Origin of the sequence: Mycobacterium sp. SMC-4 (assembly GCF_025263265.1) — a bacterium.
Lineage (GTDB): Bacteria > Actinomycetota > Actinomycetes > Mycobacteriales > Mycobacteriaceae > Mycobacterium.
Map to the genome: position 1 here is coordinate 3,949,625 of NZ_CP079869.1, position 115,343 is coordinate 4,064,967.

Here is a 115,343-nt window from a genome sequence, read left to right on the forward strand (position 1 = left end):
GAGGTGATGCAGTTTCGGTTGGGCAACTCCCTGGTCCTGGCCGCGGTCACGGTGGCGATACTGATCCCCTTGTCGGTCTTGGTCGGTCTGTCCGCGGGCGCCTACCCGGGATCGCGCTTCGACCGATGGATCAGCTCCGTCGCGCTGGCCTCGGAATCGGTTCCACCGTTCGTCATCGGGGTCCTGTCGATCTCGTGGCTTGCGCTGGGTCTCGGCTGGCTGCCCGCGGTATCGCTGGTACCGGCCGGCACCAACCCGTTGGAGCGCCCCGAGATACTGGTTCTACCGGTGCTGTGTCTGCTGTGCGGGCTGGCCCCACATCCCATTCGGGTGGCGCGGGCACAGATGGCCGAGGTGATGAACAGCGACTACATCCGCACAGCGCGGATCAACGCGATCCCGCAGCGTCGGCTCATTCTTCGGCATGCGGCACCCAACGCCCTATCGGCGGCAGTGCACCCGCTGGCCGGGGCGGTGGTCGGGCTTCTCGGTGGAATTGCCATCGTGGAAACACTTTTCGCCTATCCCGGACTCGCGCATGAACTCCTGCGCGCAATCTCGGCGCGGGACCTCCCGTTCGTGCAGTCGACCTCGGTGCTGCTGGCCGCCTTCGGCCTGCTGACGTACCTGGCGGCTGACCTGGTGGCGATGACACTGACTCCCGCCGGCCGAAATGTGCTCGACCGATGACGCGCACGACGTGGATCGGGAGAACACCGGCCACTGCGGCCCTGCTCATGCTGGGTGTTCTGATCGCTTTGGGCCCTTTTGTCGCCCCATACTCCCCCACCGAGGCGCACGGCGTCCCGTTCCAGGCGCCGTCGCTGGGCCATCTGCTCGGCACCGATTTCGTCGGTCGCGATGTCCTGGCGCGGGTGCTGCACGGCGGATACCGGCTGGTCGCTTTCACCTCGATAGCCCTGGTGCTGTCCTACGCACTGGGAGTTGCCGTCGGCCTTGCCGCCGGTATGCGTCGGCGCGCCGATGGCTGGCTGATGCGGCCGGTCGACGCCATGATCGTGCTGCCGTGGTTTCTGGTCGTCGCGGTCATCGCCACCGCCGTCGGGAAGGGGCCTGCGGCAATCGTGCTGGCCACCGCCCTGGTGATCGCTCCGTGGGTGGCCAGGATCGTCAGGACCACCACGATCGAGCTGTTGTCGACCGGCTTCGTCGAATCGGCCCGGGCCCGCGGCGAGAGCGACCGGCAGATCGCGCTGCGGCAGATCCTGCCCAACCTGCAACCGGTTCTGATCGCCGACGCGGGTATCCGCGTCTCGGCAACGGTGGGCATCATCACCGCGAGTAGCTTCCTGGGTCTCGGAACCCACCAGCCCGCACCGGACTGGGCCCTGATGGTCACCGAGAATCGTGCGGGTATCGGTGCGGCCCCATTGTCTGTGCTGGTACCTGCCGGTCTGATCACCGCGCTGGTGGTGTCCCTGAACCTGGTCGCCGACCGCCTGACCACACCGCGGCCCGACCGTATGGCCGCACCGCGGCCCGACCGTATGGCCGCACCGCGGCCGTCGCATGACCGCGGCGGCGGGGCACCCGGCCTGACGGTGACCGACGCCGACGGCACCACGATCCTCGACGGGGTAGAGCTGGCCCTGCCCGCAGGTCGAAGTATCGCCCTCGTCGGTCCCTCCGGGGCCGGCAAAACCACCCTCGCCCTGGCCCTGCTGGACGCACTGCCCGCCGGCCTGACCCGCCGCGGAAACCCGTGGCCGGGCAAAGACCCTGCTCTCAGGATGGGCTACGTCCCGCAGGACCCGGCGACCGGGCTGAATCCCGCCTTGCGCGTGCAGACCCACTTCCGCGAGATTCAACGAGCGCACCGCACCGGCGGCCCCGGCGAGGTTGCGGATGCACTGCGCAGTGTCGAGTTGCCGACCGACCGGCAATTCCTGCGCAGATACCCGCATCAGCTCTCCGGCGGTCAACAGCAGCGAGTCCTCATTGCGCTTGCCCTGCTGAGCCGGCCCGAGGTCGTGGTGCTCGACGAACCGACCACCGGCCTGGACGCCGAGACAGCCGCCACTCTCGTTGCGACACTGCGCACGCTGCGCACCACGACTGCCACCACCTTCGTCCTCGTCACCCACGACCTCGACACGGTCGATGAGCTCGTCGACGATGTGATCACGCTGCGCAACGGCACGATCGTCGACGACCATCCCGACCGGCCTGCCGTCAGGGTGGCGCCCGCGACGGCGGTGCGGCCACCAGAACCGGTCCTGCGGGTCGAGAACCTCGTCGCCCGGTATCGCGACGGCACCGAACTCGAACTGCCGGATCTCACCCTCGGATCGGGGGAATGTGTCGCGCTCGTCGGCCGATCCGGCAGCGGCAAGACCACACTGGCACGCTGCCTGGTCGGCCTGCACCCACCTCACCGCGGGCGAATCCGTTGGCGCGACGTCGAACTGGCCTCCACAGCACGACGGCGCACCCCCGGGCAACGCCGCGCGATACAGCTGGTCTTCCAGAATCCGCGCCGGTCGTTGAACCCCCGGTGCACCGTCGAACAGGAGCTGTGCCGTCCGCTGCGCCTGGGCTCGGACAGATCCGCTACCGAGGCGTCTGCCGAAGCTGCCGGTCTGCTCCGGCTCGTCGGCCTGGGCCCCGAGGTACTCCAACGAAAAACGCCCCAGCTGTCCGGAGGTCAGGCTCAGCGCGTCGCGCTGGCCCGCGCGATCGCCAGCCGGCCAGAGATTCTGGTGTGCGACGAGGTGACCTCCTCACTGGACCCCGAGTCACGCGACGGAGTTCTCCAGGTGCTCGCCCAGTTGGCCGCCACGGGCGTCGCCGTGCTCTTCATCAGCCACGACGACACCGCTATGGGCCGTCTGGCCGACCGCGTGATCAGGCTGCCGCTACGCGCCGACCTCGGTGAGACGGCCGGTCCTGACATCGAACACGAAACCGCGCAAGGACTCGTGCCTGGTGACGAACGGGCTGGCTTCGATGCGCCGCAGTGACTGCCGCACATCCTCCTCGACATCGATGAATGCCTCGGCGGCCCACTCGGGCTTGATGCCGGTCTCATCCTGGATCTGCTGCTTGAAGCCGTCGTCGGTGAAGGTCAGCATGCCGCAGTCGGTGTGGTGGATCAGGATGATCTCCCTGGTGCCGAGCAACCGCTGACTGATCGCCAGCGACCGGATCTCGTCGTCGGTGACCACGCCGCCGGCGTTGCGGATCACGTGTGCCTCGCCGTCTTTGAGACCCAGGATCCGGTAGACGTCCATCCGGGCGTCCATGCAGGCGACCACGGCGACGTGCCTGCTGGGCGGCAACGGCAGCGGACCGGAGAACGTCTTGGCGTACTCCTCGTTGTTCTTCAGATACTCGTCGGTGACTGTCATGACGGGAAGCTAGCCCGGTGGTGGCAGAAAGTCACGGGTCAGAATCGCCGGATTCGGCACTGCTGTCCGACACCGGAGACCAGCCGGGCAGGCTGACGACGAATCGTGTTGCGCCGGGCGCACTGTCGACGACGATCGAGCCACCGTGGGCCCGCACCACCGCCTCGACGATAGCCAGCCCCAGACCGGTGCTGCCCTCTCGACGCGAGCGCGACGAGTCACCGCGGGCGAACCGCTCGAACACGTCGGGCAGCAGTTCGGCAGGCACCCCCGGCCCGTCATCGGCCACCGTGAGCACCACCGTGCCGTCGGCCCGTTCGGACAGCGACGTCGTGACCGACGTGCCGTCTGGGGTGTGGGTGCGCGCGTTGGCCAGCAGATTGGCCAGCACCTGATGCAACCGTGCCTCGTCGCCGGCGACGTGGACCGGCTCCTCGGGGAGGTCGAGCAGCCACCGGTGGCCCGGACCGGCGACCTGGGCGTCGCTGACCGCGTCGACGAGCAGCCGGGACAGGTCGACGGGCCGGCGCTGCAACGGTCGGCCGGAATCCAGTCGGGCCAGCAACAGCATGTCCTCGACCAGGTGGGTCAGCCGTGCGGTCTCCGATTCCACCCGGCTCATCGCGTGCGCCACATCCTCGGGCAGGTCGGCGTGTCTGCGTTGCGCCAGTTCGGTGTAGCCGCGGATGGCGGCCAGCGGGGTACGCAGCTCGTGACTGGCGTCGGCGACGAACTGCCGGACCCGGGTTTCACTGGCGTGGCGGGCCTTCAACGCGTCGGCGATGCGGTCGAGCATCCGGTTCAGCGCGGTACCGAGCCTGCCGACCTCGGTGCCGGCGGCCACCGGGTCGACGTCGACGATCGGACTGGGCAGGCGCACCTCGCCTCGGTCGAGCTCGAGATCGGCCACCTGCTGGGCCGCTTCGGAAACCCTTGCCAGCGGCGCCATCTCGCGACGCACCAGTACCGCACCCAGACCGGCGACGACGGCCAGTGCCACACCGGCGACCGCACCGAAGATCACCAGCGCCTGCAGCATCGTGTCGTCGACGTCGGCGGTGGGCAAGCCGGTCACCACCGTCTGGGACGTGGCCAGGCTCGGAAAAGCCACAACACGGTAGCGGCCGAGCCCGTCCAGATCCACGGTGCGGGGTCCCCGACCCACGGCCACCTCGGTCAACTGAGTCGCCGCGACGGCCGAAACCTGCGCGCGTGCCCCGTTCTCGGTGATCACACCCGCACTCACGGTGCGGCCGTCGGCCACGACTGCGCCTACCGCACCGATCGCCTGCCCCGGAGCGTTGAGGAACACCGGTCCCGGGCCGCCGTCCTCGCGCATGCCCATCCGGATGCCGATCCGAGGACCGGGAGCAGGACCGCCGGGCATGCCCGGCGGCCGCATCATCACCGGACCTCCGGGAGGCGGTCCGTGATCGAACATCACCGTCGAGCGCCGACCTGCCTCGATGACCTGCTCGTCGAGCTGACCAGTCAAGAATCGCTGCAAACCGAACTCGGTGGCGACGCCGATGCCCGCGCACGCCCCGGCCAGCAGCAACAACTGGGTGACCAGCAGTCGGGTGCGCAGCGACCACGAGCGCGGTGACCGCAGGCCGCGGCGATCACCGGGCTGGTTTGAGGACATACCCCGCTCCGCGCAGCGTGTGGATCATCGGTTCGCGCCCGCTGTCGATCTTCTTGCGCAGGTAGGACACATACAGTTCGACGATGTTGGAGCGGCCACCGAAGTCGTAGTTCCACACCCGGTCGAGGATCTGCGCCTTGCTCAGCACCCGCCGGGCATTGCGCATCATGAACCGCAGCAGCTCGAACTCCTTGGCCGTCAGCACGATCACCTCGCCGCCGCGGCTCACCTCGTGACTGTCCTCGTCGAGCACGAGGTCGCCGACGATCAGTTTGCGACCCCCGTTCTCCGTGCTGATCCCGGTGCGCCGCAGCAGCGCGCGCAGCCGCAGCACCACCTCTTCGATACTGAACGGTTTGGTGACGTAATCGTCGCCGCCGGCGGTCAGTCCGGCGATGCGGTCCTCCACCGAATCCTTGGCGGTCAGCAGCAACAGTGGGAGGCCGGGGTTGCGCTGCCGCAGCGCGCGCAGCACATCGAGCCCACTCATGTCCGGCAGCATCACGTCGAGCACCACCACGTCCGGCGGCGTCTGCTGGGCAATCGCCAGCGCACTCGCCCCGTCACCAGCGGTGCTGATCTCCCAGCCCTCGTAGCGCAGCGCCATCGACACCAGTTCGGCCAGCACCGGCTCGTCGTCGACGACCAGCACCCGCACCGCGCTGCCATCGGCGCGACGCATCACCGCCCGAGCGGGCTCACTGTCGCCGCCGCCATCCTCGACGGCGCCGTACGTGGCGGTGACCACCGCACCATTATGCGCTGGCACGATGAGCGGCCGCTGTGGTGTTTCTGTGTGCGCGCTGTGCGCCCCATCGGCCCCGCCGCGACGCGTGGACGGCGGACGTCTCCTAACCTGGGCCCATGCAGCGCCGGCGCGGACCCATGGCCCGATGACCCGTTTCCTGGCGCGCCGCCTGCTGAACTACGTGCTGCTGCTCGCGCTGGCGTCGTTCCTGACGTTCACTCTTACCTCGCTGGCGTTCAACCCGCTGGAGAGCCTGCTGGAACGCAACCCACGGCCCCCGGATGCGGTCATCGCCGCCAAGGCCGCCGAGCTGGACCTGGACAAGCCGATCCCCTTGCGGTACCTGAGCTGGGTGTCCGGGGCGGTGCGCGGGGACTTCGGCACCACGGTGGCCGGCCAACCCGTCGGCGAGGAGCTGTGGCGCCGCGTCGGAGTGAGTCTGCGGCTGGTGGTCATCGGGTCGCTGGTGGGCACCGTCATCGGCGTGGTCGCCGGCGCCTGGAGCGCGGTGCGCCAGTATCGGCTCTCCGACCGGGTGATCACAGTGCTGTCGCTGCTGATCATCAGCGCTCCCACGTTCGTGATCGCCAACCTGCTGATCCTCGGTGCCCTCAAGGTCAACTCGGTCTTGGGCATGCAGATCTTCGAGTACACCGGCGAAAGTTCCTCCGATGCCACCGGTGGTGCGTGGAACCACTTCGTCAACCGCTTGCAGCATCTGGTGCTGCCGACGTTCACACTGGCGCTGGCCTCGATTGCCGGCTTTTCGCGCTACCAGCGCAACGCGATGCTCGACGTCCTCGGCCAGGATTTCATCCGCACCGCGCGCGCCAAAGGCCTGACGCGCCGGCAGGCGCTGTTCAAACACGGCCTGCGGACCGCATTGATTCCGATGGCAACCCTGTTCGCCTACGGCGTCAGCGCATTGGTCACCGGCGCGGTGTTCGTCGAGAAGATCTTCGGCTGGCACGGTATGGGCCAATGGGTGGTGGAGGGAATCGCGGCTCAGGACACCAACATCATCGCCGCGATCACCGTGTTCTCCGGGGCGACCGTGCTGCTGGCGGGGCTGCTGTCGGACCTCATCTACGCCGCCCTCGACCCGCGGGTGCGTACCCGATGACCGCCGATACCGGGTTCGCTTCGCGGCGCACGCTGGTGTGGCGCCGGTTCCTGCGCAACACCCCCGCGGTGGTGTCGCTGGTCGTGCTGGCCGTGCTGTTCATCGGCTGCTACGCCCTGCCCCCGCTGCTTCCCTACTCCTACACCGACCTCGACTATTACGCCCTGCAGCAGCCCCCCAGCACCGAGCACTGGTTCGGCACCAACGCCCTGGGCCAGGACCTGTTGGCCCAGACACTGCGCGGCATGCAGAAGTCGCTGCTGATCGGCATCTTCGTGGCGTTTCTGTCCACGCTGCTGGCGGCCACCGTCGGCGCGGTCGCGGGATACTTCGGCGGGTGGCGCGATCGCGCACTGATGTGGGTGGTCGACCTGCTGCTGGTGGTGCCGGCCTTCATCCTCATCGCCATCGTCACCCCGTTGACCCAGAGGTCCAACACTGTGTTCTGGCTGATCCTGCTGCTCGCCGCGTTCAGCTGGATGATCAGCTCCCGCATCGTGCGCGGGCTGACGATGAGCCTGCGCGACCGCGAGTTCGTCGTCGCCGCACGCTATATGGGGGTCAGCAACTGGCGCATCATCACCCGCCACATCTTGCCCAACGTGGCATCGATCCTGATCATCGACACCGCGCTGAACGTCGGCGTGGCGGTACTGGCCGAAACCGGCCTCAGTTTCCTGGGTTTCGGCGTCCAGCCGCCCGACGTGTCGCTGGGCACGCTGATTGCCGACGGCACCCGATCGGTCACCACGTTCCCCTGGGTGTTCCTGTTCCCGGCCGGGATGCTGGTGCTGATCGTGCTGTGTGCGAACCTGATCGGCGACGGCCTGCGCGATGCGCTGGACCCTGACGCCAGACCTCGCCGAGGCATCCTGCGGCGGGGCCGCCGATGAGCCTGCTCGAGGTCCGGGGGCTCAACGTCACCTTCCCCGTCGACACAGCCACCGGCACCGAACGCGTCGCCGCGGTCCGCGGTCTGGACTATGACCTCGCCGCCGGCGAGGTGGTCGCACTGGTCGGCGAATCCGGGGCCGGCAAGTCCGCCGGCGCGATGGCGGTGATCGGCCTGCTGCCCGAGTACGCCGAGGTCTCGGGGTCGGTCCGGCTGCACGGCGAGGAACTGCTCGGCATGGCCGACCGGCAGATGTCACGCATCCGGGGCAACACGATCGGCACGGTGTTCCAGGACCCGATGTCGGCTCTGACGCCGGTGTACACCGTCGGCGACCAGATCGCCGAGACGATCCGGGTACACCACCGCGCCATCGGCCGGCGTGCGGCACGGACCCGGGCTGTCGAGCTGCTGGAACTGGTCGGCATCGCAGCACCGGACAAGCGCGCACGGGCGTTCCCGCACGAGCTTTCCGGCGGGGAACGTCAGCGCGTGGTGATCGCCATCGCCATCGCCAACGACCCCGACCTGCTGATCTGCGACGAACCGACGACCGCCCTGGACGTCACGGTGCAGGCCCAGATTCTCGACGTGCTGCGCACCGCCCGCGACGTCACCGGCGCGGGCGTGCTGATCATCACCCACGACCTGGGCGTGGTGGCCGAGTTCGCCGACCGGGCGCTGGTGATGTACGCCGGGCGTGCGGTGGAGACCGCACGCGTCGCCGAGCTCTACGACAACCGTCGAATGCCCTACACGGTGGGTCTGCTGGGTTCGGTTCCACGCCTGGACGCACCGCAGGGGACCCGTCTGGTGCCGATTCCCGGCGCTCCCCCGGCACTGGCCGCGCTGCCGCCGGGATGCCCGTTCATGCCGCGCTGCCCGTTGGCCATCGACGAGTGCAGCGCCGCCGAACCGGAGTTGGAACCCGTCGCACCCGAGCATCGTGTCGCGTGCATCCGGCACGAGCAGGTGCGCGGCCGCAGCGCCGCCGAGCTCTACCACCTGTCCACCGAGCCCGCGCCGGCCGCAGCAGTGTCCTCGTCGGCGTCGGTGGTGCTGCGGGCCCGAGACCTGGTCAAGACCTACCCACTGACCAAAGGGGCGGTGTTGCGCCGGCGGATCGGCGAGGTGCGCGCGGTCGACGGGGTCAGCTTCGACCTGCACGAGGGCCGCACCCTGGCCATCGTCGGCGAATCCGGTTCGGGCAAGTCCACCACGCTGCACCAGATTCTGGCGCTGACGCCGCCGCAGGCCGGTGCGATCGAGGTGTCGGGCACCGATGTCGCGACCCTGGACCGTCGGGCCCGGAGAGGGTTGCGCAAAGATCTGCAGGTGGTGTTCCAGGACCCGGTCGCGTCGGTGGACCCGCGGCTCCCGGTCTTCGATGTGCTGGCAGAACCGCTGCAGGCCAACGGTTTCAGCGGTGAGGACACACGCGCTCGGATCGCCGAGTTGCTCACCCTGGTGGGCTTGCGGCGCGAGGACGCGACACGCTACCCGGCCGAGTTCTCCGGCGGCCAGAAGCAGCGCATCGGGATCGCCCGGGCGCTGGCGCTGCAACCACGAATCCTTGCCCTCGACGAACCGGTCTCGGCACTGGACGTCTCGATCCAGGCCGGCATCATCAACCTGCTGCTCGACCTGCAGGATCGCTTCGGTCTGGCCTATCTGTTCGTCTCGCACGACCTCTCGGTGGTCAAACACCTGGCCCATCGGGTGGCGGTGATGCACCGCGGCGTCATCGTCGAGCAGGGCGACAACGCACAGGTGTTCGCCGATCCGGCGCACGAGTACACACGCCGGTTGCTGGCTGCAGTCCCGCGCCCCCAGCCCGAACATGGCTAGAGTCGGTCCGCATGACCCCCCTGAGCACGCGAGCAGACACTCAGTCCCCCACTTCGGGGCCCAGGAGGGGGTTTGCGCGTCTGCTCGGCATAGCACTGGCGGCGGTGCTGGTGGCAGCAGGCTGCTCCAGCGGGGAGCGCGACGTCCCGTCGGCGGGTGGTGACGCCGAGATCGGCGCAACCGCCGACATCAACCCGCAGGACCCAGCCACGCTGCGCCCGGGCGGTAACCTGCGGCTGGCCTGGACCGGATTCCCGCCCAACTTCAACTATCTGCACATCGACGGCAACCTCGGCGAACTCGGTGCGATGCTGCGCGCCACGCTGCCGCGGGCGTTCTTCATCAAGCCCGACGGCGAGATGACGGTCAACTCCGACTTCTTCACCAGCGTCGAGATGACCAGCACCGAACCCCAGATCGTCACGTACACGATCAACCCGAAGGCGGTCTGGTCCGACGGCAACCCCATCACCTGGGAAGACATCGCCGCGCAGATCAACGCCACCAGCGGCGACGACGACCGATACCTGTTCGCCGCGCCCAACGGCAGCGACCGGGTGCAGTCGGTGGCCAGAGGCATCGACGACCGGCAGGCCGTGGTGACCTTCGACCGCCACTACGCCGACTGGAAAGGCATGTTCGCCGGCAACGCCATGCTGATGCCCAAGTCGGTCACCGGTGATCCCGAAACGTTCAACCGGGGCTTCCTCAACGCCGCACCGCCGTCGGCGGGGCCGTTCATGATCAGCACCATCGACCGTGGAGCCCAGCGAATCGTGTTGACCCGCAATCCGCAATGGTGGGGTGCACCTCCGGTGCTGGAGTCCATCACCTACTCCGTGCTCGACGACGCGGCGCGGATGCCGGCACTGCAGAACAACGCAATCGACGCCGCCTCGCTGCAGACCCTCGACGACCTGACCATCGCCCGGCGCACCGAAGGCGTTTCGGTGCGCCGGGCCCCGGCGCCCAACTGGTATCACCTGACATTCAACGGGGCACCGGGATCGATCCTGGCCGACCGGGCCCTGCGCATCGCGATCACCAAGGGCATCGACCGCCAGGCCATCGCCACGGTGTCGCAACGCGGCCTGGTCGACAACCCGGTCCCGCTGAACAACCACATCTACGTCGCCGGCCAGGAGGGCTACCAGGACAACAGCATCAGCTTCGACCCCGAGGCCGCCCAACGGGAGCTCGACGAGCTCGGCTGGCGGCTCAACGGACAGTTCCGCGAGAAGGACGGACGAACCCTGACCATCCGCGACGTCTTCTACGACGCCCGCAGCACCCGGGCCATCGCGCAGATCGCACAGAGCAACCTGGCACAAATCGGTGTCAACCTGGAACTCGTCCCGGCCGCCGGCGGCAAACTCTTCACCGACTTCGTCCTACCCGGCAACTTCGACATCGCCCAATTCGCCTGGGGCGGAGATGCATTTCCGTTGTCGAGCCTGACCCAGATCTATGCGTCCAACGGCGAGAGCAACTACGCCAACATCGGCAGCCCGGAAATCGACGCGAAAATCGAACAGACCCTCTCTGAGCTGGATCCAGAAACCGCGCGGACGCTGGCCAACGAACTCGACACGATGATCTGGGCAGAAGGACACAGCCTGCCGCTGTTTCAGGCCCCGGGCAACGTTGCGGTACGCAGCACGCTGGCCAACTACGGACCCGCCGGCATCGGCGACCTGAACTACACCGCCATCGGCTTCATGAACTAGGGCAGCATCGACTCGACCCGCACCGCGACGGTGACCGCGCCGACCAGCAGCCGAACGGTGGTATTGGCCGGTAACGCGTCGAGTTCGTGGCCCCGAACCGCCAACTGGTGCAGCGAGTCCGCGGCAGCGGCCAGGCAGACCTGCAGCGCGGCGGGCTCACGCGTGTCGAGAATGCTGTGCCCGGCGGTGGGCAGCTCGACGAGCACCGAGTCGGGGATCAGGCCGGCGACGCGGTGGGCCACCTGCGGAGGTGTGGTGAGGTCGAGCCCGCCGGACAGGACCGCAGTCGGCCAGCCGAACGCCGGCATGGCGGCGCGCAGATCGACCGGTTCGGCTTCGAATTCGATGTCACCGGAGGCTGTCTCGCGAAGGACGACCGCAGGATCGAGCGGTAAGCCGTCGGGTTGGGCTCCGTAGTTGAGCTCACGGTAGGCGATGCGCTCGACCAGATCGGGCTCATGGTGATAGAGCGTCTTGCGCTCCAGCAGCAGGCGGGTGCCCCGCTCGACGGTGGACCACAGCCGACGATGACCGGCCGCGAGCAGGTCCAGTTGACGCTGCAGTACGTCGGGCCCGGCGGCACCGAACAGTTCGGTGACCAGTCCGACGTCGCGCGGCACCAGCCTCGCGTCGGCGACCAGAGCGCGGATGGTTGCCGCCAGTTCGGCGGTGCCCGGCGAGGCGCCGTCCCACAGCACGCGCCGGATCTGGGCGCGCACGTCGTCGATGTCGCCGGCGCACAGCAGCGGGGAGTCGAGCACCATCGCATGGATGCGGTTCGGGTGCCGTACACCCAGGCCGGCGGCCAGGTAGGAACCGTAGGACGCCCCGTACACGATGGCCCGGCCCACCCCGGCGTCATCGAGAACCGCGGCGATGTCACCGAGCACCGCGTCGACGGTCAGCGCCTCCGGCACAAGGTCGGCCCCGGCGTCGTCGTGCCGGGACAGTCCGACGCCGCGATGCTCGACCATGATCACGTCCAGACCGGCCGCTGCGGCGCGCCGGCGAAACGCCCGGTACAGCGCAACCGAGGCCGCTCCGGGGCCTCCGGGGATGACGACCAACGGGTGCGCGGACCGGCCTCCGACCCGCACGTAGTAGACGTCGAAGTGCTCGTCCCCGCCGTCGCGCACCGGGCGGCGCACTGCACGCACCCCCGGTAGCGCCGCAAGCCTGCGGTGGAGCCGACGGCGGCGCGCGGTCATCGTCATCACGTCCCATTGTGCCGGGTCAGGGTGAGCGCCTCCTCGCGGTTCGGTTCGTGCTGAGCGAAACGGGTGCGCTGCGATGGCAGGCCTCGGTAGAACCGGCTCATGACCTCAGTGCACGAGACCATTTCGTCGGAGCTGCCCGGATCGGCGGCCTTCACCGCCCTGCTGGCGCAGATCAAGGCCGGCGCAAGAGACCGAGACCTCAACGACGAGAACCCTTTTGAGCAGGTCGCCGCGCTCAAGCGAGCCGGCTTCGGCACGCTGCGGCTGCCCGCGGACCTGGGCGGAGCGGGATTGTCGGTCCGGCAGCTGTTCGCCACGATCATCGACGTCGCCCGTGCCGATCCGATTGTGGCGCACATCTTCCGCACCCACTTCTGGTTCGTCGAGGAGCGGCTGCGCACCGCCGACGATCCGGTGTCGCGGGGATGGCTGAGCAAGGTCGCAGGCGGCAGCCTGTTCGGCAACGCGTTCAGCGAGAAAGGTGCCCATGCCGTCGGCAGCCTGGTGTTCAACACCCGGTTGCTGCCCGCCGAGGGGGGTGGCTACCGGCTCACCGGCGAGAAGTTCTACAGCACCGGAACGCTGTTCTCGGACTATCTGACCGTCACGGCCACCACCGATCACGACTCGGTCGCCACCGTCATCGTTCCGGCGGATCGCGACGGGGTATGGATCATCGACGACTGGGACGGCTTCGGACAACGCCGCACCGGCACCGGGACGACGACCTTCACCGACGTGGTCGTCACGTCCGAGGAGGTGCTCAGTGACATCCCCTACGACGCTGATCCGGTGCCCACCGTGCAGTACGCGTCGCTGCAGTTGTTCATCCACGCGGTGGTCGCCGGGATTCTGGAGTCCGTGGTCGACGACGGCGTCGCGCTATTGCGTTCCCGGGAACGCAATTTCAGTCACGCAGCCGCGGAACGACCGACCGACGATCCGTTGCTGCAGCGCCAGCTCGGCGAGCTGGCCAGCGTCGCCTATGTCGCCCGCGCCGCAGTGCTCGATGCGGCAGCCGCGATCGAGGCGGCCAACGCCTCACAGCGGGCCGGCGTGCCCGATGCCGAGCTGGCCGCTGCGGCACAGCTGAAAGTTGCCAAGGTCAAGGTCCACCTCGACGACATCGCACCGACGGCCGCGAGCCGACTGCTGGAGCTGGGCGGAGCCAGCGCGGCCAGCCGCACCCTCAACCTCGATCGCCATTGGCGCAACATCCGCACCATCACGCTGCACAACCCGGTCGGGTACAAGGCGCGGGTTATCGGCCAGAATCTGTTGCACGGCACGGAGATTCCGGCCAACGCGTACTTCTGAGGCAATCAGGAGGTGATCAGATCGGCAGCCTTCTCGCCGATCAGCATCGAGGGCGCCTGGGTATGGCCGCGAATGATCGTCGGCATCACCGACGCATCGGCCACCCGCAGCGCCGTCACACCGCGCACCCGCAACTGCGGGTCGACGACGCTGGCGTCGTCACGGCCCATCCGACAGGTGCCGACGGGGTGATACAGCGTGTGCGACAGCGATTCCAGCGCTCTACCGAGGGTGTCGTCGTCGAGGATCGACGCGTCGAGCGGGCGGGCGATCCGGCCCACGATGTCCTTGAGCGCGGGTGCCCGGGCGATGTCGGCGCACATCCGCAGTCCGGCCATCAGGGCTGCCCGGTCGGCGCCGGCATCGTCGGTGAGGTAGCGCGGATCGATGGCCGGCTTGTCATGCGGATCGGAGGAGCGCAGCGCGATCGTTCCATGGCTGCGCGGCTTGAGCAGGATCGGGCCCATCACCACTGCGTGGCCCACGTACGGGTCACCGATGCCCTCGTCGAAATACGGTGCAGGAGCGAAGATCAGCTCCAGGTCAGGCAGGTCCAGGTCCGGTCTGCTCTTGACGAAGCCGTAGGCCTCCCCCACGTTCGAGGTCAGCATTCCGCGCCGGCGCACCAAGTAGTTGACGAGCTCCAGAGGTTTCTGAGCGTCGGTCAGTGAGCCATAGGGAATGTCGAAGCCCAGCGGCACCACCAGGTGGTCGAGCAGATTGGTGCCGACCTCCGGTGAATGGGCAACGGTGACGATGCCCAGCCGGGCCAACCGGTCGTGATCGCCGATGCCGGAGAGCATCAGCAGCTGTGGGGTGTTGATCGCTCCGGCACACAGCACCACCTCGCGGCGTGCGGTGACCACCGTCCGACCGGACTTGCCGTCGAACTCGACGCCGATGGCACGGTTGCCGGCGATAACCACCCGGGTCGCTGTCGCCTCGGTCAGCACAGTGAGGTTCTTGCGCTTGCGGATCGGCTTGAGGTAGGCATCGGCGCAGCTGAAGCGGGAACCGCGGCGCTGCGTCACCCGGGTCTGGCAGAAACCCTGCGGTTGCCCCTGGTTGGGTTCCTCGACGCGGTGGCCGCATTGCTCGGCCGCCGTCAGCCAGGCCGCCGTCGCTGCGCGCGGGCTGCGCTGGGGCGAGATGACCAGCGGACCGGACTCGATGCGGTGCAGATACGGCTGCAGGTGGGCATGGTCCCATTCGGCACCGGCGTGCTCGCCCCACTCGTCGTAGTCGGCGTCGAAGCCACGGACCCACATCATCGCGTTCATCGACGTCGAGCCGCCGAGCATCTTGCCGCGCGGCCAGTAGATGCGCCGGCCGGCCAGACCTTGCTGCGGCTCGGTCAGGTAGTCCCAATCCAGCGGCCCCCGCATCAGCCGGGAGAATCCGGCCGGGATGTGAACGAACGCATCCTTGTCACGCGGTCCGGCCTCCAGCACGACGACTCGCACCGACGGATCGGCACTGAGTCGATGGGCCAGAACAGCTCCGGCCGCTCCGGTTCCGACGATGACGTAATCGGCGTCCACGGGCGGAGTCTAGAGCGAGCCGGCGAGCTCGATGTGACAGGCACTGCGAATGTCGGCATACCGTTGCGGGCTGCAGGTCAAGATGATGACCTGACCGTCGTGGGCCACCGCGTCGAACACCTCGGCCATCTTGGCCAACCGGTCCGGGTCGGTGAACCCCAGCGCGTCGTCGATGACGACGGGAACGCTGTCCTGGGTGGCGACCATCGATGCCCCGGCAAGCCGGGCCACGATGCCCAGTTGCTCCTTGGCTCCGCCCGAGAGCGACTCGTAGGGCACCGTGCGCCCAGACAGGGTGCGTGCCCCGATCCTCAGATCACTGTCGACATCGACCTCGAAGCTCTCCCCGAAGACCAGCCGGCCCAAACGTTCCACCTCGCCGCGGTACGGGTCGACGTAGCGCATCCGCGTCGCGTCGCGGTGGCGGCTCATCACCGTCTTGAGCAGCTGCGCCGCGCGGGCGCGGCGGTGCACCCGCTGGTACTCGCTTTCGGCGTGCTGACGCTCACCTTCTGCAGCGTCGAGGGCACTACGGCGTCCCTCGGACCCGTACACCTTCAGCGCCGCCGCCACCTCCCGCAGCGCTTCGGCGGTTTCACTGTGCCGGCCCGACGCGGCGGTGTGGGCACGCTGCGCCCGTTCCAGTTCGGTGGCCACCGCGTCGGGCTGGTGACCGGCCAACTCGTCGCGCAACCGGGCCGCTGCCTGACTGGCGGCCTGGGCGGCCAGAGCGTCGGCGTCGGCCTTGATCGCGAGATCCTCGTCGTTGGTCTCGGCCCGCTGGGCAGCCAGCCGTTGCTCGGCGACGGCCAGTTCGTCGCGCGCCGATTGCAGCTTCTCCTTCGCACGCGCGGCCCGCAGCGCCCGCTCGGAGACCAGCTTGGCGGTCTCGGCAGCGACCTTGCGTTGCGTCTCGCACTTCGCGCGCGCCTGCTGGTGGGCCGCAACCTCGGCGGCCAGTTGCGCCCGCAGTTGGGCCGGCGGCACCGCTTCAGCTGGCATCGCGGAGTCGCCGGCGGCCAGCCGGGTGCGCAGCTCGGCAACCTGACCGCGCACCAGTTCGGCGTCGCCTTCGGCGGTGAGCGCCTGCAGGATCGCGGTGTGCTCCTTGACCGTGGCCAGTAGTTCGGCGCGGCGCTGCTGCAGGGCTCGTGCTTGGTCGACATCGGCGGCGCCGGCACGCTCGAGCGCTTCCTGCAGCACCGCGGTGGCGGCGCCGAGTTCAGCTTGCGAGCTGGCTGCCGGGGCACCGGGCACGACGCGTACCGACAGCAGTCCGGCGACGTCGACGCCGGTTGCTGCGGTGATCGCGGACTCCCAGCTGTCGCCGGCGCGCAGCGTCACCGGTTGCCCGGCGATACGCAGTTCGACGTCGGCCGCGGCCAACACCTCGAGGTGCGCCGAAGCCCGTTCGGCGGCGGCAGCAGCTTGCTCGACCGCGGCCGCGGCATCGTCGATCACCGTCATCAGCGCATCGGTGAGCTGGATCGTCCCGAGTTCGCGGACAGCGGCGTCCAGGGCGCGCTGGTGGTCCTCCAGTGCGCTGAGCCGGCCGAGGAGCCGCGAGAGCGTCTCACGGTCGGTGACCAGCTGCACAGCGGCGTGCGCGGCGTCCAAGCGCTGTTGTGCGTTCTCCAGCGCCACTCGGGCCTGCTCGGCGGTGGCCTCGGCGGTGACGTTCATCTCGATCGCGGTGTCGTGCTCCTCGGCCGCGCTTTCGGCGGCGACCTGCAGATCGGCGATGGCGGCGACCCGCTCCTCGACGTCGGCCCGGCAGCGGCGTCGTTGCTGCAACGCGCTGCCCGAGTGCGCGGCGGTGTCGGCGGCCGATGTGGCCAAGACCCCGGCCCGCTCGACCTCCTGCCGCAACGCCGCGATTTGCTGCGCCGCGCTCTGTGCCTGTGCCAATTCCTCAGCTGCCCGGCCTTTTTCGGTGTTCACCGCGGCCAGCTGCGCGGTCAGGGCAGCGTGCCGACGCACTGCCTCGTCGACCTCGGCGACTGCGGCTGCGCACCGGGCGGCCTCTTCGTCGCAGGCGCGCAGCCGGCTGCTGGCCGCCGCCCACTCGCCGGTGGGCCGTCCGGTCGCGGTGAAGTAGCGCCGATACTCCGCGTCGATCCGGTCGACCAGCAGCGTCTCCGCGCTTCCGGTCACCGTCGGTTCCTCGTCGACCTCACCGGCGACCACGTCGAGAGCCCGCGACAGCGCATCACATCCCGACAGGTCGACAGCCGACGTCGACGCCGACTGCAGCACCCGCTGGGCCTGCCACAGCTCGACGTCCATCGTCTCAGCGAGGATGGCGCGGACCCGCTCATGGGCTTCGTCGCCGGTGTGCTGCTCACGGCGCGGAGTCAGCACCGTCAGTTCGGTCTCGGGGCGCTTGTGAAAACGCTTGCGGTACACGAACCGGTACGGGCCGGTGGAAATGTCGGCGGTGACCTCCGCACCGACGTCGGCATGGGTGGGCTTGACCTGCTTGACTTCTTTTTTCGTCGACCGGTCCTTGGCCTCGAGCAGCAGGTCGAGTGCTTCGAGCATCGACGACTTGCCCGTCTCGTTGGGTCCGCTGACCACCACGATGCCGTGGTCGGGAAACTCGATGTCGCGGTGGGTGATTCCGCGGTAGTTCGTCAGCGTCAACCTGTGCAACCTCATGCCGCGCCCCCGTCGGTCAGACGCAGCAGCAGGGCCAGCGCCGCGCGCGCGTCCTCGGCGTCCTCACCGCTGGAGCGGGCGGTGGCCACCAGTTCCGCCACCGCGGCCGCGGCGAAACCACCGATGTCGAGGTCGTCGAACTCCCCGTCGGCCGGCAGCACCGCGATCTCGGTCGCCTTGTCCCAGGGCACCAGAGCCGCGAACAGCCGGGCGTAGCGGTCCAGGCACGCGTCGAGCGCGGCCTTGTCGGTGACGGTCAACGTCCCGGTCAACCCGAGCCGGACCACGGTGCGGTCCTTGTCGGGCAGCAGGTCGAGGTTGATGTCGAGATCGGCGACGTCGCGGCTGTTGTCCACGGCGTGCCGCAGCGACAGGAAGCGCCAGTGACCGACCCGGCGTGGGTCGACTTGGACCGGCCGGCGCGGGTCGGTCTCGTCGATGTCGACGACGAGCACCTGTCCCGGATCGGGTTCGATGTCGTCGTAGTTGGTCACCTCCGGTGACCCCGAGTACCAGATCCGTCCGGTACCTCCGACCTGCAGGCAGGAGTGCTTGTCGCCCAGCGCCACATAGTGCACGGCGCCCCGTTCGATGGCGGCCTCGACGCCTGCGAGCCCGATCAGCGACGGACGGTCCTTGTCGGGAACCAGGATGTCGACCGCGCCGTGGCCGACGAGGATGCGGGTGACGTCGTCGGCGGGTAATCCGGCGAGTACCTCGGCGACGAGGTCAGCGGTGGGCGCCTTGGACGACCACGGTGCGGCCACCAGCTCCACCCCCGGGCCGATCTCGTGGACCCCGGGACGATCGAGCACGACCACGTTGTCGGGGCGTTCGGAGGTGAACAGCGGGCTGGTGTACACCGACGCGGCATCGAGTGGGTCGTGGTTGCCCGGCAGCAGGTAGACCGGCACCCCGATGGTGCGCATCGCCTCCAGCGCCTGACTGACCTCGCGCAGCGCGAGCTGGTTGTGCTCGAACACATCGCCGGCCACCACGACGAATTCCGCGCCGGTCTCGGCCGCCAGGGCCCCCAGCGCGGCGACAGCTTCCCGGCGGGCCGACGAATACCGCGGCTGCGCATCGCCGTTGAGGAAGTACCGGGTCATGCCGAGTTGCCAGTCGGCAGTATGCAGAAATCGCACGTCGGCCCCCGTTCTGTCCCAGCTCCCGACGAGCTCTTCGTCGGGCAAGGCGAGTGTATGGCCGCCTGCCGACAAGTCCGGGGACGCGCACCGGCATGGCCTAGCCTTGGTGGCCATGACCGGTACTGTCCGCACGTTGCTGCTGCTGCGCCATGCCAAGTCCGACTACCCGGACGGGGTGACCGACCACGACCGACCGTTGGCGCCCCGCGGGGTGCGCGAGGGTGCCCTGGCCGGCGACTGGATCAGGGCGCACGTTCCACCGGTCGACGCGGTGTTGTGCTCGACGGCGCAGCGCACCCGTCAGACGTTGGAACGCACCGGCATCGACGCCCCGGTCCGCTATGCGGCGCGGGTGTACGACGCCACACCGGGCATCGTGCTCGACGAGATCAACAGCGCCGAAGCGCATTTCGGCGCAGACCCGGCCACACTGCTGGTGGTGGGACACGAACCGGTGATGTCCTCGCTGGCGCTGGGCCTGGCCGGCGACAGCGATTCGGAGGCGGCGCGGCAGATCGCGGCGAAGTTCCCCACGTCGTCGGTGGCGGTGCTGCGCACCGAGACGCCCTGGGCCGGGCTGGAACTCGGGGGCGCGGAGCTGGTGGCGTTCCACACCGCCCGCTGACCTGCCGAGCGTGCGCGTAGGGCGGTCGGTGCCGCCGAGCGTGCGTCCAGGGCGCTAATCGCGCCTCAGACTCAATCGGTCGTTGCAACACCTGATTGTTGAGGGGTGTTGTTCGATGGGGTGGAGTCATCTCGGTGGCAAAGGCGTTCCGGACTCGGTGCGTGAGAGCTTCGATGTGGCGTTGAGGTCGGGATTGGCGCCGACGGCAGCGGCAACAGTGGCTGGCGTTTGTGGTGCGACCGGCCGTAGGTGGGCGAGGGAGGCTGGTTACAAGCCCGATCCGCGGCACTGTGGCACTCGGTACTCGCCCGCGGTGCGAGCGGCGTTTTGGGCGGCGATGCATGACGGGGCCACCGTCGTGGCCGCGGCGGTGGCTGCGGGCGTGTCGGAGAATCAGGCACGACGCTGGGTCGCTCAGGCTGGTTATGTGCCCCTGACCCCTGTCGCTGCCAACGACGACGCCGATGCCGCCCGAGACCTCGATAGCCTACGTCGGCGCGGCCGGCTGACGTTTGACCAGCGGTGGCGCCTGGAGCGGCTGCTGGCCGCCGGGGCGACGGTAGCTCAAGCCGCTGACGCGTTGGGCCGGGACCGGTCGACGATCTACCGCGAATGTGCCCGTGGAGCCACCCCCAGCGGGTACCGGGCTGGCGTGGGCCATGACGTCGCTGCCATTAACACTAAGCGGCCCAAGAAGCGCAAGCTCGAGACTGCTTCTGTGCTGTTGGACGAGGTCGTGACACGCTTGAAGCGGCGCGACAGCCCAGAACAGATTGCGGGCCGGTTGCGCCTTGATTTCCCCGACGATCCGGAGATGTGGGTGTCCCACGAGACGATCTATCAAGCCCTCTATGTTCAACCCCGTGGGGAACTGGCACGCCTGATCAAGCAGGCACTTCGGTCCGGTCGAACTCACCGAAAACCTCAGGGCCGCAAAACCAACGAGAGCCGCGGCCAAATCAAAGACATGATCAATATCAGCGAGCGTCCCGCCGAGGCTGATGACCGCGCAATCCCCGGGCACTGGGAAGGGGACCTCATCCTGGGTAGCACCGCCTCAGCCTCAGCGATCGGCACCATGGTCGAACGGACCACCGGGTTTGTCATGCTGCTGCACCTGCCCGGTGATCGCACCGCAGCCACCCTGGCCGAGGCGATGAGTGCCAAAATCCCCGAGATCCCGGAGATCCTGCGCCGCTCGTTGACCTGGGACCAGGGCAAGGAAATGGCCCTACACACCCAGATCACCCAGGCCACCGGCCTGCCCATCTACTTCTGCGACCCCCACAGCCCCTGGCAGCGCGGCACCAACGAAAACACCAACGGCCTCCTACGCCAATACTTCCCCAAAAGCACTGACCTGTCGTTCTACGGTCCAGGCTGGCTCGACCAAGTCGCCGCCGAGCTCAACTCCCGTCCCCGCAAACGCCACGGCTGGCGCACGCCCGCAGAAGAACTCGACCGTCTACTCTCAGACCCGTCCACATTTGTTGCAGCCACCGCTTGAATCCGGCCGCCTCGGATCCGCCCTGGACGCACGCTGGGCGCGAATCCTACACACTGAGCGCACGCTGGGCGCTCGGACCGAATAACGTTCGGCACGAAGGCGATCTGGTCAGGCGCGGGTCGCCAGTGTCAGCTCCATGAGTTTGATCGCCTTGGCGCATGCGTCGATGCCGGGTGCCTGCGGGTTGACCCACCAGCCGACCACGCCGGCCGCGTCGCTGGCCACTCCGCACGCGCCGTTGGGATCGTCGGGCCGCATCACGAACGACGTGATACCCGCGATCGAGCGGTTCTCGATCTGGTAACCCAACTCTTCGGCAACCTCACGCTCGTTGTCGAGACTGCCCAGTTCGAACCAGAAGCGGGTGATGTCGACCAGTCCGGCCGGGTTGGCGGCCTGCCACCGACACACCGCTCCGACGAAGGTGCTCTGGATATCCAGCGGATCTGCCCCGACGGTCTCGGCCAGAATGTCCTCGGTGAGCACCTCGCACTCCTTGAGCAGGTTGGGGTACTGCCGTTCGGAATCGTAGTTGCGAGGGGTGCTGCCGGACCCGGCCTTGGCCGCGGTGCCGTCCACCGTTTGAGTGCAGCCGGTCAGGGTCAGCAACGCAGCTGCCGCGGCCACCAGCGCGCGCCGCCCCCTCATTTCGCGTTCACGATCGATTGCCGGGTCAATTCCTTGGCCACCTCACAGGCGTCGGGAAACGGAGGCATGCCGTAGCTGATCGACCACTCGATGAAGTCGTCCTCGAACTGGATGCCGACCTCGCACAGGTTGACGCCGTAGACCGGGTCTTCGTTGATGCCGATGAACCCGTCATGACCCTCGATGTTGAGGTCCTCGACGCTGGTGCGCGACAGTTCCATGGTCTTGCGTTCACGCCCGATGGGGCTGCCGCGGAACCAGGTGAACGAAAAATGCGGACCCAGGATGCTGCCACCGGCCAACCACTGGCAGCCCACCGACGTCTTGGCGGTGTTCACCAGTCCCTGCACACGGGTCTGTCGGGTGATCTCCTCATCGCTGATACCGCCGCACTGCGGGAAGAACGGCCCGTGTGCGATGTCTTCGTTCTGCGCCTCGGTGGGCGGCACCTGCGGAGCGGGCGACTGACCGTCGGAGCACCCGGCCAGCACCGGGAACACGGCTGCCAGCGCGACGGCCAGCGCGGAACGCACCCGGGATACCGCGGCAGGCCGGCTGATGCTGCGCTGGCTGTGGTTCACGCCATGCACTGTAGCGGCAGCGCGCGCGCCCAACCACCGACAGGCCGGGTGAGCAGGGGATTTAACGAATTCTCAGGTGGGTCAGCCGAACACGTCGGCGCGGCGCTGGTGTGCGAGAGTAGCGGGATGCTCTGGGGGCTGCTCCGCCGGCATGTGCGGCCGTATCGCCGGTTGCTGGCCGTGGTCGCCGCACTCCAGGTGGTCAGCACGCTGGCGACGCTGTACCTGCCGACGGTCAACGCGGCGATCATCGACGACGGCGTCGCGCTGGGGAACCTGCGCCGCATTGTCGAGCTCGGACTGGTGATGCTGGCGGTCACCGCCGTCCAGGTGGTCTGCGCCGTCGGCGCGGTGTACTTCGGCTCGCGCGCGGCGATGGGCTTCGGACGCGACCTGCGCTCGGTGTTGTTCCACCATGTCACCGGGTTCTCCGCCGAGGAGACCGCGCGCTTCGGGGCGCCGTCTCTGCTGACCCGGACCACCAACGACGTCCAGCAGATCCAGCTGCTGCTCCAGCTGACCTGCACCATGCTGATCACCGCCCCGATCATGTCGGTGGGCGGCATCTTCATGGCGATCCACCAGGACGCCGGCTTGTCCTGGCTGCTGCTGGTCAGCGTTCCGGTGCTGGCCGCGGCCAACTACTGGATCGTGTCGCATCTGCTGCCGATCTTTCGGCGCCTACAAGGACAGATCGACGGCATCAACCGGGTGATGCGCGAGCAGCTGACCGGACTGCGGGTGGTCCGGGCCTTCGCCCGGGAGCCGCACGAGCGTGCCCGCTTCGCCGAGGCCAACCACGCGCTGGCCGGCACCGCGCTGGAGGCGGGACGGTGGCAGGCGCTGATGCTGCCGGTCACCACCCTGGTCATCAACGTCTCCAGCGTGGCGCTGATCTGGTTCGGCGGTCTGCGCATCGACGCCGGCCAGATGCAGGTCGGATCGTTGATCGCATTCCTGTCCTACTTCATGCAGATCCTGCTGGCCGTGCTGATGGCGACGTTCATCCTGGTCATCATCCCGCGCGCCTCGGTGTGCGCCGAGCGGATCACCGAGGTGCTCGACACCCAACCCGCCGTCGAGAACCATCCCGCACCCGACGCACCGGCCACCGTCACCGGCGAAATCCGGTTCGCGTCGGCGACTTTCAGCTACCCCGGCGCAGACCGCCCGGTGCTGCAGGACGTTTCGCTGACGGTTCGGCCTGGGACCACCACCGCGGTTGTCGGGTCCACCGGCTCGGGGAAGTCGACGCTGATCTCACTGATCTGCCGGCTCTACGACGTCACCGGGGGGGCGGTGCTGTTGGACGGGACCGATGTGCGCGACTACGACATCGAGCGGTTGTGGAGCCTCATCGGCCTGGTGCCGCAGCGCGGCTATCTGTTCTCCGGAACCGTGGCCGACAACCTGGCGCTCGGCGCGACACCGGGACGTGAGGTCACCGAGGAACAGATGTGGGCGGCGCTGCGGGTCGCAGGTATCGACGACTTCGTCGCCGCGCACCCCGACAGACTCCAGATGCCGGTGGCCCAAGGCGGGATGAACTTCTCGGGCGGACAACGTCAGCGGCTGGCCATTGCCCGCGCGGTGATCCGCCGGCCCGCGATCTACCTGTTCGACGACGCGTTCTCGGCCCTCGACGTGCACACCGACGCACGGGTCCGACAGGCTCTGCGCGAGGTGTCGGCAGAGGCCACGGTCGTCATGGTCTCCCAACGCATCTCGACAGTGGCCGGCGCCGACCAGATCGTGGTGCTCGACGACGGCCGGGTGGTGGGCACCGGCAGCCACGACGACCTGCTGCGGACGTGTCAGACCTACCGGGAGTTCGCCGAGTCCCAAGGGGTCCGGACGGGCCGCCGGTGAACGCGCCGTTGGCCCGCCCGATGCGGATGGGCGAACCGCCTCAGGCCCGGTCGCGCGATTTCAAGGGCTCGGCGATCCGGCTGCTGAAGCTGCTCGCGCCCAACCGGGCGATGACGGCCGCGGTGATGGTGCTCGGCGTTGGCGGCATTGCGATCGGCGTGATCGGACCGCGGATCCTCGGACATGCGACCGACCTGCTGTTCGACGGCGTGATCGGCCGCCAGCTGCCCGCCGGCCTGACCCGCGAGCAGGCCATCGAGGCGGCCCGCGCACGCGGTGAGGACAGGTTCGCCGATTTGTTGTCGGGCTCCGGCGCGGTCCCCGGACAAGGCGTCGACTTCGCTGCGGTAGCCCGCACGCTGGCACTGGCGTTGGCGTTGTACCTGATTGCCGCACTGATGGTCTGGCTGCAGGCCCGGCTGCTCAACGTCGTGGTGCAGCGCACCATCGCCGGGCTGCGGAGCTCGGTCGAGGACAAAGTGCACCGGCTGCCGCTGCGCTACTTCGACACCCGACAACGCGGCGAGGTGCTCAGCCGGACCACCAACGACGTCGACAACCTGCAGCAGTCGCTGGCCATGTCGATCACCCAGCTGCTGACTTCGGTGCTGACCGTTGTGGCGGTACTGGTGATGATGCTGACGATCTCACCGCTGCTGACCCTGCTGACCGTCGTCACCGTGCCGTTGTCGCTGTGGGTGACCCGCTCGATCGCGCGGCGGTCACGCACCCTGTTCGTCGCTCAGTGGACCAATACCGGAAAACTCAACGCACACATCGAGGAGACCTACAGCGGCTTCACCGTGGTGAAGACCTTCGGTCACCGCGCGCAAGCCGAGGAACGGTTCCGCGAGCTCAACGACGACGTCTACCAGGCCAGCTTCGGGGCACAGTTCCTGTCCGGCCTGGTCTCCCCGGCCACCATCTTCATCGGCAACCTCAGCTACGTGGCGGTCGCGGTCGTCGGCGGCCTGCAAGTCGCCACCGGGCAGATCACGCTGGGCAGCATCCAGGCCTTCATCCAATACGTCCGGCAGTTCAACCAGCCGCTGACCCAGATCGCCGGGATGTACAACACCATGCAGTCCGGAGTGGCCAGCGCCGAGCGGGTATTCGACCTGCTCGACGCCGAGGAGGAGACACCGGACGCGGTGCGGCCACTGCCCGCCCCCATCGGCGGCGGCGGACGGGTGGAGTTCGAGCACGTGCGGTTCGGCTATCAGCCCGCTACCCCGGTCATCGAGGACCTGTCCCTGGTGGTCGAGCCGGGCACCACCGTGGCCATCGTCGGACCGACCGGTGCCGGCAAGACGACGCTGGTGAACCTGTTGATGCGGTTCTACGAACTGGATTCGGGCCGGATCCTGCTCGACGGCGTCGACATCGCGTCGGTCAGCCGCGACTCGCTGCGTTCGCGGATCGGCATGGTGCTGCAGGACACCTGGCTCTTCGCCGGCACGATCTATGACAACATCGCCTACGGCCGGCCCGATGCAACCCGCGACGAGGTACTCGACGCGGCCCGCGCGGCCTATGTGGACCGGTTCGTGCACACGCTGCCCGACGGTTATGACACCCGGGTCAACGATGGCGGCACCAACATCAGCGCCGGGGAGAAGCAACTCATCACGATCGCCAGAGCCGTTCTGGCACGACCCCAGCTGCTGGTGCTCGACGAGGCGACCAGCTCCGTGGACACCCGCACCGAGGTACTGATCCAGCGGGCGATGACCCGACTGCGCCGCGACCGCACCAGTTTCATCATCGCCCATCGACTTTCGACGATCCGGGACGCCGACGTGATCCTGGTGCTCGACGCGGGCCGGATCGTGGAGCAGGGCAGTCACCAGGAGCTGGCGGCCGCCCGGGGTGCGTACTGGGCGATGACGCAGGCCTGAAGCCTGCTGAGCACATTGCTCAATTGCGTTCCGCGGACACGCCGCGCGCGCTCGGGCAGCATGGCCGCATGCCCCGGACTGTGCACACGTTCTGCCGGTACTGCCTGGCGGCCTGCGGGGTCGAGGTCACCGTCGCCGACAACAGAGTGCTCAAGATATCTCCGGACAAGCAGAACCCGCACAGCTGGCGGGACTTCTGCGCCAAAGGACGGACCGCGGCGCAGGTCGTCGAGCACCCCGCGCGGATCACCGCCCCGATGAAACGGGTCGGTGACCATTATGTCGAAACCGGCTGGGACGAAGCGATCGCCGACATCGCGGCACGCCTGAACACGATCATCGACACCGGTGGCCCCGACGCTGTCGGCGCGTACTACGGCAATCCGGCCGGGTATTCGTCGTCGAACCTGATGTTCATGAATGCCTGGATGGACGCCATCGGCACTTTCAACCGCTACGCGGTGGGCTCGGTGGACCAGAACGCGATGCACGTGGTGGCCGAGAAGATGTACGGCTCAGCGCTGATGGTACCGGTCTCCGACGTCGACAACTGCGATTTTTTTCTGTTGGTCGGCGCCAATCCCGCTGTCAGCGCCTGGAATTGGCTGGAGTCGGTACCCGGCGGGTGGCGACGCACCCTGGCGCGTCAACAGCAGGGTGCGCGAATCGTGGTGGTCGACCCGCTGCGCACCGAAACCGCCGAGCGCGCCGACGTGCACCTGGCCGTACGGCCCGGGCAGGACTGGGCGCTGCTGCTGGCCATGGTCAAGGTGATCCTCGACGAAGGCCGGGAGCACCGCGCCGACTGTGCCGGGACAACCGTGGGGATGGCCGCCTTGCGCACCCTGGTCGGCGTGGCAGACCTGGACGACCTGGCGACCCGCTGCGATGTTCCGGTCAGTGACATCGTGTCGGTGGCACGCGATTTCGCAACTGCCGAGCGAGCCATGGTGGTGACGCGGACCGGCGTGTCATTGCACCTGGGCGGCACCGCAGCCGAATGGCTGGGTCATGTGCTCAACGTGATCACCGGCCGGATGGACCGGCCGGGAGGCCGGCGCTACGAGCCCGGATACGTCGACGCGGTGCGATTGGCCGGGTTGGCCGGTACCACTGCGCACAAGAGCCGACTGCGCGGCCGAGATCTGGTGGCCGGCGCCCACGCGCTGAGCGAACTTCCCGACGAGATCACCACCGCCGGCCGCGGACAGATCCGCGCCCTGCTGATCAACAGCGGTAATCCCGTGGTGTCGGGCCCGGACGGCACCAAGCTCGATGACGCGCTGGCGCAGCTGGATCTGTTGGTGGCCATCGACTTCGTGCAACGCGAAAGCCACCGGCACGCGCACTGGCTGCTACCCGCGGTGCACTGGCTGGAGCGCGATGACCTGCTGGCGTTCACCAGCAACCTGCACGACGAGCCCTACCTGCACTACGGGGTACGCGCAGTCGCGCCCCCACCGCGAGCGCGCGAGGAGTGGCGCATCTTCACCGACCTCGCGTTGGCGATGAATCGACCGCTGTTCGGTGTGCGCGGACTCAATGCGTTTGTCCGGGGTTCGCGGTGGGTGGCCCGGCTGACCGGGCGGACCGGTCTCGAGTTCGGTCCGGAATGGGTGAACCGGCTGCTGGTGGCCACGAGCCGAAAGGTCGATGGACACCGGATCCGCTGGCGCGAGGTGCTGGCCCACCCGCACGGCTGGGTGCTCGGACCACGCGAGTACGGCCACTTTCGTGACGCGCTACGCACCCCCGACAAGAAGGTGCAGGTTGCGCCGCCCGAGTTCGTCGCCCGAGTCCGCGAGCTGCTCGCCGAGCCGGCAGCGACGCCGCCGCCGGACTACCCATTCCAGCTGGGTAATCGCCGTCACCGGCACTCGATGAACTCGTGGCTCAACGAGCTGCCCGGTCTGCACCCGTCCGGGAAGGGCACCAACGTGGTCATCCATCCCGAGGACGCGGCGCGACTCGAGGTCACCGACGGCGACCGGGTCAGGGTGCACTCCGCCGTCGGTGCGGTGGAACTGAGCGTCGCGGTCAGCGACGTGCCGCGGTGCGGCGTCGTCGTCATCGACCATGGTTGGGGGTCAAGGGTTTTCGATCCCCGCGGGCAGTCAGAGCCGCTGGCCTACGGAGTCAACCGCAATCTGCTCGTCGACGGCGACGCGGTGGACCCGCTGTCGCAGACCGCGGCCTTGAACTCGACGTACGTGGCGATCGAACCGGTGCTGCGGGATCAGCGTTGACGCAGCACGACGGCTCCGCCGCCGACGGCGACAACGAGCAGGAGCGCGATCGCCCATCCCGCACCCGCCAGCCACCACACCAGAGCAAGACCCACCAGAATCGGTGACAGCGCGAACAGTGTCATTGCGGGATGCTGCCGGATGACGGCGAGCGCGCCGGCGGCACGTTGCCGGTCGATGTCCTTTGCCATCACTCCAGGATGCCAGCGGCGGCGCCGCGCGGCATCCGGATGCCGCCGACCGCGCGAACCCGGGCCGGCGATCACAACTCCAGCAGCACCGTCACGGGTCCGTCGTTGACGAGCTCGACTGCCATGTCGGCACCGAAGACTCCCGTCTGCACCTCGGCTCCGAGCTCGGCAAGCGCCCCGGCGAACGCGTCGACCAACGGTTCGGCGAGCGCCCTCGGCGCGGCGGCATTCCAGGTGGGCCGGCGCCCCTTGGTGGTGTTGCCGTACAACGTGAACTGGCTGACCACCAGGATCGGGGCGCCGACCTCACTGGCCGACTTTTCTTCATCGAGAACCCGCAGCTGCCAGAGCTTTTCAGCCAATTTGCGGGCGACGGCCGCGTCGTCGGTATGGGTGACCCCGACCAGCGCGAGCAACCCCTGGCCGGCGGGCGAGATCTCTCCGACGACGGCGCCGTCGACCCGCACCCGGGCAGACGTGACGCGCTGCACCAGGATTCGCATGCCGCGATACTGCCACGCCTCAGAGCGAGTCGAGGACCTGCCTCATCTCGTCGATCTCACGTTGCTGGCTGTCGATGATCTCCCGGGCCAGCCGCACTGCGTCCGGGTTCTGGCCGTTGTCCACCTCGGTCTGGGCCATCCGGACCGCGCCCTCGTGGTGTTTGATCATCCCGGTCAAAAACTGCCGGGCGGCGTCGACACCTTCGGCATCACGGAGCTGATCGAGCTCGGGCTCGCTCAGCATGCCCATCTCCTCGTGACCGGCCCCGTGATGGGCGTGCGGGTCGGACTGGGGAACGTCCCAGTCGGTCAGCCACTGGTTCATCGTCTCGATCTCGGGACCCTGGGCCGCCTTGATCCGCTCGGCCAGATCGACCACCCGCTCATCGACGCCATCCTTGGCCAGCACGATGTCGCTCATCACGATGGCCTGCTCATGATGGGGCACCATGTCGCGGGCAAACGCCGCGTCGGCATCGTTGTGGGTGGCGCGCTCGGCGTCGGTGCCGTCGTGGGTGTCAGCGGCACCGTCGGTGGGAGCGCTGGTGTGCTCGGTGTGGGCGCCGGTGTCCCCCGCGGGCTCGGTAGCGTTGTCGCCGCAGCCTGACAGCAGCAGCACCAGCGTGGCGATCGCCGCGCCTGCCGCGGCAGGTGCTCGACGGGTGGAGATCATCATTGAGGCTCCCTTTCGTTTCGTCCTACCTGTTTTCCTGTATACCCTAGGGGGGTATAGTACACATCATCGCACGGCGCCCGCCGCCCATCGCTGAGGAGTGACATGAGCACCACCACCACCATCACCGTCGCCGGCATGACCTGCGGGGGCTGTGCATCGTCGGTCCGCGCGGAACTCCAGGCCATCCCAGGCGTCACCCAGGTCGACATCGACCTCTCCCACGGTACGGTCACGATCAACAGCACGGGTCCGGTCGACGACGCAGCGGTGCAGTCCGCCGTCGAAGAGGCCGGTTATCAACTGGCGAGCTGACCGGAGATGACAGTCGCCACCAGGATCGCCGCGTTCGCCGCCACGCTGGTCGCGGTATTCGTGATCGCGCTCTGGGTGGGTCAGACGGTCGGTCCGCAACCGGCAACCCCAGGACCGCAGCCGTCGATCGGCCACCATCATCCCCCCGGGGGTGACACACCGTGACCTCGATGGAACTGACCATCGGGGGGATGACGTGCGCATCGTGCGCCGCCCGGGTCGAAAAGAAACTCAACAAGCTCGACGGTGTCACCGCGACGGTCAACTTCGCGACCGAGAAGGCCCGCGTCGAGTTCGGCGCCGACGTCACCCCCGACCAACTCGTCGCGGCGGTGCAGGCTGCGGGCTACGAAGCCGCCCTGGATGCCGCCCAGCGCGATCCCGGCGAAGAGGCCGGCCCCGACCCGACCGCTGCTCTGCGGCAACGCCTGCTCATCTGCGTCGTGCTGTCGGTGCCGGTGATCGCGATGGCGATGGCCCCGGTTCTGCAGTTCACCTACTGGCAATGGCTGTCGCTGACTTTGGCCGCGCCGGTCGTGGTGTGGGGCGCGTGGCCGTTTCACCGCGCTGCGTGGACGAACCTGCGGCACGGCACCGCGACGATGGACACGCTGATCTCGGTGGGCACATCGGCTGCGCTCGGCTGGTCGGTGTATGCACTGTTCTGGGGCAACGCCGGCGTCCCCGGCCTGAAGCACCCGTTCGAGCTGACCATCGCGCGCACCGACGGCAGTGCGCATATCTACCTCGAAGCCGCGGCCGGGGTCACCACCTTCATCGTGGCGGGCCGCTACTTCGAGGCCCGGGCCAAGCGTCGGGCCGGCGCCGCGCTACGGGTCCTGCTGGAAATGGGCGCCAAAGAAGTGACCGTCCGCCGCAACGGTGTCCAGCAACGCATTCCAGTGGACAGACTCGCCGTCGGCGACGAGTTCGTGGTGCGGCCGGGTGAGAAGATCGCCGCTGACGGGACGGTCATCGAGGGATTCTCTGCCGTCGATGCGTCCATGCTCACGGGGGAGTCGGTGCCGGTGGAGGTCACCTCCGGCGACCCGGTGGTGGGCGCCACGGTCAACGTCGACGGTCAACTGATCGTTCGCGCCGATCGGGTCGGCGCCGACACCCAGTTGGCGCAGATGGCCCGCCTGGTGGAGGACGCGCAGAACGGCAAGGCGCAAGCCCAGCGCATCGCCGACAGGATCTCGGGAGTCTTCGTGCCCGTGGTGATCGCACTGGCGGTGGCCACGCTGGGGTTCTGGATCGGGGCGGGCTTCCCCCTGGTGGCCGCGTTCACCGCGGCGGTATCCGTGCTGATCATCGCCTGCCCGTGCGCACTCGGCCTGGCGACCCCGATGGCCCTGATGGTCGGCACCGGACGCGGCGCACAACTCGGGATCCTGATCAAGGGGCCGGAGATCCTGGAGTCCACCCGTCAGGTCGACACCGCACTTCTGGACAAGACCGGAACGGTCACCACCGGGACGATGGAACTGGTCGAGGTGATCGCCGCCGACGGCGAGGACCCCGACGAGGTACTCAAGCTCGCCGGGGCCCTGGAGTATGCGTCGGAGCACCCCATCGCGCGGGCCATCAGCACCGAGGCTGCCGACACAATGGGTCCTCTCCCGGCAGTGTCCGATTTCGCCAACCTGCGTGGGCTGGGGGTGCGCGGCACCGTCGAGAACCGGACCGTGCTGGCGGGCCGTGTGCGGTTTCTCGACGATCAGGGCCATCAGCTCGAGCCCCGACTGCTCGAGGCGACGCAGCGCGCCGAACGCGACGGTCGCACCGTGGTCGCGGTGGGTTGGGATGGTCACGCACGGGGGTTGATGGTTGTCGCCGACGCCGTCAAACCCACCTCCGCGCAGGCCATTGCGGCGTTGCGCCGCCTGGGCATCCGGCCGATCATGGTCACCGGGGACAACGAAGCGGTGGCCCGCACCGTGGCCGGCCAGGTCGGCATCGACGAGGTGATCGCCGGGGTGCTGCCGGCCGAGAAGGTGGATACCGTCAAGCGACTGCAGGACGAGGGCCGGGTGGTCGCGATGGTCGGCGACGGTGTCAACGACGCAGCCGCGCTGGCCCAGGCCGATCTCGGCCTGGCGATGGGCAGCGGAACCGACGTGGCGATCGAGGCCAGCGACCTGACCTTGATCGCCGACGACCTGCGCGCCGTACCTGATGCGATTCGGTTGTCCCGCAAGACATTGAGCACCATCAAGGGCAACCTGTTCTGGGCGTTCGGCTACAACGTCGCCGCGCTTCCGCTGGCCGCGGCCGGCCTGCTCAATCCGATGATCGCCGGTGCCGCGATGGCGTTCAGCTCGGTCTTCGTGGTCAGCAACAGTCTGCGACTGCGGGCCTTCGCCCCGTCGCGCTGATCGGACTGACAGTCATCGTCAATTAGGATGTGCCTGAGACGAATTCAGCCGACCAGCTAGCGACGGTGGTTACGTCCATGGCGACTGCCGAGCACGTCTACGATCTGTGCGACACCACGCCCACACCGCGGTGATCGGCGCCGGTGAGGTCCTAGTTGGTGTGGGTGGGTGGTGGTGGTTGGTAGGGGTCATACCACCACCAGTGGGCGCGTTCGCCGGTCGGGCCGGGGTAGGGCGCCACGTCGGGTGCGGTGGTGGTGGGTGGGCGGGCCAGTGATCCGGGCTGCAGTGTTTGGCCGGTGGAGTCGGTGACGGTGATGTCGTGTCCGGGCCCGGTGATGGTGAGGATCCCGCGGTGATGGGCACGGTGATGCCAGGGACACAGCAGCACCAGGTTGTCCAGGTCGGTGGCTCCGCCGTCTTCCCAGTGCCGGAGGTGATGGGCATGCAGGCCGCGGCTGGCCCCACACCCGGGTACCGCGCAGCTGGGGTGGCGATACTCCAGGGCGCGGCGCAGTCGGCGGCTGATGGTGCGGGTGGCCCGCCCGGACCCGATCAGCTGGCCGTCGCGCTCGAACCACACCTGGGCGGTGGCGTCACAGCCCAGGTATTGGCGCTCGGCGTCGGCGAGCAGCGGCCCCAGATGCAGTGAGCTGAGCTTGTCGGTGACATCGACATGCACGATCACGGTGGTGTGCTGCCCGTGCGGGCGCGCCGCCACCTCGGCATCCCAGCCGGCCTCGACCAACGCCATCAACGCATCCACCCTCGTGGGCATCGGCGCCCGCGCCCCCGGCCCCTCCTCGTCGTCGTCAGCAGGATCGTCGGTGTCGGTGGTGTGGTCGCGTTTCCAGTCGGCGATCAGCCCGTCGTGCTGGGATGCCAGCCCGGCTTCGAATTTCGCTGATTCGATGGTGGGCAGCCAGATGGTCCAGCAGGTCATGTCCCCGTTGGCCCGCGTACTGATCGACGGCCTCGGCTGTGGACGTGGATCGGGATCAGGTCGGGGTTCGAGTTTGATGGCGGTGCGTAGCTGGGTGACCGTGGCGCTCTGGGCCAGCTCGGCGTAGTGCTCGTCCGAGCCCTGCCCGGCGCGTTGGGCGATCACCGCGACCTGATCGAGCGACAACCGACCCTCCCGCAACCCCGTCCACGCAGCGTGGGAACTCGGTGAGCCGGTCGGCGATGGCCACCATGGACGTGGCGTTGTTCGGGGAGGCCCCGGTTTTCCAGGCCACCAACGCCGCCAGCGATCGACACCCGGTGATGCCCCACAACCCATCACGGTCGATCTCGGCGACGATGTCCACCAGACGGCCATCGATGGCATTACGCTGCCCACACAACTCGGCGACCTCATCGAACAACACCGCCAACCGCTCCGCCGGAGACCCGACGTCGGCCCCGCTGTCCGTTGCGACCGAAGACATGAACCCATGATCGCACCGGGGTCTGACATTGATAATGGAAGAGCGTTACCGGGCGCCGCCCAACGCAGTACGAGAACCGCTCGGCCAGTTAGGCGTCCGCGCGCCGCGCCCGAAACAGCTTGACGTCGGACTTGATGCCCTTGAGCCGGCGCGCGCCGGCGAACGACCACGAGAAGCGCGTGTCGTCGCCGATCGCGTCGCGTGCCGATTCGGCCACCAGCACCGAACCGGGCCGTGCGGCGCCGGTGACCCGGGCGGCGAGGTTGACCGGACTGCCGAACCAATCCCCCGACCGGCTCACCGCCATCCCGCAGGCCAGTCCGACGCGTAGCCGCGGGAAGTCGTCGTCCTCGTTGGTGGCATCGACCAGGGCCAGGACGGCCTCCAGTAGTGGCACCGGGTCGGTGCTGACCAGCATGACCTCGTCACCGATCGTCTTGATGAACCGCACCGGCGGCGCGGCGACCTCACGAGTCATATCGGCCAACCGTTGCGACAACCGCTCCAGATCCTCCGGGGGCACGACCTCACCGAGCCGGGTGAACCCGACCAGGTCGGCGAAAGCGATGCTGACCTCCCGGGCCCCGGGCAGATGCTGACCTTCGGCCCGTTCACTGGCACTGACTGCCTCGGTTTCGATGGCGTGGCGCAACTGCAGCAGCAACACGTTCTGGATCATCGGGCCCAGCAGCGGCGCCAACGACGAGACCAGCGACTCAGAGGCCTTGGCGATCTCCAGTTCGGTTGCCCCGGGCTGGATCACAGCCGCCAGCGCGGCGTGGCGCATCGCCTCGGCAGCACGCGCAAGCCCATCACCGAGCAGCCTGGTGATCTGCACCAGCTCGTCGGCGTCGATTCCGGCGTCGAGGAAATCGCGGGTGAACTTCGCGGCCTCGGCGTCGGCGCGCAGAAACACCTTCGCGTCGGCTTCCTCGACCCGGGGCAGCCCCATGGCGTGCTGGATCCGCTCGAACAGATCGAGGTCCACCCGCGCGTTCTCGGCGGCCTCGCGCGCCGAGATGTAACGACCGTCGTCGCCGATCAGCTTGCGCGATGCCAGCAGCATCGGCGACGGGTTGGTCCGGATCTGATCGATGCTGACGCCGCGCTCGAGCAACCAGCTGATCAGCTCGGCACGTTCCCGGCGCGCGGGGCCGTCGAGCCCGTCGAGCAGTCCGGCCACCTCGGGATCGACGTCTTCGGCCACGCGGTCAAACGTATACGGCCATCGACTACACAGGAACCATGACGTCACCGACGCTGCACAGCTTCGCGCCGCTCGTCGCGCCCGGAGCGCAGATGCTGATCTTGGGGAACATGCCGGGAGTAGCGTCGCTGGCGGCCCAGCAGTACTACGCCTTCGGCCGCAACGCGTTCTGGCGGATCACCGGTGAACTCTTCGGCTTCGACCACCAAGCCCCCTACGATGATCGGGTCGCCGCGTTGACCGGCGCCGGGGTCGCAGTCTGGGATGTCCTGCGGTCATGCCGACGGCAGGGCAGCCTGGACTCATCGGTTCAACCAGACAGCATGGTGGCCAACGACTTCGCAGCGCTGTTCACCAGGTATCCGACGATCAGCCAGGTGTACTTCAACGGTGCGGCCGCCGAGAAGAACTACCGACGGCTGGTCGCGGTGTCCCATCCGCTGCGATTCCATCGGCTGCCGTCCACCAGCCCCGCCCAGACCATGCACTTCGACGACAAGTTGGCAGCCTGGCGGGCCGGTATCGGCCAGGGATTAGCGTGACGGGATGTCCTGTGTGTTCTGCGCCATCGTCGGCGGCGATGCTCCGGCCATCCGGATCCACGAAGACGACGACTACCTTGCTCTGCTCGACATCAGGCCGTTCACCCGCGGCCACACGCTGGTGATCCCGAAACGCCACACCGTCGATCTCACCGACACGCCGCCGGCGACACTGACCCGGATGACCGAGATCGGCCAGCGCATCGCGCTGGCCGCCCGGGTCTCGGGACTGCACGCCGACGGCAACAACCTCGTCCTCAACGACGGCAAGGCGGCGTTCCAGTCGGTGTTCCACATTCACCTGCACGTCGTGCCACGCCGCGACGGCGACAAGTTCTCCTTCGCCAAGGGAATGCTGCTGCGCCGCGACGCCGACCGCGAGGAGACCGGGCGGATTCTGCGCGCGGCACTGGCGCGACTGGACACCACCGGCCAGGATTGACCCATGAGTGTTGCGCAGTGGGTCGAACAAAACGTCGGATACCGGCTGTTGATGCTGCATGACGCGCTTTACCAGCGCACGAACGGCCTTGTCGGCCATCGGATTCCGCTGCCGGGCGTACCACCGAGCCTGTTGTTGCACACAGTGGGCGCCAAGACCGGAAAGGCGCGCACCACCACACTGTCCTACTTTCCGGACCGAGGCGACTACCTGGTGGTCGCGTCCAAGGGCGGGGACCCGAAGGCCCCCGGCTGGTACCACAACCTCAAGGCCGACCCGAACATCGAGATCAACCTCGGGACCCGGCGGCTGAAAGTCAGCGCGACCCCGGTGCATGCCGACGACCCCGACTATGCCCGGATGTGGGCGCTGGTCAACGCACAGAACTCGAACCGCTACAACGGGTACCAGAAGCGGACCAGCCGCCCGATCCCGATTGTGCGGCTCACCCCGCGGCCCTAGAACACCGCCTTTGCCAACAGTTCGAGAGTGACTTCCCGGGCCGGGGCCGTCGCCGGGTCCACACCGCGGTGGGCCGAGGCCACCGGGTGGACCATCACCTCATCGACGGCGAACCTTTCGGCCAGTGCGTGCAGTTGCTCAGCCGCTTGCTCGGGCGAGCCCACCACCGCTTGGTGTAGCCCGGCCTGGACGATCGCCTGCGCCCGAGCGCTGAGCTGCTGGGCTTCGGCGTCTTCGACGAGGTCGAGCGGGCCCAGCGGCTGACCGGTCCGCAGCCTGGCCATCATCTGCAGGTTCGGCAGGATCAGCCGCATCGCCTCGTCGCCGGTCGCGGCCACCACCGCGTTGACGGTCAGGAAGGTCACCGGTTCAGGGGTTGACTCGCTGGGCCGGAAGTCGTCGCGGTACAGCCGTAGGGCCTCTTCGGTGCCTTGCCCGGAAAAGTGGTGGGCGAACACGTACGGCAACCCCTTGGCCGCGGCCAGCCGCGCTGAGTACATCGACGAACCGAGCAGCCACAGCCTGGGTTCGGTGACCGCGGCCGGTGTGGCCTTGAGGACGTAGTTGTCGCGCATCAGGTCACGCGGCAACGGGACCCGCACTCCGTTGCTGCTCATCAGCGCGACGACATCGTCGAGGTAGTCGGGGAAGGCTTCGATGTCGCGATCGTCACGCCCTGCAGCGCCGCGCAGCGCCATCGAGGTGACCGGATCCGAACCCGGGGCACGACCGATGCCGAGATCGATGCGGCCGGGATGAGCAGCCTCCAGCAGCGCGAACTGCTCGGCGACCGCCAGCGGCGCATGGTTGGGCAGCATCACCCCACCGGAACCCAGTCGCAGCGCCGTCGTGTGCGCGGCCAGGTGGGCGATCAACACCGGCGGGCTGGTCGCGGCGACCGAGGGCATGTTGTGGTGCTCGGCCACCCAGTACCGGGTGTAGCCGAGCCCATCGGCGACCTGGGCGAGCCGCGTCGTGGCAGCCAGGGCGTCGGCGGTCGTCTGGTCGGACCGGACGGGGACGAGGTCGAGTACAGAAAGACGCATTACCAGGTCAACGCACGCCCGGGTTCGCGCGTTCCCGCCACCCGCCGCGGTTTCGGCGCGCTCGAGCACCGACAGCGTCGTTTAGCGCGCCGTAATCGCCAACTGGCGGGCGGTGGCGAAGACGTCGTCCATCATCGACGGGGTCAGCCGACCGGTGAAGGTGTTCTGCTGGCTGGGGTGAAAGCAACCCAGCAGCTGCACCGGGCCGCGGGGTGTGCTCAGCGTTGCGGTCACACCGTGGCCGAACTTCGGCGCCGGGACGCCGACGGTGCCCCCATGGCGCCGGATCATCGCCAACCCGACCTGCCACGCGAATCCGCCGAGCGCGACGATCACCCGGACATCAGCCTCGGTCAATCGCCATTCGGCGTCCAGCCAGGGCGCACAGGCGCTGCGCTCGGCGGGGGTGGGCGCGTTGGCCGGCGGCGCGCAGCGCACCGACGCGACCACCCGAACATCATGGAGCACCAGGCCATCGGCGCTGTCGACACAGAGCTCCTGGTTGGCCAGCCCGCTGCGGTGCAGCGACGCGTACAGGAAGTCGCCGGAGCGGTCCCCGGTGAACACCCGTCCGGTGCGGTTGGCGCCGTGAGCGGCCGGGGCGAGACCGAGCACCCAGATCCGGGGCCGGGCCGCACCGAAGCCGGGTGCCGGCCGCCCCCAGTACGGCTGGTCGGCGTAGGACTTGCGCTTGTCGGCGGCGACCTGTTCGCGCCACGCCACCAGCCGCGGACAGGCCCGGCATACCGACACCGCGGCGTCGACCTGGCGGAGTGTGCGCACACCTGCGGCCATGGCCGCCACGTCAGCCGGCGTCGTCGCCACCGCAGTCCGTGGCGTGGCCGGGTCCCCGGGCCAGCCCGAGCCGGGCCGCACCGGTGAGCAGAACGCGCCTCCAATGCGCGGGTGCGGCAGCATCACCCGCCCAGTGTGCCCGGCCGACGAAATTCGTTCGCCGCCGCCATCGCGTGGCGGTACATTCACCGCGAATCATGATCACCGGCGAACGCGGGCCCATCCTGCTGATACTGTCCGCGGCGCTGATGGCCGGTGCGGGCAACGGCATCTCGATCATCGCGTTCCCGTGGCTGGTACTGCAGCGCAACGGTTCGGCGCTGGAAGCCTCTGTGGTGGCGATGGCCGGCACGCTGCCGCTGCTGGTCGCCACCGTGTTCGCCGGCGCCGCGGTGGACTACCTGGGCAGGCGCCGGGTCTCGATGATCTCGGATCTGCTCTCCGGGCTCTCGGTGGCCGCGGTACCGGTGATCGCGCTGGCCTTCGGCGTCGAGGCGGTCAACGTCGCGGTGCTGGCCGCGCTGGGAGCGGTCTTCGACCCGGCCGGCATGACCGCGCGCGAGACGATGCTGCCCGAAGCCGCGGTGCACGCCGGCTGGACGCTGGACAAAGCCAACAGCTACTACGAAGCGGTCTTCAACCTGGCCTACATCGTGGGCCCGGGTATCGGTGGGCTGCTGATCGCCACGCTCGGTGGGGTGAACACGATGTGGGTCACCGCAGCGACGTTCGCGGTGTCGATCGGGTTGATCGCGGCGCTGCGATTGGCAGGTGCCGGAGTACCCGACCGCAGCGAACTGCCTGAGCACGTGTGGGCCGGGATCGTCGAAGGGCTGCGCTTCGTCTGGAACCTGCGGGTGCTGCGGGTGCTGGCGCTGATCGACCTGGTGGTCGTCGGGTTGTACATGCCGATGGAGAGCGTGTTGTTCCCGAAGTACTTCACCGACCGCGACGAGCCCGCACAGCTGGGCTGGGTGTTGATGGCGTTGTCGCTGGGTGGACTGATCGGGGCACTGGGTTACGCGGTGACCTCTCGCTATATCAGCCGGCGCGTCACGATGATCGCCGCGGTGCTGACCCTGGGCGCCACCATGACGGTCATCGCGTTCCTGCCTCCGCTCCCGGTCATCCTGGTGATGGCCGTGATCGGTGGGTTCGCCTACGGCCCGATCCAGCCGATCTACAACTTCGTGATGCAGACGCGGGCCCCACAACACCTGCGCGGACGCGTCGTCGGGGTGATGGGGTCGCTGGCTTACGCCGCCGGACCGCTGGGCCTGATCGTGGCCGGCCCGCTGGCGGACTCGGCCGGGCTGCACACGACCTTTCTGGCGTTGTCGGTTCCGATGCTGCTGCTGGGACTGGTCGCGGCATTCCTGCCGGCGCTGCGCGATCTCGACGAGCCGGTGCCGCCGCCCGCATAGGATTGCGGAGTGGACGCGCTGGCCGGGCTGATCGCCGAAATCCCCGAGGGCATGGTGATCACCGACCCCGACATCGTGGCGTCCTATCGGCAGGATCGCGCCGCCGACCCCGGTGCCGGCACACCGCTGGCGGTGGTTCGGCCACGTCACACCGAGGACGTGCAGCAGGTGCTGCGCTGGGCCTGCGCGCACCGGATCGCGGTGGTCCCGCGCGGCATGGGCACCGGGCTCTCTGGTGGCGCCACAGCTCTGGACGGCGGAATCGTGTTGTCTACCGAGAAGATGCGCGACATCACCGTCGACCCGGTCACCCGAACCGCGGTGGTGCAGCCGGGGCTGCTCAACGCCGAGGTGAAGAAGGCGGTCGCCGAGTACGGGCTGTGGTACCCGCCGGACCCGTCGTCGTTCGAGATATGCAGCATCGGCGGCAACGTCGCAACCAACGCCGGTGGCCTGTGCTGCGTGAAATACGGGGTGACCACCGATTACGTACTGGGGTTGCAGGTGGTGCTTGCCGACGGCACCGCGGTGCGCCTCGGTGGTCCACGCCTGAAGGACGCCGCAGGACTGCCGTTGACGAAGTTGTTCGTCGGCAGCGAGGGCACCCTCGGAGTGGTGACCGAGGTGACGGTCAAGTTGCTGCCGGCCCAGCACCGGGGCGCCACCGTGGTGTCGACGTTCGATTCGGTGAGCGCCGCCTGTGACGCGGTGGTCAGCATCACCGGCAGGATCCGGCCCTCGATGCTGGAATTCATGGACTCGGTGGCGATCAACGCCGTCGAGGACAAGCTGAAGATGGGCCTGGACCGCACCGCGGCGGCCATGCTGGTCGCGTCCTCCGACGACCGCGGCGCCGCCGGCACCGAAGACGTCGAGTTCATGGCGGCGGTGTTCACCGAACACGGTGCCACAGAGGTGTTTTCGACATCCGACCCGGACGAGGGCGAAGCCTTCGTCGCTGCCCGCCGGTTCGCGATCCCGGCAGTGGAGGCCAAGGGCTCACTGCTCCTCGAAGACGTCGGGGTTCCGCTGCCCGCTCTGGCGGAGCTGGTCAGCGGTGTGGACAAGATCGCCGCCGACCGCGATGTGGTGATCTCGGTCATCGCCCATGCCGGGGACGGCAACACCCACCCGCTGATCGTCTTCGATCCGGCTGATTCGGCGATGCACCAGCGGGCCCAGCTGGCGTTCGGCGAGATCATGGATCTGGCTGTCGGGTTGGGCGGGACCATCACCGGCGAACACGGTGTCGGACGCCTGAAGCGACCCTGGCTGGCCGGTCAGCTCGGCCCCGAGGTCATGGAGCTCAACCGTCGGATCAAGGCCGCGCTGGACCCCGACGGCATTCTCAACCCAGGCGCCGGCTTCTAGCGCAAGCGCCGACGGTCAGCTGCCGGTGCCGATCTGCCAGTTCGAGGCGGCCTGCTGCTGACCCCAGAACTGCTCGAATCGCCCTCCCGCAGAGAGCAGTTCGTCGATCGTCCCGTCCTCGACCACCCGCCCGTCCTCGACGAACAGCACCCGGTCGGCGTGGCGGATGCTGGCCAGCCGGTGCGCGACGATGACGCGGGTGCGGGGACGCGGATCGGCGGTCAGCGCGTCGACGACGGCGGCCTCGTTCTCGGTGTCCAGCGCGCTGGTCGCCTCGTCGACGAGTAGTACCGGGGCCGGCTTGAGCAGCGCTCGCGCGATGCTGACCCGCTGCCGCTCGCCACCCGACAGGGCCGCTCCGGCTTCCCCGACCAGGGTGGCTTCCCCGTCGGGTAGCCGCGCGGTCAGTTCGTCCACCCTCGCCAACCGCATGGCCGTCGAGACCGCGGCGGCATCAGCGGTGGGATCGCCGGCGACGACGTTGTCGCGCAACGCACCGTCGAACAGATATGGGTGCTGGAACACCACGCTGACCGCACCGCGGCGGGCATCGGGCTCCAGCGCCGCCAGGTCGACGCCGTCGATGAGCACCCGGCCGGCCTGCGGCTCGTGCAGACCGGCGATCAGCGCCAGGATGGTGCTCTTGCCTGAGCCCGAGGGCCCGACGATCGCCGTGGTGGAGCCGGGCGACAAAGTGAAACTCATCCGGTCCAGCACCCGTTGGTCGCCGTAGCCGAAGCTGACATCCTCGAAAGTGATTGCTGCTGCGCCGTTCTCGTCGGTGCGCGATCGGGTACCGACGCTCAGCTTGGGGGCATCGAGCACGCTGCGGATCCGGTCGAGGGTGGCGCGGATCGACTCGATGGCCGGGGCGAGTTCGCTGACCACCGCGAACGGTTCCAGGTAGCGGGCCAACACCACGATCAGCGCGACCGCTTCGGTGACACCGAGCTCGCCGCGCACGGTCAACCAGGCGGTCATCCCCGCGAACAGGATCAACGCCAGCTGACTGGCCACACTGAACAACAGCTGACCGGGAATCTGCATGGTCAGCAGCCGCAGGCCGGCGCCGTGCTGGGCTTGCAGGGCACCGCCCACCAGGCTGCGCGCCGGTTCGACCCGGCGGGCCGCGCGCAGGGCCTGCTGGGTGCGCGCGAACTCGATGATGCGTTCGGTCAACGCCGCATTGGTCTGGTCGGCCACCGCGTCAGCGGTGCGACTGAACCGGCCGGACAGCCACAGCGCACCGAACAGCACCGCCACCCCGGCCAGCGCAGCCAGCCCGAGCGGCACCGACACGAACAGCAGCGCCAGGCTGATCGCCGCCGGCAGCAGCACGGCACCGATCAACGGGGTCAACAGGTTGACCACCAAACCGACCAGTTCCGGCCCGGTCGCGGCGATCGCCTGCCGCGCGGTCGCGGTGTTCTGCTGGTCGAACCAGCTAAGCGTGACGTCGGGCAGCGCGTCCGCCATGTCGTGCTGGGCCCGGTCGAGCACCGCGAACCCGAGTTCGAATCCCTTCCTCGCAGTGGAGGTGTCGACCACCCATCCGATGAGCGTCACCGCGGTCAACCAGCCCAGCCATGGCCAGGCCTGCGCGGGCGCGTCGCCGAAAAGCGCGGCCAGCAGCGGGATCAACAGCACCGTCGCGCCGGCGCGCAGCAGCACCGAAAGCAGGGTCAGCGCAGCGTATCCGCCGACCTGGCCACGACGGTCGTCGGGCAGCAACCGCAGCAGAGTCCCGATCATCGGGGTGCTCCCGCACCGTCGAGGCGGGGTGCTCCCGCACCGTCGAAGCGGGGTGCCTCCGCACGGTCGTGGCGGGGTGTCTGCGCACGGTGACGGCCGGCAAGCCCGGAGTCCCACAGCGCACGGTATCGCCCACCGCGCGCAAGCAGCTCGTCGTGGGTGCCGACTTCGGCGATCCTGCCGTGATCGAGCACCACGATCTGGTCGGCGTCGGTGATGGTGTGCAGCCGGTGCGCGATGACCAGGACGGTGCGCTCCCGGGTGAGCCGGTTGAGGGCCTGCTGGACAAGGTATTCCGACTCGGGGTCGGCGAACGCGGTGGCCTCGTCGAGGACCAGCACCGGGGTGTCGGCCAGGATCGCGCGGGCGATGGTCAGCCGTTGCCGTTCCCCACCGGACAGCGACGAACCGGCTCCCAGCACGGTGTCATAGCCGTCGGGCATGCGCAGGATGCGCTCGTGGATCTGAGCGTCCCGGGCGGCCGCGTGGATGCGGTCGATGCCGGCGTCTGGAGCAGCCAGCGCGATGTTCTCCGCGACGGTGCCGTGCACCAGCTGGGTGTCCTGCAGGACGAATCCGATACGACGGTACAACTCGTCGGCCGACAGGGTGCGGATGTCACGGCCGCCGATACGGATGGTGCCGGCGGCCACGTCGTGGAACCGCGCGGCCAGCGCAGCCAGCGTGGACTTGCCCGAGCCCGACGGTCCGACCAGCGCGGTCACCGTGCCCGGCCGCAACGTCAGCGTCACGTCGTCGATCACCGGTATCCCCGAGCGGTAACTGAAGCTGACGTGGTCGAACTCCAACTCACCTGCGGCGCTCTGGTCGGCCGCTGGTGCCGCAACGACGTCGAGCTCGGTTTCGTCGAGCGCGGTCTGAATCCGCCGGGCGGCCTGCATTCCGCTCTGGATGCCACCCATGCCGTATCCGATTCCCAACAATCGGGAGCCGAATGTGGTGCCCAGCAACAAGAAGGGCAGCAGGTTCACCGGATCGATGCTGCCCGAGACCACCAGCGGGACACCGGCAACCAGTATCAGCCACAGGAAGGTCGAGGGCCGGGTGACGATGTCCATCAGCGTCTTCTTGCCGACGAACGGGCGCTGCCAGCTGTTGAGGAAATCGATGTAGTCGTCGAGCCGGCGCCGGAAGCTGGACCCGGCCACACCGCCGAAGACCCGGATGACCGGTTGCCCTTCCAGATAGGCGCCGGCTTCGGCGCTCATCCGTTCAGCCCAGCGCGGCGCCTGAGTGATCTTGGAGCCCGACTGCACCATCATCACCCACATCAGGACGAGATAGACCAGCACCGGGCCGAACAGCAGCAGCGCGATGCGCCAGTCGACGACGAACAGGTACACCAACACCGCGACGGGAGCGACGATCGCGGCCACTGCATCAGGGATGGCATGGGTGACCAGATAGTGCAGTGCCAGTGCGTCGTCGGTGACGAGCTGTTTGACCGATGCCGAGCCGCGCCGGGTGAACCATCCCAGCGGCAGCCGAGACATCTTGGTCAGCAATCGATTCCGCAGCTGATGGGCAAACCGGGCGTCGAGCCGATGCAACCACAGCGTCAGCGCCGCCGCCAGGAACGCTCCGATGCCCAGCAACGACACCGCGGTCAGGCCCAACCCCCACAACCGGTCCTGCCCGGCGCCGGTGAGCAGCAGCCGGGCCAGCTCGACCAGCAGCACGAACGGGGCGAGCTCGATCACCGTGATGACCGCCTGCAACGCCCCGGCCACGATCAGCGGCCTGCGGAGCGGGGCAAGCAGCCGGCCGGCCCCCTCGGCCCGCCAGCGCCCGCGGGCCCCCGCGTCGGCCGTCGGCTCTTGGCGGTGCGGCACAGTGGCAGTCGGCGAGGACGCCGCCTCCCAGCTCGCCTCGGCTTTGACGTCGGCGCTGTCGCCGCCACGGTGCGAGCCCATCGCCCGGCCTTGCGTCCAGTAGGCCTGCGCGTGGATCTCCTGCTTGGGGAAGCCGAACTCGTCGCGCAACCGTGCGCGCAGCGGCTTCAGCGAGCCGGCCTCGGGCCCGACCCAGGCATACCAGTTCGACCAGTCCCTGGCCTCGACAGCGGCGCTCAGCGAGTCGGTGCCGCGGCGCGGCACCCGGTGCAGCGTCAGTCGGGGATGCTCGGTAATCGGGATCAGCCGGTCGTCGTCCCGGTGTTGCTCGAGGTAGAGCTCGATCGGGATGTCGTCGGGGACCGCGCCGATGATGCCGTTGATCGCCGGGGTGGACGCCGAATCCCCGATCAGCAGATACCCGGCCGGGCGGTCGAGCGCGTCCTCGGGAACGCAAAAGCCTTTGGAACCCAGCGAGACCACCGAGATCGTCGTGCCCGGTTCGACGTCGCGCGCCCAGGTCGAGGCCGGTCCGGCCGGATCGTGCAGCACCATGTCGACGGCGAAGCGCCCGCTGTCGGGTTCGGCCTCGGTGATCGTGTAGGCGCGCTGGAACTCGGTGTCCGAACCGTCGGGGTCGGGGAACCAGAACCGTAGCCAGGTCGTCGGTTCGGCGACCACATCCTCGAACAGGGTGGGGGCGGCCATTCGTACTCGCACGAAGTGCGGCGCCAGGTAGCGCTTCTCCAGCACCGTGGCCTCGTGGTCACGGGCACCCAGCCCGCGCAGCACCGCGCCTTGGAAACCGCGAGCCATCGCCTCTCCTCTCCCGCGCGTCCCCGGCTTCCGGCGGATGACCGGACCGCTGTGCACTGAGGTTCGCTGTACTGAGGGTAGCCTTACCGACCCCGGCAGCGGTGAGTCCACCTGCGACCGATCGATTGACAATCAAGGCAACTTGTCGTACGAATAAGACATGAATGCGGTTCTGTCTCACGCGTCGGCGGCGCGCTTCGAGCTGTGCGACGCGGCGACGTGGGCACACCCATGGCAGATGTACCGGTCGCTGCGCGACCACGACCCGGTGCACCACGTGATCCCGGCCGACAACCCCGATCACGACTACTACGTGCTCTCCCGGCACGCCGACATCTGGGCGGCCGCGCGCGACCACCAGAGGTTCTCCTCGGCGCAGGGCCTGACCGTCAACTACGGCGAGCTCGAGCTGATCGGTCTGGCCGACAACCCGCCGATGGTGATGCAGGACCCGCCCGTGCACACCGAGTTCCGCCGACTGGTCTCGCGTGGGTTCACGCCACGCCAGGTGGAATCGGTCGAACCGACGGTACGTGCCTTCGTCCGCGAGCGTGTGCAGCGGATCCGGGACAACGGCGGCGGTGACATCGTCGCCGAGCTGTTCAAACCACTGCCGTCGATGGTCGTCGCGCACTATCTCGGTGTGCCCGAAGCCGACCGCGGCCAGTTTGACGGCTGGACCGACGCCATCGTGGCCGCCAACACCGCCGAGGGTGGTATCGGCGGGTCCATCGCCACCGTGGGCGAGGCGCTGGGCGACATGATGGGTTACTTCACCGCGCTGATCGAACGCCGGCGCACCGAACCGGAAGACGACACCGTCTCGCACCTGGTGGCCGCCGGTGTCGGGGCAGACGGCGACATCTCCGGAGTGCTGTCGATCCTGGCGTTCACCTTCACGATGGTCACCGGCGGCAACGACACCACCACCGGGATGCTGGGCGGCTCGGTGCAACTGCTGCACGAACGGCCAGACCAGCGCGCGCTGCTGGCCGCAGATCCCGAACGGGTCGGTGACGCGGTCGACGAACTGCTGCGGCTGACCTCGCCGGTGCAGATGCTGGGCCGCACCGTCACCCGCGACGTCACCGTCGCCGGGGTGACCATCCCCGAAGGCCGGCGGGCGATGCTGCTCTACGGGTCGGGCAACCGTGACGAACGCCAGTACGGACCCGATGCCGGCGACCTCGATGTCACCCGGCGACCCCGCAACATCCTGACGTTCAGCCACGGCGCGCACCATTGCCTGGGCGCGGCGGCGGCACGAATGCAGGCCCGCGTCGCGCTGACCGAACTGTTGACCCAGATCCCCGAATTCGAGGTCGACGAGACCGGCATCGTCTGGTCGGGCGGCAACTACGTGCGGCGCCCGCTGTCGGTGCCGTTCACGGTGACCCGCTGATGGCCGGCGACTGGCTGGGCACGCGACGCACCGAGGTGGCCGCCGACCGCATCCTCGACGCCGCCGGCGAGCTGTTCGCCACCAAAGAAGCCGCCACCGTCGGGATGCACGAGATCGCCGCCGCGGCGGGCTGTTCGCGCGCCACCCTGTACCGGTACTTCGAGAACCGTGAGGCGCTGTACACCGCGTTCGTCAACCGGGAGAGCTACCGGCTCTACCGCGAGATGACCGATCAGATCACCGCGATCCGCGACCCCCGGCAGCGCCTGATCGAGGGCATGCTGTCCTCGCTGCGCAACGTGCGCACCAGCCCCACACTGGCCTCCTGGTTCGCCGACACCCAGCGACCGATCGGCGGTGAGATGGCCGAGCAGTCCCAGGTTGTCAGCGCGCTGACCGAGGCGTTCGTGATCTCGCTCGGTTCCGACGACCCCGAGCTGGTCGCTCATCGGGCCCGCTGGCTGGTGCGGGTGATGATGTCGTTGCTGGTCTTTCCCGGCCGCGACGAGGACGACGAGCGCAGCATGCTGGAGGAGTTCGTGGTGCCGACGGTGCTGCCGGCCCGCCAGCTCGATTCGCCGCTGCCGTGACCGGTCAGCGCACCCGGGTGAACCGGTGCAGCAGCCAGGACAGCGGGATCGTGACCACCATCGTGACGGCGAACAACCACCACACCGACCCCGTGTAGATCGGGTAACGCACCACCTCGACCATCACCACCTCCATCAGGATGAGATGGATCAGGAATATCTCGTAGGAGATCTCGCCCAGGAACACCATCGGCCGGCTGGCCAGTAGACGTTCGTACCAGCCAGGCCGCTCGGCACCAGGTTCCCCGCGCAGCGCCAGCGGCGCAACCACCAGGGTGGCGATCACCGCGTAGAACGCGGTCTTGGCCAACGCCTCCCACAGCTCGGCGGGCGAGGTGGTCGGGGCCCCGCCGATCGGCGTCGACACGATGACGTAGCAGATCAGCGCCAGCGGTAGGCATGCCAGCGCGTAGGCACGCACCCCGAGGGGTTGTAGTGCGGCCAGCATCATGCCGCCGAGAAACCACACCAGGTAGCCGGGCAGCCACAGCCGTGCGCCGTCGGGCAGCCAGTCGACGCTGTGGACCAGCCACAACCACGCCGGCGACACCAGCGCAAGACCCGCCAGGCCGGCCAGCAGCAGGTGCGGCCGCCACCGCCGCCGGCACAGCGGCACCAGCAACAGATAGGCCAGCGCGGGCAGCACCAGGTAGAACGCCACCTCCACGGCCAGGCTCCACATCTGGGTCAGGCCCTGGTGCAGATAGGAGAACAGGTAGCCGTCGGTGTAGATCTGGGTCAGCGTGAGGTTGCGGAACAACCCCTCCCAGGTGTGGCCGGGGTTCGGGCCACCCGTGCGGAAGTGGTAGACCAGATACGCCGCCAGGACGGTGACGACGTAGGCCGGCATGATGCGGCGCACCCGGTGCCAGGCGTAGCGGCGCACCGACGGTGGCTCGCTGCCACTCGCAGCGGCCTTCACCCAAGGGCTGAACAGCAGAAACCCGGACAGCACGAAGAAGATCGGCACACCGATCTCCATCCGCGAGTACACCAGGCCCAGATAGCCCTGCGGGTACTTGCCGGTGGTGTACGCCGCGTGGGTGAGCACCACCAGCAACGCCGCGACAGCCCGGATCCCGGTCAGTGCGTCGACGCGCCCCGTCGCGGTGATCGACTCCAGGCCACCCTGGGCTGCTGTCCTGTCGGACAACGTCACCTCGATGTGTGCTTTCCGCGATGCGGTTTGGCGCCGCGATCGGGTTCGAGGTTGATCAGCTGACCCTGAATCCTGGTGTTCTCCAACGCTTTGAGCGTCTTACCGGACAGCTTGGCGGGTAGTTCGACCAGTGAATAATCCAACTTGATCGCGATGTGCCCGAAGTCCGAACGGTGCAACCCGCCCTCGTTGGCGATGGCCCCGACGATCGCGCCCGGTGCGACCTTGTGGCGTTTTCCGACCGAGATGCGGTAGGTCGCCAGGTCGCTGCGCCGCTCCCGCGGGGGCCGGTCCTCGCGGGTGGGTTTGTCTCGACGCTCGCGCTTCTTCTCCGGCGGCGGCTCGGTCATCAGGAACTCTCCGCCGTCGCGGCTCTGCAACGCCAACGCCGCGGCGATGTCGGCCATCGGCACGTCATGGTCGCGCTCGTAGGCCTCGACCAACCGGCGGAACAGGTCGAGGCCCGGTGCGTTGAGCGCCTCGGTGATCGAGTCACGGAACTTGGACACCCGCTTCTCGTTGACGTCCTCGACCGAGGGCAACTCCGATTCGACGAGCTTCTGCCGGGTGACGCGTTCGATCGCGTTGAGCAGGTGACGCTCGCGCGGGGTGACGAACAGCAGCGCCGAACCCGACCGGCCGGCACGTCCGGTGCGCCCGATGCGGTGCACGTAGGACTCCGGGTCATGTGGGATGTCGAAGTTCACCACGTGGGAGATCCGCTCGACGTCCAATCCGCGAGCAGCGACGTCGGTGGCGACCAGGATGTCGATCGAACCATCTTTGAGCTGCGAGATGGTGCGTTCTCGAACCGCCTGGGCAATGTCGCCGTTGATGGCGGCCGCGGCGAACCCGCGGGCCCGCAGCTTCTCGGCGACTTCTTCGGTGGCCTGCTTGGTGCGAACGAACACGATCATCGCGTCGCCCTGCTCGACCTCGAGCAATCGGGTCAGCGCGTCCATCTTGCGCGGGTAGGACACCTGGATGTAGCGCTGGGTGATGTTCTCAGCGGTCTGTGTCTTCGACTTGACCGTGACCTCGACGGGATCGTGGAGGTACTTGGCGGTGATCTTCTTGATCGCCGGTGGCATGGTCGCCGAGAACAGCGCCACCTGCTTGTACTCCGGTGTGTCGGACAGAATGCGCTCGACGTCCTCGGCGAATCCCATCTGCAGCATTTCGTCGGCTTCGTCGAGCACCAGGTAATCCAGCCGCGACAGGTCCAGGCTGCCCTTCTCCAGGTGGTCGATGACCCGCCCCGGGGTTCCGACGACGATCTGCGCGCCACGCTTGAGGCCGGCCAACTGCGGCCCGTAGGAGCTACCGCCGTACACCGGGAGCACGTTGACGCGCAGGTGCGCGGCGTAGCGGCTGAACGCCTCGGCGACCTGCAACGCCAGCTCGCGGGTGGGGGCCAGCACCAACGCCTGGGTGTGGCGGCTGTCGGTGTCGATCTTGGACAACAGCGGAATGGCGAACGCCGCGGTCTTGCCGGTACCGGTCTGAGCCAGGCCGACGACATCGGAGCCTTCCAGCATCGCCGGAATGGTTGCGGCTTGGATCGGTGACGGCGACTCGTAGCCGACGTCGTTGATCGCCTGCAGTACCGCGGGGTGAATCTGCAGGTCAGCAAAGCTCAGGTCACCAGGTGCGTCTGCACTGTCGGGCGCCGGATCCGAGGGGCTCATCGTGGTGGAAGTCTAGTGGCAACGCCGAGGTGTGCCGCCCGCGAGCCTCGACTGGCTGCCCGGCGTCCCACGGTACGGTGCGCTGTTGTGAAGTGGGCTGGGACCATCGGGGCCATCGGAACCCTCGCCGGCGCGGTGGTGATGGCGGTGGCGGGCTGCAGTTCCGGTGACTCCACGGTGTCCAAGACGCCGGGCCCGACCGCGGTATCCACACCCGCGGCCGAACCCCCGCCGGTTCTCACCCCGCCGGCACCTGGGCCCACCCCGGCCGACGACCCGTGCGAGGTCAACCTGGCCGCGCCGGAGATCACCCGCGCAGTGTCCGAACTGCCGCCGGACCCGCGCTCGAATCAGGGGTGGAGCCCCGAACCGCTGGCCGGCAACTACAACGAGTGCGCGCCACTGTCGGCGGTGATCGTCAAGGCCAACACCAACGCCGAGAACCCGAACACCCGCGCGGTGCTGTTTCACCTCGGCAAGTTCATCCCGACCGGGGTGCCCGACACCTATGGCTTCAACGGCCTGGAACCAGCGGCCAGCACCGGTGACACCGTCGCGTTGAAATACTCCAGCGGAGTCGAGGGCCTCGACAGCGTGGTGCGGTTCCGGTGGAACGGCAGCGGTGTCGAGCTGATCGGCAACGCGCCGCGCTGATCGACCGACGCGCGCCGCGTAAGGAGAGGGTGTCGGTGCGCTGGCCTACAGTGGCGGCGTGTTCGTCATCGAGGATCGCGTGCTTTTCAGCGCATCCGACCTCGCCGCCGCGGCCCGGTGCGAATACGCGCTGCTGCGCAGCTTCGATGCCCGATTAGGTTGGGGCCCAGCGGTTTCAGCCGACGACGAGCTGCTCGCCCGGACCGCGGAGCTCGGTGACGAACATGAACAGCGCCATCTCGAGCAGCTGCGCGAGGATGCCGAGGTGACCGTCATCGGACGGCCGACCTACACGCTGGCGGGATTGAGCGCGGCCGCCGAGCAGACACTGCGCGCGGTGCAACGCCGCGCTCCGGTGATCTACCAAGCTGCGATGTTCGACGGGCGCTTTGTCGGCTTCGCCGACTTCATGCTGCTCGAGGACGGCCCCGAGGGTCCGCGCTACCGGCTGCGCGACACCAAGCTGGCGCGGTCGGTCAAGGTGGAGGCGCTGCTCCAGCTGGCCGCCTACGCCCAGACCCTGTCCGGCGCCGGCGTCGCGATGGCCGACGAGGTCGACCTGATGCTCGGCGACGGCCGCACCGTCAGCTACCCGGTCGACGAACTACTCCCGGTCTACCGGCCCCGGCGCGACGCGCTACAACTCCTGCTGGACCGTCACCTCGCCGGCGGACGGCCGGTGACCTGGGAAGACGAACAGGTGCGAGCGTGCTTCCGGTGCGACGAATGCCAAATACAAGTGCGCGCCCACGACGATCTGCTGCTGGTGGCCGGGATGCGGGCCGGCCAGCGGGCCCGGCTGGTCGATGCCGGCATCACCACGGTGGCCGAGCTGGCGGCCTACGCCGCAGCGCCGCCGCCGGACGTCTCCCCACGCAGCTTCACCGCGCTGCGCGCGCAGGCACGCCTGCAGATATCCGGGCCGGTGGACGGCAAGCCGCCCTATGAGGTCGTGGACCCGCAGCCGTTGATGGTGCTGCCGGATGCGAACAAGGGCGACCTGTTCTTCGACTTCGAAGGTGATCCGTTATGGACCGAGGACGGTCGGGAATGGGGTTTGGAGTACCTGTGGGGCGTGCTGACCATGGCCGGCGACTTCCACCCGTTCTGGGCACACAACCGACCCGACGAGCGTCAGGCGCTGGTGGACTTCCTGGAAATGGTGCGCAGACAGCGGCGCCGCCATCCCGGGATGCACATCTACCACTACGCGGCCTACGAGAAGAGCGCGCTGTTGCGCTTGGCCGGCCGTTACGGGGTCGGCGAGCACGACGTCGACGCGCTGCTGCGCGAGGGCATCCTGGTCGACTTGTACCCGTTGGTGCGCAAGAGCATTCGGGTCGGCACCGAGAATTACAGCATCAAGTCCCTGGAACCGCTGTACATGGGTAACGAGCTGCGCACCGGTGAGGTCACCACCGCCACCGCATCGATCACCGAATACGCCCGCTACTGCGAACTGCGTGAGCGCGGCCGACTCGACGAGGCCGCGAACGTGCTCAAGCAGATCGAGGAGTACAACCGCTACGACTGCCGATCCACCCGCCGGTTGCGGGACTGGTTGATGGCCCGTGCGATCGACAGTGCGGTTCCGCCGCGCGGTCCGCTGACCCTGACCGCCCACCAGACGGCCACCGCCGCGCCCGCCGACCCACAGTCGGACACAGCCGAGCGTGCGTTGTGCGCCTTCGCCGGCGACGCAGTGGCCGATCGCCGCCCCGAACAGGTTGCCGCGGCGATGTTCGCTGCTGCCATGGGTTTTCACAAACGCGAGGACAAGCCGTTCTGGTGGGGCCACTTCGACCGGGTGAACAATCCCGTCGAGGAGTGGGCAGACAGCGGGGGCGTGTTCCTCGTCGAGCACCACGAGGTGGTCGCCGACTGGCACCAACCACCACGGGCGCGCAAACCGCAACGCCATGTGCGTCTGCACGGGCAGATCGCCACCGGCGAGCTCAGCGCGAAGCCCTACGCGCTCTACGACCCGCCGGCTCCGCGGGGCTTGTCCGATGACCCGGACCGGCGCGGGTTCGGCCCGGTGACGGTGCTCGAATGCGACAACACCGAAGCACCCACCGAGGTCATCGTCTGCGAACGCCCGCCCAGAGACGGCGACGTCTACGACCAGGTTCCGTTCGCGCTCACACCCGAAGCACCGATCAGCACCAAGCCGCTGCAGGAGTCCATCGCAGCGACCGCGGCCGTGGTTGCCGACGGTCTCCCCGATCTGCCTGCCGACGCGGTGACCGACATCCTGCTGCGCCGACCGCCGCGCACCGTCAGCGCCGCCGCACTGCCCCGCAGCACCGACATCGTCGCCGATATCACCACCGCACTGCTGGACCTGGACGCGTCCTACCTGGCGGTGCACGGTCCGCCCGGCACCGGCAAGACCTTCACCGCGGCCCGGGCCATCGCCGGGCTGGTCAACACCCACCGGTGGCGTGTCGGCGTGGTCGCGCAGTCGCACGCTGTGGTCGAGCACCTCTTCGACGACATCATCGCCGCCGGAGTCGCCCCCGCAGTCATCGGAAAGAAGCTCAACACGGTCAGCGCCGGCTGGACCGAGCTGACCAACCCCGATTTCGCCCCGTTCATCGCCGACCACGAAGGATGTGTCGTCGGCGGCACCGCCTGGGACTTCGCCAACGCCACCAAGATCACCGCGCACAGCCTGGACCTGCTGGTCGTCGAGGAAGCCGGACAGTTCAGCCTCGCCAACACCATCGCGGTGGCCCGCGCGGCGCGCAACCTGCTGCTGCTCGGTGACCCGCAACAGCTCCCCCAGGTCAGCCAAGGGGTGCATCCGGAGCCGGTCGACGGTTCGGCGTTGGGTTGGCTCGTCGACGGGCACAACACGCTGCCTGCCGAGCGCGGTTACTTCCTGGACCTGTCCTATCGCATGCACCCGCAGGTCTGCGCTGCGGTGTCCCGGCTGTCCTATGACCGGCGGCTGCGGTCGCAGCGGGATGTGACCGCGGCACGCCGACTCGACGGTGTCGATGCCGGCGTGCGTACCCTGCTGCTCGATCACACCGGCAATGCCACCGACAGTCCCGAAGAGGCCGCCGCGATCGTCGCCGAGATCACCCCGCTGCTGGGCACCCGCTGGACCGACGAACACGGCACCCGAGCGCTGGACCAGCGCGACGTGCTGGTCGTGACGCCCTACAACGCGCAGGTGGTGACGGTGCGGCGCCGGCTGGACGCCGCCGGCCTGGCCGAGGTCCGGGTGGGGACGGTCGACAAGTTCCAGGGCCGACAGGCGCCGGTGGTGTTCGTCTCGATGACGGCATCCTCGGTTGACGACGTCCCACGCGGAATGTCGTTCCTGCTGAATCGCAATCGTCTCAACGTCGCGGTCAGCAGGGCGAAGTACCTGGCCGTGGTGGTGCGTTCGGCGCAACTGACCGAGTATCTGCCGTCGACTCCGGACCGACTGGTGGAGTTGGGCGCGTTCCTGGCCCTGACGGCATGTGATACACCGACGAGGTGACCGAAAAGCTGGTGGAACGGCTCGCGGCCATCGTCGGGTCCCGTCACGTCAGCACCGACCCCGACGTCCTCGACGGCCGCAGCGTCGACCACACCGGCCGCTACCGCGGTCGGGCCCGGGCGCTGGTGCGGCCGGGGTCGGCCGACGAGGTCGCCGCGGTGCTGCGGGCGTGCCGTGACGCCGGAGCGTTCGTGACGGTGCAGGGCGGGCGCACCTCCCTGGTGGCGGGCACCGTGCCGGAGAACGACGACGTGCTGGTGTCCACCGAACGACTTCGCGACATCGGCGAGGTCGACGTCGTGGAGCGGCGCGTACACGCCGGCGCCGGGGTGACCCTGGCCGACCTGCAGAAGGCAGCCGCGGCGGCCGGTCTGGTGTTCGGTGTGGACCTGGCCGCGCGCGACTCGGCCACCGTCGGGGGCATGGCCTCGACGAACGCCGGGGGCTTGCGGACGGTCTGCTACGGCGACATGGGCGATCAGGTCATCGGCCTGGACGTGGTTTTGCCGGACGGGTCGGTGCTGGCCCGGCACAGCCAGGTCCGCAGCGACAACACCGGCTACGACCTGGCGTCGCTGTTCGTCGGCGCCGAAGGCACGCTCGGCGTCATCACCGGCCTGGACCTGCGCCTGTATCCCGACCCCGGTCGGCGGGTCACCGCGGTCTGCGGTTTCGCCGACCTCGACGCACTGATCGCCATCGGCCGGATTTTCCGCGACCTGGCCGGCATCGCGGCGCTGGAACTGCTCGACGCGCGGGCAGCCGCGTTGACCGCCGAGCACGCCGACGTGCACGCACCGGTGGCCGGCGAATGGCTGCTGCTGGTCGAACTCATCGGCGACCGCCAAGACGTGCTGACCGAGCGGCTCGCCGAGGCCCTGGCCGACGCCGAGCTGGCCGACGAGCCGGCGGTCGGCCTGGACGCCGCGGCCGCACAACGCCTGTGGCAGCTGCGCGAAGCCGTCGCCGATGTACTCGGGGTGTACGGCCCTCCCCTGAAATTCGATGTCTCGCTGCCCCTTTCGGCGATCCGTCGGTTCGCCGACGCAGCCCGGACGGTGGTCGCCGAGCACGCCCCCGACGCCATCGCGGTGCTGTTCGGCCATATCGGTGAGGGCAACCTCCACCTCAACCTGGTGCGCTGCGCGCTCGACAAAGCCGATGAGCAGGCCCTGTACGCGGCGATGATGGCGCTGATCGCCGGGCACGGCGGAAACGTCAGCTCCGAGCACGGCGTGGGCACCCGCAAACGCGACTACCTATCGATGTCGCGGACCGCGGCGGACATCGCGGCGATGCGAACCGTGAAATCGGCGTTCGACCCGACCGGCTATCTCAACCCTGCCGTGCTGTTCGGCTAGCCTGGCGTGCAGTGACCAGCATCGAAGCTGACTACCTCGTCGTCGGGGCGGGCGCCATGGGCATGGCGTTCGTCGACACCATGCTCGCCGAAACCGACGACACCGTCGTCTTGGTCGACGAGCACCACCAACCCGGCGGGCACTGGAACTCGGTCTATCCGTTCGTCCGGCTGCACCAGCCCTCGGCCTACTACGGCGTCAACTCCCAGCCGCTGCCATCGGAGCACCGCATCGACGAATCAGGTTTTAATGCCGGGTTTTTCGAGCTCGCATCCGGACACGAGGTGTGCGCCTACTACGACCAGGTGATGCGCCATCAGCTGCTGCCCACCGGCCGGTTGTCCTACTTCCCCGCATCGCGTTACCTGGGCGACCGGCGTTTCCGCACGCTGGACGGCACCGAACACACGGTCACCGTGCGGCGCCGGGTGGTCGACGCGACATATCTGCTGACCGTGGTGCAGTCGATGAGGCCGCCCCCGTTCTCCGTCGCGGCCGGTGTCGATGTCGTCACTCCCAACGATCTGCCGCGCCGCGCCGCCGCACACCGGCACTACACGATCGTCGGTGGCGGCAAGACCGGCATGGACTGCTGTCTGTGGCTACTGCGGCACGGGGTTCCCGCCGACCGGCTGCGCTGGATCATGCCGCGCGACTCCTGGCTGCTCAACCGCGCCAACATCCAGCCCGGGACGAGTTTCTCCGAGCAGCTGCGCGCGTCGATCGGCTCCCGAATGGAGGCGATCGCCGAAGCCATCTCGATCGAGGACCTGCTGGACCGCCTGGAGGCCGACGAGAATCTGCTGCGTCTGGACCCCGGCGTGCGCCCGACGATGTACCACTGCGCGATCGTGTCGGTCGTCGAGCTCGAGCAACTGCGCCTGATCACCGATGTGGTGCGGCTGGGGCACCTGCAGCACGCCGCCGCCGATGAGTTGATCCTGCGCGACGGGACCCTCCCGAGCGGGCGGTCGTTGTTGGTGGATTGCACCACCCAGGGCCTGCCGCGACCGCCGTCGGTACCGGTGTTCGACGGCGACCGCATGGTTCTGCAGAGTGTCCGGGGCTGTCAGCAGGTCTTCAGCGCGGCGTTCATCGCGCACGTGGAGGCGACCTACGCTGACGATGCCGTCCGCAACGACCTGTGTGCACCGATCCCGCACCCGGACGCACCGCTGGACTGGTTACGGATCCTGCGCAGCGACAACCGCGCTCAGCTGCGTTGGTTACAGGAGCCCGAGCTGATGGAGTGGTTGGGCTCGGCGCGGCTGAACGTGTTGCGCGACGTGTTTCCGCCCTTCCCCGACAAACCGCGGGTGCGGGAGAAGGCGATCGGCGCGCTGTCGGCGATGCTGCGTAAGACCAACGACCGGTTGACCGAGCTGATGGGTGAGGCGGGTCAGGACCGTGAGTGCCGACCGTAGGTGTCGGGATCCGATGGCGCCGGCCGGTGAACTGCTGAGCCGTTGACGGTGCGCTCGGCTGGCTCGTCGAGCATGCGGTCGAGGATGGCACGCCACGCATGCCGCTCGGTGTCGGTGTCATCGGCCGCGGCGGCGGTGCCGGCGACACCGGGAGAGTCCTCGACGAGGAACTCGACGTAGTCGTCATCGTCGAGGTATCCGACCGCACCGTCATCGTTGTCGTCGTTGTCGTCGCGGCGGGCGGCGCGCGGTGTCGGCGGCACCGGGACCGAGGAACGAACGAACACCGGGTGGGCGGACCCCAGGAAGAAGATCGCGGCGATGACACCGAACAGCGCAACGAATGCGGGCAGCAGCATGGCCTGCGACATCGCGGCGGCGAACGGCGCGTGCAGGTCGGCCGGCAACCCGCCGACCGGCGCTTCCGCGCGCGCCGGCGCGTCGACGACGCCAGGGATTTCGGCCGACAGCCGGGAGGCCATGAACGCGGCCATGCCGGCGCTGCCGACGACCGAGCCGACCTGGCGGGTGGTGTTGTAGACCCCGGAACCGGCGCCGGCCAGCTGTGCGGGCAGATTACGGGTGGCGGTCGCGGCCAGCGGCGACCAGATGAACGCCATCGCCACACCCAGCAGCGTCAGCGGCACCACCAAACGCCAGATCGGAGTCGTCGGCGTCATCTCGATCGACAGCCACGTCACCCCGATCGCCAGCAGCGCAAAGCCGAAACCGATCACCGGCCGAGGATGTGACCGGTCGACGATCCTGCCGACGAACGGCGCGAGCACACCGGTGGCCACCGCCATCGGCGCGACCAGCACCGCGGCGCGGGTTGGGGACAGCCCGCACACCGCCTGGGCGTAGAACATCAGGGGCAACAGCATGCCGGTTGCCACGAAACCAATGGTCGCGACACCGAGGTTGGACATCGAGAAGTCGCGGTCACCGAAGATGCGCAGCGGGATCAGCGGTTCACCGGAGTTGATGGACTGCCAATAGAAGAACGCCGCCATCACCACCACGCCTACCGCGATCGACGCCCAGATCCACGGGGCCCAGTGGTGGGACTGCCCCTCCTGCAGGGCGAACACGATCAGGAACAGACCCACGCCCGACAACACCACACCCGGGATGTCGAACCGCTTGGTCTGCCTCGGCAGCGCCGGCACCAGCCACACCGCCAGCGCGAACCCCAGCACCCCGACGGGGACGTTGACGATGAAGATCCACGGCCATCCCAGGGTGTCGACCAGCACGCCGCCGGCCAGCGGACCCACCAACGTGGCCACCCCCGCGGTAGCACCCCATACGCTCATCGCGACACCGCGTCGATGCGCGGGAAACGTCCTGGTGATCACAGCGAGCGTCTGCGGTGTCAGCAGCGCCGCACCTACGCCCTGCACCACGCGGGCAGCCACCAGCATGCCGATCGTGTCGGCCAGTCCGCACCACAGCGACGCGAGGGTGAACACCGCCAGGCCGGCAAGGTAGACGTTCTTGGGCCCGAACCGGTCCCCCAGCCGGCCCGCCACCAGCAGCGGCACCGCATAGGCCAGCAGGTAGGCGCTGGTCACCCAGATCACCGCGTCGTAGCCGACGTTCAGGCTCGCCATGATCGCCGGATTGGCGACCGCCACGATCGTGGCGTCGACCAGGATCATGAAGAACCCGATCAGCAGCGCCCACAGCGCATGCCACGGGTTGGTCACCTGCGCAGGCGCAGCATCGGCGTGAGCGGGTGCGGGCAGGGGTAGCGGCATCACAGAACTCGGAACAAGGGATGGGGACGACGAACAGTCCGGCACGACGGTACGGGTGCGCCGAAGACCGGACAAGTCCCCCGCGACCGACGACGACTCGGTCAGCCGTGCCTGGCAACGGCGGGCTCGACCGCGTCGTCGCGGCTCACGACCTTGTGCGAGCCGGTCGCCAACAGCGCGAGCAACGCCAGTGACACCCCGGAAGCCATCACCAGCGCCATGGCCAGCTCATCGTTGCCGAGGATGCCGACCAACGGCGCCACGGCCGCACCGGCGCCGAACTGTACGGCGCCCAGCAACGCGGCAGCGGTACCGGCGGCGTCGGGGTGGCGGGTCAGCGCCACCGCCGGCGCGTTGGGGATCACCAGGCCCATGGCGCCCAGGATCGCCCACACCGGGACCACGAACCCGACCACGCCACCGATCCCGGTGGACGCCAGTGCGACGAACACCAGACCGGCCACGACGGCGGCCGCCAGCGCCCACACCATGATCTGCTGCGGCGCGTAACGGCGTAGCAGCAACACGTTGCACTGCGTGGTCCCGATGAGGGCCACCGCGCCGGCGCCGAACACCAGCGCGAACGCGGTCTGGCCGAGTCCGAACCGCCCCTGCAGCACGAACGACGCACCGGCGATGTAGGCGAACAGCCCGGACATACCGAGCGCGCCGACCAGCACCAGGATGACGAACCGGATGTCACGCAGCAGTTCCAGATAGGTCAGCGTGATCGCGCGTGCCCGCAGCGGTCGACGGTGGTCGACCGCCAGCGTCTCCGGCAGCGCGAGCGCCGCCATCACCAGCAGCGCCGCCGCCGCCACGACCAGCGCGGCGAACACCCAGTGCCAGGATCCGTGCACCAGCACCGCCGCGCCCAGCGACGGCGCCAGCACCGGGGCCACCCCGAGCACCAGCATCAGCCGGGACATCACGGTGGCAGCCACCGAATCGGCATACAGGTCACCCACCACGGCGATGGCCACCACCATCGCGGCGGCCGCACCCATTCCCTGGAGGCCACGCGCGATCCCCAGCATTGTGATGTCGGTGGCGAACATGCACCACAGCGAGGCCAGCATGTGCAGCACGATTCCGGCCATCAGGGGTTTGCGACGCCCCAGCGAGTCCGACAGCGGACCGACGATCAGCTGGCCCAGCGCCAGCCCGGCCAGTGTGCCGGTGAGCGTCAGCTGCACCACCGACGAGGAGACCGCCAATTCCTCGGCGATCTTCGGCAGCGCCGGCAGGTACATGTCGATGGTCAGCGGTCCCAGGGCAACCAGAAGGCCGAGCACCACGATCATCCGGGTCCGTCCCGGCTGCCTCACGTCCACGTCAGGGGATACTGCCATGAATTTGATTAGCGACGCTTTCCATTTATTTCTTCCCGAATCCGCAGACCGTGACCGTGATCACGCCGGGCACCCCGGCCGGCCGCTCAGGCGTTGACCGGTCAGTCGCGGCCACCCATTAGCCTGGGAGTGAGCAGCCGCCGAGGTTGATACAGGAGGGGCGACCGATGAGGGCCCGATCACGTACCAAGAGCAAGGACCCGGCTGTCCAGAACGAAGATCCCGGTGCCGCCGCCAAGGTGCTGTCGCGGATCATCGAGCGGGGCGCCCGGGTGCAGGGCCCGGCGGTGAAGGCTTACGTCGAGCGGTTGCGTGCCGACCGGCCCGGCGCTACGCCGGCCGACCTGATCGCCGTGCTCGACAAGCGCTACCAGGCCGCGGTGATGGCCAGCGGCGTTGCGGTCGGCTCGGCCGCGGCCTTCCCCGGCATCGGGACGCTGATGGCGATGTCGGCGGTGGCCGGCGAGACGGTGGTGTTCCTGGAGGCCACCTCGCTGTACGTGCTGGCGATGGCCGAGGTGTACGGCGTGCCGATCGACGAACGCGAACGCCGCCGTGCGTTGGTACTCGCGGTCCTGGTCGGAGACGACAGCAAGCGCGCCGTCGGCGACCTGCTCGGGTCCCGACGCACCAGTGGCGGCTGGCTCTCCGACGGCGCGGCATCGCTGCCGCTGCCCGCGCTCTCACAGCTGAACACCCGATTGTTGCGGTATTTCGTCAAGCGCTACACCCTCAAGCGCGGGGCGATCGCATTCGGAAAGCTGATGCCGGTCGGGGTCGGCGCGGTCGTTGGCGGTGTCGGTAATCGCCTGATGGGCAACAAGATTGTGGCCAATGCGCACTCCGCCTTCGGGGAGCCGCCGCAACGCTGGCCGTCAACTCTGCACCTGGTGCCCGTGCAGAGTTCCTGAACGGTTCTTGCGGTGGTTGCCGTTGGGTGCTCCGGCGATCGGCAGAAGCGCTAGCCTTTATACGGCGGACAAGCGGGGTACCCGCACTCCAGGGTTGAGATTGAGGTGGCCGGCTGCCACTGGCGGCGCAGGCCGGAAGCGAAGAATTGAGGCGAACAGCAGCCGTGAATTCACCTTCACCATTCGGTCAGAACGAGTGGTTGGTCGAAGAGATGTACCGCAAGTTCCGCGAGGACCCCTCGTCGGTGGACCCGAGTTGGCACGAGTTCCTCGTCGACTACAGCCCGGAACCCGCCACCGACGTCGCCACAAGCGGCAACGGCACCCCCTCCTCGGCACCGACCGCGCCCCCCGAGCCGGCACCGGCGCCGCCACCGAAGTCCTCGGCCGGCAACGGCGCCGCCAGCCCGAGCGCGAAGAAGACCGGCCCGGACAAGCCCAAGCCGGCGCAGGAGGCTCCGTCGCGCATGTCCACATCGTCGAGGTCGTCGAGCAAGACCTCCGACGGGTCAGCTGACAAGGCCCCGGCCAAGTCAGCGGAGAAGTCGTCGGACAAGACCTCGGACTCGTCGCCGAAGAAGGGCGCCGATTCCAAGCCGGCTGCGCCGAAGAGCGCCGACACCTCGCCGGACTCCGACGGCGACGAGACCACGGTGTTGCGCGGCGCGGCCGCCGCCGTGGTGAAGAACATGAACGCCTCGCGTGACGTGCCGACGGCCACCAGTGTGCGTGCCATCCCAGCCAAGGCGATGATCGACAACCGCATCGTGATCAACAATCACCTCAAGCGCACCCGCGGCGGCAAGATCTCGTTCACCCACCTGCTCGGCTACGCGATCGTGCAGGCGGTCAAGAAATTCCCGAACATGAACCGGCACTTCGCCGAGGTCGACGGCAAGCCGGCCGCGGTCACGCCGGCGCACACCAACCTGGGCCTGGCCATCGACCTGCAGGGCAAGGACGGCAAGCGGACCCTGGTGGTCGCGTCGATCAAGAACTGCGAGACCATGCGGTTCGGGCAGTTCATCGCGGCCTACGAGGACATCGTGCGCCGGGCCCGCGACGGCAAGCTCACCGCCGAAGACTTTGGCGGCGTGACGATCTCGTTGACCAACCCGGGCACCATCGGGACCGTGCACTCGGTGCCGCGGCTGATGCAGGGCCAGGGTGCGATCATCGGCGCCGGCGCCATGGAGTATCCCGCAGAGTTCCAGGGTGCCAGCGAAGAGCGCATCGCCGAGCTCGGCGTCGGCAAGCTGATGACGCTGACATCGACCTACGACCACCGCATCATCCAGGGCGCGGAGTCCGGGGACTTCCTGCGGACCATTCACCAGCTGCTGCTCGACGACGAGTTCTACGACGAGATCTTCCGCGAGCTCGGAATCCCGTATGAGCCAGTGCGCTGGCGCATCGACAACCCCGACTCCATCGAGGACAAGAACGCCCGCGTCATCGAGCTGATCGCGGCCTACCGCAACCGCGGGCACCTGATGGCCGACATCGACCCGCTGCGGCTGGACAACACCCGCTTCCGCAGTCACCCCGACCTCGATGTCAACACCCACGGCCTGACGTTGTGGGACCTCGACCGCGAGTTCAAGGTCAACGGCTTCGCCGGGATGCAGCACAAGAAGTTGCGCGACATCCTGGGGCTGCTGCGCGACGCGTACTGCCGGCACATCGGCGTCGAGTACACCCACATCCTGGAGCCCGAGCAGCAGCAGTGGCTGCAGGACCGTGTCGAGATCAAGCACGAGAAGCCCACTGTCGCCGAGCAGAAGTACATCCTGAGCAAACTCAACGCGGCCGAGGCCTTCGAGACCTTCCTGCAGACCAAATACGTTGGACAGAAACGATTCTCACTGGAAGGCGCCGAGACCGTCATCCCGATGATGGACGCCGCGATCGACCAGTGCGCCGAGCACGGACTCAACGAGGTCGTCATCGGCATGCCGCACCGCGGCCGGCTCAACGTTCTGGCCAACATCGTCGGCAAGCCCTACAGCCAGATCTTCACCGAGTTCGAGGGCAACCTGAACCCCTCGCAGGCGCACGGTTCCGGCGACGTCAAGTACCACCTGGGTGCCACCGGCACCTACATCCAGATGTTCGGTGACAACGACATCTCGGTGTCGCTGGTGGCCAATCCCAGCCACCTGGAAGCGGTCGACCCTGTCCTGGTCGGGCTGGTGCGCGCCAAGCAGGATCTGCTCGACGCCGGTGACACCGACGCCGAGGACGCCGGGAACTTCCCGGTCGTGCCGATGATGCTGCACGGGGACGCGGCATTCGCCGGTCAGGGAGTCGTGGCCGAGACGCTGAACCTGGCGCTGCTGCGCGGCTACCGCACCGGCGGCACCATCCACATCATCGTCAACAACCAGATCGGCTTCACCACCTCGCCGACCGATTCGCGCTCCTCGGAGTACTGCACCGACGTGGCCAAGATGATCGGTGCACCGATCTTCCACGTCAACGGCGACGACCCCGAGGCCTGCGTCTGGGTGGCCAAGCTGGCCGTCGATTTCCGGCAGAAGTTCAAGAAGGACGTCATCATCGACATGCTCTGCTACCGCAGGCGGGGCCACAACGAGGGTGACGACCCGTCGATGACCCAGCCGACGATGTACGACGTCATCGACACCAAGCGCGGGGTCCGCAAGACCTACACCGAAGCGCTGATCGGGCGCGGCGACATCTCTATGAAGGAAGCCGAAGACGCCCTGCGCGACTACCAAGGCCAACTCGAGCGGGTCTTCAACGAGGTCCGCGAACTGGAGAAACACGCCATCGGACCCAGCAGTTCGGTGGAGTCCGATCAGATGGTGCCCGCCGGGATGAAGACCGCGGTGGAGAAGTCGCTGCTCCAGCGCATCGGTGACGCGCACCTGTCGTATCCGGAGGACTTCAGCGTCCACCCGCGGGTCAAGCCGGTGCTGGAGAAGCGCCGCGAGATGGCCTACGAGGGCAAGGTCGACTGGGCGTTCGCCGAGTTGCTGGCCCTGGGCTCGTTCCTGGCCGAGGGCCGCGCCATCCGGTTGACCGGACAAGACACCCGCCGCGGCACGTTCACCCAGCGCCATTCGGTGATCATCGACCGCAAGTCCGGCCAGGAGTTCACCCCGCTGCAGTTGCTGACCGTCGACCCCGACGGCAACCCCACCGGCGGCAAGTTCATGGTGTACGACTCGGCGCTCTCGGAGTTCGCCGCGGTGGGCTTCGAGTACGGCTACTCGGTGGGCAACCCCGACGCGCTGGTGCTCTGGGAAGCGCAGTTCGGCGACTTCGTCAACGGCGCACAGTCGATCATCGACGAGTTCATCAGCTCCGGAGAGGCCAAGTGGGGCCAGCTTTCCGATGTGGTGCTCCTGCTCCCGCACGGCCACGAGGGCCAGGGACCCGACCACACCTCGGGCCGCATCGAGCGCTTCCTGCAGCTGTGGGCGGAGGGCTCGATGACCATCGCGGTGCCCTCGACCCCGGCCAACTACTTCCACCTGTTGCGTCGCCACGGTCTCGACGGGATCCACCGCCCGTTGATCGTGTTCACCCCGAAGTCGATGTTGCGCAACAAGGCGGCGGTCAGCGATCTGACGGAGTTCACCGAGAACAAGTTCCGCTCGGTGATCGAGGAACCCACCTACACCGACGGCACCGGAGACCGCTCGAAGGTGTCCCGGGTGCTGATGACCAGCGGCAAGCTGTACTACGAGCTGGCGGCGCGCAAGAAGAAGGACGAACGCGACGACGTGGCGATCGTGCGCCTCGAGCAGCTGGCGCCGCTACCCCGACGCCGGTTGGCCGAGACCATCGATCGCTATCCGAACGCCGAAGAGCGGTTCTGGGTGCAGGAGGAGCCGGCCAATCAGGGCGCATGGCCGACGCTGGGTCTGACGCTGCCCGAGCTGCTGCCGGACCACTTCAGCGGGATCAAGCGGATCTCGCGGCGGGCGATGTCGGCGCCGTCCTCGGGCTCGTCGAAGGTACACGCGGTCGAGCAGCAGGAGATCATCGACGAGGCGTTCGGCTGACCCCGCCGCCGGCCGGCGTCTGCGGCGGCTCAGCCGAAGAACGAGAGCGGACGCCCATCGGTCAATGCGGTGACCGCGCGCGGACAGAAGATCTGGATCGCCAACCCGGTGAAGATGGTCGCCGGCCCCAACGGCCTCCCGATCGCGTCGGCGACCTGAGCCGCCACGTTGGCGGCGTTCTGACCAGGTTCGACCAGCAGCGGGCACACCGACTGGCCGACCCGCACCGCGGTGGCTTCGTCGACGACTCCGATGCCGGAGTCGCGCAGCGCGGCCAGGAACACATCGGCTCCGGTGGCGGTGTCGGCCTGGGCCGGCACCGCGGTCATCATGGCCCCGGTGATTGCCACCGACGCGATCAGCGACACCGCAGCTGTGTACTTCGCCCTCGTGAGGTTCATGCTGTGTCTGTCGTCCGGCACCGCTGCGGCATTACCCGGGCCGGCCCAGTGCAGCCCTGACATACGCGGGACCGCAGGTACCGACTAGCCTCGACCGAGTCAACCGTCGCAAGGAGTGGATATGCAGGGCTTCGCCGGAAAGGTGGCCGTCGTGACCGGGGCCGGCTCGGGCATCGGTCAGGCGCTGGCGATCGAATTGGGCCGCTCGGGCGCCCACGTGGCGATCAGCGATATCGACGCCGAGGGCCTGGCCGTCACCGAGGCGCGGCTCACGGCCATCGGGGCCAAGGTCAAGGCCGACCGGCTGAACGTGACCGAGCGGGCGGCCTTCGAGCTCTACGCCGACGGCGTGGCCGAGCACTTCGGCAAGGTCAACCAGATCTACAACAACGCCGGCATCGCCTACGTCGGTGATGTGGAAGTGACCCCGTTCAAGGACATCGAACGCGTCGTCGACGTCGACTTCTGGGGTGTGGTCAACGGGACCAAGGCGTTCCTGCCGCATCTGATCGCCTCTGGTGACGGCCACGTGGTCAATGTGTCGAGCCTGTTCGGCATCTTCTCGGTGCCAGGCCAGGCTGCCTACAACTCCGCGAAGTTCGCAGTGCGCGGATTCACCGAATCGCTCTACCAGGAGATGGCCATCAGCGGACACCCGGTGGCGGTCACCAGCGTGCACCCCGGCGGCATCAAGACCGCGATCATGCGCAACTCGACGGCTGCCGACGGCGTAGACCATTCGAACCTGACCACCTTCTTCGACAAGCGGCTCACCATGACGACGCCGGAGAAGGCCGCCAAACAGATCCTCGACGCAGTCCGCAAGAAGAAGCCACGGGTGCTGGTCGGACCCGACGCCAAGGTGCTCGACTTCCTCGTCCGGCTCTCCGGTGCGCGCTACCAGACGCTGTTCTCCAGCGCCATCTCACGTTTCCTGCCCCCGGTGCACTGACGCCCACCCACCCGAACGAAAGAGTGACCAGGAGTGACTATGGAAGGCTTCGCAGGCAAGGTGGCCGTCGTGACGGGTGCCGGTTCAGGCATCGGGGCGGCACTGGCTCTGGCACTGGGCCGCTCGGGAGCATCGGTCGCGATCTGCGACGTCGACACCGAGGGCCTGGCGCGCACCGAGGAGCAGCTCAAAGCCCTTGGTGTGCAGGTCAAGTCCGACCGGCTGAACGTGACCGAGCGGGCGGCGTTCGAGGTTTACGCCGAGGATGTCGTCAAGCATTTCGGCAAGGTCAACCAGATCTACAACAACGCCGGCATCGCCCACACAGGTGACGTCGAGGTCACCGACTTCAAGGACCTGGAACGGGTTTTCGACGTCGACTACTGGGGTGTGGTCAACGGATCCAAGATCTTCCTGCCGCATCTGATCGCGTCCGGAGACGGCCACATCATCAACATCTCCAGCGTGTTCGGACTGCTCGGCATGCCCGGGCAGGCCGCGTACTGCGCGGCCAAGTTCGCGGTTCGCGGCTTCACCGAAGCGCTGGCCCAAGAGTTGACCCTGGCCGGCCACCCGGTCAAGGTCACCTGCGTGCACCCCGGTGGCATCAAGACCGCGATTGCGCGCAACATGACTGCGGCCGAAGGTCTGGACCCGAAGGAACTGGCCCACGAATTCGACACCCAGATGGCCCGGACGACGCCGGAAGAGGCCGCCCGCGTCATCCTCGACGGGGTGCGCCGCAACAAGCGCCGGGTGCTCATCGGCAACGACGCCCGGGCCTTCGAAGCCGTCACCCGGATCACCGGATCGGGCATCCAGCGCATCCTGCCCAAGCTCCTGGCGCGGGCCAATCACCGTCCTCGGCGATAACACCCGCTAGTGCCCGACCCCCAGCGGATGGGCGTCGAGCCACCGGCCGGCCACCACACCCGGGTCGGTACCCTCGGCAACCTGGCGCCGCATGTCGGCCAGCGAGCCGGTGTCGAGCACGCCGGCGATCTCGTTGAGCGCCAGCACCTGAGACTCGGTCAACTCGTTGCGCCGATACAGCGGAACCACATTCTCGGCGCGGATCAGCGCCTGCTTGTCCGAGAGCACCACCACATCCGAGGGCACGTCCGGGGCCGCCGACGTGGTCCACGCGCCCTGTACCTGTCCGGACTCCAGTGCGTCGAACAGGGTTGACGCGGCGGCGAATCGAGGTCCGTCCGACACCGTGCAGGTGCCCACCCGCTGCGGATTCTGTGCCGAGGTGACCGCGCCGACCGTCATGCCCGCGCAGCGACGCGCGAACGTCGTGGCGTCACGTTCGGGCCAGCCCGCAACGGTCTGCTCGGTGACCGCGATGGCCGGCTTGTCGTCGGCCGAAATGGTGTAGTCCCCGGCCGCGATCCCCTCAGGCAAGGCCGACAACAACTTTCGGTAGACCTGAGCATCGGAACGCACCGTCGCGGACGGGTCGAACCGCGCCAACAGTTGGCCGGTGAATCCGGGCGCCACGGTCGCCGCACCGGAGTCCAGCTGCTGCAGCGGATCATCGGAGGCTTGCACGTGTGCCGGGTTGCCGTAGTACCGCAGCGCGGCGACATAGAGCTCGGCGATCAGTTGCGACTCCGCACCGGAGGTGGCAGCCACCGGGATCGACGGTTGCGGCACCGGCCCGCCGCACCCCGCCAGCACCGCGGCCGCGATCAGCGCGGCAAGCCATCGCCGCGCCGAAGTCCACACGATGGTGCGGGTCAGCCGACCTACTCCTGCGCCGCTGCGGCCACCGCGGCAGCCACCGCGGGGCCCACCCGCGGGTCCAGAGCGCTGGGCACGATGTGGTCGACGGCCAGTTCGTCACCGATGACCGAGAAGATCGCCTCTGCCGCAGCCACCTTCATCTTCTCGGTGATGCGCCGGGCATGCGCGTCCAACGCGCCGCGGAAGACACCCGGGAATGCCAGCACATTGTTGATCTGGTTCGGGAAGTCGCTGCGGCCGGTGGCGACCACCGCGGCATGCTTGCGCGCCGCGTCGGGGTGGATCTCGGGGTCGGGATTCGACAGCGCGAACACGATGCCGTTCGGGGCCATCGTCGCGATCAGCTCCTCGGGCACCACGCCGGCAGACAGCCCGAGGAACATGTCGGCGCCGTCGAGCGCCTCGGCGAGTCCTCCCGTCCGGGCCGCGGGGTTGGTGCGCTCGGCCAACTCGGCCTTGAACGGATTCAGGTCGTCACGGCCGGTGTGCACGATGCCCTTGGAGTCGAGCACGGTGACATCGGTGATCCCCTTGGCCAGCAGGATGTTGGTGCATGCCACACCGGCGGCGCCGGCACCCGAGACCACGACTCGCAGACCGGTCATATCGCGCCCGAGCACCGTGGCGGCGCCGGTCAGCGCGGCCAGCACGACGATGGCGGTGCCGTGCTGGTCGTCGTGCATGACCGGACAGTCCAGCGCCTCGATGACCCGGCGCTCGATCTCGAAGCAACGGGGCGCCGAGATGTCCTCGAGGTTGACCGCACCGAAGGTCGGACGTAACCGGATCAGCGTCTCGACGATCTCGTCGGGATCCTTGGTGTCGAGCACGATCGGGATGGAATCCAGCCCGCCGAACGCCTTGAACAGCGCGCTCTTGCCCTCCATCACCGGAAGCGACGCCGCGGCACCGATGTCACCGAGGCCGAGCACCGCGCTGCCGTCGCTGACCACGGCCACCAGCCGGTGCGCCCAGGTGTACTTCGCCGCCAGCGTCCGATCCGTCGCAATGGCACGGCTGACCTGCGCCACACCCGGGGTGTAGGCGATCGAGAGAGCGCGCTGGGTATCCAGGGGATACTTCAACTCGACCCCGAGTTTTCCGCCCTCGTGGGACTCGAAAATCTCGGCGTCGTCGACGACGACCTGAGGGGTCCGCGCCGTCGAGGGGGGTTCGGGCGAGGAGACAGCCGCTTCTTCAACCACGGGCGTAAGGGTAGCCGACCTTCCTATCTCACCAAGACGGGTTCCCCGCTTGTGAGGGGAGACTCCCGGTTCCGGCCAGGTCTGTGCTCTGCTGCTGCGTCGAGACTGCGCTGGCGGCGGCCCCCACTCACACTTCTGCGCCCTCAGCGCAGACTCGACGCTGTGGCCGGCCGTGACGGTCAGCCCGGGCTGACCGCGCGCCGATGGGCGTCACGGACGTCGACGCCGTCCTGGTCCCACGCCTCCCGCATCGCCTCGGCCCCCTTGAGCCTCACCCACGCCGCTTCGGTCGGGGTGATCGGCACCGCGGCGAGCAACGCCACCGGTGACAACGGAGCCGGCAGGACGACGTCGTCGACGCCGCTCGGCCCCAACAAGAACGCGGTGAACGGCGCGCCCTGCCACAGCGGGGTCTCCAGGTCGACCAACGCCCCGGGCTCCAGGACCAGGCCCTCCACCGCCGGCGTGGAGGCCACGATCGCGATCGAGCGCGCCAGTCCCACCGGCGACGGACCGCCCAGGGTGACGACGACCTCCGCGCGCGGTCCACGCATCGGATCGGCGACCAGCTGCGCCGGGTCCACCATGGGATGACGACTGCACCCGAGCGAAACATGATGTGACACCGGGTCGTCTGGGTCGGCGAAGCGCAGGATCGCCATCCGGTCGGTACCCAGGAAGGTGACGCCGGCTTCGTCGGGTTCCGAACTGCCGTCCGGCGCGAAGTGTGCCATCAGGTGGGTTCGGACTGCCTGCAGGATGTCGGTCACCACATCAGATGTGCAGCCGGGCCAACAGGTCCCGGCCGCGCTCGGCGTTCTGCGGGTCGCACAGCACATCGTAGCGGCCGGCGACCAGCTGCAGTGTCGAGCTGAAATCCCTTGTCCCGCGGGCCATCGCATAGGGAATAGCCGAGGTGATCAGACCGAAGAAGACCCCGGCGATCAGGCCGGTGACCAACGCGCTCCACGGATTGGGGTGAAAGAACCCGAGGATCAGGCCGATGAACAACCCCAGCCAGGCCCCGGTCAGGACACCTCCGCCTAGCACCTTGGGCCAGGTCAGCCGCCCGGTCACCCGCTCGACCTGCATCAGGTCGACCCCGACGATGGTGACCTGCTGGACGGGGAACTGCTGATCGGACAGGTAGTCCACCGCGCGCTGAGCTTCGGCGTAGGTCGGATACGAGCCGATCGGCCACCCCTTGGGCGGCGTGGGCAGGCCCGGCGCACGACCCCGTCCGGACACCGGGACGCCCGGTGGCGCGCCTCGGTTCTGTCCTGGCTGGAACGGGCTGGTCATGATCGTCACTCCTTCGCGTACACGTCCTGCATCGACTGCACTCTCACCCAACGACCCGGGCATCGACATGGTGCCCGTCCGCGAGGCCGTCTCGTGCCTCCGGTACCTAGGCTAGGTTGATCAGCATGACAAGTTCGGACGACGACGCACGTCGAATGGGCTCCTCCGAAACACCTGACGGCGGGTCCGAACCGCCCCCGGCCGGCTACGAGCCGCCGTCGATCGAGCAGTCCGCTTCCTGGCCCCCGCCGCAGGATTACCCGCCCCCGCCGGCCTACGGTGCCCCGCCGGCCGGCTACGGCACCGGTGCGGACTACCCGGCAGGCGGCTATCCGCCGCCCCCGCCGGGATTCCCGCCGGCCTACGGCGATCCGAGCGCTGCGCCGCCGTATCCCGACGCCGGATACGGCGGGCCCTACCCACCTCCGCCATACGGCAGCGCGCCCGGCGGCTACCCACCGCCGATGGGCTATCCGGGCGCGGACTGGGGTTACGGACCGCCGCCGCCGGAAGGCACCAACAAACTGGCGATCGGATCGCTGGCCGCGTCCATCGTCGGTGTCTGCTGCGGTATCGGCTCGATCATCGGCATCGTGCTCGGCATCATCGCGCTCAACCAGATCAAACAGTCACGACAGGCCGGGCACGCTCTTGCCGTGGCCGGCATCGCCGTCGGTGTGGTGACACTGGTGCTGTCGGTGATGTGGAGCCTGACCGTGCTCGCCTCGGGGACCTGACCGCAGCGCGCGGCTACGTCGGGGGCGTAAACCGCTCACCGGTGCGCTGCATGCCGGCAGCGCGACCCTTTTCTGCGATCACCAGCGCCATCTTGCGGCTGGCCTCGTCGATCATCTCGTCGCCGAGCATCACCGCGCCACGCCCACCACCGGCCCGCGAGGTGTGCCACTCGTAGGCCTCCAGGATGAGCTCGGCGCGGTCGTAGGCCTGTTGGCGCGGGCTGAAGATCTCGTTACCGGCCGCGATCTGATCGGGGTGCAGCACCCACTTGCCGTCGTAACCGAGCGCGGCCGAGCGACCAGCCACCCGCCGGAACCCGTCGACGTCACGCACCTTGACGTAGGGCCCGTCGATCGCGGCGATCCCGTTGGCCCGGGCGGCGATGAGGATGCGCATCAGGACGTGGTGGTAGGCGTCACCGAGGTCGTACCCGTCGGGCTGTTCGCCGACCTCCAGCGTGCGCATGTTCAGATTCGCCGCCAGATCCCCGGGCCCCAAAACCAATGCCTGCACCCGCGGCGCAGCGGCGATCGCGTCGATGTCGGTCAGCCCTTTCGCATCTTCGATCTGCGCTTCGATCGCGATCCTGCCGGCCGGCAGACCGTGAACGGCTTCCAGCTGGCTCAACAGCAGATCCAGCGCATGGATGTGGGAGACGTCGGTGACCTTGGGCAGTACCACCACGTCGAGGTGGTCGCCGGCCCGGGCCACCACCTCGATGACATCGGCGTGGGTCCACGGCGTGGTCCAGTCGTTGACCCGCACTCCACGCAGTTGACCGGCCCAACCCGGCTGCCCGAGTGCAACCGCAACCTGTTCGCGCGCTTGATCTTTCGCATCTGCAGCCACCGCGTCCTCAAGGTCGAGGAAGACCTCGTCGGCCGTCAGCGTCTTGGCCTTGTCCATCATCTTCACGCTGCTGCCCGGCACGGACAGGCACGTCCGTCGGGGTCGATACCGGTTATCCACGACATCACTCTCTACTCTCTACAACCATGGCGTCGGTCAGCAGGGTCTATGCGGCCCGCCTCTCGGGCATGGTGGTGCTGGGCCCCGACGGGGAATCGATCGGCCGGGTGCGCGATGTGGTCATCGGGATCAGCACCGCCCGCCAACAGCCCCGGGTGCTCGGTTTGGTCATCGAGCTACTCAGCCGCAGAAGAATTTTCGTCCCGATCCTGCGGGTGACCGCGATCGAGCCCGGCGCGGTGACGCTGTCGACCGGCAACGTGTCACTACGCCGCTTCTCCCAACGTCCCGGGGAGGCGCTGGTGCTCGGACAGGTACTGGAAACCCGTGTCCGGGTGGACGACCCCGACCTGGAACAGTTGGCCGGCATCGAGGTCGTCGTGGTGGACCTGGCCATCGAGCAGACCCGCACCCGAGACTGGATGGTGACCAAGGTCGCGGTGCGCCAGCAGCGCAGGCTGGGCCGACGCAGCAACATCTATACGGTGGACTGGAACCACGTGCACGGGCTGACCCCGTCCGGGCTGGCGATGCCCGACCAGGGGGTGGCCCAGTTGCTCGAACAGTTCCAGGGACAGCGACCCATCGAGGTGGCCGATGCGATCCGCGAGCTGCCCGCCAAGAGGCGATACGAGGTGGTCAAGGCCCTCGACGACGAACGCCTCGCCGACGTGCTCCAGGAACTGCCCGAAGACGAGGGGATCACCGTGCTGCGCCAGCTCTCGACGCAGCGCGCCGCCGAGGTGCTCGAGGCGATGGACCCCGACGACGCCGCCGACCTGCTCGGCACCATGACCCCGGCAGACGCCGAACAGTGGTTGCGCCGAATGGACCCCGAGGATTCCGAGGATGTGCGGCGCCTGCTCAGCCACTCCCCCGACACCGCGGGCGGCTTGATGACGTCCGGGCCGGTGGTGCTCGCGCCGGACACCACCGTGGCCGAAGCCCTCGCGCGGGTCCGCGACCCCGACCTCAGCCCGGCGCTGGCGTCGCTGGTGTTCGTGGTGCGGCCGCCCACGGCCACGCCGACCGGCCGTTACCTGGGGTGCGTGCACCTTCAGCGGCTGCTGCGTGAACCGCCGGCCGAACTCGTCAGCGGCATCCTCGACACCGACCTGCCCAGTCTGCGCCCCGAGGATTCCCTCGGGGCGCTCACTCGTTACTTCGCCGCCTACAACCTGGTGTGCGGTCCTGTCGTCGATGAGCAGAACCATTTGCTGGGTGCCGTCTCGGTCGATGACGTCCTCGACCACCTGTTGCCCGACGACTGGCGGGAACGCGAGGCCGAGCCGGTCATCGTGACCGGTGAGGTCGCCCCATGAGCGACACCTCGGCCCGCCAGCGCCTCGACACCCCGAGGACGTCGAGGTATCTGGCGCCCCGGCTGGACGTGGAGGCCGTCGGCCGGGTCAGCGAGAACATCGCGCGCTTCCTGGGCACCGGCCGCTACCTGGCCGGTCAGACGGTCCTGGTCATCGCGTGGATCCTGCTCAACATCGGGGCGTTCGCCTGGCGCTGGGATCCCTACCCGTTCATCCTGCTCAATCTCGCGTTCTCCACCCAGGCCGCGTATGCCGCACCACTGATCCTGCTGGCCCAGAACAGGCAGGAGAACCGCGACCGCGTCGCGCTCGAAGAGGACCGCCGCCGCGCCCAACAGACCAAGGCCGACACCGAGTACCTGGCCCGCGAACTGGCCGCCCTGCGGTTGGCCGTCGGGGAGGTCGCCACCCGCGACTACCTGCGCCGGGAGCTCGACGAGATTCGCGATCTGATCGCCGAACTGCGCGCCGTCGACGCAGCCGGACGGACCGACGACGCGAGCACAACGGATCCCCCGAACCGGCACGCCCGGAAATCCCGTTGAGACGGCTGCGGCGATTGCTGTTACACAGCCGTAGCCGAATAGGTATGGTGACGACGTTCACAGGCGACGACGGCTAGGACGGTTGAGTGCGCATACGGGCGGGATCGGCCCTGCAGGCAGCAAGGAGCCGAACTGGGCGAGTGGTGCGCATGCCGGCCTTCGGAGTTGCCGCGGTGCTCACCCCACTGGTGCTGGCCGGCGCGGTCGGCGCGTCCGCCCCGACCACCCTCGCGGCCGGGGACTCGGCGGTACTGCCGCTGGCCGCGGTGGCGCCGCCACCCCGAGACCTGTCCGGACCCACCGTCGTCGCGGTCAACAAGCCGCCCGCCCAGATGCGCGTCGCGGCTGCCACCGTGTCGGCTCCGCCCCCGGCCGCGGTCGTGAATGCCCCTGGCTCACTACGCATTCCGTCCATGGCTCTGGCCGCCTACCGCAACGCCGAAGCGATGATGGCCACCGCGCAACCGAATTGCGGTGTGAGCTGGAACCTGCTGGCCGGTATCGGCCGGATCGAGTCGGTGCACGCCTACGGCGGCGCCACCGACGCCCGCGGCACCGCGGTGCGTCCGATCTACGGCCCGGCGCTCGACGGCACGCTGCCCGGTAACGAGATCATCGTGGAGAGCCGCAACGGCAACCAGGTCACCTACGCGCGCGCGATGGGGCCGATGCAGTTCCTACCGGGCACCTGGTCGCGCTACGCCTCCGACGGGGACGGCGACGGCAAGGCCGACGTGCAGAACATCTTCGACGCATCGCTGGCCGCGGCGCGCTACCTGTGCAGCGGCAACGTCAACCTGCGCAACCAGTCCGACGTGATCGCAGCGGTCCTGCGGTACAACAACTCGATGGCCTACACCCGCAACGTGTTGGCCTGGGCGGCGGCCTACGCCACCGGTGTGGTGCCCGTCGACCTGCCGCCGATCACCGGCAGCGTGCCCGAACTTGCCACCGCGACGATGGTCGCCGGTCACCTGAACCGCCAGGAGGGCCTCGGACCGGGACTGCCCCGCAACGCCACCGGCCTGCCCGCCGACGATCCGCTGTCCCAGATCCCGTTGATGACGCGCACCGACGCGGCCAGCCAGATCAGCACCAACGTGCCCGGCTTCGTCCCAGGACAGTCGCTGGGTCCGCTGCCCGGACCCGCACCCGCGCCACAGGCCCCGCCGCCCGTCGCGCCCACACCGCCCGCCTGGGTGCCGCCGTGGGAGCAGACCCCCGCCCAGCCTGAATGCGCCGTGTTCTGCATCAAGGACATGCCCGCCGCTGCGCCCGCGCCCGCCCTCGGACCGGTGCCTGCCATCGCGCCGGTGCCCGGGGTGCCCGCAGGCCCGCCGGCGCCAGGTCCGCAGCCTGCGGCGCCGGTGGCGGGGATGCCGCCCGCACTCGGACCTGCTCCCGGCCCGGTGGGCTGAGCGCCCACATTCGGGTCGGCGACCTCGTGACGCCTAGACTCGCAGGTGATGTCTGCATCTCCGAGTGACCTGGAATCGGCGGTCCGCGCTGCGCTGACCAAGGTGATCGACCCCGAGCTTCGGCGTCCGATCACCGAGATCGGCATGGTCAAGGCCGTCACGGCAGAGCCCGACGGTTCCGTGCACGTCGAGATCTATCTGACCACGTCAGCATGCCCGAAGAAGACCGAGATCTCCGACCAGGTCAGCCGTGCCGTCAGCGACGTGCCCGGCACCGGTTCGGTCAAGGTCAGCCTCGACGTGATGAACGACGAGCAGCGCGCCGAGTTGCGCCGCATGCTGCGCGGCGACTCCCGCGAGCCCGTCATCCCGTTCGCCCAGCCCGGTTCACTCACCCGCGTGTACGCCGTCGCCAGCGGCAAGGGCGGTGTGGGCAAATCCAGCGTGACGGTCAACCTGGCCGCGGCGATGGCTGCGCGTGGTCTGTCGGTCGGCGTGGTCGATGCCGACATCTACGGTCATTCGGTTCCCCGCATGATGGGCACCGAGGACCGGCCGGTCCAGGTCGACTCGATGATCGTGCCGCCGGTGGCCCACGACGTCCGGGTGATCTCCATCGCGATGTTCACCCAGGGCAACACGCCGGTGGTGTGGCGCGGCCCGATGCTGCACCGGGCGCTGCAGCAATTCCTTGCCGACGTGTACTGGGGCGATCTCGACGTGCTGCTGCTCGACCTGCCGCCGGGCACCGGTGACATCGCGATCTCGGTGGCGCAGCTGATCCCAGGTGCGGAGATCCTGGTCGTGACCACCCCCCAGATGGCTGCCGCGGAGGTCGCCGAGCGCGCGGGCGCCATCGCACTGCAGACCCGCCAGCGCATCGCCGGGGTGGTGGAGAACATGGTCGACGGCCCGGTATTGAAGATGTTCGGCGAGGGCGGCGGCCGCAAGGTCTCCGAGAACCTGTCCCGCGCGGTCGGTGCCGACGTGCCGCTCCTGGGCCAGGTGCCGCTGGACCCCGACCTCGTCTCGGCCGGGGACTCAGGGATCCCGCTGGTGCTCAGCGCACCGGAGTCGCCGGCCGGCAGTGTCCTGCGCACGATCGCCGACGCGCTGGCAGGCCGCAAGCGCGGGCTGGCCGGGATGTCGCTGGGACTCGACCCCGCCGGCCGCTGACCCGGCGGTCACCGCACCACCCGACCGGCGACTCCTAGGTGGCGTCGGGATCGAACGGCACCGGCGCACCGGGCGCGGGTGCCGGCGGCTGGGCCGGCGCGGGTGTCGGGCCCGGACCGGACTGCGGCTTCGGTGCCGGCGGGGACGACTGAGACGCCTGAGGGGCGTCGAACTTGCCTGTGAAGATCGAATCATCCCCGTCGAGCAGATGTTTGGTCAGCGCCGCGCGCGGAGTCATGCCGCGCAGCTTCTGCAGCTCCGAGAGCGGTTCGCGCAGGTCCTCGAACTCGGGGCCGAGATCCTGTCGCAACTGGCTGGTGGCCCCGGTGACGTAGTCGCGTGCCTGCCGCAGCGCGTTCGACGTCCACCGGATGGCCCCTGGCAACCGTTCCGGGCCGAGAATGACCAATCCGGCGATCACCAGGATCAGCATCTCCCCCCAGCCGACGTTGGCGAACACGATCTAGGTGCTGTCGTCGGGGTTGGGCGTCACGGTCAGCGTCACCGGCCTGCCGTCACGAACCACCTCGATGGGCGCCGGCTCACCGATTCTGAGTTGGCGCACGGCGACGACGAACTCGTCGGCGTCGGCGACGTTGCGATTACCGACCTTGACGACCACGTCGTTCTCCAGGATTCCGGCCCGCTCGGCAGGTCCGCCGGCCGTCACGTTGGCGATCTGGGCGCCCCTGGCGATGTCGTTGCTGACCGAACGTGCGGACAGGCCCAGCGTCGGATGGGCGATCTTGCCGTTCTCGATCAACGACTCGACGACCTGCTTGACCTCGTTGACCGGGATCGCGAAGCCCAGCCCGCTGGCGCTCTCGGACAGCGACTTGCCGGCCGTGTTGATGCCGATCACCTCGGCGTTCATGTTGATCAACGGACCGCCGGAGTTGCCGTGGTTGATCGAGGCATCGGTCTGCACACCGTCGATCACGGTGTCGGTGTCGGTGCCGTCACCGGAGAGCGGAACCGGGCGGTTCAATGCGCTGATGATGCCGTGCGTCACGGTGCTGCGCAGTCCGAGGGGCGCGCCGGCGGCGATGACTTCTTCCCCGACTCGCAGCGTCTCGGAGTCACCGAGGCGCGCCACCGTGAGGTTGTCGACGTTGTCGACCTTGAGGACCGCCAGATCGGTCTTCGGGTCACGACCGACGAGGTTGGCCGGGACTTCCGTGCCGTCGTTGAACACCACGGCCATCCTGAACTTGCTCGGGTTGCTGGCAGCCTCGGAGATCACATGGTTGTTGGTGACGACGTAGCCGCGATCGTCGACGACCACGCCCGAGCCCTGTGCGCCTTCGGAGTCGCTCTTGGCCTCGATGGTGACCACCGAATCGGCGACCGCCGCAGCCACTCTGGCGAAGTGACCTTCGGGACGTTCCCCCCCGTCACCGGTCTGCAGAGTGACCTTCGACGTGGTGAACGCCTGAGTCACCTCGGCGGTCTTGCGGCCCACCCAGCCGCCGGTCAATCCCAGCACCAGAGCGATGATCCCGAGCACCGCCAGGGCCGTGTAGGACACCCGACCGCCGAAGAGCACATCGCGCACGCCGAGCTTGCCGACCGGTGCGGCGGCCACGGTGGGGGCCGACGGCGCCATCGCCGGAGTGCCCAGTGCGACCGGCGCACCCGGGTTGCGCCACGGGTCGTCGATGTCGTCGGGGCCGGCGTCTTTCTCGGCCTCCAGGGCCCCGGCGTCGGTGGGATGCCGCTGCAAGGATTCGGTGCCGGCGAAAGGGCGACCGAACGCCTCGGCCAGCACGGGGTCGGGAGCCTGATCCTTGGGGGTGTACTCACCCTGGTCCCGGTGCTTGTCGGCACCCAGGAACGAACCGCGCACACCGGCCGGCCTGCCGAACGCGCGCGTGGCAGCCGGATCCACCGGAGGACGGGACACCGGACGCGGCTCGAGGCGCTCCCGACCGGTCTGGTCCAGATTGGTCACCCGTTCATCACCCTACTGTTCAGGGCGTCAGCAAGCGCCGACGCACGTCGATGGTCGACCGCACCTACCCTACCGGCGTTTACGGCGGTCACGCTGGACGCGGTCAGCAAGCTGTGCCGAGTCGACCGGCCCCGGTTCAGGCGGGGTGTCGTGCGGAATCTTGGACAACAGGTTCAGCAGCGAGCTCGGCATCGCCACCGGGCACGAGTCCCGCAAGGCTTCCCGGGCTTGGCGCTGAGCGTCGACCTCCCAGGCGCATTCCGGACACACCGACAGGTGCTGCGCAGCGCGCAGATAGGCCGTCATCCTCAGCTCGCCGTCGACGTAGGCGGCAAGGGCCTCGACCGAGAGGTGCTCGGTCGAGCCGAACTGGCGCGGGCCGACCGGCGCATCGCTCTGAGAGGCGAACGGGGAGGGCAGCCAGGAAAAGGCGCGCCGGAACGAGTGTCCACGTTCGAACACCACCTGACTCCTCTCCACGGCCATATCGACGGACGTACTTCGAATGTAGCGCGGCAGACTCAAAGTCAATGCCCGAACTCAGGCCGATCTGAGGGCATCGAGTTCGGGATGGCGCGCCAGATAGTCCCGCAGCGCCTGGCGACCACGGTGGATACGGCTGCGCACGGTGCCCAGCTTGACGCCCAGCGTGGCACCGATCTCCTCGTAGGACAGACCCTCGATATCGCACAGCACGACCGCTGCACGAAACTCCGGCGCCAACGAGTCCAACGCGGCCTGCAGGTCGGGGGCCAGCCGCGAATCGTGGTAGATCTGCTCCGGGTTGGGCTCGTCGGCCGGGACGCGTTCGTAGTCCTCGGGCAGCGCCTCCATGCGGATACGGGCACGTCGACGGACCATGTCCAGGAACAGGTTCGTCGTGATGCGGTGCAGCCAACCCTCGAAAGTGCCCGGCTGGTAGTTCTGCACGGATCGGAACACCCGGATGAACGTCTCCTGGGTGAGGTCCTCGGCGTCGTGCTGATTGCCGGACAGCCGGTAGGCCAGCCGGTACACGCGGTCGGCATGCTGACGGACCAGCTCATCCCAACTGGGCATGGCGGCCTGGTCGCCGGTGGCATCGAACACCGCCGTACCGGTGAGTTCGTCGGTCGGTTCGACCCAGTCACCCTCGGTGAACTGTTCGCGGTGGGCCATCGACACCGGCGCGGCGATGATGCCGGTCTGCGCGGGATGTGTGGTGATCGCTTCTTCCTCCAAGTCATGCTGGGCGTCTGGGCGGGTATCGGCAAGCTGGGGCTGACCTGCAGGGTTGCCTGGGGCCGGCGGCATGTCTTCGACAACACGACCGACGGCGACATTGTTCCCGAGATGCCCCGGTTCGCGTGCCATGCCGTGTGTCATGCGAACACCGTCTCCTGTCGCCGTGTGGCAGGCATATGAGCTCACTGAACTTTTCCTGAGAACACCGCGTACCCCACATTCGACCAGCGGAAACAGTGCCGATCTCGACGCTCGGAGCGGGCGTGTCGCGGGGTCGGCGATGTCGGCCAGCCTCTACGCTGCGGGCATGGCCAGCACCGACCAGCCCGGAGCAGCGCGGCCGTCTCCGGCCGAGGCGATCGTCGCCCATGCCGAGAACTCGATCTCCGAGGATGCCATCGTCGGAGCGGCGCGCGAACGTGCCGTCGACATCGGTGCAGGCGCGGTCACCCCGGCCGTCGGGGCCCTGCTGTGCGTGCTGGCGAAGCTGACCGGCGCGAAGGCGGTGGTCGAGGTCGGGACCGGCGCAGGCGTCAGCGGGTTGTGGCTGCTGTCGGGAATGCGCGAGGACGGTGTGCTGACCACCATCGACGTGGAGCCCGAGCATCAGCGGATCGCCAAACAGGCCTTCACCGAGGCCGGCGTCGGTCCGGGTCGCACCCGGCTGATCAGCGGTCGGGCCCAGGAGGTGCTGACCCGGCTCGCCGACGAGTCCTACGATCTGGTGTTCATCGATGCCGACCCGATCGACCAGCCCCAGTTCGTCGTCGAGGGCGTGCGACTGCTGCGTCCCGGCGGGGCGATCGTGGTGCATCGTGCCGCGTTGGGTGGCCGCGCCGGTGATGCGACGGCCAAGGACAACGAGGTCGCCGCGGTGCGCGAAGGGGCCCGATTGATCGCCGAAGACGAACGGCTGACACCGGTGCTGATCCCGCTCGGCGACGGCCTGCTCGCCGCCGCCCGCGATTGATCATTTCTTCCGTGACCTTTTCTTCCGCGAGCAGACGCCCACACCCCTGATTTCACGCGATTTCGGGGGCCGGCGCGTCTGCTCGCCAGGAGGTCTTGACCCGGCACTGAACGCACGTTTAATCTATTGAACATGCGTTCAGCCGACGATCTCACGACGCGGGCGCGTATCCGCGATGCCGCGGTCGACCTGTTCGGCCGCGACGGTTTCGACGTCGGCGTACGCGCCATCGCCGCGGCTGCGGGCGTCAGCCCGGGACTGGTCAACCACCACTTCGGTTCCAAGGAGGGCCTGCGCCGGGCATGCGATGACCACATCGTCCAGACCGTGCTCGACAGCAAGACCGAGTCGATCCAATCCTCCGATCCCGCAACCTGGTTCGCCCAGTTCGCCGAGATCGAGGAGTATGCCCCGCTGATGGGCTACCTCGTGCGCAGCCTGCAGGAGGGTGGCGAACTGGCAAAGATGCTGTGGCGCAGATTGATCACCAACACCGAGGTGTACATCGAAGCCGGCGTGCAGGCGGGGACCATCAAGCCCAGCCCGGACCCGAAGGCCCGAGCGCGCTTCCTCGCCATGGCCGGTGGTGGCGCCTTTCTGCTGTATCTGCAGATGCACGACAACCCGACCGACCTGCGCGCAGTGCTGCGCGATTACAGCGAGGAGATGGTACTGCCGGCCCTCGAGATCTACACCCACGGTCTGATGACCGACTCCACCATGTTCGACGCGTTCACCGCCAGGAAAGCCCAGGGGGTCGCCCTGACGGCGACAGAAGGAGCGCACCATGACTGATGCTAATGCCGTCGAGATCCACGGATTGTCAAAGTCTTTCGGCCGCACCCGAGCACTCGACGGTCTGGACCTGACGGTCGCCGGTGGGCAGGTCCGCGGATTCCTCGGCCCCAACGGCGCGGGCAAGTCGACCACGATTCGGGTGCTGCTGGGCCTGCTACGAGCCGACGCCGGTACCGTGCGGCTGCTCGACGGCGACCCATGGCGCGAGGCAGTCCGCCTGCACCGCCGAATCGCTTATGTGCCAGGAGATGTCACACTCTGGCCTAATCTGACCGGCATGCAGGCCATCGATTTCCTCACCGGTCTGCGCGGAAAGCAAGCGGTGGACACCGCTCGTCGCGACGAGCTGATCGAGCGCTTCGAACTCGACCCGCACAAGAAGGCGCGCACCTACTCGAAAGGCAACCGGCAGAAGGTGGCCATCGTCGCGGCCTTCAGCACGCGCAGCGAGCTGTTCATCCTCGACGAGCCCACATCCGGTCTGGACCCGCTGATGGAACAGGCTTTCGCGCGATGCGTCCGAGAGGTCGTCGAGCAGGGCGCTGCGGTGCTGCTGTCCAGCCATATTCTCGCCGAGGTCGAAAAGCTCTGTGACAGTGTCACGATCATCCGGGCCGGTAAGACGGTGCGCTCCGGCAGCTTGACCGAGATGCGGCATCTGATGCGCACGACTGTTTCTGCCCGCACGCGAGGTCAGGCCGACCTGCAGAACGCGCCCTACGTGCAGGACCTGCACACCGAACGCGACCGCGTGCGGTTCTCGGTGGATCGCGACGATCTCGACCGGGCGATGGCGGACCTGACCCGGGCAGGTCTGGCGGATCTGACGGTCACCCCCGCGTCACTGGAGGACATGTTCCTCAACGAATACCACGGGGCGCGGCAATGAGCGCCTCCGTCCAGATCACGATGGATACCCGCGCACGCCACGCCGCCGTCCCGGCCGGCTCGCCGTGGGCCGGGACCCGGCGCCTCATCAGGTTGGCATTGCGCCGCGACCGGTTCCGATTGACCATCTGGCTCGTGACCCTTACGGCGCTGGTGGGTTACTCCCCGACAGCCTTCGAGCTCGCCTACCCTGAAGAGGCACAACGGCTGGCCAGAGTAGAGCTGCTCAAGACGCCCGCCGGCATGCTGATGGGCGGGCCGATGTTCGGGGTCAACGAGACTGCGCTGGGGGTGATGGTCGCCAACGAGCTGATGCTGACGTTGATCGTCGCCGCCTCCATTCTGGCCATCCTGACCGTGGTTCGGCACACCCGCGCAGCAGAGGAGGATGGCAGCGCGGAATTGGTCCTCGCCTCGGTCGTCGGACGCCATGCCCGCACCACCGCGGCACTGAGCGTGGTGGCCGGCGTCAACGCCGCACTGGCCCTGGCGATGACCGCCGCGTTGGTGGCCACCGGTCTCGACGTGGTCGACAGCGCGGCGATGTGCGTCGGGGTCACCGCGGTCGCCATGACATTCGGCGCGGTGGCCTCGGTCACCGCACAGCTGTGGCGCACCGCGCGCGCAGCCACCGGCGCCGCGCTGGGCACGCTCGGAATCGCCGCCCTGATCCGCGGGCTCGGCGACGTCATCGACCACTCCGGCAGCGCGCTGAGCTGGTTCTCTCCCATCGCGTGGGCACAGCAGATGCGCCCGTTCGCCGACCTGCGCTGGTGGCCGATGACCGCGTTGGTCGCTGCCACCGTCGCCCTGATCATCACCGCGGCGTTCCTCGAGCAGCAGCGCCAATACGACGACGGCACAATTGCTTCCACCGGCGAGCGGCCCAACGCGCGGCGTATCGGCGGCGTCTTCGGGTTGCATCTGGCGTTGCAACGCGGACAGCTGATCGGCTGGTCGATCGGCCTGTTCGCCGGGGGCCTGGCGTTCGGTTCGATGACCCAGTCGCTGCTCGACGCGGCCGTCGACAACGAGCTGATCGCGCGGATGCTCGATGCCGAGGGCACCGACGGAGTGCACACCGCCATGTCGCAGTTCCTCGCCGCGGCCGCCGGCGCGTTCGTGGTTGCCGCCGTGCTGCGGGTGTACGCAGACGAGACGTCCGGCCTCGGTGAAGCCGTGCTGGCTCGGCCGGTGTCTCGTTGGCGTTGGCTGACCAGCGCGGTGGCGTCATCGGTGCTCGGCTCGACAGTGCTGATGGCCTTGGCCGGGTTCGGTAACGGACTGGGCGCCGGGCTGACCCTTGGGGAAGCCCAGACCGTACTGCGGCTGACCGCAGCCGGCCTGGCGTTCGTTCCCGCGCTGGCGGTACTGGCCGGTGTCGCGGCGGTCGCGGTGGCCTTACGCCAGCCCTGGATCGGCTGGCTGGCGGTGACTTTCGTGATCACGACGTTGTATCTGGCTGCGCTGCTGCGCCTGCCCCAGTGGTTGGTGGACCTGTCGCCGGTCGGTCGGATCACCGCCCCTGCGCAGACGTCGCTTGCCGCCATGCTCACGATGCTTGTGGTCGCCGCCGCGCTCACCGCGGCCGCCGGGTTGTGCTACCGGCAGCGAGACGCCGCCTGAAGGTGACACCGACGGCAACGGTCAGACCCAGACGCCCTTGCCGACCGCCACCACGCCCCCGGCGCTGATCGAGAACCGCTCGCGATCCTTGTCCAGATCGACCCCGACCATTTCCCCGGGGCCGACGACGACGTTCTTGTCCAGGATCGCGTGGCGCACCACCGCTCCGCGACCGATGCGCACCCCGGGCATGATCACGCTGCCCTCGACGATGGCGCCGTCGTCGATCGAGACGTTGGACGACAGCACCGAGTTGCGCACCGACGCGGCCGAGACGATGCTTCCGGCGCCGACCACCGACTCCTGGGCCGATCCACCGTTGACGAACTTCGCCGGTGCCAGGTTCTCCGAGCCTCCCCGAATCGGCCAGCGCTTGTTGTACAGATTGAAGATCGGATGCACCGACACCAGGTCCATGTGCGCGTCGTAGAACGCATCCAGGGTTCCGACGTCGCGCCAGTAGCCGTGGTCGCGCTCGGTTGCCCCGGGCACCTCGTTGTTGCTGAAGTCGTAGACCGCGGCCATCCCGTCGGACACCAGCCGCGGGATGATGTCACCGCCCATGTCGTGATCGGAGTCGTCGTCCTCGGCGTCGGCCCGGATGGCATCGATGAGCACCTTGGTGGTGAAGATGTAGTTGCCCATCGACACGAACGTCTGCGCCGGGTCGTCCGGGGTTCCCGGCGGGTCGGCCGGCTTCTCGATGAACGAACGGATGCGTCCCGAGTCGTCGGCGTCGATGCAGCCGAAGGCGCTGGCTTCGGCCCGCGGCACCCGAATGCCGGCCACCGTCGCGCCCGCCCCGCTGTCGATGTGCTGGGCGACCATCTGCTCGGGATCCATCCGGTAGACGTGGTCGGCGCCGAAGATCACGATGTAGTCGGGGTCTTCGTCATAGATCAGGTTCATCGACTGATAGATGGCGTCAGCCGAACCGGTGTACCAGCGCGGCCCGAGACGCTGCTGGGCCGGCACCGGCGTGATGTACTCCCCAGCAAGCCCGGATAACCGCCAGTTCTGCGAGATATGCCGATCCAGCGAATGCGACTTGTATTGGGTCAGTACACAGATCCGCAGATAGCGGGCGTTGACCAGGTTCGACAGCACGAAGTCGATCAGCCGGTAGGCGCCCCCGAACGGCACCGCAGGCTTGGCGCGGTCGGCCGTCAGCGGATACAACCGCTTGCCCTCTCCGCCGGCGAGGACGATGCCAAGCACGTGTGGCGCTTCCCTCATGCTGCCAACCTATCCGCACGTTGGGACGGCGGCCAGCCATTCCGGGCTTTGACGCGCGCGTCGCACCCCGTCGGCCGTCGGGGCGTTCGTCTGGGTCTGTCCGTCAAGACAATTCACGATGCTGGGCAGCCGGTGCCGAAGTTGGCTACGGTCAGGGACATGCGGGTGGCGATGATGACTCGGGAGTACCCACCCGAGGTGTACGGCGGTGCGGGGGTGCATGTCACCGAGCTCGTGGCCCAGTTGCGCCGGCTCTGTGAGGTCGATGTGCACTGCATGGGCGCCCCCCGTCCGGGTGTGACGGTGGCCGCGCCCGATCCGGCGCTGGCCGGGGCCAACGCGGCATTGGCCACTCTGTCGGCGGATCTGACCATGGTCAACACCGCCTCGGCGGCCTCGGTGGTGCATTCCCACACCTGGTACACCGGCATGGCCGGCCACCTGGCAGCGCTGCTCTACGACGTCCCCCATGTACTCACCGCGCACTCGCTGGAGCCCAGACGGCCGTGGAAGGCCGAACAGCTCGGCGGCGGTTATCGCATCTCGTCATGGGTGGAGAAGACGGCCGTGGAGGCGGCCGCGGCGGTGATCGCGGTCAGCTCCGGCATGCGCGCCGATGTCCTGGCGACCTACCCGGCGCTGGACCCCGCACGGGTGCACGTGGTGCGCAACGGCATCGATACCGACGTCTGGCGGCCGGTGGCTCGCGGCACCGGTGACACCTCGGTGCTCAACGCCCTAGGCGTCGACCCAGACCGCCCGATCGTCGCGTTCGTCGGCCGCATCACCCGCCAGAAGGGCGTCGCGCACCTGGTAGCCGCCGCTCACCATTTCGCGCCGGAGGTCCAGCTGGTGATGTGTGCCGGCGCTCCGGACACCCCGGAGATCGCCGAAGAGGTGACCTCGGCGGTGCACCGGCTCTGCGCTGTGCGCTCGGGGGTCTACTGGGTGCGCGAGATGCTGCCAACCCATGACATTTGCGAAATACTCTCGGCAGCAGCGGTATTCGTGTGCCCGTCGGTGTACGAACCGTTGGGAATCGTCAACCTGGAGGCGATGGCGTGCGCGACCGCGGTGGTCGCGTCCGACGTCGGCGGCATCCCCGAGGTGGTCGACGACCAGCGCACCGGTGTGCTGGTGCACTACACCGCCGAAGACGCCGTGTCCTTCGAACGCAACCTGGCCGAGGCCGTCAATGCCCTCGTCGGCGATCCGGACCGGGCCCGCCGTTACGGACAGGCGGGCCGCCAACGCTGCATCGACGAGTTCTCCTGGGCTCAGATCGCCCAGGAGACCCTGCAGATCTACCGTCAGGTCACGGCCTAGCCGACGGCGACGCTAGCTGGTGACGCCCTTGAGTTCGTCGCCGAGCGCGGCTGCCTCTTCAGGGGTGAGTTCGACGACCAGCCGGCCACCGCCCTCCAGTGGTACCCGCATCACGATGCCGCGCCCCTCCTTGGTCGCTTCCAGTGGACCGTCTCCGGTCCGGGGCTTCATCGCCGCCATCGAGTGCTCCCTCCACAGTGGACGTGCCCGTCAGGGCCCGGTGTGTCCTGCGAACCGTGGAGCTGCCCACCTATCCGATGTCGGCAGCTCCCGGCTCTGACCTGCTACAGATCTTCCATTGTTCCCTATCCCGGGCGAGTCGTGTGCAAAGACCCGGCGATAACGGTCAGCCGTCCTCGCGCGGCACCCAGCAGTTGGCGACGTGGTCATCGACCATGCCGGTCGCCTGCATGAGCGCATAGGCCGTTGTGGGCCCCACGAACCGGAACCCTCGGCGCTTGAGATCCTTGGCCATCGCGGTCGATTCCGGGGTCACCGCCGCCACTCGCGACAGGTCCACCGGCCGCGGCCGGGTGGCGGCGTCGGGCGGCGCGAACGACCACAACAGCTCACCGAGATCGATGCCCTGATCGGTGAGATCGGCGGTGGCGCGGGCATTGGCGACCGTGGCCTCGATCTTGGCCCGATTGCGGACGATCCCGGGATCGGCCAGCAACCGCTCGATGTCGCGATCGGTGTAGCGCGCGATTTTCTCGATGTCGAAGCCGTCGAACGCTGCGCGGAAGTTGTTCCGCTTGCGCAGGATGATCAGCCAGGACAGCCCGCTCTGGAAGGCCTCCAAGCTGATTCGCTCGAACAGCGCATCCGAATCACGCACCGGCCGGCCCCACTCCTGGTCGTGATAGTCCCGGTACAGCACGAAATCCTCTGCCGAGAGCCGTGATTGATCGATCCACCCACACCGGACCCGGCGGTCCTCGACTGCGCTGATCACTGCATGTCCCAGTGGTGCGCGCCGGTAGGAGCATCGCTTCGGTCGTCGTCGGGCGGGACCGGCGTATCGGCCTGGGCCAACTGCGCACGCAGCGAGTCGATCTCCCGACCCAGCCGCTCAAGCACCCAGTCGACTTCGCTGGTCTTGTAGCCCCGCAACGTCTGGGTGAACTTCAGCGCGTCGACATCGGCGCCGGTCACCTCCGCGACCGGCAGCACGGTGGCGGTGGTGGCGCGCGGCAGCGGAGGCAGCGGTTCCCCCCGACCGAACAACATGCTGCCGATGGCGAACAACACGATGCCGACGAGCACCAGCACGACGAGATAGAGCAGGACGAGCGTCACCCCTCGATAGTGCCTGACCGTCGCCCGCGCTATCCCGGCAACCGCGAGAGCAAGAGCTCAGCGCGGCCGCAGCGTCACCATCGGCGGGCGGTCGGCCAGCGAGACCGTCGACGTGCGCGGGGTGTAGTCCTCGCCGTCGGCGAAGAACTGGGTGAGCCCGACGCCGGAGTCGGGAATCCCGCAGCGTTGCAGCAACGTCGCGATCACCTGCCTGCTCATCGACGCCAGCTCGGTCAGCGGCCGGTTGCGGTGCGTGCGCACCCCGAGATTGACCTGGGCGATGGCGTCGAGGCCGAGGCGGTCGTAGGTGTCGACGAGCAGGCCGATCTCCACGCCGTAGCCGGGCGCGAACGGCACCGACGTCAACAGCTCACGGGTGCCGGCATACTCGCCGCCCAGCGGCTGGTACAGACACATCAACTCCGGCCGCAACGCTGCCAAAAGCGGGCGCGCCACCAGTTCGGTGACACGTCCGCCGCCATTGGCGTCCTCACCGCCGCTGACCTTGAGCGGGCGGCGGTAGAACCCCTTGACGAGATGGACACCGTCGGTGGTCAGCAGCGGGCCCAGCAGCTTGGGTACGAACATCGGGTCCGGATCGAGCAGGTCGGAGTCGACGAAGGCGATGATGTCGCCGGTGGTGGCGGCCAGCGAGCGCCACAAGACCTCACCCTTTCCGGGTTGGGGCGCCACCTCCGGCAGCGCGACCTCGCGGCTGACCACCCGAGCGCCGGCGGCGACGGCGCGGATCTCGGTGTCGTCGGTCGAGCCGGAGTCCAGCACGATCAGCTCGTCGACCAGTCCGCCCAGCAGCGGGATGATCGTCTCGACGACGCCGCCGACCGTCTCCTCTTCATTGAGGGCGGGCAGTACCACCGACACTGTCCGGCCCCGTTTGGCGGCTTCGAGGTCGGCAATGCTCCAGTGCGGCCGGCTCCAGCTGTGGTCGCCCAGCCAGCGGTGCCGAGCCACCTCGTCCAATTGCAGGTCGTTGACACGATCAGACAGCACAGTCATGCAAGTCCCCTCACCGTACGTTTCGGCTGACGGGCGCCTTTGATCGACGCGACCATCTCCAATACCCGACGCGTGGGTCCGACTTCGTGCACACGGAACATCGCTGCACCGTCGGCAGCCGCCAGGGCGGTCGCGGCCAGGGTGCCCTCGAGGCGCTCGGTCAGACCCACACCCAGAGTCTCCCCGACGAAATCTTTGTTACTCAGCGCCATCAGGACCGGCCATCCAGTTTTTACAAGCTCTTCCACATGACGCAACAAACTAAGACCGTGGTAAGTGTTCTTGCCGAAGTCATGGGTCGGATCGATCAGGATGCGCTCTGGTGACACTCCCAGACTGACCGCGTGTTCGGCTGCTCTGGTCACCTCGGCGACGACGTCGTCGACCACGCCGCGCTCGGAGATGCCGTAGTTGACCCGGAACGGGCGGGTGCGTGGCACCGCACCACCGGTGTGCGAGCACACCAGGCCGGCGTTGAATTCGGCGGCCACCTCGGCCAACGCGGGGTCGGCTCCGCTCCAGGTGTCGTTGATCAGATCGGCTCCGGCCGCGCAGGCCTGCTTGGCCACCTCGGCGCGCCAGGTATCCACCGAGATCAACTGGTCAGGAAACGCCGCACGCAGCCATTCGATGAAAGGCACCACGCGGGCGATCTCCTCGTCGGCGTCGACCTGCGCGCCGGGGCCGGCCTTCACCCCGCCGACGTCGACCACGTCGGCTCCCTCGTCGATGACCCGGCGCGCCGCATCCTGGGCAGCGCGGTCGGTGAAAGTGGCGCCGCGGTCGTAGAACGAGTCCGGCGTGCGGTTGACGATCGCCATGATCAGCGCCCGATCACCGGCCACCGGCCGCCCCAGATACGTCGAGTCCACCCTCTCAGGCTACGTTCCTGCGATTTCGGCGCGGTTTGTGACGCTCAGCGTCGCTGAGCGCGCCGAAATCACGGGTTCTCGCTACTTGGGTTTCTTACCGTCGGCGACTTCCTGCAGGTATTCGTCGTAGAACGGCACGTAGCCTTCCTGCTTGCCCGACAGTACGTAGATCGGGTCCTCGACCTTGACGTCATCGTCGTCGCCTTCGCCGCTGGAGCCGCCGTAGCCCTCTTTGCGCAGGTCGACCTTCTGGCTCTTGAAGGTCGAGGTGTGGGCGAGCTGTTCGACGACGCGGACGAACAACGGCATCGCGTACGTCGGCAACCGGTCGTACACCACCTCGGCCAGCGCCTTGCCGTCGAACTCCTGGCCGTCCTTGAGCTGCACGGCGACCATCCCGGCCCGGCCGCCGGTGTCGGGCACCTCGACGCCGTAGACGGTGCATTCCTCGACTTGATCAGCGGTCGACACCGCCGCCTCGACCTCGGTGGTCGCAACGTTCTCGCCCTTCCACCGGAACGTGTCGCCGAGCCGGTCGGTGAACGCGGCGTGCCCGAAACCCTGGTCGCGCATCAGGTCACCGGTGTTGAACCAGACGTCGCCGTCCTTGAATGCGTCACGGACGAGCTTCTTCTCCGACTCCTTGTCATCGGTGTAGCCGTCGAACGGCTGGAAGCTGCTGACCTTCGACAACAACAGGCCGGGCTCACCGTTTTTGACCTTGCGCACCCGACCGTCCTTGTCGCGCACCGGGTCTCCGGACTCGTCGTACTCGACGAAGGCCACCGGCGTCGGGCAGATGCCGGTGGTCTTGTCGAGGTTGAAGAAGTTGACGAACGCGGTGTTGCTCTCGCTGGCGGAGTAGAACTCGCACACCCGGTCGATACCGAACCGCTCGGTGAACTCGTCCCAGATGGCCGGCCGCAGGCCGTTGCCACAGATCACCCGCACCCGGTGTTGGCGATCGGTCGGCTTCTCGGGCTGATTGAGCAGATAGGCGCACACCTCGCCGATGTAGACGAATGCGCTCGCGTCGTAGCGGATCACCTCGTCCCAGAACTTCGACGCCGAGAACGACTTCCCGATTGCCAGCGAAGCACCGGAGTTCAGCACCGACGACAGCGCAACCGTCAAGGCATTGTTGTGGTAGAGCGGCAGGCAGCAGTACAGGGTGTCGCCGCTGTTGAGCCGCATACCCAGACCGCCGAACCCGGCCAGCGCCCGCAACCAGCGGTAGTGCGTCATCACGCTGGCCTTGGGCATGCCCGTGGTGCCCGAGGTGAAGATGTAGAAGGCCTTGTCCTTGGCCAGTACCGCCGCGGTGGTGTCGGGATTGGTGGTCGGGGCGTTCTCGGCGAGTTTCTTGACTTCCTCGAGGGTGACCAGCGCGTCGGTGTCGGCGCCGGATTCCTTGATGGGCTCGACGAACTCGGACTCGGCCACCACAACGGTGGCCGTGAGCAGACCGAGGCTGTGCTTGAGCACCTCGTCGCGTTGGTTGTAGTTCAGCATCCCCGAGATGGCACCGCACTTCACCGCCGCGAGCATCAGCAGAATGGGTTCGGGCGAGTTGCGCATCATGATGCCGACGACGTCACCTTTTCCGACGCCCCGGGCGGCCAGCACCGCGGCGTAGCGGTTCACCGTCTCGTTGGCCTCGGTATAGGAAAGCTCAGTGTCCTCGAACTTGAGGAAGACGCTGTCACCGTGCTGGGCGGCACGGTCCTGGAAGACCTTCCCGATCGAGGTCTTCCCCGACGGTCGGGCACCGAAGCCGGTCACCACGCCACGGATCATGGTAGGCGCGTCCTTCAGCAGACCCGGCACCTGCTTGGCGATATCGATCAGTCCGACACTGTGCCGGGTACCCGACGTGTTGGTCATAGTTGCCGCTCTTCCTCCGCTGTAGATGTGTGGGGCTCCAGCCGGGGTGCGCACGCGTTCAGGGCGGCCTCGACACTGTCGACGACGGTGAGGATGCGCATCGCGTCCGCACTGACGTAGCCCGTCCCGACCAGCCCGCGCAACCAGGCCAGTAGGCCGTCGTAGTGCCCGACAGTGTCGAGCATCACGATCGGTTTGTTGTGCATACCCAAATACGACGCTGTCCAGGCTTCGAAGAATTCCTCGAGGGTACCGATACCGCCGGGAAGCGCCAGGAAGGCGTCGGCGCGGTCCTCCATCACCTGTTTGCGTTCGCGCATGGTGTCGGTGACGACCAGTTCGTCGGCACCGGTGTCGGCGACCTCACGGTGGATCAGCGCCTTGGGGATGACGCCGACGGTGTAGCCGCCGCCGGCCCGCGCCGCGCCGGCCACCTCGCCCATCGCCGAGACGTTGCCGCCGCCCGACACCAGGGTCCACCCCCGCTCGGCGATCCCGGTGCCGACCCGGCGGGCCAACTCCATCAACTCAGGATGCCGCGGCCCGGAGGCGCAGTAGACGCACACCGCCCATTCACGCTCGAGATCTCGGGACACGGCCTCAAACCTAGCCATAGACTCCGGCGGTGCCTGTGCCTCCGCCGGTTCGTTGGGTGACCGCACCCGGTGAACCCGCTCTCGCGCAGGTCGCCTCCGTGCTGCGCGGTGAGTCGGGTGGAGCCGCGCTGATCGGCCCGGCGGGTGTCGGAAAGACCACCCTGGCCCGGCAGGCGGTCGAGCGTTGGGCGCCGGAGTATCCGCGGGTGGACTGGGTCCGGGCCACCGTGACCCGCGCATCGGTTCCGTTCGCCGCGTTCGAGCGCCTGATCGAGGTGCCCGAGCACGGGAAGACGGCGGCGGTGCTGCGGGCTGCGCGCGACGTTCTCGGCGACGGCCGGCTGCTGGTCATCGACGACGCACACCTGCTCGACCCGCTGTCGGCGACGCTGGTCTACCAGCTGGCGGTGAGCCGGTCGGTGACCTTGGTGCTGACGGTTTCCACGGCCGGCGACGATCTGACCAGCGGTCTGCCTGCCGAGGTCAACGCGCTGTGGGAGGACGGCCTGGTCTCCCGGGTCGACCTGCATCCAGCTGGGCAGGAGGACGGCCGTCTGCTGGTACAGGTCGAAGAGTTCGTCACCGGCCTGGCTCCGGACGTGCGCCGGGTGCTGGAGTTCCTGGCGGTCACCGATCCGTTGCCCCTCGAGCAGGCCGCGCAGCTGACCAGCGCAGGTGCGGTGGAAGCTGCGCTGCAGTCGACGGTGGTCAGCCTCGACGAGGACGGCCTGCGTCCGGCTCAGCCGCTGCTGGTCGACGCGGTGCGTGACGCGCTGGGCGGACCGGAGCTGCGCCGGCTGCGCACCGCGGTCGTCGAGCGGTTACCGGCCCACGGCGTGGTGGCTCGGCTACGGCGCGCGGTGCTGGCGGTCGACAGCGACTGGGCGCCGCCGATCGGTGAGCTTCGGTTCGCCGCCCAGGAGGCGCTGCGGTTGGGCGCGTTGGAACTCTGCGAACGACTCGGCCGGGCGGTGCTACAGCGCGAACCGGACCTCGGCGCGCGACTCGCGGTCGGCTACGCGTTGGCGTGGCAGGGTCGCGGACGGGAGGCCGACGAGGTGCTCGCCGACATCGACGCCGAGGGGTTGTCCGAGTCCGAGCTGCTGGCATGGGCCTTACCGACGGCGGCCAACAGGTTCTGGATGCTCTCGCAGCCCGAGCGCGCCACCGCCTTTCTGCACAGTACCCGGGCCAAGCTGTCGTCGCCGGCGGCCCGCACCACACTCGACGCGTTGGCGGCGACGTTCGCGATGAACTCCGGGAACCTGACTCGGGCAATGGAGTTGGCCGACGCGGTGCTGGCCACGCCGGACGCCGACGACACCGCGGTGGGGTGGGCGGGCTCGGCGGCGGCGCTGACCTCGGCTCGACGCGGACTGTTCGATCATGTCGACGAACTGGCCGAGCGCGCGGTGGCGGCCGGGCAGCCCGGACTGCTGCGGTTCACCAGCGGCTACGGTCAGATCACTGCGTTGGTGATGAACGGTCAGGCCGAGCGCGCACTGGCGCTGGCACACCGGCTCACCGACATCGCCGCGCGGCAGCAACCGGGCCGGGCCATCGGTGAAGTACTGCAGGCCGATGTCCTGATCGCCTCCGGGGAACCGGACCGGGCCGCGGCGCTGCTGCGTCGGGCCGCGACGACGTTGGCGCCGACCGGTTACTCCTGGGCGCCGCTGGCGTGGATGCTGTTGGCCCAGGCACTGGGCCGGCTGGGCCTGGCCGTCGACGCGGGCAAAGCCCTGACCCGCGCGGAGTCCCGCCACGGCCTGAAGTCGATGCTGTTCGCTCCGGAACTGGCCGTAGCGCGGGCCTGGACCAACTCTGCGCGCCGGGACTCTTTCGGCGCCGTCGCTGCGGCGCGCGAGGCTGCCAAGGCCGCACAACGCGGTGGACAGACCGCCGTGGCATTACGCGCGCTGCACTGCGCGGTGGAACTCGGAGACCGGCATGCGCGGGAGCCGCTGGCACGGTTGTGCAGCGAGGTGGACTGTGCGTTCGGCCGCAGTGCGCTGGCACAGGCCGGCCCACCGTCGTGATCTCAGTCCTCGGTCAGGACGTGATTCTCCAGGCGCAGTACCCGGTCGACCTCGATGGCGGCAAGGAATGCCGGGTCGTGGCTGACGACGACGAACGCTCCCCGGTAGGCCCGCAACGCGTCTTCGAGCTGCCCGACGCCGGCCAGGTCGAGGTTGTTGGTCGGTTCATCCAGCAGCAACAACTGCGGCGCAGGTTCGGCGAACAATACGCAGGCCAGTGTTGCGCGCAGGCGTTCCCCACCCGAAAGCGCCCGTACCGGCAGGTCGACCGCGGCACCGCGGAACAGGAACTGCGCCAGTAGATGTCGACGACGTGTCACCGATAGGCCCGGCGCGCAGGCCGCGAGATTCTGCGCCACGGTCGCGTCGTCGTCGAGAAGATCGAGTCGTTGCGAGACGTAGGCCACTCGCCCGGCCACCCCGGGCGGATATGCCACCTCGCCGCGTTTTGGGGTGATCTGGCCGTGCAACACCCGCAGCAGCGTCGTCTTGCCGGCGCCGTTGGGCCCGGTCAGCACGATGCGTTCCGGGCCCCGCACGTTCAGGCTGACCCCGGCAAGCAACGGGCGTCCCCCGACGGTCACGTGGATATCGTTGACCGACAACACGGTACGTCGCGAAGGTACCTCGGTCTCGGGCAGATTCAACACCAGGGCGTCGTCGTCGCGTATGGCCTGTTCGGCCTCGGCAAGCCGGGCCCGGGCCGCTTCGATGCGTCGGCTGTGCACCTCGGCGGCGCGGCCGGCGCTCTGCTGGGCGCGACGCTTGCGCGCCCCGGCGACAATCTTGGGAAGGCCGGCGTCGGGGAGGCCGCGCGCGGCGGTGCGGGCGCGACGCTCGGCACGCTCGCGGGCCTGTTGACGTTGCCTGGTCTCGCGTTTGAGGCTGAGCTCCGCGCTGCGCAGTTCGTCGTGCGCGGACTCGGCAGCCGCCCTGACCGTTGCCTGATACGTGGTGAAATCACCGCCGTAGAACGCGATCTCACCGCGGTGCAGTTCGGCGATCTGGTCCATCCGGTCGAGCAGCACCCGGTCGTGGCTGACCACCAGCAGGCATCCGTGGTAGTCGTCGAGCGCCCGGTAGAGCCGACGGCGTGCGGTGCTGTCGAGGTTGTTGGTCGGCTCGTCGAGCAACAACACATCGGGACGGTTCAACAGTTCACGGGCCACGCCCAGGAAGACGACCTCGCCACCGGACAGCGTCGGCACCGGGCGGTCCAGGGTGAGGTGGCTCAGACCGAGCCGGTCCAGTAGTGCCCGGCTACGCTCCTCGATGTCCCAGTCCTCGCCGATCTCTGCGAAGATGTGCTCGTCGGTGAAACCGGCGCTGAGCGCTTCGATCGCGTCGAGCACCTTTGCCGCACCGAGGAATTCGGCTACGCTGCAACGGGATATCAGCGGCGCCGTCTGGGATAGGTAGCCCAGCGCACCGTCGACGGCCACCGAACCGGCGCTGGGTGCGAGTTCGCCGGCGATCAGGCGCAGCAGGGTGCTCTTGCCGGCACCGTTGGGCGCCACCAGGCCGGTGCGTCCGGGACCCAGGGCGAACGACAGGCCGCTGAACAGTTCGGTGCCGTCGGGCCAAGAGAAGCCGAGGTCGGTACAGACCACAGTGGACATCAGGAGACGCTTTCTGCCAACGGGCACCGCCCGCATTTGAATCAGTGCAGCGTGCCGGACTCACCCGGTGATGTCGTCTCCCCACATGTCAACCAGAGTAAGCGGAAGGTCAAGCGGTTTAATGTCGCTAGGACCGTCCCCGGCCGATCACCAACCGTCGTCCGAGAACCGAGTCGTCGATTGTTCCCTCGTGCCACGCGCGATGACCGTTGACCCAGGTGGATACCACTGTGCTTCGCATGGTTTCACCTTCGAAGGGCGACCAGCCACACATCGAGAGCAGATGCTCCGGCGTGATGCGCTGCGGCCGAGACGGATCCACCAACACCATGTCGGCGTACCCACCCTCGCGCAGGTAGCCGCGGTCGGCAAGGCCGAACAGCACTGCGGGGCCATGACATGCGCGCTCGACCAGGGTCTCGATCGACAGATCGCCGCCGAACACCCGCTCGATCGCGACCTGTAGACAGTGCTGAACCAACGGTAGGCCGGCCGGTGCCCGCTCGTAGGTCTGCGCCTTCTCCTCGCGGGTATGCGGGGCGTGGTCGGTGGCCAGCACATCGAGGGTGCCGTTACCGAGCGCGGTGACCAACGCCTGACGATCACGGGAGAACTTCACCGCGGGGTTGCATTTGATCCAGTTGCCCAGCCGCGGATAGTCCGATGCGTCGAAATGCAGAAAGTGCACGCATGTTTCCGCGGTGATGCGCTTGTGCGCCAGCGGGACACCGGACTCCAACAGGTTGAGTTCCTCGGCAGTTGATACGTGCAGTACATGTAACCGGGCATCGTGGCGTCGCGCCAGTCCGATGGCCAGCTGAGTCGACTTCATGCATGCCTCAGCGCTGCGGATGTGCGGGTGTCGTGTCGCATCCAGCGCGTCACCGTAGGTGGCCTTCTCGGCCGCGAGATTCGCCTCGACGGTGGGGGTGTCCTCGCAGTGGGTGACGATCAAGGTGCCGGCCTCGCCGAAGATGGTGTTCAGTATCACCGGATCGTCGACGAGCATGTTGCCGGTAGAGGCGCCCATGAAGATCTTTATGCCGCAGCCATCCCGGTGAGTGAAGCGGCGGATCACCTCGATGTTGTCGTTGGTGGCGCCGAGGTAGAACGCGTAGTTCGCCAGTGAATTGCGTTCGGCCAGTGCGTACTTGTCGGCGAGGGTGGCCAGCGTGGTCGCCGGCGGCCGGGTGTTCGGCATCTCCATGAAGCTGGTGATTCCGCCGGCGACCGCGGCTCGGGACTCACTGTTGATCGTGCCCTTATGGGCAAATCCCGGTTCACGAAAATGCACCTGATCGTCGATGAGCCCGGGCAGCACCCAGGCGCCGTTCGCATCGACGACCAGGTCGCCGGGTCGGCCCGTCAGCTGCGGGCCGATCGCCGCGATGCGGTCCCGGTGGATGCGCAGGTCACCTTCGATGACCGAGCCATCGTTGACAAGGCGTGCGTTACAGATCAGCCAGTCCGCCACATCACCTCTCCAGCATCGACGCGGGCGCACATTGGGCCGCCACACACCTTATCGAGAATCATTTTCATTAAGGCCGATAGTAGGCCTGCCGGCAGCGTCTGTTACAGCGGGGGCGTCCCGGCTGTGAGGGTGCGTCCAGACCGTCGTGCGGGCGCCGGCATCGGGTGTGGTCGGCTACGCCGTCAAATAGCGGCGCAACATCGCGGTGACAGTCGCGATCTGCTCGACGTCGACGCGTTCGTCGGCGCGGTGGGCCAGATTCGGATCGCCCGGACCGTAGTTGACCGCGGGCACGCCCCGCGCCGCGAACCGTGCGACATCGGTCCAGCCGTACTTGGCGCGAACCTGCCCGTCGGCGGCCTCGACCAGCGCCGCGGCTGCCGGCCGGGTGAGCCCGGGCAGCGCGCCCGCCGCGGCGTCGGTGAGTTCGACGGCGATGTCCAGGCCGTCGAAAACCTCGCACACGTGCGCGTAAGCCTGCTCGACGCTGCGGTCGGGCGCGAAGCGGAAGTTCACCGTCACCGCGGCCGCATCGGGGATCACGTTGCCGGCGACACCACCGTCGATGCGTACCGCCGACAGTCCTTCTCGGTAGCGGCAGCCGTCGATGTCGACGCTGCGGGCCCGGTAGGACGCAAGCCGCGCCAGGACATCACCGAGTCTGTGGATCGCGTTGTCGCCCAGCCACGATCGCGCGGAATGCGCACGGGTGCCAGTCGTGGAGATGCGTACCCGCAGGGTTCCTTGGCAACCCGCTTCGATGTATCCGCCGGAGGGTTCACCCAGGATGGCGACGTCGGCGTCCAACCATTGCGGCAGCTCACGCTCGATACGCCCCAGGCCGTTGGCCGTCGCCTCGATCTCTTCGCAGTCGTAGAGCACCAGCGTGATGTCGTGGCGCGGGTCGGTGACCGTCGCCGCCAGGTGCAGGAACACCGCGTCGCCCGATTTCATGTCCGAGGTGCCGCAGCCGTGCAGTACGCCGTTCTCCAGCCGACTGGGCAGGTTGTCGGCGGCCGGCACGGTGTCGGTGTGCCCGGCCAGCAGCACCCGGCTCGGTCTGCCGTAGTCGGTGCGTGCCAGCACCGCGTCGCCGTTGCGGACGATGTGGTAGCCGACTGTCTGCTCGCGCAGTGCGGATTCGATCTCGTCGGCGATGAGCTTCTCGTGCCGCGACTCACTGGGAATGTCGACCAGCGCGGCGGTCAGCGCAGCCGGGTCACCGTGTAGGTCAAGCACCACGACCCTGACGTTAGTCTTAGCCCCGTGACTTCTGCATCAGGCATCGGTTTGGCGACGATCACGGCGGACGGGACGGTGCTCGACACCTGGTTCCCCGCACCCGAGCTCGGTACCGACGGTGAGTCCGGGACCGTCCGGCTCTCGGTGGCCGAGATCGGCGAAGAGCTTGCCGCCCTGGTCGGTCGCGACGAGGACCGCGGCGTGGAGGTCGTGGCCGTACGCACCGTCGTCTCGTCGCTGGCCGACAAGGCCGCCGACGCCTACGACGGGTACCTGCGCCTGCATCTGCTGTCCCATCGACTGGTCAAGCCGCACGGCCTCAACGCCGACGGGCTGTTCGGCGTGCTGACCAACGTGGTGTGGACCAACTTCGGTCCGTGTGCGGTCGAGGGCTTCGAGACGGTCCGCGCCCGGCTGCGCCGGCGCGGTCAGGTCGCCGTCTACGGGATCGACAAGTTCCCGCGGATGGTCGACTACGTGCTGCCTACGGGGGTGCGCATCGCCGACGCCGACCGGGTGCGCCTGGGTGCGCACCTGGCGCCGGGGACCACGGTGATGCACGAGGGTTTCGTCAACTTCAACGCCGGCACCCTGGGCAGCTCCATGGTGGAGGGGCGCATCTCGGCAGGTGTGGTGGTCGACGACGGATCGGACATCGGTGGCGGTGCGTCGATCATGGGTACCTTGTCCGGGGGCGGCACCCAGGTCATCTCCATCGGCAAGCGCTGCCTGCTGGGCGCCAACGCCGGGCTGGGCATCTCGCTGGGCGACGACTGCGTGGTCGAGGCCGGGTTGTATGTGACCGCGGGTACCAAGGTGCAGACCACCGAGGGGCAGACAGCGCGGGCCCGTGAGCTCTCCGGCGCGAACAACCTGCTCTTCCGCCGCAATTCGTTGTCCGGCGCGGTCGAGGTGGTCAAGCGCGACGGCACCGGCATCACGCTCAACGACGACCTGCACGCCAACTGACGGCCCGCTGGTCAGCCCGCGGCGTTGGCCCGCAGCGGTGGACACCCCTGCGGGAACAACTCGTAGTGCCAGATTTCGTTGGCATAGATCTGGCACAAGCCGAACCGTGATCCGTTGGCCAGCATCCATTGACTGGCCTGCACCGGTCCGATATCGACAGCCTGGCCGGTCACGTGCTTGGACGCCTCCGGGGTGGCCACCAGTTGGGCGGCCTGCTCCACACTGCCGTAGGTGCGCACGGCGTCGTCGAACAACCGCTGCTGGAAGCCCACCGACCGCCACCCCGAGGTGATGCGCAACGGGATGCCTGCCGCTTCGGCCTCCCGGGCGGCATCCTGCACCGCGCGCAGCAATGCCGGATCCAGCAGCGCCAGAGCCGGATTGGCCACATCGTCGAACGGCGAGAGCATGACCCCTTCGGGCAGATAGCCACCGGTGGTGTCGACAGCGGCGGGCCCGATCGTCAGTGGATCGGCCGCCGGCGCCGGCATCTCGACAGTGGGTGCGGGGGGAAGCGGGATGGTGGTCTGCATCAGCGCCACCGGCGGTGACTGGCCGCAGCCGGTGAGGCCGAGCATCGCGCCGGCGGCGATCACCCGCAATCCCGTCGACCAACTCGTCATCTCACACCCACGCAGCGAGTTCCTTTTTGAGCACCTTACCCATCGCATTGCGCGGCAGACTGTTCACCATCCGCACCAGGCGAGGACGCTTGTGCGCGGAAAGCTGCTGCGCCACATAATCAGTCAACTCGTCCGGGGCTGCGTCACCGACGACGAACGCCACGATCTTCTGCCCCAGATCATCATCCGGGGCGCCGATCACCGCGACCTCGGCCACCCCGGGATGACCCAACAGCGCGGTCTCGATCTCGCCCGCTCCCACCCGGTAACCGCCGGTTTTGATCAGGTCGACCGACTCACGCCCGACGATGCGGTGCATCCCGTGCTCGTCGATGACGGCGACGTCGCCGGTGCGGTACCACCCGTCGCCGCCCAGCACGTCGGCGGTGGCATCGGGCCGGTTGAGATAGCCGTCGAACAGCGTCGGACTCTGTACCTGCAGACGCCCGATCGTCGCCCCGTCATGGGCCACCTCGGTGCCGGCCTCGTCGACCAGTCGGGTAGCCACACCGGCCAGCGGCAGACCCACCCACCCGGCACGGCGATCACCGTCGGCCACCGTGCTCAGCGTGATCAGCGATTCGGTACTGCCGTACCGTTCGACCGGCTGGTGGCCGCTGAGTCCGGCCAGCCCGTCGAACACCGGTACCGGCAGCGGCGCACTGCCTGACACCAGCAGGCGGGCACCCGAAAGCGCCCGGGCGGCGACACCGTCATCGACGATGCGCGACCACACCGTGGGAACTCCGAACAGCAGTGAACCGCCACGTTCGGTGACGGCCTCGGCGTAGGACTCGGGTGTGGGCTTGCCGGTATGGATGAACCGGTTGCCGATGCGCAGCGAGCCGAGCAGCCCCAGTACCAGGCCGTGCACGTGATAGAGCGGCAGACCGTGCACCAGTGTGTCCTCGGCGGTCCACCCCCATGCCGCGGCGAGCATGTCGATGTCGGCGGCGATCGCCCGACGGCTCAGGACGACGCCCTTGGGTGGGCCGGTGGTGCCGGAGGTGTAGATGATCAGTGCCGTCACATCGGCCGGCGGTTCCTGATAACGGTGCCAGGACCGCGCGTGCAGTCGAACCGGGATGTGCCCGAGGCCCTCGGTCTCGTCGGGCCGTTCTCCCAGCCAGGCCTGCGCGCCGGAGTCGGTGAGGATGTGCCGACGCTCGGCCACGCCGACATCGGCGGGCACCGGGACGGCGGGAACACCGGCGATCAGACACCCGGTGATGGCCAGTACGGTCGCCGCGGTGGGACGTGCGAGCACCGCGACCCGGGCCGCGCCGGCCACCCGCTCGGCGACCGATGTCGCCGCACCGACGAGGTCGCTGCGGCTCAGTGACATGCCGTCGATGCGCACCGCGTCGCCCAGGTCGGCGCCGGCGGCCACCGCCGCAGGGTTGAGGGAGGCCAGCAACACCACCTGAGGCTACCTCGGCGGCCTGGGCATACTGAGGGGCGTGGATTCGATCCGGGCCGTGGGTTCGCGCGAGGTGTACTGCAATACCTGGATGAGCCTGCGTGAAGACGACATCCGCCGGCCCGACGGCAGCCTCGGAATCTACGCGGTGGTCGACAAGCCGGACTACGCGCTGGTGATCGCCCGCGACCGCACCCCCGCCGGTGATCGCTTCCACCTCGTCGAGCAGTTCCGCTACCCACTGGGCATGCGCCGCTGGGAGTTCCCGCAGGGCACCGTTGCCGGCCGCTCGGATCTCGACCCCGCCGAACTGGCCGCGCGTGAACTCCGTGAGGAGACGGGGTGCACCGCCGAGTCGATGACCGAGCTCGGAACCCTTGATGTCGCCCCCGGAATGAGTAGTCAACGCGGCCGGGTCTTCCTGGCCACCGGCATCAGCGAGGGCCCGCACCAACGCGAGCACGAAGAGCAGGACATGACCAGCGGGTGGTTCGACCGTACCGAGGTCGAGCAGATGATCCGCGACGGCGTCATCACCGACGCGCAGTCTCTGGCCGCGTGGACTCTGCTGCTGCTATACGAACGTTGATCGCCCTCGGCCCGAACAGGATTCAGCTCGGAACGTACTGATACCAAGCTGTGACGCAACTGTGCCGCTACCGGTCGTGTCGGTCAGGCAGGTTGACGGATAGGGCAATTAGGTTGTGAACTGCCAACACTGGACAACACTGCGAGGAACCATGTCTGCCCCCCGGGCGCGCAGCGCGCTAGCATCCGCGACAGTCTTTGCCGCGCTGGGCGTTTGCACCGCAGCCACGGCACAGGCCGCACCCCAGGGATGGAACGGCCGATACACGGTGGTGACCTACGCGTCGGAGAAGATGGGCACCAGCGTCGCGGCACGCCAACCGGAGCCGGATTTCAGCGCGCAGTACAGGTTTACGACGTCCTGCGCCACCATCTGCACGGCCACTGCCTCGGACGGCCCGGCGCCCACCAACCCCACCATCCCGCAGCCCACCCGCTACGCATGGGACGGCAAACAGTGGGTCTTCAACTACAACTGGCAGTGGGAGTGCTTCCGCGGTGACGACGTGCCGCGCGAGTACGCACCGGCCCGCTCACTGGTGTTCTATGCGCCGGCGCCGGACGGGTCGCTGTTCGGCACGTGGCGCACCGAGATCCTCGACGGCCTGTGCAAGGGCACTGTCATCATGCCGGTGGCCGCGTACCCGGCCTGATTGCGGGCGCGCTGTCGTGCGCAACCTCAGCTCAGGCGCTGCACTGCCGAGGCGATCCGCTCGTCGGTGGCCGTCAACGCGATCCGGACATGCTGGGCACCACGCGGGCCGTAGAACTCCCCCGGCGCGACCAGGATGCCGCGTTCGGCAAACCAGGCCAGGGTCTGCCGGCACGGTTGACCGCGAGTCGCCCACAGATAGAGCCCCGCTTCGGAGTGGTCGACGGTGAAGCCGGCCGATTGCAGTGCATCGAGTAGTGCGGCCCGGCGTCGCGCATAACGCTCTCGCTGGGCCAGCTCGTGCTCGTCATCGTCGAACGCGGCCACCATCGCGCCCTGCACCGGAAACGGCACCATCATGCCGGCGTGCTTGCGCACCGCCAGCAGCTCGGCGACGACCGCGGGATCACCGGCGACCAGACCCGCCCGGTAACCGGCCAGCGACGAGGTCTTCGACAGCGAATGCAGCGCCAGCAACCCGGTGTGGTCGCCGTCGCAGACGTCGGGGTGCAGGATCGACACCGGCGCGGCCTCCCATCCGAGGCCCAGGTAACACTCGTCGGAAGCGACCAGCACCCCGCGCTCGCGGGCCCAGTCGACAACCTTGCGCAGATGCTCGACGCCGAGGACCTTGCCGGTCGGGTTGCTCGGCGAGTTCAGGTAGACAAGGGCCGTGGGCAAAGGTCCCAGCTGGGTCAGCGAATCGGCTCGGATGACCTGCGCTCCGGCCAGCAGCGCCCCCACCTCGTAGGTGGGGTAGGCCAGCTCCGGCACGACCACGGTGTCGCCGGATCCGAGTCCGAGCAACGTCGGAAGCCAGGCGATCAGCTCCTTGGTGCCGATCGAGGGCAATACTGCCTGCGGGGTCAGCCCGGTGATGCCGTACCTGCGCTGCAGCGCCGCGACCGCGGAACTGCGCAGCGCTTCGGTACCTGCTGTCGTCGGGTACCCGGGAGCGGCGCTGGCGGCCGCGAGCGCATCACGGATGACCGCCGCGACCGGATCGACCGGTGTGCCCACCGACAGGTCGACGATCCCGTCTGGGTGCGCTCGTGCGGTGGCCGTGACTTCTGCCAGCGTGTCCCACGGGAACACCGGCAACGCCGCCGATTTCAATGGCCGGTGGCCGACGTCAGCGCCTTCCCGGTCATCGCGTGCGCGCGCCGTTGTTCTCAGTCCTCGCCCTGCGGCGGCAGGCTCTTTACCTCCGCCGGGTCGTTGTCGGTCTGGCCGACCTTCGACGCTCCGCCGGGCGACCCGAGCTCGCTGAAGAAGTCCGCGTTGCTCTGGGTGTAGCTACTCCACTGGTCGGGGACGTCGTCCTCGTAGTAGATCGCCTCCACCGGACACACCGGTTCGCAAGCGCCGCAGTCGACGCACTCGTCCGGGTGGATGTACAGCATGCGTGCGCCCTCGTAGATGCAGTCGACAGGGCATTCCTCGATGCACGCCTTGTCTTTGACGTCGACGCAAGGCTCGGCAATGACGTACGTCACCTAACTACTCCTCAAGTCCTCTCGAACTGCAATCCTGCGGGCTGCTTAACAGGTAGAGAGCTCAACTGCGAACAGGTCCCAGCAAGTATCCCTGCCCTTGCCGGGACGTTTGCCTTAGTGTCCCCTAACTAGCGCAATCCGGTTTAGGGGTTGCGCGTGGTTACAGATACTAACCGTCTCATTTACCGCTCGCCTAGTCAGGTGCGCGCCGTGTCCGGTGCGCAACGAGTTGCTCAGGGTTCGGCCGCTGCCCTACGCGCCCGGGGTGGGTCTGCCGCACGCGATGCTGGTCTCGCTCTGCGCACAGCCGAGCTCGGGATCTGACCTCGCCCGGCGATTCGGCCGGACACGACGGTCTGTTCGGTCTCCGAAGCCGGGTGCACCGAATGGGCGCGCGGGATCGCCGAGCAGTCGCCGCGGCGGGGCGCCCGCGGAGGCGCCCGTACCCTGAGCACCTGACCGGTCGCTGCGGTGCCGCACCGACTCGGCGCTCAGGCCGCCAGCGGGGTGTAGTCGGTGGACCGCTGGCGTGCCGGGCGCCCGATGCCCTCGGCGATGGCGACGAGCTCGGCGGCCGTCTTGGCCGAACCGTTCTCCGATCCCGCCATCCGCGAGATGGTCTCCTCCATCAGGGTGCCGCCGAGGTCGTTGGCCCCGCCGCGCAGCATCACCTGGGTGCGCTGCACACCGAGTTTGACCCAGCTGGTCTGGATGTTGGAGATCCTGCCGTGCAGCATGATCCGCGCCAACGCATGTACGGCGCGGTTGTCCCGGTGCGTCGGGCCCGGACGCGCCCCACCGGCCAGATAGAGCGGCGAGGACTGGTGCACGAACGGCAACGGCACGAACTCGGTGAATCCCCCGGTTCGATCCTGGATGTCGCGGAGCACCCGCAGGTGTCCCACCCAGTGCCGCGGCGTGTCGACATGGCCGTACATCATCGTCGAACTCGATCGCAGCCCGACCTCGTGGGCGGTGGTGATGACGTCGATCCACATCGAGGTCGGTAGCTTGCCCTTGGTCAGTACCCAGCGCACCTCATCGTCGAGGATCTCCGCGGCCGTGCCCGGTATCGATCCCAGACCGGCCTCACGCAGTGCGATCAGCCACTCCCGCACGCTCAAGCCGCTCTTGGTGACGCCGTTGGCGATCTCCATCGGACTGAACGCGTGGATGTGCATCGAAGGCACCCGCGCTTTGACCGCGCGGACCAGATCCGCGTAACCGGTCACGGGCAACTCCGGGTCGATTCCGCCCTGCATGCACACCTCGGTGGCGCCGGCGACGTGAGCCTCCCACGCCCGGTCGGCGACCTCGGCGGTGGACAGCGAGTACGCGTCGGCGTCGCCCTTGCGCTGGGCGAACGCACAGAAACGGCACCCGGTGTAGCAGATGTTGGTGAAGTTGATGTTGCGGTTGACGACGAACGTGACGTCATCGCCGACAGCATCGCGGCGCAGCGAATCTGCCAGTGCGGCAACAGCGTCGAGCGCCGAACCGTCGGCGGTGGCCAGCGCGAGGTACTCGTCGTCGGTGCACGCGGCCGGGTCACGTTCGGCAGTTTTCAGCGCGGACAGCACATCGGTGTCGATGCGTTCGGGCCCGCGGGCGGCCAGCTCCCCTACCTTCTGACGGATCGACTCCCAATCGCCGAATGCGCTGTCGAGGTCGCTGCGGGTATCGGTGAGTCGACCCGCATCGTCGATGGCCGCGTGCAGATCAACCCGCCCCAAGGACTCCGAGGCCTCGTCGGGTTCCTGCCACGGGCGCCCGGCCGGATTGACGTCGAGTGCATACCCGGTGTCCGGGTCGGCCAGCGCGTCGACGTGCCCACGCACGCGCGGATCGATCCAGGCGGCGCCGGCCTGCACATACTGCGGCTGCGCGGTGAGGCGCTGCACCAGGTCGTAGCCGGCCTCGGCGGTGACGGCGGCGAGTTCGTCGAGCGCCGGCCAGGGTCGTTCCGGGTTCACGTGGTCGGGAGTCAGCGGTGAAACCCCACCCCAGTCGTCGACTCCGGCGGCGATCAGGGCCAGGCACTCCTGGCGCGACACCAGGTTCGGCGGGGCCTGGATGCGCATCTTGGGCCCCAGCACCAGACGGGTGACCGCGATGGTGGCCACGAAATCGTCGAAGCCGGCATCGGGCGCACCGGCCATCGCGGTGTGGTCCTTGGCCCGGAAGTTCTGCACAATGACTTCCTGGATGTGCCCGAACTCTTTGTGCGAGCGGCGGATCGCGTGAATGGTCTCGGCCCGCTCGGCCAGCGTCTCACCAATACCGACCAGCAGTCCTGTGGTGAACGGAATGGACAGCCGGCCCGCATCGGCCAGCGTGCGCAGGCGCACCTCGGGGTCCTTGTCGGGACTGCCGTAGTGGGCCTGACCCTTGTCCTCGAACAGCCGGCGCGAGGTCGTCTCCAGCATCATCCCCATCGATGGCGCAACGGGTTTGAGTCGCGACAGTTCGGCCCAGCTCATCACCCCGGGGTTCAGATGCGGCAACAGCCCGGTCTCCTCGAGCACCCGGATGGCCATCGCTCGCACGTAGTCCAGTGTGGAGTCATACCCGCGCTCGTCGAGCCACTGGCGGGCCTCGTCCCAGCGCGCCTCCGGCCGGTCACCGAGGGTGAACAATGCCTCTTTGCAACCCATCTCGGCACCGCGGCGTGCAATGTCGAGGATCTCGTCGGGCTCCAGGTACATGCCCTTGCCCTGGGCGCGCAGTCGGCCGGGCACGGTTACGAACGTGCAGTAGTGGCAGGTATCGCGACACAGGTGGGTGATCGGGATGAAGACCTTGCGTGAGTAGCTGACCGGCAACGCCCCGGTACCGCCCCGCCGGCCCGCCGCTGCCAGGCCGGCGTCGCGCACCCGCGCGGCGCTGACACACAACTCGGTCAGGTCGTCGCCGCGGGCGGACAACGCGATGGCAGCCTCGTCGACGTTGAGCGCCACACCGTCGCGGGCCCGCCGCAGCACGCGCCGCATCGCGGCGGCATTACGGGCGGGCGGAACCACCGGATCGGGTAGATGGGCACCGCGCTGGGAGTTCAGAGCCACTTCCCTGTAACCCCGGCGTCGTCGCGGATCATCCGCGCGTCTCACTATCTGAAACGGAATGCGCCTGCCAGCCACACGACATAGGGGTCACAGTAGTCACCGGCGCCGGGCGGCGGGGCTCGCCCCGGCGCTCGGCGCCGCGGAGCGCCGCATCACCAGCCAGGCGGGCGGCAGGGCGCCCAGCGCGATCAACAGCAGCGGTCCGTACTCCATCAGCCCCACGCCGCCGAAGATGATGTCGTCGCCCGGCCCACCGAAGGTGCACAACAGCACGGTGGCCAGCCAGGTCCACACCGGCAGCGCAGCCAGTCGCGGCGCCGACGTCCACTGCAGCGCCGCCCACACCAATGCGACGTTGAGCAGGCCGCTGAGCAGCGCGCTGATCGGGATGGGAACCGAGCCCAGCCGCAACGGCAGGAAGAACACGGCCATCAGGGCCGAGAGCACGCCGTCGAGACCGAGGAGAAACAGCACGACAGCGCGCAGCCGGCCGGGAGCCGGAGGGGCGGACGCTGTCAGGTCGGGATGCTGTCGAGCAAGGACACCAGCGATCCGAGAACCCACTGATAGCTGTCCAGCCGGTCCTGCCAGTTCTGCAGGTTGGGATCCAGGTCGGGGTCCATGTGCTGCCCTTCTGCGCGCGGTTGCAGGCAGCTTACCCGCTCGCCGCGTCGTCAACTGATCTTCAACCCCGCCAGCAGGTCGGTCTCCCAGCCGAGTTCGTTGCGCCGACCGGCATGACCGGCTGCCAGCACATAGTGCTCGGTAGCAGAGACCGGCAGCGCGATGGTGTTCGACAGCGCGAAGAACCGGCCGTCGCCGGACACGCTGACCTGAGTCTGATGGGCGCGCAGCGCGGCAACCTTTGCCGGCAACTGCGCAGTGAGATCCAGTGCCGCATCGATCGCGTCGTCGGCGTAGGCGTCGAAAGGCAGCGACGACAGCGGGATCCGGGTCCAGTGGTCGGGGGCCTGCGCCAGCAGGGTGTCCCCGGCGGCCAGCGCCGACGCCGACATCACTGTCCAGTAGAACTTGGGCACCTGCCACCGGGCGGCATCGACCGCGGCCGTGGTGACTCGGTGGGCGTGGATGTGGTCGGGGTGGCCGTAACCGCCGTTCGGGTCGTAGGTGACCACCACGTGCGGACGCAGCTCGTCGATCGATGCGGCCAGCGCGTCGGTCTGTTCGGCAAAGTTCCCGTCGACGAAGCGTTCCCGACCCCGGGACGGCGTACCTGCCATACCGGAGTCACGCCAGCGTCCCGCGCCACCCAGGTAGCGGGGCCGGTCCACGCCGAGCGCGGTCAGCGCCGCGGTCAATTCACCGACGCGGAAGCCGCCCAGTTGGTCTGCGTGGTCGACCGCCAGTCCCGCCCACTGCTCACCGATGACCTCGCCCTCTTCGCCGAGCGTGCAGGTGACGACCCAGACTTGCGCTCCGAGCGCGGTGTAGTGGGCGATCGTTGCACCCGTGGTCAGGGTTTCGTCGTCGGGATGGGCGTGGACGAACAGCAGCCTCGGGGTCTCCATTCCGACAAGCTTGCCTGCTTGTCGGCAGGTGCGGGCGGCGGACCTGGCATACATTCTGATCGTGACGCGCCGGGGCGTGGAGTACGGGTGCGCGATCGTGGTCATCGGTCTGCTCGCCGGCGCCGCGGGAGCCGCCACGACACTGCTCCTGCACGCCGTCGAGCACCTCACCTACCGGTATGACTTCGGCACGCTGCTGACCGGGGTCGAGGGCAGCAGCCCGATCCGGCGAGCGCTCGGGCCCATGGTGGGCGCAGCGTTGGCCGGCTGCGGGTGGTGGCTGCTGCGCCGACGGCACGAGGTGCCGGCGTTGTCGGCGGTCATCACCGAGCCTGGCCCCGCCCCGCGCCGGGTGCTGTCCATCGACGCGGGCCTGCAGGTGCTGTTGGTGGGGTCGGGCGCCTCCCTGGGCCGCGAAGGGGCGCCACGCCAGCTCGCCGCGGTGTGGGCCGACATCGGCACCGCCCGGCTGAGTCTGACCCCGCGCGACCGGGAAATCCTGCTGGCCTGCGCCGCCGGGGCCGGGTTGGCCGCGGTCTACAGTGTGCCGCTCGGAGGCGCGGTGTTCGCCGCGCGCATTCTGCTCGGCACCTGGCACCCGCGTGCCGTCGGTACCGCGCTGATCACCTCGAGTCTGGCCGTCACGGTCGCAGCCCCGGTCACCCATCTCCAGCACCCGCTGGTCTGGCCCGACGATCGGCTCTCGCCACTGTTCGCGGTGCTGGCGCTGGCGCTGGCGCCGCTGGCGGCAGCGGTGGGTCTGGCCTTCGACAGACTGACCACCGCGGCCCGGCCTGCCGTCGCGATCCACACGCCCCTGATGATCCCGGCGATCGCGGGTGCGGGGCTACTGACCGGTGTCTGCTCGATCTGGCTGCCCGAACTGCCCGGCAACGGGCGCAGCATCCTGCAGGTCAGCATGGCCAGCGGGATGACCTTGACCGCAGCCGCGGCCATCCTGATCCTCAAACCGCTGCTCAGCGCACTGTTCCTGCGGGCAGGGGCGGTCGGCGGTCTGCTCACCCCAGCGCTGGCCACCGGCGCGGCGGCCGGGACGGTGGCCGCGCTCGCCCTCAACCAGTGGGCCGGAACGAACCTGGACATCCCGGCCGTGTCGTTGACCTGCGCGGCCGGCGTGCTCGCCGTCACCCAGCGCTCGCCGCTGTTTGCCGCATTGTTCGTCTGGGAACTGGCCTGGCCACCGTGGTGGCTGCTGGCGGTGTTCGCCCTGTGCACGTGGTGCGCGGCGGGCATCGCCCGGCTCGGGCGCGCCACACCGGTGCCGCGCCGCGCGGCTACTGAGGAGGTTTGACCCATTCGCCGGCGTCGCCGACGATGCCGACCGGCACCGCACCGCTGAGGCTGACGTTCTGCACGCTGGGTCCGGCCGCGACGATCGTGGTGTCCTGCAGGATCGGCAACACCGTCCACAGATTCCACAGCTTCGGTTCGACCTCGTCGATGACCTCGGCAATGTCGGCGGTGCCGCGCAGCGCAGCGTCGATGAGCGGCTGGATGGTGCGGTCGCAGATGCCGGTGATGTTGCTCGGCGCCTGGACGAGTTCTCCGGTGTCGGGTGCCGGGGGCGGCGAGGTGGCAGTGCGCGTCGGCGAGGGTGGCGTGGGCACAGTGGGTGTCGGCCCCGGATCCGACGGCGACGGTGTGGGTGTCGGCGGATCCGGTGGCGGGCTGGTGGTCACCGCGGTGGCTTCCAACGCGGGGCAGCTGTATCGCGACGCCAACGCCGTGGCAAGGTCGCCACCGGCCTGCCGCCAACCGACGACCGCGTCGACCCGGTTGTTGACCAGCGCCTCGCTGTAGAGCGCGACCGGGTCCAGCGCCGCCACCGATGCGGCGATCCCGACGTTGCGCAGTTGGTCGGCCGCGGTGTTGGCCACCGCCACCGAGGTGGGGTCGTTGGCGGCGACACCGAGAACCAACGTCAGCGGTTCTCCGTCGCGCACGAGCTGACCGCGACCGTTGTCGGCCGGCGGGCTGGGTTCGGGCTGATCCGGGGCGGGCGCCGCCACCTCGATCTGGTAGCCGGCGTCGGCCAGCAGGCCCATCGCCTCGTCGCGGGTCATCGCCGGCGGCGCTGTGGGCACATAGCCGGTGTCTGACGGGGAGCGCACCTGCGCCTGGGCCAGCGTCACGGTGTTGTCGTCGCCGGCGCCGACCGCGGCCAGCAGGTCCACGTCCAGTAAGCCGAGGATGGCTCGGCGGACCTGGGGGTCGGTCAACGCCGGTTGCTGGGCACGCAGCGTCAGTTGCATCACCCGCGGTGTGACGATCCGCGCGGTCCGCACGTCAGGGATCGCCGAGAGCTGCGCGAACACCACCGCACCGCCGTGTACCTGGGCGACCTGGGTGTCACCGTTGCGGATCGAGTCGGCCAGGGCGGCGGGGCTACCGCCTCGGCGGAACAGCACCAAGTCCGGCGTCGCCGGCGTGCCCCAGTAGCGGTCGTTGCGGGCCAGCAGGATCTCGTCGCGCTGCGGGTCGATGGTCTCCACCCGGAACTGGCCTCCGGTCACCGGCAGCGCGCGCGCCAGACCGGCGGCGAACCCGCCCGGGACATCCTTGACGATGTGCGCCGGCAGGATGTTGTTGAACAGTTCCCGCCACGCCGGATAGGGCTGGGAGAACGTGACGACAGCCGTCTTGCCGCCCTCGACCGACTGCACTCCGGTGATCAGGTCATAGCCGGCCGGGTCGACTGCTCCGGGCTGGCTGACCATCTGGCGCCACAGGTACCAGAAGTCGTCGGCACCGATGGGCGCGTTGTCGGTCCACTGCGCTTCCGGCCGGATCTTGTAGGTCACGGTGAACGGCTCCTGGCTGGTCACCTCGGCCGACACCAGCAGTGAGGTGTCCATCTCCCAGCGCGAGCCGGTGGGAGTGGCCGGATCCGGCACCGGCCGGAAGGAGCTGGGCAGCACCAGTGAGCTGATGGCCGCATTGACCGGTGACTGATCGGACAGCAGGTGCGCGTTGAAACCGGGCCCGATCGAGTCGATCGCCATGATGATCTGGGTGGCCTTCATCGGCGGCGGCGGCGGCGGCTCGGTGGTGTCGGTGCTCTGCGGCGCCGGCGGCGGGCTCACCGTGCAGCCGCCGAGCAGCAGCAGGACCGACAAGACCGCGAGGGTCGACACTCGGCGGGCGGTCAGCACGCCTGTCAGGGTATCGACCCGCGGCGCCGGCGCCGAGTGTGCGCCACGGGTGCAGATTTGCGTCGCTGCGCGCCGCATACGCACAGTCGAGGACGGGCCGGTTATCCGCGCGCCTTGGCCCGGGACCGGTTACGCGCCCGCGTGGTGGCGTCCAGGTCGACCTTGCGCACCCGCACGATCTCTGGGGTCACCTCCACGCATTCGTCGCCCGCGCAGAACTCCATGGCCTTCTCGAGGTCGAGCTCGAGGGGGCGGGCCAGTGTCTCGATGACGTCGGCCGTGGACGAGCGCATGTTGGTCAGCTTCTTCTCGCGCGTGATGTTGATGTCGAGGTCCTCGGCACGCGGGTTGATCCCGACGACCTGGCCCTCGTAGGTGTCCTGGCCAGGCTCGACGAAGAACTGGCCGCGGTCGGCGAGCTGGATCATCGCGAACGGTGTGACGGTGCCGCTGCGGTCGGACACCAGTGATCCGGTGTGGCGGGCCCGGATCTCCCCGGCCCACGGGCGGTAGCCGTCGAACACCGCGTTGGCGATACCGGTGCCGCGCGTCTCGGTGAGGAAGTCGGTGCGGAACCCGATCAGGCCGCGGCTGGGGACGATGAAGTCCATCCGGACCCAGCCCGCCGCGTGGTTGGTCATCTCCTCCATGCGGCCCTTGCGCGCGGCCATCAGCTGGGTGATCGCCCCGACGTACTCCTCGGGGCAGTCGATGGTCAGCGCTTCGAACGGCTCATGCAGCGCGCCGTCGATGGTCCGGGTGACCACCTGGGGCTTGCCGACAGTCAGCTCGAAACCCTCGCGGCGCATCTGCTCGACCAGGATCGCCAGCGCCAACTCGCCGCGGCCCTGCACCTCCCACGCGTCGGGACGACCGATGTCGACCACCCGGATCGACACGTTGCCGACCAGTTCGGCGTCCAGCCGGGACTTCACCATCCGCGCGGTGAGTTTGTGGCCCGACACCTTGCCCGCCAGCGGTGAGGTGTTGGTGCCGATGGTCACCGAGATCGCCGGTTCGTCGACGGTGATCCGGGGCAGCGCATGCGCGTGTTCCGGATCGGCAAGAGTGTCGCCGATCATGATCTCCGGCAGTCCGGCCACCGCCACGATGTCGCCGGCCTCGGCGGCGTCGGTCGGAGCGCGCTCCACACCGACGGTGGCCAGCAGCTCGGTGATCTTGGCATTGGTGATGACGGGGACGCCGTCCACCTCGCGCATCCAGGCCACCTGCTGGCCCTTCTTGAGCCGGCCGTTGTAGATGCGGATCAGCGCCAAACGACCCAGGAAGGCCGACGCGTCGAGGTTGGTCACCAGGGCCTGCAACGGCGCGTCAGGGTCCCCGGCCGGCGGCGGAATGTTGTCCATCAACACCTCGAACAGCGGGTCGAGGTTGTCCCCGGCCGGCACCTCGCCATCGGCAGGCGCGGTGGTGCTGGCCACGCCGGCCCGACCCGAGGCGTACAGCGTCGGCAGGTCCAGTGCCTTCTCCGCGGCGGCCTGCGCTTCGTCGTCGAGATCGGAGGCGACGTCGAGCAGCAGATCGTGGCTTTCCTCGACCACCTCGGCGATGCGCGCGTCGGGGCGGTCGGTTTTGTTGACCACCAGGATCACCGGCAGGTGCGCCGCCAGCGCCTTGCGCAGCACGAAGCGGGTTTGCGGCAGCGGCCCCTCCGAGGCATCGACCAGCAGCAGGACACCGTCGACCATGGACAGACCCCGCTCGACCTCACCGCCGAAATCGGCGTGGCCGGGGGTGTCGATCACGTTGATCACGGTGACGGTGCCGTCACCGTGGTGACGGTGTACAGCGGTGTTCTTGGCCAGGATCGTGATGCCTTTTTCGCGTTCCAGATCGCCGGAGTCCATGATGCGTTCGGTGGCCTCGCCACGTTCGGCGGCCAACGCGCCGGATTGCCGCAGCATCGCGTCGACCAGGGTCGTCTTGCCGTGGTCGACGTGAGCCACAATGGCGACGTTGCGAAAGTTGGGGCGAGAATTCACGCCGGTGATTGTCGCAGTGCGACACGCCGATCACGAAAACGAGAGAGACAGCTCACGTGAAGCCGAACAAGCTTTCCGACCTCAAAGCCAAGAAGAAATGCTGCCGCAGCAAGCCACGCTGCAAGCGTTGCCCGCTGGTGGTGAGCAAGGTCCGGAAAGCCGAGTTGAACGGTCTGCGAGGCAAGGAATTGGCCAAGGTCTTCAAGCGCGCGCGCAAGTCCTGAGCACCTCCCACGACCAGCTTCTGCCCCCGAATGCGCCGCGGAGGGCAACCGCGGGCGCGTACCCTGGAGGGACCCGTCAGGCGTTTTTGGAGGTGCCGACATGACGGTTTATCCGGCGCTCACCGTCGC

Annotated in this window: 98 protein-coding genes and 1 pseudogene (2 of these 99 running past the window's edge); 47 read left to right on the forward strand and 52 right to left on the reverse strand. The window is 68.4% G+C overall.

Annotated elements, in window-relative coordinates; translation table 11 throughout:
- Together KXD98_RS18675 and KXD98_RS18680 are read left to right on the forward strand one after the other, a co-directional pair.
- Window positions 1-690, forward strand: the 3' portion of a protein-coding gene (locus tag KXD98_RS18675) for an ABC transporter permease (RefSeq protein WP_260759827.1). The gene continues 276 nt to the left of window position 1, outside the view; the window shows 690 of its 966 coding nt (coding positions 277-966); its start codon lies off the left edge, out of view; its stop codon occupies window positions 688-690.
- Entirely contained in the window at window positions 687-2,981 is a 2,295-nt protein-coding gene (locus tag KXD98_RS18680; RefSeq protein ID WP_260759828.1) for an ATP-binding cassette domain-containing protein, read from the forward strand. Before KXD98_RS18675 ends, KXD98_RS18680 begins: the two co-directional genes overlap by 4 nt.
- On the opposite strand, the gene KXD98_RS18685 is transcribed toward KXD98_RS18680, so the two are convergent.
- Genes KXD98_RS18685 through KXD98_RS18695 form a run of 3 tightly spaced genes read right to left on the reverse strand, consistent with a single transcriptional unit; the run spans window position 2,877 to window position 5,695 of the window.
- Entirely contained in the window at window positions 2,877-3,368 is a 492-nt protein-coding gene (locus KXD98_RS18685; RefSeq protein WP_260759829.1) for a carbonic anhydrase, read from the reverse strand. The two genes, KXD98_RS18680 and KXD98_RS18685, sit on opposite strands and share 105 nt — an antisense overlap.
- A 31-nt stretch (window positions 3,369-3,399) precedes the next feature.
- Window positions 3,400-5,013, reverse strand: coding sequence for a cell wall metabolism sensor histidine kinase WalK (locus KXD98_RS18690; protein ID WP_260759830.1), 1,614 nt, complete (start codon window positions 5,011-5,013; stop codon window positions 3,400-3,402).
- Window positions 4,991-5,695 (reverse strand): response regulator transcription factor, encoded by a 705-nt coding sequence (locus tag KXD98_RS18695; RefSeq protein WP_260765296.1) that lies wholly within the window; start codon window positions 5,693-5,695, stop codon window positions 4,991-4,993. Before KXD98_RS18695 ends, KXD98_RS18690 begins: the two co-directional genes overlap by 23 nt.
- 211 nt (window positions 5,696-5,906) lie before the next feature.
- On the opposite strand from KXD98_RS18695, the gene KXD98_RS18700 reads away from it, so the two are divergent.
- The 4 genes from KXD98_RS18700 to KXD98_RS18715 are packed head-to-tail and all read left to right on the forward strand — an operon-like array spanning window position 5,907 to window position 11,351.
- The gene (locus KXD98_RS18700; protein WP_260759831.1) at window positions 5,907-6,884 is read left to right on the forward strand and encodes an ABC transporter permease; all 978 of its coding nucleotides are present in this window, start codon (window positions 5,907-5,909) and stop codon (window positions 6,882-6,884) included.
- On the forward strand, window positions 6,881-7,777 hold the full coding sequence (locus KXD98_RS18705; RefSeq protein ID WP_260759832.1) for an ABC transporter permease: 897 nt from the start codon (window positions 6,881-6,883) through the stop codon (window positions 7,775-7,777). The genes KXD98_RS18700 and KXD98_RS18705 overlap by 4 nt, the downstream gene beginning before the upstream one ends.
- Window positions 7,774-9,624: an ABC transporter ATP-binding protein gene (locus KXD98_RS18710; RefSeq protein ID WP_260759833.1), complete on the forward strand. Its 1,851-nt coding sequence runs from the start codon at window positions 7,774-7,776 to the stop codon at window positions 9,622-9,624. Before KXD98_RS18705 ends, KXD98_RS18710 begins: the two co-directional genes overlap by 4 nt.
- Window positions 9,625-9,635: 11 nt before the next feature.
- Window positions 9,636-11,351, forward strand: a complete 1,716-nt coding sequence (locus KXD98_RS18715; protein ID WP_260759834.1) for an ABC transporter family substrate-binding protein — start codon at window positions 9,636-9,638, stop codon at window positions 11,349-11,351.
- Here KXD98_RS18715 and KXD98_RS18720 read toward each other — a convergent pair.
- Window positions 11,348-12,565 carry an alpha/beta hydrolase gene (locus KXD98_RS18720; protein ID WP_260759835.1) on the reverse strand — a complete coding sequence of 406 codons (1,218 nt, stop codon included), beginning with the start codon at window positions 12,563-12,565 and terminating at the stop codon, window positions 11,348-11,350. The two genes, KXD98_RS18715 and KXD98_RS18720, sit on opposite strands and share 4 nt — an antisense overlap.
- 102 nt (window positions 12,566-12,667) lie before the next feature.
- On the opposite strand from KXD98_RS18720, the gene KXD98_RS18725 reads away from it, so the two are divergent.
- On the forward strand, window positions 12,668-13,885 hold the full coding sequence (locus KXD98_RS18725; protein ID WP_260759836.1) for an acyl-CoA dehydrogenase family protein: 1,218 nt from the start codon (window positions 12,668-12,670) through the stop codon (window positions 13,883-13,885).
- A gap of 5 nt (window positions 13,886-13,890) precedes the next feature.
- On the opposite strand, the gene KXD98_RS18730 is transcribed toward KXD98_RS18725, so the two are convergent.
- The 3 genes from KXD98_RS18730 to KXD98_RS18740 are packed head-to-tail and all read right to left on the reverse strand — an operon-like array spanning window position 13,891 to window position 19,229.
- A complete protein-coding gene (locus tag KXD98_RS18730) occupies window positions 13,891-15,426 on the reverse strand; it encodes a GMC family oxidoreductase (RefSeq protein ID WP_260759837.1) in 1,536 nt (511 codons plus the stop codon).
- 9 nt (window positions 15,427-15,435) lie between these two features.
- On the reverse strand, window positions 15,436-18,084 hold the full coding sequence (locus tag KXD98_RS18735) for an ATP-binding protein (RefSeq protein WP_260759838.1): 2,649 nt from the start codon (window positions 18,082-18,084) through the stop codon (window positions 15,436-15,438).
- Window positions 18,081-19,229: an exonuclease SbcCD subunit D gene (locus KXD98_RS18740; protein WP_260759839.1), complete on the reverse strand. Its 1,149-nt coding sequence runs from the start codon at window positions 19,227-19,229 to the stop codon at window positions 18,081-18,083. The genes KXD98_RS18735 and KXD98_RS18740 overlap by 4 nt, the downstream gene beginning before the upstream one ends.
- A 115-nt stretch (window positions 19,230-19,344) precedes the next feature.
- Between KXD98_RS18740 and KXD98_RS18745 the strand changes: the two genes are divergently transcribed.
- Window positions 19,345-19,857 (forward strand): histidine phosphatase family protein, encoded by a 513-nt coding sequence (locus KXD98_RS18745; protein WP_260759840.1) that lies wholly within the window; start codon window positions 19,345-19,347, stop codon window positions 19,855-19,857.
- 337 nt (window positions 19,858-20,194) lie between these two features.
- The gene (locus tag KXD98_RS18750; protein ID WP_396883212.1) at window positions 20,195-21,364 is read left to right on the forward strand and encodes an IS30 family transposase; all 1,170 of its coding nucleotides are present in this window, start codon (window positions 20,195-20,197) and stop codon (window positions 21,362-21,364) included.
- A gap of 108 nt (window positions 21,365-21,472) precedes the next feature.
- Here the strand turns inward: KXD98_RS18750 and KXD98_RS18755 are convergent, their stop codons facing one another.
- Window positions 21,473-22,012 (reverse strand): DUF3558 domain-containing protein, encoded by a 540-nt coding sequence (locus KXD98_RS18755; RefSeq protein WP_260759841.1) that lies wholly within the window; start codon window positions 22,010-22,012, stop codon window positions 21,473-21,475.
- Window positions 22,009-22,602 (reverse strand): DUF3558 domain-containing protein, encoded by a 594-nt coding sequence (locus KXD98_RS18760; RefSeq protein ID WP_396881617.1) that lies wholly within the window; start codon window positions 22,600-22,602, stop codon window positions 22,009-22,011. The genes KXD98_RS18755 and KXD98_RS18760 overlap by 4 nt, the downstream gene beginning before the upstream one ends.
- A gap of 117 nt (window positions 22,603-22,719) precedes the next feature.
- On the opposite strand from KXD98_RS18760, the gene KXD98_RS18765 reads away from it, so the two are divergent.
- The 3 genes from KXD98_RS18765 to KXD98_RS18775 all read left to right on the forward strand — a co-directional run bounded on the left by KXD98_RS18765 (window position 22,720) and on the right by KXD98_RS18775 (window position 28,606).
- Complete coding sequence (locus tag KXD98_RS18765; RefSeq protein WP_260765297.1) at window positions 22,720-24,462, forward strand: ABC transporter ATP-binding protein; 1,743 nt, start codon at window positions 22,720-22,722, stop codon at window positions 24,460-24,462.
- A 20-nt stretch (window positions 24,463-24,482) separates the two neighbouring features.
- Window positions 24,483-26,360, forward strand: a complete 1,878-nt coding sequence (locus KXD98_RS18770) for an ABC transporter ATP-binding protein (protein WP_260765298.1) — start codon at window positions 24,483-24,485, stop codon at window positions 26,358-26,360.
- A gap of 68 nt (window positions 26,361-26,428) precedes the next feature.
- On the forward strand, window positions 26,429-28,606 hold the full coding sequence (locus KXD98_RS18775) for a molybdopterin-dependent oxidoreductase (RefSeq protein WP_260759843.1): 2,178 nt from the start codon (window positions 26,429-26,431) through the stop codon (window positions 28,604-28,606).
- Here KXD98_RS18775 and KXD98_RS18780 read toward each other — a convergent pair.
- From KXD98_RS18780 to KXD98_RS18790, 3 genes are all read right to left on the reverse strand, one after another.
- Window positions 28,597-28,797 carry a hypothetical protein gene (locus tag KXD98_RS18780; protein WP_260759844.1) on the reverse strand — a complete coding sequence of 67 codons (201 nt, stop codon included), beginning with the start codon at window positions 28,795-28,797 and terminating at the stop codon, window positions 28,597-28,599. The genes KXD98_RS18775 and KXD98_RS18780 overlap by 10 nt on opposite strands.
- A gap of 71 nt (window positions 28,798-28,868) precedes the next feature.
- Complete coding sequence (gene dtd / locus KXD98_RS18785; protein WP_260759845.1) at window positions 28,869-29,300, reverse strand: D-aminoacyl-tRNA deacylase; 432 nt, start codon at window positions 29,298-29,300, stop codon at window positions 28,869-28,871.
- A gap of 19 nt (window positions 29,301-29,319) precedes the next feature.
- Window positions 29,320-29,973 carry a DUF305 domain-containing protein gene (locus tag KXD98_RS18790; protein WP_260765299.1) on the reverse strand — a complete coding sequence of 218 codons (654 nt, stop codon included), beginning with the start codon at window positions 29,971-29,973 and terminating at the stop codon, window positions 29,320-29,322.
- A 105-nt stretch (window positions 29,974-30,078) separates the two neighbouring features.
- On the opposite strand from KXD98_RS18790, the gene KXD98_RS18795 reads away from it, so the two are divergent.
- The 3 genes from KXD98_RS18795 to KXD98_RS18805 are packed head-to-tail and all read left to right on the forward strand — an operon-like array spanning window position 30,079 to window position 32,666.
- A complete protein-coding gene (locus KXD98_RS18795) occupies window positions 30,079-30,288 on the forward strand; it encodes a heavy-metal-associated domain-containing protein (RefSeq protein WP_260759846.1) in 210 nt (69 codons plus the stop codon).
- A gap of 6 nt (window positions 30,289-30,294) precedes the next feature.
- The gene (locus KXD98_RS18800) at window positions 30,295-30,453 is read left to right on the forward strand and encodes a hypothetical protein (RefSeq protein ID WP_260759847.1); all 159 of its coding nucleotides are present in this window, start codon (window positions 30,295-30,297) and stop codon (window positions 30,451-30,453) included.
- Between the two features lie 5 nt (window positions 30,454-30,458).
- A complete protein-coding gene (locus KXD98_RS18805) occupies window positions 30,459-32,666 on the forward strand; it encodes a heavy metal translocating P-type ATPase (protein ID WP_396883244.1) in 2,208 nt (735 codons plus the stop codon).
- Window positions 32,667-32,817: 151 nt separating this feature from the next.
- Here KXD98_RS18805 and KXD98_RS18810 read toward each other — a convergent pair.
- Both KXD98_RS18810 and KXD98_RS18815 read right to left on the reverse strand, forming a co-directional pair.
- Window positions 32,818-34,096 (reverse strand): annotated as a pseudogene (locus KXD98_RS18810) (DUF222 domain-containing protein).
- A gap of 88 nt (window positions 34,097-34,184) precedes the next feature.
- Entirely contained in the window at window positions 34,185-35,303 is a 1,119-nt protein-coding gene (locus KXD98_RS18815) for an adenylate/guanylate cyclase domain-containing protein (protein ID WP_260759849.1), read from the reverse strand.
- Window positions 35,304-35,341: 38 nt separating this feature from the next.
- On the opposite strand from KXD98_RS18815, the gene KXD98_RS18820 reads away from it, so the two are divergent.
- Genes KXD98_RS18820 through KXD98_RS18830 form a run of 3 tightly spaced genes read left to right on the forward strand, consistent with a single transcriptional unit; the run spans window position 35,342 to window position 36,749 of the window.
- The gene (locus KXD98_RS18820; RefSeq protein ID WP_260759850.1) at window positions 35,342-35,845 is read left to right on the forward strand and encodes a DNA-deoxyinosine glycosylase; all 504 of its coding nucleotides are present in this window, start codon (window positions 35,342-35,344) and stop codon (window positions 35,843-35,845) included.
- A gap of 4 nt (window positions 35,846-35,849) precedes the next feature.
- The gene (locus tag KXD98_RS18825) at window positions 35,850-36,287 is read left to right on the forward strand and encodes an HIT family protein (RefSeq protein WP_260759851.1); all 438 of its coding nucleotides are present in this window, start codon (window positions 35,850-35,852) and stop codon (window positions 36,285-36,287) included.
- Between the two features lie 3 nt (window positions 36,288-36,290).
- On the forward strand, window positions 36,291-36,749 hold the full coding sequence (locus tag KXD98_RS18830; RefSeq protein ID WP_260759852.1) for a nitroreductase family deazaflavin-dependent oxidoreductase: 459 nt from the start codon (window positions 36,291-36,293) through the stop codon (window positions 36,747-36,749).
- On the opposite strand, the gene KXD98_RS18835 is transcribed toward KXD98_RS18830, so the two are convergent.
- Both KXD98_RS18835 and KXD98_RS18840 read right to left on the reverse strand, forming a co-directional pair.
- Window positions 36,746-37,795 carry an LLM class flavin-dependent oxidoreductase gene (locus KXD98_RS18835; RefSeq protein WP_260759853.1) on the reverse strand — a complete coding sequence of 350 codons (1,050 nt, stop codon included), beginning with the start codon at window positions 37,793-37,795 and terminating at the stop codon, window positions 36,746-36,748. The two genes, KXD98_RS18830 and KXD98_RS18835, sit on opposite strands and share 4 nt — an antisense overlap.
- An 81-nt stretch (window positions 37,796-37,876) precedes the next feature.
- A complete protein-coding gene (locus KXD98_RS18840; protein ID WP_313901295.1) occupies window positions 37,877-38,713 on the reverse strand; it encodes a uracil-DNA glycosylase in 837 nt (278 codons plus the stop codon).
- Window positions 38,714-38,787: 74 nt separating this feature from the next.
- Between KXD98_RS18840 and KXD98_RS18845 the strand changes: the two genes are divergently transcribed.
- Window positions 38,788-40,014 carry an MFS transporter gene (locus KXD98_RS18845; RefSeq protein ID WP_260759854.1) on the forward strand — a complete coding sequence of 409 codons (1,227 nt, stop codon included), beginning with the start codon at window positions 38,788-38,790 and terminating at the stop codon, window positions 40,012-40,014.
- 51 nt (window positions 40,015-40,065) lie between these two features.
- Window positions 40,066-41,385 carry an FAD-binding oxidoreductase gene (locus tag KXD98_RS18850; RefSeq protein WP_260765301.1) on the forward strand — a complete coding sequence of 440 codons (1,320 nt, stop codon included), beginning with the start codon at window positions 40,066-40,068 and terminating at the stop codon, window positions 41,383-41,385.
- A gap of 15 nt (window positions 41,386-41,400) precedes the next feature.
- Here KXD98_RS18850 and KXD98_RS18855 read toward each other — a convergent pair whose 3' ends face one another.
- Together KXD98_RS18855 and KXD98_RS18860 are read right to left on the reverse strand one after the other, a co-directional pair.
- On the reverse strand, window positions 41,401-43,137 hold the full coding sequence (locus KXD98_RS18855; RefSeq protein ID WP_260759855.1) for an ABC transporter ATP-binding protein: 1,737 nt from the start codon (window positions 43,135-43,137) through the stop codon (window positions 41,401-41,403).
- Complete coding sequence (locus KXD98_RS18860) at window positions 43,134-45,806, reverse strand: ABC transporter ATP-binding protein/permease (protein ID WP_260759856.1); 2,673 nt, start codon at window positions 45,804-45,806, stop codon at window positions 43,134-43,136. Before KXD98_RS18860 ends, KXD98_RS18855 begins: the two co-directional genes overlap by 4 nt.
- Window positions 45,807-45,966: 160 nt before the next feature.
- Between KXD98_RS18860 and KXD98_RS18865 the strand changes: the two genes are divergently transcribed.
- Both KXD98_RS18865 and KXD98_RS18870 read left to right on the forward strand, forming a co-directional pair.
- Entirely contained in the window at window positions 45,967-47,208 is a 1,242-nt protein-coding gene (locus KXD98_RS18865; RefSeq protein WP_260759857.1) for a cytochrome P450, read from the forward strand.
- Window positions 47,208-47,798 (forward strand): TetR/AcrR family transcriptional regulator, encoded by a 591-nt coding sequence (locus KXD98_RS18870; RefSeq protein ID WP_260759858.1) that lies wholly within the window; start codon window positions 47,208-47,210, stop codon window positions 47,796-47,798. Before KXD98_RS18865 ends, KXD98_RS18870 begins: the two co-directional genes overlap by 1 nt.
- Window positions 47,799-47,802: 4 nt before the next feature.
- Here the strand turns inward: KXD98_RS18870 and KXD98_RS18875 are convergent, their stop codons facing one another.
- Together KXD98_RS18875 and KXD98_RS18880 are read right to left on the reverse strand one after the other, a co-directional pair.
- The gene (locus KXD98_RS18875) at window positions 47,803-48,957 is read right to left on the reverse strand and encodes an acyltransferase (protein WP_260759859.1); all 1,155 of its coding nucleotides are present in this window, start codon (window positions 48,955-48,957) and stop codon (window positions 47,803-47,805) included.
- Window positions 48,954-50,645: a DEAD/DEAH box helicase gene (locus tag KXD98_RS18880; protein WP_260759860.1), complete on the reverse strand. Its 1,692-nt coding sequence runs from the start codon at window positions 50,643-50,645 to the stop codon at window positions 48,954-48,956. Before KXD98_RS18880 ends, KXD98_RS18875 begins: the two co-directional genes overlap by 4 nt.
- A gap of 141 nt (window positions 50,646-50,786) precedes the next feature.
- On the opposite strand from KXD98_RS18880, the gene KXD98_RS18885 reads away from it, so the two are divergent.
- Genes KXD98_RS18885 through KXD98_RS18900 form a run of 4 tightly spaced genes read left to right on the forward strand, consistent with a single transcriptional unit; the run spans window position 50,787 to window position 57,580 of the window.
- The gene (locus KXD98_RS18885; protein ID WP_260765302.1) at window positions 50,787-51,299 is read left to right on the forward strand and encodes an LppP/LprE family lipoprotein; all 513 of its coding nucleotides are present in this window, start codon (window positions 50,787-50,789) and stop codon (window positions 51,297-51,299) included.
- A gap of 58 nt (window positions 51,300-51,357) precedes the next feature.
- Window positions 51,358-54,795 (forward strand): TM0106 family RecB-like putative nuclease, encoded by a 3,438-nt coding sequence (locus KXD98_RS18890; protein WP_260759861.1) that lies wholly within the window; start codon window positions 51,358-51,360, stop codon window positions 54,793-54,795.
- Window positions 54,792-56,156 (forward strand): FAD-binding oxidoreductase, encoded by a 1,365-nt coding sequence (locus tag KXD98_RS18895; RefSeq protein ID WP_260759862.1) that lies wholly within the window; start codon window positions 54,792-54,794, stop codon window positions 56,154-56,156. The genes KXD98_RS18890 and KXD98_RS18895 overlap by 4 nt, the downstream gene beginning before the upstream one ends.
- Window positions 56,157-56,167: 11 nt before the next feature.
- Complete coding sequence (locus tag KXD98_RS18900; protein ID WP_396881626.1) at window positions 56,168-57,580, forward strand: NAD(P)/FAD-dependent oxidoreductase; 1,413 nt, start codon at window positions 56,168-56,170, stop codon at window positions 57,578-57,580.
- On the opposite strand, the gene KXD98_RS18905 is transcribed toward KXD98_RS18900, so the two are convergent.
- Window positions 57,556-59,340 carry an MFS transporter gene (locus KXD98_RS18905; RefSeq protein WP_260759863.1) on the reverse strand — a complete coding sequence of 595 codons (1,785 nt, stop codon included), beginning with the start codon at window positions 59,338-59,340 and terminating at the stop codon, window positions 57,556-57,558. The genes KXD98_RS18900 and KXD98_RS18905 overlap by 25 nt on opposite strands.
- Window positions 59,341-59,441: 101 nt before the next feature.
- Complete coding sequence (locus tag KXD98_RS18910; protein WP_260759864.1) at window positions 59,442-60,692, reverse strand: multidrug effflux MFS transporter; 1,251 nt, start codon at window positions 60,690-60,692, stop codon at window positions 59,442-59,444.
- Window positions 60,693-60,859: 167 nt separating this feature from the next.
- On the opposite strand from KXD98_RS18910, the gene KXD98_RS18915 reads away from it, so the two are divergent.
- Complete coding sequence (locus KXD98_RS18915; protein ID WP_260759865.1) at window positions 60,860-61,603, forward strand: hypothetical protein; 744 nt, start codon at window positions 60,860-60,862, stop codon at window positions 61,601-61,603.
- 212 nt (window positions 61,604-61,815) lie between these two features.
- Entirely contained in the window at window positions 61,816-65,637 is a 3,822-nt protein-coding gene (locus KXD98_RS18920; RefSeq protein WP_260765305.1) for a multifunctional oxoglutarate decarboxylase/oxoglutarate dehydrogenase thiamine pyrophosphate-binding subunit/dihydrolipoyllysine-residue succinyltransferase subunit, read from the forward strand.
- Between the two features lie 29 nt (window positions 65,638-65,666).
- Here KXD98_RS18920 and KXD98_RS18925 read toward each other — a convergent pair whose 3' ends face one another.
- Window positions 65,667-66,038: a DUF732 domain-containing protein gene (locus KXD98_RS18925; RefSeq protein ID WP_260759866.1), complete on the reverse strand. Its 372-nt coding sequence runs from the start codon at window positions 66,036-66,038 to the stop codon at window positions 65,667-65,669.
- A gap of 121 nt (window positions 66,039-66,159) precedes the next feature.
- On the opposite strand from KXD98_RS18925, the gene KXD98_RS18930 reads away from it, so the two are divergent.
- Window positions 66,160-66,990 carry an SDR family oxidoreductase gene (locus KXD98_RS18930; RefSeq protein ID WP_260759867.1) on the forward strand — a complete coding sequence of 277 codons (831 nt, stop codon included), beginning with the start codon at window positions 66,160-66,162 and terminating at the stop codon, window positions 66,988-66,990.
- A gap of 39 nt (window positions 66,991-67,029) precedes the next feature.
- On the forward strand, window positions 67,030-67,863 hold the full coding sequence (locus KXD98_RS18935; RefSeq protein ID WP_260759868.1) for an SDR family oxidoreductase: 834 nt from the start codon (window positions 67,030-67,032) through the stop codon (window positions 67,861-67,863).
- A 6-nt stretch (window positions 67,864-67,869) separates the two neighbouring features.
- Here KXD98_RS18935 and KXD98_RS18940 read toward each other — a convergent pair whose 3' ends face one another.
- The 4 genes from KXD98_RS18940 to KXD98_RS18955 all read right to left on the reverse strand — a co-directional run bounded on the left by KXD98_RS18940 (window position 67,870) and on the right by KXD98_RS18955 (window position 71,246).
- Window positions 67,870-68,721: a glycine betaine ABC transporter substrate-binding protein gene (locus tag KXD98_RS18940; RefSeq protein ID WP_260759869.1), complete on the reverse strand. Its 852-nt coding sequence runs from the start codon at window positions 68,719-68,721 to the stop codon at window positions 67,870-67,872.
- A 20-nt stretch (window positions 68,722-68,741) separates the two neighbouring features.
- On the reverse strand, window positions 68,742-69,944 hold the full coding sequence (locus KXD98_RS18945; RefSeq protein WP_260759870.1) for an NADP-dependent malic enzyme: 1,203 nt from the start codon (window positions 69,942-69,944) through the stop codon (window positions 68,742-68,744).
- Window positions 69,945-70,123: 179 nt separating this feature from the next.
- Complete coding sequence (locus tag KXD98_RS18950; RefSeq protein WP_260759871.1) at window positions 70,124-70,714, reverse strand: suppressor of fused domain protein; 591 nt, start codon at window positions 70,712-70,714, stop codon at window positions 70,124-70,126.
- Between the two features lie 4 nt (window positions 70,715-70,718).
- On the reverse strand, window positions 70,719-71,246 hold the full coding sequence (locus KXD98_RS18955; protein ID WP_260759872.1) for a general stress protein: 528 nt from the start codon (window positions 71,244-71,246) through the stop codon (window positions 70,719-70,721).
- 125 nt (window positions 71,247-71,371) lie between these two features.
- On the opposite strand from KXD98_RS18955, the gene KXD98_RS18960 reads away from it, so the two are divergent.
- On the forward strand, window positions 71,372-71,983 hold the full coding sequence (locus tag KXD98_RS18960; RefSeq protein WP_260759873.1) for a DUF4190 domain-containing protein: 612 nt from the start codon (window positions 71,372-71,374) through the stop codon (window positions 71,981-71,983).
- A gap of 13 nt (window positions 71,984-71,996) precedes the next feature.
- Here the strand turns inward: KXD98_RS18960 and KXD98_RS18965 are convergent, their stop codons facing one another.
- Window positions 71,997-72,953: a CoA ester lyase gene (locus KXD98_RS18965; RefSeq protein WP_260759874.1), complete on the reverse strand. Its 957-nt coding sequence runs from the start codon at window positions 72,951-72,953 to the stop codon at window positions 71,997-71,999.
- A 26-nt stretch (window positions 72,954-72,979) separates the two neighbouring features.
- Between KXD98_RS18965 and KXD98_RS18970 the strand changes: the two genes are divergently transcribed.
- The 4 genes from KXD98_RS18970 (at window position 72,980) to KXD98_RS18985 (ending at window position 77,414) form a co-directional block, all read left to right on the forward strand.
- A complete protein-coding gene (locus KXD98_RS18970) occupies window positions 72,980-74,275 on the forward strand; it encodes a magnesium transporter MgtE N-terminal domain-containing protein (protein ID WP_260759875.1) in 1,296 nt (431 codons plus the stop codon).
- Window positions 74,272-74,820 carry a DUF1003 domain-containing protein gene (locus KXD98_RS18975; RefSeq protein ID WP_260759876.1) on the forward strand — a complete coding sequence of 183 codons (549 nt, stop codon included), beginning with the start codon at window positions 74,272-74,274 and terminating at the stop codon, window positions 74,818-74,820. Before KXD98_RS18970 ends, KXD98_RS18975 begins: the two co-directional genes overlap by 4 nt.
- A gap of 149 nt (window positions 74,821-74,969) precedes the next feature.
- Window positions 74,970-76,238 (forward strand): lytic transglycosylase domain-containing protein, encoded by a 1,269-nt coding sequence (locus KXD98_RS18980; RefSeq protein ID WP_260765306.1) that lies wholly within the window; start codon window positions 74,970-74,972, stop codon window positions 76,236-76,238.
- Between the two features lie 48 nt (window positions 76,239-76,286).
- Window positions 76,287-77,414, forward strand: a complete 1,128-nt coding sequence (locus KXD98_RS18985) for an Mrp/NBP35 family ATP-binding protein (RefSeq protein WP_260759877.1) — start codon at window positions 76,287-76,289, stop codon at window positions 77,412-77,414.
- A 34-nt stretch (window positions 77,415-77,448) separates the two neighbouring features.
- Here KXD98_RS18985 and tatB read toward each other — a convergent pair whose 3' ends face one another.
- From tatB to sigE, 4 genes are all read right to left on the reverse strand, one after another.
- Window positions 77,449-77,874: a Sec-independent protein translocase protein TatB gene (gene tatB / locus KXD98_RS18990; protein WP_260759878.1), complete on the reverse strand. Its 426-nt coding sequence runs from the start codon at window positions 77,872-77,874 to the stop codon at window positions 77,449-77,451.
- 3 nt (window positions 77,875-77,877) lie between these two features.
- Window positions 77,878-79,365, reverse strand: a complete 1,488-nt coding sequence (locus KXD98_RS18995) for a S1C family serine protease (RefSeq protein WP_260759879.1) — start codon at window positions 79,363-79,365, stop codon at window positions 77,878-77,880.
- 69 nt (window positions 79,366-79,434) lie between these two features.
- Window positions 79,435-79,827: an anti-sigma E factor RseA gene (rseA, locus tag KXD98_RS19000; RefSeq protein WP_260759880.1), complete on the reverse strand. Its 393-nt coding sequence runs from the start codon at window positions 79,825-79,827 to the stop codon at window positions 79,435-79,437.
- A 78-nt stretch (window positions 79,828-79,905) separates the two neighbouring features.
- Complete coding sequence (gene sigE, locus KXD98_RS19005; protein WP_313901241.1) at window positions 79,906-80,730, reverse strand: RNA polymerase sigma factor SigE; 825 nt, start codon at window positions 80,728-80,730, stop codon at window positions 79,906-79,908.
- Window positions 80,731-80,896: 166 nt separating this feature from the next.
- On the opposite strand from sigE, the gene KXD98_RS19010 reads away from it, so the two are divergent.
- The 4 genes from KXD98_RS19010 to KXD98_RS19025 all read left to right on the forward strand — a co-directional run bounded on the left by KXD98_RS19010 (window position 80,897) and on the right by KXD98_RS19025 (window position 84,871).
- Window positions 80,897-81,559 carry an O-methyltransferase gene (locus KXD98_RS19010; RefSeq protein WP_260759881.1) on the forward strand — a complete coding sequence of 221 codons (663 nt, stop codon included), beginning with the start codon at window positions 80,897-80,899 and terminating at the stop codon, window positions 81,557-81,559.
- A gap of 132 nt (window positions 81,560-81,691) precedes the next feature.
- Complete coding sequence (locus KXD98_RS19015; protein WP_260759882.1) at window positions 81,692-82,354, forward strand: TetR/AcrR family transcriptional regulator; 663 nt, start codon at window positions 81,692-81,694, stop codon at window positions 82,352-82,354.
- Window positions 82,347-83,246 (forward strand): ABC transporter ATP-binding protein, encoded by a 900-nt coding sequence (locus KXD98_RS19020; RefSeq protein WP_260759883.1) that lies wholly within the window; start codon window positions 82,347-82,349, stop codon window positions 83,244-83,246. Before KXD98_RS19015 ends, KXD98_RS19020 begins: the two co-directional genes overlap by 8 nt.
- Window positions 83,243-84,871 carry an ABC transporter permease gene (locus KXD98_RS19025; protein WP_260759884.1) on the forward strand — a complete coding sequence of 543 codons (1,629 nt, stop codon included), beginning with the start codon at window positions 83,243-83,245 and terminating at the stop codon, window positions 84,869-84,871. Before KXD98_RS19020 ends, KXD98_RS19025 begins: the two co-directional genes overlap by 4 nt.
- A gap of 21 nt (window positions 84,872-84,892) precedes the next feature.
- Here the strand turns inward: KXD98_RS19025 and glgC are convergent, their stop codons facing one another.
- Window positions 84,893-86,107: a glucose-1-phosphate adenylyltransferase gene (gene glgC, locus KXD98_RS19030; RefSeq protein WP_260759885.1), complete on the reverse strand. Its 1,215-nt coding sequence runs from the start codon at window positions 86,105-86,107 to the stop codon at window positions 84,893-84,895.
- A 159-nt stretch (window positions 86,108-86,266) separates the two neighbouring features.
- Between glgC and glgA the strand changes: the two genes are divergently transcribed.
- A complete protein-coding gene (gene glgA / locus KXD98_RS19035) occupies window positions 86,267-87,433 on the forward strand; it encodes a glycogen synthase (RefSeq protein ID WP_260759886.1) in 1,167 nt (388 codons plus the stop codon).
- Window positions 87,434-87,445: 12 nt separating this feature from the next.
- Here the strand turns inward: glgA and KXD98_RS19040 are convergent, their stop codons facing one another.
- The 7 genes from KXD98_RS19040 to KXD98_RS19070 form a co-directional block, all read right to left on the reverse strand.
- Window positions 87,446-87,613 carry a DUF3117 domain-containing protein gene (locus KXD98_RS19040; RefSeq protein ID WP_003931055.1) on the reverse strand — a complete coding sequence of 56 codons (168 nt, stop codon included), beginning with the start codon at window positions 87,611-87,613 and terminating at the stop codon, window positions 87,446-87,448.
- A 166-nt stretch (window positions 87,614-87,779) separates the two neighbouring features.
- Entirely contained in the window at window positions 87,780-88,385 is a 606-nt protein-coding gene (locus tag KXD98_RS19045) for a DNA-3-methyladenine glycosylase I (RefSeq protein WP_260765307.1), read from the reverse strand.
- Complete coding sequence (locus tag KXD98_RS19050) at window positions 88,385-88,732, reverse strand: DivIVA domain-containing protein (protein WP_260759887.1); 348 nt, start codon at window positions 88,730-88,732, stop codon at window positions 88,385-88,387. Before KXD98_RS19050 ends, KXD98_RS19045 begins: the two co-directional genes overlap by 1 nt.
- A 57-nt stretch (window positions 88,733-88,789) precedes the next feature.
- Entirely contained in the window at window positions 88,790-89,749 is a 960-nt protein-coding gene (locus KXD98_RS19055) for a glucosyl-3-phosphoglycerate synthase (RefSeq protein ID WP_260759888.1), read from the reverse strand.
- Complete coding sequence (folP, locus tag KXD98_RS19060; RefSeq protein ID WP_260765308.1) at window positions 89,746-90,570, reverse strand: dihydropteroate synthase; 825 nt, start codon at window positions 90,568-90,570, stop codon at window positions 89,746-89,748. Before folP ends, KXD98_RS19055 begins: the two co-directional genes overlap by 4 nt.
- A 132-nt stretch (window positions 90,571-90,702) precedes the next feature.
- Window positions 90,703-92,505 carry a long-chain-acyl-CoA synthetase FadD6 gene (gene fadD6, locus KXD98_RS19065; RefSeq protein ID WP_260759889.1) on the reverse strand — a complete coding sequence of 601 codons (1,803 nt, stop codon included), beginning with the start codon at window positions 92,503-92,505 and terminating at the stop codon, window positions 90,703-90,705.
- Window positions 92,502-93,101 (reverse strand): TIGR00730 family Rossman fold protein, encoded by a 600-nt coding sequence (locus KXD98_RS19070; RefSeq protein ID WP_260759890.1) that lies wholly within the window; start codon window positions 93,099-93,101, stop codon window positions 92,502-92,504. Before KXD98_RS19070 ends, fadD6 begins: the two co-directional genes overlap by 4 nt.
- Window positions 93,102-93,136: 35 nt before the next feature.
- Between KXD98_RS19070 and KXD98_RS19075 the strand changes: the two genes are divergently transcribed.
- The gene (locus KXD98_RS19075; protein ID WP_396883248.1) at window positions 93,137-95,140 is read left to right on the forward strand and encodes an AAA family ATPase; all 2,004 of its coding nucleotides are present in this window, start codon (window positions 93,137-93,139) and stop codon (window positions 95,138-95,140) included.
- A 2-nt stretch (window positions 95,141-95,142) separates the two neighbouring features.
- Here KXD98_RS19075 and KXD98_RS19080 read toward each other — a convergent pair whose 3' ends face one another.
- The 3 genes from KXD98_RS19080 to dapE form a co-directional block, all read right to left on the reverse strand.
- Window positions 95,143-96,759: an ABC-F family ATP-binding cassette domain-containing protein gene (locus KXD98_RS19080; protein ID WP_260759892.1), complete on the reverse strand. Its 1,617-nt coding sequence runs from the start codon at window positions 96,757-96,759 to the stop codon at window positions 95,143-95,145.
- 127 nt (window positions 96,760-96,886) lie between these two features.
- Entirely contained in the window at window positions 96,887-98,233 is a 1,347-nt protein-coding gene (locus KXD98_RS19085) for a dihydroorotase (protein WP_260759893.1), read from the reverse strand.
- 174 nt (window positions 98,234-98,407) lie between these two features.
- Window positions 98,408-99,472 carry a succinyl-diaminopimelate desuccinylase gene (gene dapE / locus KXD98_RS19090; RefSeq protein ID WP_260765309.1) on the reverse strand — a complete coding sequence of 355 codons (1,065 nt, stop codon included), beginning with the start codon at window positions 99,470-99,472 and terminating at the stop codon, window positions 98,408-98,410.
- 27 nt (window positions 99,473-99,499) lie between these two features.
- Here dapE and dapD point away from each other — a divergent pair, with 27 nt between their 5' ends.
- Window positions 99,500-100,444: a 2,3,4,5-tetrahydropyridine-2,6-dicarboxylate N-succinyltransferase gene (gene dapD, locus KXD98_RS19095; protein WP_260759894.1), complete on the forward strand. Its 945-nt coding sequence runs from the start codon at window positions 99,500-99,502 to the stop codon at window positions 100,442-100,444.
- A gap of 11 nt (window positions 100,445-100,455) precedes the next feature.
- Here the strand turns inward: dapD and KXD98_RS19100 are convergent, their stop codons facing one another.
- Both KXD98_RS19100 and KXD98_RS19105 read right to left on the reverse strand, forming a co-directional pair.
- Complete coding sequence (locus KXD98_RS19100) at window positions 100,456-101,067, reverse strand: M15 family metallopeptidase (RefSeq protein WP_260759895.1); 612 nt, start codon at window positions 101,065-101,067, stop codon at window positions 100,456-100,458.
- Between the two features lies 1 nt (window position 101,068).
- Entirely contained in the window at window positions 101,069-102,487 is a 1,419-nt protein-coding gene (locus tag KXD98_RS19105) for an acyl-CoA synthetase (RefSeq protein ID WP_260759896.1), read from the reverse strand.
- Between the two features lie 40 nt (window positions 102,488-102,527).
- Here KXD98_RS19105 and KXD98_RS19110 point away from each other — a divergent pair, with 40 nt between their 5' ends.
- Window positions 102,528-103,076 carry an NUDIX hydrolase gene (locus KXD98_RS19110; protein WP_260759897.1) on the forward strand — a complete coding sequence of 183 codons (549 nt, stop codon included), beginning with the start codon at window positions 102,528-102,530 and terminating at the stop codon, window positions 103,074-103,076.
- Between the two features lie 151 nt (window positions 103,077-103,227).
- Window positions 103,228-103,728, forward strand: a complete 501-nt coding sequence (locus KXD98_RS19115) for a hypothetical protein (protein WP_260759898.1) — start codon at window positions 103,228-103,230, stop codon at window positions 103,726-103,728.
- A 26-nt stretch (window positions 103,729-103,754) separates the two neighbouring features.
- Here KXD98_RS19115 and dapC read toward each other — a convergent pair whose 3' ends face one another.
- From dapC to mshB, 5 genes are all read right to left on the reverse strand, one after another.
- Complete coding sequence (gene dapC, locus KXD98_RS19120; RefSeq protein WP_260759899.1) at window positions 103,755-104,843, reverse strand: succinyldiaminopimelate transaminase; 1,089 nt, start codon at window positions 104,841-104,843, stop codon at window positions 103,755-103,757.
- Window positions 104,844-104,899: 56 nt separating this feature from the next.
- Entirely contained in the window at window positions 104,900-105,223 is a 324-nt protein-coding gene (fdxA, locus tag KXD98_RS19125) for a ferredoxin (protein WP_260759900.1), read from the reverse strand.
- Window positions 105,224-105,714: 491 nt separating this feature from the next.
- Window positions 105,715-108,213, reverse strand: a complete 2,499-nt coding sequence (locus KXD98_RS19130; RefSeq protein WP_260765311.1) for a bifunctional FO biosynthesis protein CofGH — start codon at window positions 108,211-108,213, stop codon at window positions 105,715-105,717.
- 168 nt (window positions 108,214-108,381) lie between these two features.
- Window positions 108,382-108,849, reverse strand: a complete 468-nt coding sequence (locus KXD98_RS19135) for a hypothetical protein (RefSeq protein WP_260759901.1) — start codon at window positions 108,847-108,849, stop codon at window positions 108,382-108,384.
- Window positions 108,850-108,959: 110 nt separating this feature from the next.
- Window positions 108,960-109,814 carry an N-acetyl-1-D-myo-inositol-2-amino-2-deoxy-alpha-D-glucopyranoside deacetylase gene (gene mshB, locus KXD98_RS19140; RefSeq protein WP_260759902.1) on the reverse strand — a complete coding sequence of 285 codons (855 nt, stop codon included), beginning with the start codon at window positions 109,812-109,814 and terminating at the stop codon, window positions 108,960-108,962.
- Window positions 109,815-109,875: 61 nt separating this feature from the next.
- Between mshB and KXD98_RS19145 the strand changes: the two genes are divergently transcribed.
- Window positions 109,876-111,126, forward strand: a complete 1,251-nt coding sequence (locus KXD98_RS19145; RefSeq protein WP_260759903.1) for a chloride channel protein — start codon at window positions 109,876-109,878, stop codon at window positions 111,124-111,126.
- Here KXD98_RS19145 and KXD98_RS19150 read toward each other — a convergent pair.
- Window positions 111,110-112,987 (reverse strand): ABC transporter family substrate-binding protein, encoded by a 1,878-nt coding sequence (locus KXD98_RS19150; protein WP_260759904.1) that lies wholly within the window; start codon window positions 112,985-112,987, stop codon window positions 111,110-111,112. The genes KXD98_RS19145 and KXD98_RS19150 overlap by 17 nt on opposite strands.
- A gap of 101 nt (window positions 112,988-113,088) precedes the next feature.
- Complete coding sequence (gene typA / locus KXD98_RS19155; RefSeq protein ID WP_260759905.1) at window positions 113,089-114,990, reverse strand: translational GTPase TypA; 1,902 nt, start codon at window positions 114,988-114,990, stop codon at window positions 113,089-113,091.
- A gap of 56 nt (window positions 114,991-115,046) precedes the next feature.
- Between typA and KXD98_RS19160 the strand changes: the two genes are divergently transcribed.
- The gene (locus KXD98_RS19160; protein WP_260759906.1) at window positions 115,047-115,214 is read left to right on the forward strand and encodes a hypothetical protein; all 168 of its coding nucleotides are present in this window, start codon (window positions 115,047-115,049) and stop codon (window positions 115,212-115,214) included.
- Window positions 115,215-115,314: 100 nt separating this feature from the next.
- Window positions 115,315-115,343: the beginning of a hypothetical protein gene (locus KXD98_RS19165; RefSeq protein ID WP_260759907.1), read on the forward strand. It continues 244 nt past the right edge of the window; 29 of the gene's 273 nt are visible here — the first part of the coding sequence; it begins with the start codon at window positions 115,315-115,317; its stop codon lies off the right edge, out of view.

What these genes read in the sequence shown, in the direction of transcription:
- KXD98_RS18805 (WP_396883244.1), top strand. Translation starts at nt 30,459, where the DNA reads ATGGAACTGACCATCGGGGGGATGACGTGCGCATCGTGCGCCGCCCGG.
- KXD98_RS18860 (WP_260759856.1), bottom strand. Translation starts at nt 45,806, where the DNA reads ATGGCTCGCGGTTTCCAAGGCGCGGTGCTGCGCGGGCTGGGTGCCCGT.
- KXD98_RS18765 (WP_260765297.1), top strand. Translation starts at nt 22,720, where the DNA reads ATGCTCTGGGGGCTGCTCCGCCGGCATGTGCGGCCGTATCGCCGGTTG.
- KXD98_RS18800 (WP_260759847.1), top strand. Translation starts at nt 30,295, where the DNA reads ATGACAGTCGCCACCAGGATCGCCGCGTTCGCCGCCACGCTGGTCGCG.
- KXD98_RS19020 (WP_260759883.1), top strand. Translation starts at nt 82,347, where the DNA reads ATGACTGATGCTAATGCCGTCGAGATCCACGGATTGTCAAAGTCTTTC.
- KXD98_RS18835 (WP_260759853.1), bottom strand. Translation starts at nt 37,795, where the DNA reads ATGCGTCTTTCTGTACTCGACCTCGTCCCCGTCCGGTCCGACCAGACG.
- fadD6 (WP_260759889.1), bottom strand. Translation starts at nt 92,505, where the DNA reads ATGACCAACACGTCGGGTACCCGGCACAGTGTCGGACTGATCGATATC.
- KXD98_RS19100 (WP_260759895.1), bottom strand. Translation starts at nt 101,067, where the DNA reads ATGACGAGTTGGTCGACGGGATTGCGGGTGATCGCCGCCGGCGCGATG.
- KXD98_RS18845 (WP_260759854.1), top strand. Translation starts at nt 38,788, where the DNA reads ATGATCACCGGCGAACGCGGGCCCATCCTGCTGATACTGTCCGCGGCG.
- KXD98_RS18955 (WP_260759872.1), bottom strand. Translation starts at nt 71,246, where the DNA reads ATGACCAGCCCGTTCCAGCCAGGACAGAACCGAGGCGCGCCACCGGGC.
- KXD98_RS19015 (WP_260759882.1), top strand. Translation starts at nt 81,692, where the DNA reads ATGCGTTCAGCCGACGATCTCACGACGCGGGCGCGTATCCGCGATGCC.
- KXD98_RS18790 (WP_260765299.1), bottom strand. Translation starts at nt 29,973, where the DNA reads ATGATCTCCACCCGTCGAGCACCTGCCGCGGCAGGCGCGGCGATCGCC.
- KXD98_RS18680 (WP_260759828.1), top strand. Translation starts at nt 687, where the DNA reads ATGACGCGCACGACGTGGATCGGGAGAACACCGGCCACTGCGGCCCTG.
- sigE (WP_313901241.1), bottom strand. Translation starts at nt 80,730, where the DNA reads ATGACACACGGCATGGCACGCGAACCGGGGCATCTCGGGAACAATGTC.
- KXD98_RS18855 (WP_260759855.1), bottom strand. Translation starts at nt 43,137, where the DNA reads ATGATCGGGACTCTGCTGCGGTTGCTGCCCGACGACCGTCGTGGCCAG.
- glgC (WP_260759885.1), bottom strand. Translation starts at nt 86,107, where the DNA reads ATGAGGGAAGCGCCACACGTGCTTGGCATCGTCCTCGCCGGCGGAGAG.
- KXD98_RS18985 (WP_260759877.1), top strand. Translation starts at nt 76,287, where the DNA reads ATGTCTGCATCTCCGAGTGACCTGGAATCGGCGGTCCGCGCTGCGCTG.
- KXD98_RS18775 (WP_260759843.1), top strand. Translation starts at nt 26,429, where the DNA reads ATGCCCCGGACTGTGCACACGTTCTGCCGGTACTGCCTGGCGGCCTGC.
- KXD98_RS19010 (WP_260759881.1), top strand. Translation starts at nt 80,897, where the DNA reads ATGGCCAGCACCGACCAGCCCGGAGCAGCGCGGCCGTCTCCGGCCGAG.
- KXD98_RS18755 (WP_260759841.1), bottom strand. Translation starts at nt 22,012, where the DNA reads ATGAGGGGGCGGCGCGCGCTGGTGGCCGCGGCAGCTGCGTTGCTGACC.
- KXD98_RS19055 (WP_260759888.1), bottom strand. Translation starts at nt 89,749, where the DNA reads ATGACTGTGCTGTCTGATCGTGTCAACGACCTGCAATTGGACGAGGTG.
- KXD98_RS18825 (WP_260759851.1), top strand. Translation starts at nt 35,850, where the DNA reads ATGTCCTGTGTGTTCTGCGCCATCGTCGGCGGCGATGCTCCGGCCATC.
- KXD98_RS18910 (WP_260759864.1), bottom strand. Translation starts at nt 60,692, where the DNA reads ATGGCAGTATCCCCTGACGTGGACGTGAGGCAGCCGGGACGGACCCGG.
- KXD98_RS18715 (WP_260759834.1), top strand. Translation starts at nt 9,636, where the DNA reads ATGACCCCCCTGAGCACGCGAGCAGACACTCAGTCCCCCACTTCGGGG.
- KXD98_RS18870 (WP_260759858.1), top strand. Translation starts at nt 47,208, where the DNA reads ATGGCCGGCGACTGGCTGGGCACGCGACGCACCGAGGTGGCCGCCGAC.
- KXD98_RS18980 (WP_260765306.1), top strand. Translation starts at nt 74,970, where the DNA reads ATGCCGGCCTTCGGAGTTGCCGCGGTGCTCACCCCACTGGTGCTGGCC.
- mshB (WP_260759902.1), bottom strand. Translation starts at nt 109,814, where the DNA reads ATGGAGACCCCGAGGCTGCTGTTCGTCCACGCCCATCCCGACGACGAA.
- KXD98_RS18915 (WP_260759865.1), top strand. Translation starts at nt 60,860, where the DNA reads ATGAGGGCCCGATCACGTACCAAGAGCAAGGACCCGGCTGTCCAGAAC.
- KXD98_RS18735 (WP_260759838.1), bottom strand. Translation starts at nt 18,084, where the DNA reads ATGAGGTTGCACAGGTTGACGCTGACGAACTACCGCGGAATCACCCAC.
- KXD98_RS18935 (WP_260759868.1), top strand. Translation starts at nt 67,030, where the DNA reads ATGGAAGGCTTCGCAGGCAAGGTGGCCGTCGTGACGGGTGCCGGTTCA.
- KXD98_RS19115 (WP_260759898.1), top strand. Translation starts at nt 103,228, where the DNA reads ATGTCTGCCCCCCGGGCGCGCAGCGCGCTAGCATCCGCGACAGTCTTT.
- KXD98_RS18780 (WP_260759844.1), bottom strand. Translation starts at nt 28,797, where the DNA reads ATGGCAAAGGACATCGACCGGCAACGTGCCGCCGGCGCGCTCGCCGTC.
- KXD98_RS18970 (WP_260759875.1), top strand. Translation starts at nt 72,980, where the DNA reads ATGGCGTCGGTCAGCAGGGTCTATGCGGCCCGCCTCTCGGGCATGGTG.
- dtd (WP_260759845.1), bottom strand. Translation starts at nt 29,300, where the DNA reads ATGCGAATCCTGGTGCAGCGCGTCACGTCTGCCCGGGTGCGGGTCGAC.
- KXD98_RS18710 (WP_260759833.1), top strand. Translation starts at nt 7,774, where the DNA reads ATGAGCCTGCTCGAGGTCCGGGGGCTCAACGTCACCTTCCCCGTCGAC.
- KXD98_RS18920 (WP_260765305.1), top strand. Translation starts at nt 61,816, where the DNA reads ATGTACCGCAAGTTCCGCGAGGACCCCTCGTCGGTGGACCCGAGTTGG.
- KXD98_RS18905 (WP_260759863.1), bottom strand. Translation starts at nt 59,340, where the DNA reads ATGCCGCTACCCCTGCCCGCACCCGCTCACGCCGATGCTGCGCCTGCG.
- KXD98_RS18975 (WP_260759876.1), top strand. Translation starts at nt 74,272, where the DNA reads ATGAGCGACACCTCGGCCCGCCAGCGCCTCGACACCCCGAGGACGTCG.
- KXD98_RS18720 (WP_260759835.1), bottom strand. Translation starts at nt 12,565, where the DNA reads ATGACGATGACCGCGCGCCGCCGTCGGCTCCACCGCAGGCTTGCGGCG.
- KXD98_RS18700 (WP_260759831.1), top strand. Translation starts at nt 5,907, where the DNA reads ATGACCCGTTTCCTGGCGCGCCGCCTGCTGAACTACGTGCTGCTGCTC.
- KXD98_RS18685 (WP_260759829.1), bottom strand. Translation starts at nt 3,368, where the DNA reads ATGACAGTCACCGACGAGTATCTGAAGAACAACGAGGAGTACGCCAAG.
- KXD98_RS18695 (WP_260765296.1), bottom strand. Translation starts at nt 5,695, where the DNA reads ATGCGTCGCGCCGATGGCAGCGCGGTGCGGGTGCTGGTCGTCGACGAC.
- KXD98_RS18830 (WP_260759852.1), top strand. Translation starts at nt 36,291, where the DNA reads ATGAGTGTTGCGCAGTGGGTCGAACAAAACGTCGGATACCGGCTGTTG.
- KXD98_RS18930 (WP_260759867.1), top strand. Translation starts at nt 66,160, where the DNA reads ATGCAGGGCTTCGCCGGAAAGGTGGCCGTCGTGACCGGGGCCGGCTCG.
- KXD98_RS18725 (WP_260759836.1), top strand. Translation starts at nt 12,668, where the DNA reads ATGACCTCAGTGCACGAGACCATTTCGTCGGAGCTGCCCGGATCGGCG.
- KXD98_RS18820 (WP_260759850.1), top strand. Translation starts at nt 35,342, where the DNA reads ATGACGTCACCGACGCTGCACAGCTTCGCGCCGCTCGTCGCGCCCGGA.
- KXD98_RS18705 (WP_260759832.1), top strand. Translation starts at nt 6,881, where the DNA reads ATGACCGCCGATACCGGGTTCGCTTCGCGGCGCACGCTGGTGTGGCGC.
- KXD98_RS18925 (WP_260759866.1), bottom strand. Translation starts at nt 66,038, where the DNA reads ATGAACCTCACGAGGGCGAAGTACACAGCTGCGGTGTCGCTGATCGCG.
- KXD98_RS19040 (WP_003931055.1), bottom strand. Translation starts at nt 87,613, where the DNA reads ATGGCGGCGATGAAGCCCCGGACCGGAGACGGTCCACTGGAAGCGACC.
- KXD98_RS18690 (WP_260759830.1), bottom strand. Translation starts at nt 5,013, where the DNA reads ATGTCCTCAAACCAGCCCGGTGATCGCCGCGGCCTGCGGTCACCGCGC.
- KXD98_RS18850 (WP_260765301.1), top strand. Translation starts at nt 40,066, where the DNA reads ATGGTGATCACCGACCCCGACATCGTGGCGTCCTATCGGCAGGATCGC.
- KXD98_RS19130 (WP_260765311.1), bottom strand. Translation starts at nt 108,213, where the DNA reads ATGCGGCGCGTGCTGCGGCGGGCCCGCGACGGTGTGGCGCTCAACGTC.
- glgA (WP_260759886.1), top strand. Translation starts at nt 86,267, where the DNA reads ATGCGGGTGGCGATGATGACTCGGGAGTACCCACCCGAGGTGTACGGC.
- KXD98_RS19025 (WP_260759884.1), top strand. Translation starts at nt 83,243, where the DNA reads ATGAGCGCCTCCGTCCAGATCACGATGGATACCCGCGCACGCCACGCC.
- KXD98_RS18770 (WP_260765298.1), top strand. Translation starts at nt 24,483, where the DNA reads ATGCGGATGGGCGAACCGCCTCAGGCCCGGTCGCGCGATTTCAAGGGC.
- KXD98_RS18795 (WP_260759846.1), top strand. Translation starts at nt 30,079, where the DNA reads ATGAGCACCACCACCACCATCACCGTCGCCGGCATGACCTGCGGGGGC.
- KXD98_RS18840 (WP_313901295.1), bottom strand. Translation starts at nt 38,713, where the DNA reads ATGCTGCCGCACCCGCGCATTGGAGGCGCGTTCTGCTCACCGGTGCGG.
- KXD98_RS18865 (WP_260759857.1), top strand. Translation starts at nt 45,967, where the DNA reads ATGAATGCGGTTCTGTCTCACGCGTCGGCGGCGCGCTTCGAGCTGTGC.
- KXD98_RS18960 (WP_260759873.1), top strand. Translation starts at nt 71,372, where the DNA reads ATGACAAGTTCGGACGACGACGCACGTCGAATGGGCTCCTCCGAAACA.
- KXD98_RS18880 (WP_260759860.1), bottom strand. Translation starts at nt 50,645, where the DNA reads ATGAGCCCCTCGGATCCGGCGCCCGACAGTGCAGACGCACCTGGTGAC.
- KXD98_RS18750 (WP_396883212.1), top strand. Translation starts at nt 20,195, where the DNA reads ATGCATGACGGGGCCACCGTCGTGGCCGCGGCGGTGGCTGCGGGCGTG.
- KXD98_RS19080 (WP_260759892.1), bottom strand. Translation starts at nt 96,759, where the DNA reads ATGTCCACTGTGGTCTGTACCGACCTCGGCTTCTCTTGGCCCGACGGC.
- folP (WP_260765308.1), bottom strand. Translation starts at nt 90,570, where the DNA reads ATGGCGATCGTCAACCGCACGCCGGACTCGTTCTACGACCGCGGCGCC.
- KXD98_RS18745 (WP_260759840.1), top strand. Translation starts at nt 19,345, where the DNA reads ATGACCGGTACTGTCCGCACGTTGCTGCTGCTGCGCCATGCCAAGTCC.
- KXD98_RS18885 (WP_260765302.1), top strand. Translation starts at nt 50,787, where the DNA reads ATGGCGGTGGCGGGCTGCAGTTCCGGTGACTCCACGGTGTCCAAGACG.